The following is a 113,913-nucleotide window of genomic DNA, read 5'->3' on the forward strand; positions in this document are numbered from 1 at the left end:
GGAAGTTAAGCCCTCCATCGCCGATGATACTGCGTATTCGTGCGTGGGAAAGTAGGCCGATGTCAGCACTTTTTCTTTCCGGGAGGCGCGTCCAACCGCACACTCCCGCCGCTTCACGCAAAGGCCCCGGTAGAGCAATCGCCGGGGCCTTCGTGCGTTCAAGGGAGGGGAGTGTGCGGGAGCGGGGGCGTTGTCAGAGCGCTTTGTTGGTGATGCCCGCCGCGAGGTTTGCGACGCTGTGCGTGTACCGGCTGATTTCGATCCCGTGCTTCTTCAGCTTGTAGAGCAAGGTGGAGCGCGGCAGGCCGAGCAGCGTGGCAGCGCCTTTTTTTCCGCTGATGACGCCATTGGTCAGGGTCAGCACCTTCTCGATGACCAGCCGCTCGGTATCCGCCAGGGAATAGCCGGGCGCCACTACGGGAGGCGGGGGCAGGGGCGCGACGGACACGTCGCGAATGCCCGGATGATGCGCATCCTGTTGGAACAGGGGGGTAATCATGGCCGGCTCTACTTCACCTCCGTAATTGAGAATGAGCAGCCGCTTGACCATGTTGGAAAGTTCCCGCACGTTGCCCGGCCAATGATACTCTTCCAGCAGGCGCAGTGCGGAGCGGGAGAAGGTGATGGGCTTGCACTGCATGTCTTCGGTAAGAATGCCCACGAGGTGTTGCAGCATGGCGCGCAGTTCGCCGAGGCGTTCCCGCAGGGGGGGAATATTGATAATCGCCGCGCCCAGCCTGTAATACAGGTCGTTTCGGAACTGGCCGCGCTGGATCAGCGCGCCGAGGTCAGCGTTGGTGGCGGAAATGAAGCGCACGTTCACCCGGATGGAGCGGCTTTCCCCGACCCGCTCGAAGCTGGAATCCTGCAATACTTGCAGCAGCTTTGCCTGGAGCGTCTTGTCCAGGTCGCCGATTTCGTCCAGAAAGATGCTGCCCTTGTCCGCCATCTCGAAGCGCCCCACGCGATGGCTGTTGGCGCCGGTGAACGCCCCCTTGGCATGGCCGAACAACTCGCTTTCGAACAGCGTCGAGGACAGGGCCGGACAGTTGACCTTGACGAAGTTGTTGTTTTTTCTGGCGCTGTACCGGTGGATGATGTGGGCGATGAATTCCTTTCCCGTTCCCGTCTCGCCGCGTATCAGAACCGGCACGTTGCTACAGGCCAGAAGCTGCGCCTGTTCCATGACGATGCGCATGCTCTCGCACCGGTAGAAAAAGCGCGGTTCGGAGTAGCTCGTCTCTTCCGGATAGAGCAGGTCGCCCACGCGCTGTTGCAGTTCCGCATTCATCTTCTGGAGTTTGGCGTGGGCAAGCATGTTGTCCACGGCCAGGGCCACCTGCACGGAGATTTTTTCCAGAAACGCCACCAGGTCGGTGTCGTCGTCGCGCAACGGCCGCCTGAAGGAAACGACGAGCGCGCCGATGGGCTGGGAACGGCTCATGAGCGGCAGGGCGATGGCCGAACGCAATCCGGCATCGTGCATGCTGCGTATTGCGTCGAACGACGCGAGATTCTTGATGTCCTGGGCGATGTACGGCGCTTTCGCCCGGATGGCCTCATGGGCCAGGGGGCCCCGCTGCGGGATGGGCGTATCGTCCATGCAGGTGACGGTGACCCCTTCGGCCCGCGCGAACCATTCCAGCGAATCGTTGGCCGGATTGTAGATGCTGAGACTACATCGGTCACAGTTGACCAGGGGTTGCAGCGTTGCGGCAAGACTCTGGAAAAGACCCTCTTGGGTGACTTCGCGGACAAGAATGTTGTTGATCAGCAGCAGCGCTTGGTAAAACCTGTCAGGAAGGTCGCTCATCGTTCCCTCACGTATGCTACCTGAAGGGTACGTGGTATGCAGCGCCATGCGTTCGAGTGGGGCAGCCCGCGCTGGCCCCACTCGTAGCGTGAAGTGCTTATGCGCTTTCGTATAGTCTCGTTATGATGAATTCGCGATGCCCGAGCACCTCGGCGGAGGTCCTCCTGCCGTTGCATGTGCGAATCATCATGTCAATGAGCTTGTCCCCGGCCTGGTCGAGGTTGATCTCGCGGCGCAGGATGCCGGAGACGTCCACGTCGAAGTGCTCGCTCATGGTGCGCAGCGTGCGGGGATTGGAACACAGTTTGACCACCGGAAGGATGGGGTTGCCGATGACGTTGCCCTGTCCGGTGGGGAACAGGTGCACCACGAACCCGGCGGCGGCGCACAGGGTGACCATTTCGGCGGCGGCGGAGGAGGAATCCATGAACCACAGGCCGGGGCCGGTGGGGCTTTCCGCCTTGTCCAGGCAACCCACGACAGGGGCCTTGCGGCCGATCTTCTGGATGTTGCCGAGGGCCTTTTCCTCGATGGTGGTCAGGCCGCCCTCGATGTTGCCCTTGGTGGGTTGCGAGTCAGAAAGGTCGTCGGTCTTGTGGTCGTCCACGACCTTGGCGTAGCGGTCGAAGAAGAACTGGAACTTCTTGCGCACCTCGTCGGTGGCGCAGCGCGCGGCCACCAGGTGTTCCCCGCCGGTGAGCTCCGTGGTTTCGCCGAACAGCAGGGTGGCGCCGGCTTCCCACAGCTTGTCGTAGGCGTTGCCCACCGTGGGGTTGGTGGCCAGCCCGGACGTGGTGTCGGATTCGCCGCACTTGGTGGACACCCAGAGTTCCTTCACGTCGCATTCCGTGCGCTGCTGCTCGCTGGCCCAGTGCATGTACTCCTTGGCCCGGCGCGATGCGGCGCAGATGGTGGCCAGGTCGCCGTTCTTCTCGATGGCGAAGCCCGACACGGGCTTGCCGGTCTTGGCGATGCCGTCCACGATCTTCTGCGTCCACAGGGGCTCGATGCCGATGACCACCACGGCGGCCACGTTGGGGTTGCAGCCCATGCCGATCACGGTGCGGAAGTACAGGTCGAGATCCTCGCCGAACTGGAGGCGGCCGTAGGCATGGGGCAGGGCCAGGGTGCCCTTGACGTTGTTGGCCACGGCTTCGCACGCCGCGTTGGACAGGTCGTCGAGGGGCAGCAGGACCACGTGGTTGCGCACGCCCACGCGGCCGTTCTCACGCCGGTATCCGAAGAATTTCCTTTCCATGACCTACCACCTCTTGGTCTTGACGTTGTGGACGTGCAGATGTTCGCCCTTCTTGATGGGCGCGACCACCTTGCCGATGTCCGTGTTGTACTTGAACACGGTGTCGCCCGCGGCGAAGTCCTTGAGCGCCACCTTGTGGCCGATGGGAATGTCGTTGCGCAGGGTGATGTGGACGGTCTTGTCTTCCTGCATGACCCATCCCGTGCATTCGTGACCTGCCGTCAGCCCTTCCACCACCACGACGCCGACGCCGTCGGCCGCTTCGTGAACCAGGAAATCGATGGACATGTGTTCCTCCTTGAAGGGTTGTGGGGTTCCGTCCCCGTGGGCTTCCCGTCCGGGGCCGTGGCGCGGCGGCCCCTAGGCCACGCCGAGCCTGGCATAGATGTCCGGCAGCCTCCGTTGGGCTTCCGCGGCGATCTCGTCGTAGAGGTGCCGCCCATGGCTATCCATGGCCACGGTCAGGGGGCCGAAGTTCTTCACCCGGAAGCGGTACAGGGCTTCGGGGTGCAGATGTTCGAAGTAGACGGCCTCCACCTCTTCGATCTGTTCCGTCTCCAGGGACGCGGCACCGCCGACGATGGCCAGGTACACCGCCCCGTACGTGTGCATGGCGTCCAGGCTGCCCTGGTACAGGCCGCCCTTGCCGATGATGGCCCGCACCCCGTAGGTGCCGATCAGCCCCGGCGTGAAGCGGTCCATGCGCGTGCTGGTGGTGGTGCCCACGCAGATCTTTTCCCATTTGCCGTCCACCTGGCGCAGGCTGGGGGCGGTATGGATGCAGGGCATGCCTTCGAGGCTGACCGGGGGCTTGTGGCCCTGGTCGAAGATGTAGATCTGCGTCAGGTCGCGGATGCCGAACAGCGGGCCGTCGAAGTAGACGATGTCGCCGGCGTGCAGCGCGCGGATGTCCGCTTCGGAAAACGGGGACGTGAGATGGTGCGTGATGCTCATGGCTGTCTCCTAGTACCCGTAGGTCGTTGAGCCGTCGGGCAGGACCACCGCCCGCGCCCGCCGGGCGGGCCAGCACTGGGTGTTCACGGCCACGGGGTTCTGGGTGATGTGGGTGTAGGCGTGCTCGATGTGCACGGCCAGGCAGGACACGTCGCCGCCAAGCCCCATGGGGCCGCGCCCGGTGGCGTTGATGGCCTCTTCCAGTTCCTCCTCCATCTCGGCGAACTGTGGATCGGGGTGGCGCTGGCCCACCGGGCGGCAGATGGCGTCCTTGGCCAGGCGCATCACCAGGTCGGACGTGCCGCCGAGGCCCACCCCGATGACGCCGGGGGGGCAGGGGTTGGCGGCGCTTTCCACCACCGTGTCCAGAATGAACTTCTTGACCGCCCTGATCCCGTGCTGGGGGTAGAACATCTGCATCTTGCTCATGTTCTCGGAGCCGGAGCCCTTGGGCACCATCAGGATGTCCAGCGCGTCGCTGTCCTCGACGAAATCCCAGTAGATGACGGGCAGGCCCGGCCCCACCGAGGTCTGGGGATTGATCCGGGTGAGGGTGTGCGTGGAACTGCTGCGGAAGGGGAATTCCTGCGTGGCCCGCCGCGCGCCCTCGTAAAGGCAGGACTTGATGGCCGCACAGTTCCAGGGAAACCGCGACCCCACCCGGACCTTGTAGATGGGCAGGCCCGTGTCCTGGCAGAGCAGGGTCTTTTTGGCGTCCGCGATGTCGATGGCCTTGAACATGGCCTCGAAAATGGCGCGGGCGGTGGGGACGGTCTCGCGGTCGCGGGCCTTGCGCAGGGCGGCGCGCACGTCCGGCGGCAGGTCGCACAGGGCCTTGATGTAGCTCTGCTTGGCCGCCTCTTCCACGATGCGGTAGTCGAATGAAGACATGTGCCAACTCCTTGTGTTGGACGTTGCGGTCAGCGAATGGCTGGGGGGATGGCCGGGGGACTGGCCGGGGGTGCGGTTGAAGAGACGGCCGGAGGAACGGTCAGGGTGTCGGGAATGTTGGCGCGCACGTCTTCCGTGCGCATGGGCACCGCCGAGCCCCGGCTGAAGTCGAGGGCCAGCAGGAAGGCGGCGAGGGCCTTCAGCTCATCGGGACGAAGGTCGTAGGCGGGCATGGAGGTGGAGGCCATCTTGGACTTGGGGTCCTTGATGTAGGCGGAAAGGTAGTCGACCGTGCGCCCCTTGGCCTTCATGTTGGACATATCGGGACCGGTGCGGTGGCCGCCCTGGCCCTGGATGTTGTGGCAGTATGCGCATTCGCGTTCCACGTAGATGCGCAGGCCCTGGCGGACCTCTTCCGTCATAGCTCCGGGGGAGCCGGGGGGCGTGAGCACGATCTTGTTGTAGGGCGCGGCCTCGGAATAGGCCTGTCCGGTCAGGTACACGATGCAGATGATGAAGGTCAGGCCGATGCTCATGGATACCGGTCTGTTGACCACCCCCTTCATGCGGCTTTCGCTCATGAAGGGCACGCAGAGCATCAGCAGCGCGCCGCCCACGGGAATGACCAGGCTGCCCACGGCCTCCCATGTGCCGTTGAAGTAGGTCAGCAACTGGAATATCCACATGTAGTACCATTCCGGCCGGGGCAGGTAGTCGGCGATGAAGGTGCCGGCCTTCTGTTCCAGCGGCGCGGGAGCCCAGATGGCCAGCCCCAGCAGGAAGCAGAACAGGATGCCGAAGGCGATGGCCGTGCGGTGCATGTGCTCGGGATAGAAACGATACGGCGGGGTGCCTTCGGCCGGGGGCGGCAGAGGCTCGCCGGCGATCCTCTCGCGCGGGTCGGAGAGGTTGTGCAGGCGGATGAGGTAGATGTGTATGGCCAGAAAGAGCAGGAGCAGGCAGGGAAGCAGCAGGGTGTGGATGGAGTGGAAGCGCGTCAGCGTGAAGCCCGACATGCCGTCCCCGCCCAGGATGAAGCGCGTGATGGCGTTGCCCACCAGCGGGTACTGGCTGGGAATGTTGGCCCCGACCACGGTGGCCCAGTAGGCCTTCATGTCCCACGGCAGCAGGTAGCCGGTGAACCCGAGGCCCAGCGTCACCAGGAACAGGCAGGCCCCGGTGACCCACGTACCCTGGCGCGGATTCACGTATGCGCCGTGGAAATAGGTGACCATCTGGTGCACGAACACCAGCAGCACCATGGCGCCCGCGCCCCAGTGATGCAGGCCGCGCAGCAGCTGCCCGGCGGCCACATCGTTCGAGATGAAGCGGACGGAGCTCCACGCCTTGTCAGGGGAGGGCACGTAGTAGAAGGCCAGCACGATGCCCGTGACCACCATCAGCAGGAAGACCAGGGCGCACAGCGTGCCCAGAACGGCGCTCCAGCCCGTGCCGTCCGGCAGCCTCTTGTAGAGGAAGGGCTTGAGATGCGTTTCCCATCCGATATGTTTGCCGATGTTCATTACACCACCTCGACCTTGAGTATGCCGTCCTCGACCTTCCAGGGCAGGCGGGTCAGCCCCCTGGGCGGCGGACCGGCGATGACGTTGCCGTCCCTGTCGAACGCCCCGCCGTGGCAGGCGCACTTGAAGCGCGAGGACAGCGGATCCCAACTGACGGCGCAGCCCAGATGCGGGCAGGTATTGCTGAAGCAGAGCACCTGGCCGGGGGCGTCGTGCCGTACCAGCAGGGTGGACTGCACCTGTTCGCTGTGGAACGCCTGGGTGCGCGTGTAACCGAGCGGCAGGGTGCTGACCTCGCCCACGGGGATGTCCTTGAGCGCGGCCACGGGCACCCATTGCGCCGGTGTGCGGACCTGGGTCGGCGCCACCGCCGCGGTGCCCAGGATGCCGCCGAGCACGGCCACGGCCCCCGCGCCCACGGCGGCCGTCAGGAACGTGCGGCGCGAGGCGCACGCCAGTTCCGGTCCGGCGGGGGGGCATGCCGTTGCGGCAGCCGGAGAAGCCGCAGGAGCGTCATGGTGATGCACCCCGCAGGAGCAGCCCGTGGCGACGGGCTTCGGCGCGTCCTTCGCCCTTTCCTTCGCCGCTTCCTCCACCGGATGGGCGGAAAGGGGCCTGAGCGATTTCAGGTGCTTCAGCGCCAGACGCTGGATGTACTTGATGGCCCGCGTCCCGCTGATCTGCTTGGGGCAGACTTCCGTACAGTTGAATTCGGTACGGCAGGCGTAGCAGGAGTCCAGCGCCCGGGTCAGGCGGGCTTCGAACAGCCCGTCACGCTCGTCGGCCAGCAGGGTGAAGGCGCGGTTGAGGGCGGCCGGTCCAGCGTACCCCGCATGGTGATTGACCATGGTGCAGCTTGAAACGCAGCAGCCGCAGGCTATGCAGTCCGTGGCCATGCCGATGTCGATGCGCGCCTGGTCGTCGGGCTTGATGGCGTAGGGCTCGTCGTGTTCCACGGCGGGCTCGAAGAACGGCAGGGCGTCCTCGTATTTGGCGAAGAACGGGTCCATGTCCACCACAAGGTCCTTGATCACGGGGAAGTGGTTCAAGGGACGGATGGTGATGTCCTGCGCAGGGGGCAGGTGTGAGACGTTGGTCTTGCAGGCCAGGGCCTCGCGGCCGTTGATGACCATGCCGCAGGAGCCGCACATGTTGACGCGGCAGGCGAAGCGGAAGGAGAGGCTCGGGTCCTGCTCGCGCTGAAGGCGCAGCAGCACGTCGAGTATCGTGGTGGTTTCCGGCGCGGGGATGTCCAGCGTGTAGGCATCGAAATGCCCATCCCCGCCCTCGGCCGGGTCGTAGCGGAACACCCTGACGGTGCGGGATGTCGGTTGGGATGTCATGACGGCCTCCGGTTAGTAGATGATGCCCCAGACGAGCAGCACCACGGCAAGGCCCATGCCCGGCAACCAGTAGGCCAGGTTCCGCTGCCGCTTGATGTCCGCCAGATTGAAGTCCAGCAGGATGACCCGCAGCCCCAGCGCCGCGTGAAACGCCACCACGACCAGCAGCATGAACTGGAGAAACGGCTTGTAGGTGAAGAAGAGGTGCAACGTGAGGAGTACGACAATGAATACCGCGCTGATGCGCTGCATCAGCCAGGCCCACATACCCACGTGTGTGCGACCTCTCCGGTACGGGTCAAGGTCTCCCCATTGCAGTGGCGTGCGGTACTCGAACTTCTGCTGCTGTTCCATGTTGTTTTCTCCGGAATGTGCTGCGTTGATATGTCGGTGAAGAATCATTTTTTCCATTTCTGGCAGGCTTCGACAGGCTTGTGCGTAAACTCGACGGGCTTCTTTTCCGTAACGGGCATGCCGTCGTCGCCGCGCCAGAGAAACGTGTTGAACAGGCCGTAGTCGTCGCGCTGTTCGGGGAAGTCCAGGCGGGTATGCGCGCCGCGCGTTTCGTCGCGCAGCAGCGCCGAGGTCGCGGCCATGATCGAGACGTCGATCATGCTGCGCGTATCGAGCCATACGTTGTAGACCATGTTGTAGGCGTTGCTTTGAGCAACGGACGCGCGTTCCACGTCGTCGCTCAGGCTGCGGAAGATGGGCAGGGCCTCTTCCAGGTCCTTCTGGTTGCGGATGATGCCCACCTTGAGCCAGTTGGTTTCCTGGATGTCGTGCCGGATTTGCAGCGGGCTCCGCCCGTCGGTGCGCGACAGCGGTTCCCGCAGGCGGGCGACCATCGATTTCACAAGGCCGGGGGCGGTCTTCGCGATGCTGCGGTCCTTGGCCAGGAAACGGGCCAGCGATTTGCCCGCTAGGCGTCCGTAGACGCAGGACTCCGCGATGCCGTTGCCCCCGAGGCGGTTGGCGCCATGCACGCCCCCGGCGTCTTCGCCCGCGACAAAGAGCTTGTGCAGGCTGGCCTGGCAGTCGGTGTTGATCTCTGCGCCGCCCATGAAGAAGTGGGCCGTGGGAGAGACGGGAACCCGTCCCCTGGCCAGGTCGTAGCCGAACTGCGCGCAGCGCTCGGCCATGCCCGGGAAGGACTTGAGCACGAAGTCCGCGCCCATGTGGGCGGCGTCGATTTGCACGCCGCCCTCGGGACACGCGCGGCCGGCCATCATTTCCATGTAGGCCGAGCGGCTCACCACGTCGCGGGTGGCGCGTTCCGCCACGTCCGGGGCGTAGCGCTGCATGTAGCGCTCGCCCTCGCCGTTGTAGAGGTGCGCTCCCGCGCCGCGCAGCCCTTCTTCCAGCAGTGCGCCGGCCACCACGCTGCCCGGCACGATGAGCCCGGTGGGGTGGAACTGGATCATTTCCATGTCCCGCATGCGGACGCCGGCCCTGTACAGCATGGCGATGCCGTCCGCGGATTTTTCCGGGCCGGGGGCATGAAAGCGGTACTGGGTGGGGCCGCCGCCCGTGGCCACCAGGGTGGCCGCGGCTTCCACGACCAGGAATTCACCCCGCCGCATGTCGTACAGCAGGGCGCCGGTGACCGTCTTGCCGGTGGCGTCCAGCAGTAGTTCCACGGCGCGGGTTTCTTCCAGCACGGGAATGCGCCGCTTGAAGACCTGCTCCGTGGTCCGGCTGATGATTTCGATGCCCGTCAGGTCGCCCCTGTGCACGGTGCGGTCGAAGGATTGTCCCGCGAAGGGCTTCTGATGGACGCGCCCATCGGGAAAACGGTCGAAAAAACACCCGCAAATGGTCTCCAGCTCCTTGACCGTCGGGGTGGCTTCCTCGACGAGCTGCTTCGCGAGGTCCTGGTTGTTGATGTACTGACCGCCCTTGAGCGTATCCATGAGGTGCTTTTCATGGGAGTCTTCGGGGTTCAGGACGACATTGAACCCGCCTTGCACCATTCGGCTGCATCCGCCCTTCCCTTTCAGCGCCTTCGAGGCGATCAGGATATTCAGCGACGGTATTGCATCGTGCGCGTATATGGCGGCGAGCTCTGCCGCGGCTCCCATTCCAAGTATGAGAAGATCGACTTTGTGCGTTTGCATCATGTCCAACCGCGCTTGTTAGAAGGTTATACAGTTCCTTCGCAGTCTCCACGCAGATATCAGCAAGGATGGTGCCAACGGGATGCAAATGGTATCGTTTTGAAATTCGGGGTGTTGCTTCATGCTTGGCGGGGTGGCGCAGTTGGTGGTGTCCAGTATTGGTCTTTTTTGTCCAAGCGTGGCGTTGCTGACGGTCATTGGTCATCTGGAAGGCGTTGGGGGGCTGGGGAGCTTGAAGAGATGTCGCGAGGACCGCCTTTGGGAGACGCGCCGGAGAGGCGCTTTGGCCCACGGGGTCGCAGGTCTGCCGCAAATGCCGGAGCGGGGTCAGGGCTGAAGGGAGGGCGACGTGCCGGATCGGGCGGATCGGGAGGCGGACCGGTAGAGGGGGGGCGATCCGGGGGCGCGCGGGTGTTGTCCGGCGGTGGTTACGGGACGGGGTAAAGGCCGCATGACGGCCAGGCCGGGCTGTGGATGCACGGGCAGCACAGCCTGCCGTCATGCGGCGTAGGGGGGATTAGTGGCTGGGTCTTTCCTGTTTCTTGGGCGGGAAGCCAAGGCAGTAGTAGGCGGCGCCAAGCACCACCATGCCCAGCAGAACCTCGCCCGGAAAGGCGTAGTCGTACATCCATTTCAGGTACTTGATGCCCGTCAGCGACTGGGGGGACAGCAGCATCCATGATCCGGCTGTAAGCAGTGCATATCCGAGTGTCTTTTTCATCATGCGCTCTCCCTCTGCAGCGAGTGGCTTGAAATCCAGTGGCCGAAGTGATCCTGCAGGAACGCCCCCACCACGCCGTCATCGGTGGTGTTGCCCGCGGTGGAGAACATGGGGATCAGCCCGCTGAACACGGCGACGAACGTCGTGACGTAGGTCGCGGGGTCGGGAGCCCCCAGCAGCACGGCAATGATGGGCGACATGAAGTACCCCGCCCCGCCCGGAATGCCGGGCGATTCCAGCCCCAGGATCATGACCGGCGGAATGAGCATCAGTATTTCGGACAGGGAAATGGGAATACCCAGCAGTTGGGAAACGATGATGGTCACGATGAGCACGGACATGGTGCTGCAATTCTTGTTCAGCACCGTGCCGAAGACGATGGAGACCTCCGCTATGTCTTCGTGCAGGCCGAGGTCGCGTTCGGCGGAAATGATGTTCACGGCCAGGGTGTCGTAGGATCCCCCGGTGCCGAAGCCCGTGGGCCACACCGCGCCGTAATAGGAGAGTATCTGCTTCCAGGTGCGCTTGGTGCAGAATTTACAGAGCAGGATCATCAGGGCCACCCACGTACAGGTGACGATCATGACCCACAGCACCCCCTGGCCATACAGCGCCATCCCCTTGGCCCCGAACTTCATGGGAATGCCGATGGCGAGGCAGCCGATCATGATGGGGTAGTACCACAACAACTTCTTGAAAAACCACAGAATCGCGTCGCCGACGGCAATGAAGCCATGGGCGATGGGATGCAGTTGCTCGAACTTCGCGGCGAGCCACCCCAGCAGCATGGCTCCCACCAGCGCCTGCAACAGGGGTTGTTGGGTAAGGACGTTGGCGAAGGTGTGCCCGATCTGGGCAACCCACGCCATGGGGCCGGGCACATCCAGGCCGGGAAGGAACATGGGTATGTCGGAGAGCACGGATATCCAGCCCGTGACGTACAGCAGGGAGACGCCTCCCATGAACAGGTACGCCCCGAAAATCAGGCCGAACAGCTTGCCGGCCTGTTCCTTGTGGTACAGCATCAGCTTGGCCATGGCCGCGGCCAGCAGGTTGAAGATCAGCAATGCCGCGAAGGTGACGATGGTCTTGGGAAAGTATGTTCCGCTGATGTGCAGGGCGCCGATGATTTCGTTTTTCGGAAATGCGTATCCAAGACACAGGCCTACGATCAGATAGCCCACAACGAGGATGGGCAATGGTATCCTTGAATAGAAATTGCCTTTGGACATGAAATGCTCCTCATGTGAAATGTTGTTGGCTTCAATACTTGTTGTGGAATATCCTCACAGGTGTTGCATCAGTCTCCTTTCTGGTGGATGTTCATGAATGCAGGTCAACGCATCTCGCGGATCAGTATGCACTTCGTGCTGCGCACGTGAATTCCTTTGCGTGTATTTTGAAATCTTGATGTGCCATGACAATGGATACTTATTTCATGAGAAGAAGCGACACGATGAATATGACGGCAAGGACAGCGATTCTGAACATGCGATGGTGCGAGCGCTTGTTCAGGATGTTTCCAAAAAATGATCCAAGGTATATTGCTGGCAATGAAAGCGCGATTATCAGCAGTGTCTGTGTGTCGAGTATTCCGATGTGCAGGTAGGCGAATGTCTTGTACAGATTGGTTATGGCGAACGACAAAACGATGGTCCCCACGAATACGCGCCGATCCTTCTGCGTCGACAAGAGGTACAGGGACCACACCAACCCTCCGGCATGACACATGACCGTGGCGATTCCCCCCAACATGCCGTAAAAGACGGCGCTGCATCTTCTGGCGCCGGGCCGGGGGCGCGGCAGCAGGCGTGTGCATGCCGTCACGATGCGGGACCGGGGAAAAAGCATGCCCAGCGCATAGGCCATGCCGAACACGCCCACGCCCATCCGGAAGACATGCCCGGGGATGACGGGAATGAGCCACGTCCCCAGCAGCAGGCCGGGCACGGCGGGCACCAGCAGCCACAGCAACTCCCGCGTGCTGGCCCATTCCCTCCAGTAATTGCGCAAGCCTATGATGTCGGACCCCAGCATGATGGGCGCGCCAATGCCCAATGCGGTTTTTGCGGGAAACACCAGCGTGAGCACGGGAAGCAGAAAGATGCCCGAGCCGACGCCCACGCCGTTCTTGATGAGGGCGGAGAGAAATCCCGCCGCCGCTATTGTGGAAAGTTCCATCAGATTCATCGTGGGTATCCTGTTGCGTCTTTCCGGAAGACGTGGTGACAACCGCGCCATGCAATGGGGGGCTTGCCGTGGTGCATGCCCTGCATTTCCAAAAGCAATGGCTGTGCCATGTTTTTCCCTGGCATATGATTGTGAATTAATTCATAAAAATGTTGCTCGATCAGAAGATTGAAAAAATCCGGGCGCAAATAGGGCATTGTTGGTTGCTATCGGGCAAAAGAGTCCAATAGTGGACATGAATGCTTCCGATGTGTTCGGGCGTTGCATGCAACAGTGCGCCCTCCATCTGGAAGGGCTCCGGATACGTCGGCAGACGGCCGTCCTGCGGTGCGCCGGAGGCGCGGAGGCTGTGCTGGATGCGGGGCAACGGCAACCGCGCGTGTCCGTGGCATGTTCGCACCGGCGCGCACGGTGACGGCAGGCCGGCAAGGCCAGTGGCTGGAGGGGCGTGTGGGAAGGGAGGAAGGGGCGGGCGGAACTGGCGGGAGCGGCGGGAACGGGCACATGCGCGCCGGAGAGGCGCGGGCTGCGGAGCTTTTGCCTTGTGCGTTGCAGTGCTAGGGAAGGGGGAGCGCCGCCGGGACCGGCGTGTCCCGGTATGCTGCACACGCCATGGGCGGCATCCCTGGAGGGCTTGCCCCGTTCCCATCACTTCTGCTTCGGGAGGATTGCATGTCTGCCGCACCGTCCACTGGCATCCAGCGATTCGCGGGTATTGACCTCGACGCCGCACTCGCCGTTGCCCTGGATGCCGCCAAGGCCGGATGCGCCGTGTTGGCGCGCGGCCGTTCGCGTCTTGCCCGCCTGCACACCACCACCAAGAGCCCCGGCGACATCACCACGGAGTTGGACGCCCGGTCGGAGGCGGCCATTTTCGCGCGCATCCGGCAGGCGTATCCGGACCATGCCCGATTGGGTGAGGAGTCGGGAGAGGAATCGGGCGGTTCCGGCGCGTCGCCGTATCGCTGGATCGTCGATCCCCTGGACGGCACGGTGAACTACGTGCACGGAATCCCGTACTATGCCGTGTCGGTGGCGCTGGAGGTGGACGGAACAGCCGTACTCGGCGTGGTGGCCGACCCGGCCCGGCGCGAATTCTTTACGGCCGTGCGCGGCCGGGGGGCGTTTTGCAACGGGCGTCCGCTGTCCGTGGCCCGGCGCGCCCGGCTGGACGAGGCCGTCATCGGCACCGTGGTGCCGCCGCCCAAGTGGCCGGGCATGGAGGGGTATCTCGCGCAGTTCTGCGCCGTTGCGCGCAGCGCGACGGGCATGCGCCGCGGCGGCGCAGCAGCGCTGGACCTGGCTTACGTGGCTGCCGGGCGGCTGGACGGTTTCTTCGTGGTCAGCCTGAAGCGCTGGGACCTTTCCGCAGGCGCGCTGCTGGTGCGGGAGGCCGGAGGGGCCGTGGCCGACATCGACGGCCACCCGGACCCGCTGCACGCCAACCGCCTTGCCGCCGCCAACGGCGATCTGCTGCCCGCGCTGTTGGGGCGGTTGCGGCCAGAGTGACGCAGGCTTGCCGGGCGAAGGTACGGGAAAAGCATGGGGAGGGGGCAGCGTTGGCTTGCCTCCTCCCCTTTTTCATCACGCGGCGCTTTGCGCTTGTTCACGCAACGCCAGCGGCTAGTCGCGGTTCCCACCCCGCGCCATGTCCTCGATGCCGTCTCCGCGCCGCCGCAGCCACAGCCCGAACCACAACGCGTTGCCCAGGCACATGATGCCGGACAGCAACAGGGTCGTCGACGGGCCCAGGGCCTGGGCCATGGCGCCCCCCAGCAGCGAGCCGAACGGCCCCATGCCCAGGAACATCATGGAGAACAGGGCCATGACCCGCCCCCGGTAGGCGTCGGGCGACATGATCTGCAAGAGCGTGTTGGCCGAGGCCATCAGCACCACCATACCCATGCCCACGGGCACCAGGGCCAGCAGGGCCGTCCACACCGACCGGCACAGCGCAAACGCCGTCAGGCTGGCTCCCAGCCCCATGGCGGCGTACAGCGTCCATCGGAAGAGCCCCTTGCTGTCACGGCGAGAGGCAAGGCACAGCGCGCCCAGCAGCGCGCCCGCCCCGGCGGCTCCCAGCAGCAGGCCGAGGGTCCTGGCGTTGCCGCCCAGCACCTTGTCGGCCACCACGGGCATCAGCACGGAATAGTTCACCGCAATCAGGCTGGTGGCCCCCACCAGCAGCAGGGTGGTGCGGATGCCCTCGTGGCGCACCGCGAAGCCAAGTCCCTCGCGAATGCGTTGCAGCGTCGAAGGCCCCGGCGGCGGGGGCACGTGGGCGGGCAGGCGCATCATCAGCAATCCGGCGATGACCGGCACGAAGCTGACGCCGTTGAGCAGAAAGCACCACCCCTCGCCAGCGGCGGCCACCATCAGGCCCGCCAGCGTAGGGCCGATAACCCGCGCCGCGTTGAACATGGACGAGTTCAGGCCGATGGCCGTGGGCAGGTCCTTGCGCCCCACCATGTCCATGACGAAGGACTGCCGCGTGGGCACGTCGAAGGCGTTGACCATGCCGAGGGCCGTGGCCAGCACGAACACGTGCCAGACCTGCACCAGATCGGTCATGGTCAGCGCGGCCGCCGTCAGCGCCAGCAGCATGGAGGCCACCTGCGTGCCGACCAGGATGGCCCGCCGGTCGTGGCTGTCGGCCAGTGCGCCGCCGAACACGGACAGCGCGAACAGGGGCAGTTGCGCGGCAAAGCCCAGCGCCCCCAGCACGAAGCTGGATTCGCTCAGCCGGTACACCAGCCACGACTGGGCCATGGACTGCATCCACGTGCCGGGCAGCGAAATGGCCTGCCCGCCGAAGAACAGCCGGTAGTTGCGGTGACGGAATACGCGCAGCGGGCCGGAACTGCCGCCGGGGGTGTTCGGTGTGCCGGATGGCCCTGATGCGCCGGACGTGCTGGATGCGTGATGATCGGGGAAAGGAGGCATGCTGCGTCCGTTGCGTTGCCGTCGTGCCCGGCGCGTCAGTTGGCGGGACGGGCGGCCTTGCCTGCCGTGCCCGTGGCGTCACCCGGAGCGGCTTGCGGCGCCGGTTGCGGCATGGACTGGGGCATGGGCTGGGGGTCGGGCAGACCGGGTGCGGCGGGCTGGAACTGCGGGTGGGCCTGCATCCACTGCGCGGCGATGTTCTTGGAATGCACCAACTGGTCGGGCGTCATGCGCTGTTGCACCTCGGCCGCCACCGGGGCGGCGTCGCCGTCGCCGAACAGCACGGCGCGGGTCAGCCACGAATGGGCGGTGACCACGTCCGCCGTGGTCCCTTCGCCCTCGGCCAGCATGCTGCCCAGCAGGGTCATGCAGCGCGGGTGGCCGCCCTCGGCGCACTGGCCGAACAGTTGCAGGCTGCGGACGAAGTCCTTGGGCACCCCATTGCCCTCGTGGTGCAGGATGCCCAGGTTGAGCAGCGAATGCTGGTCGCCGGCCTTCTCGCCCATCTGGAAGTAGCGCACCGAGCTTGCCAGGTCCGGCTCCGCGCCCTGGCCCCGGTAGAACATTTCTGCCACCAGGCCCATGGCGTCGGGGTTGCCTGCGTCGGCAGCCTCTTGCAGCAGGTGCAGGGCCTTGGCGTCGTCGCGTTTGGTGCCCATGCCGTAGCGGTAATGCACGCCCAGCCAGAACCGGGCGCGCACCACGCCGAGGGCTGCGGCGCGTTCCGTCCAGCGGAAGGCTTCCTTCTGGTTCTCCGGTCCGGCCAGCCCCTTGCGGTGGTATTCGGCCAGCAGATCGCAGGCTTGCGGGTGGCCGCGCTCGGCCGCCAGCGAGAGCCACTTTTCGCCCTGCATGAAGTCGCGCCGGGTGCCGCGCCCGTAGGTGTACAGCACCCCCACCAGGGCCTGCGCGTTGACGATGTCCTGCCCGGCGGCGGACATGGCCAGCGAGAATGCCTTGGCCTCGTCCTTCCGCACGCCGGCGCCGTCCAGGTACATGCGGGCCAGCACGTCCTGCGCGGGGCCGAAGTCCTGCGCGGCGGACTTCTCCAGCCAAGTGGCGGCGCGAGCCGGGTCGGGCTGGCCGTCGGCGCCCTGCAGCAGGGCCATGGCAAAGGCGAACTGGTCCTGCGGGCGGGTGGGGGCCTCGATGCTGGTGCCGTCGGAAAGTTCCACCAGTTCGCCCACGGGGCCGGAGGCGCGGCCTTGCGGCGTCTGCTCCGGGGTGGGCTGGGCGGCGTTGCCGTCCTGTTCCTGCCGGGCGGCGGCCATGCTGTCCGGCGTGACCACCAGGTCGGGCGCGCCCGGCTCGTTCGCGCCCGGCTCGTTCGCACCGGACTGGTTCGGGGCGGGCGCGGTACCGGATTCGGCGGCGGATGTTGCGGAGGTCGCGCCGCCGTCGGCCGCACCGGCGTCCTGCTCCGTGGCCTCGCGCACGTAGGTGGGGCGCTCCGGCAGGGCGGCCGTTCCCTTTTTGGGTGGCTTGCAGCCTCCCAGCAGCAGGCCCGCCGCAAGCAGGGCCACAAGCGCGAGGAGCGCCGCGTTGCGTGTCATGGTGTACGGGGCGGCGGGCGAACGGAAGCGCGCGACGACGCGGCGGGATGTGTTCATGGTCTCTCCGGGGTGTGGCTGCGGAGCGGTCGGGCGTGCGCGTTCGTCCGCGCATGTTCGTCCGGGCACGGGCGTACGCGCGGGAGACCGCGCCGAAGGAGGGGCATAGCACGCGCCGGGGTGAGGGTAAACGGGCGTGGTGCCGCATGGGCCGGGAAGGCGCGTGTGGGCTCAGCGCGCCCCGCCGCCCTCGCCGCCGCTGCTGCCGTCCTCCATGCCGCCCCCCATGCCACCAGATGCTTCGGATCGGCTGCCGCGTCGCCCTTGCTGGCCGTTGGGGCCGTTGCCCGCCGGGCGGTGCAGGCCGCTTTCTCCCCCGGCGGGGATGTGCCCGCCGGGTTCGCCGCGCACCGGGGAATGGGCGCAGCCTTCGCCGGTGCGCGTGCCCAGTCCGCCCGGTTCCCCGTGCTCGCCGCCGTGCTGCCGCTGCCACGCCGCCAGTCCGCCTTCCAGGTAGCGCGCGGTCACCCCGCGCGCCGTCAGGCGCGACTGGATGCCCCGGCTGGCTTCGCCGCCGCCCGCGCAGTACACCACGGCGCTGGTGCCTTCCGGGATGGAGGGCAGCCACGTGCCGGCGGCGGCCGGGTCGCGCCACTGCGAGCCGGGGATGGCTTCCGGATGCAGGGCGTGTTCGCTCCGGCTGCGCACGTCGAGCAGCAGCAGGCGTTCTTCGCCGCAGATGGCGTCGTCGAGTTCGCGGGGGGTGATGGAGCGGACCATGGGAGCCTCCCTCGGCTGCGGTGCGGTGCGAATGGACGGGCGGCAGGGCCAGCCGGGCGGCGTCCCGTCAGGACGGCTGCGGGAACAGGGTGAACTGGTCGTCCATCATGGTCATGGGCACGTCGTCGCGCCCGTGCAGCACGCCCTTGCCGCGCGCGCCCCACGGGCACACCTTGACGCACACCCCGCATACCGAATGCCCGATGAGCGGGCGCTTGGCGAAGTCCTCCCGCAGCAGGGCGCGGCAGCGCTCGAAGTGCAGGGCTTCGTCGCGGCTTCCGTAGTGTGCGCCCGGCTCGTGCGGCAGCGCGGTTCCCTTGATGGCCCCGGCCGGGCAGGCGTCGGCGCAGCGGGTACAGTTGCCGCAGCGGTTCATCAGCGGGCGGCCCGGTTGCAGGGGCAGATCGGTGAGCACCGTGCACAGGCGGATGCGCGGGCCGTACAGTGGCGAAACGGTCAGCAGGCTCTTGCCCTGCCAACCCAGCCCGGCGGCCACGGCCACGGCCTTGTGCGAGATCATGCTGGTGCAGGCCACGGGGTCCAGTGTCTGCGAGGCGGGCAGGGGCAGGGCGCGGCCGCCCGCTTCCTGGATCAGCAGGGTCAGGCGCAGGGCCGTGTCGTCCAGCCGGGCGTTCACGGCTTGGTAGTGGTGGGCGTAGAGCGGCGTGGGGCCGTCCACGATGTCGTCCAGTACCGGGTCCGCCAGGCGCACGCCCAGGCTGATGGCCCGCGACCAGCCGTCCAGCAGGTTTGCCGGATGGGTGGGCAGGGCGCGCACGCGGTCCAGGTCGGCCACGCCGAACAGGCTTGCTCCCCACCGTAAGGCCGCTTGTCGCAAGGAAAAACTGTCCATGGCCATGCTCACCTCCGCAGCGTGCTGGCTTCATGGATGGCATGTTTTCCGTCCGGGTGCAACGGCCCCGCCCGCCTCGGCGATACGTTGCGCCGAGAGTGCATTACATGCCGGAATGCCAGCGATTGTCGTGGGAATACATTGCAGGTGGACACAGGGAATTTTTTGCTTTATGTTCATATAATGGCGTGGACAGGCGATTTCATCATGCGAATGAAATGCACGTCCGCGCGGAATTGAAATCTTATGCTTCGATGTCCGGGAGGATGTTGAGCATACGGGCAAGGGCCAAGGAATGCCTGCCCGTGTGCATATGAGTTCGGTATGATGTTTGCCACCGGAATCGTGTGATTTTTCGGTGTGCGATGTTCCGGGTGCAGTCGCAATGCGCGGCTTGCGCTTCCTCCGGCGTGCCCTTGCGGCCCGGCAGGATGCGGGCCGTGCCGTGGCTTGTGCCGCAGGCCCGGGCTTCCGCCATTTGCGGATGTGCCCGCGTGCGGCGGCTTTCGCGGGGGATCCCTCATGGACCGCCACATGGTCCGCCCCGCGAACCGGTCATGGCCGTGCGGCGTCAATGACGCCCGGCCAGGCTGCACCCGTTCCGTGTCTCCCTCCCGTGCATCCCCGCGACAACATGATGCGCGCCCACGCCGGGTGTGCGCCGATGGTGCGTGTCCACGCAGACGGCTCGTGTCCGGTCCCCATCCGGAACAGTGCACCCGTGGCGCGCGCGGCACAGGAGGCAGCATGGCGAAGATAGAGATCAGGAATCTTACCAAGATATTCGGGCCAGCCCCGGAAAAGGCGCTGGCCATGGTCCGCGAGGGCAGGCCCAAGGACGAGATATACAAGCGCACCAAGCATGCCGTGGGCGTCAACCGCGCCTCGTTCGACGTGGAGGAGGGCGAGATCGTGGTGGTCATGGGCCTTTCCGGCAGCGGCAAGTCCACGCTGGTGCGCTGTCTGAACCGGCTCATCGAACCCACCGACGGCACGGTGCGCATCGACGGCGCCGACGTGACCTCCCTTTCGGTGAAGGAACTGCGCGCCCTGCGCCAGCGCACCTTCGGCATGGTGTTCCAGAATTTCGCGCTGTTCCCGCACCGCACCGTGCTCGAAAACGCCGAATACGGGCTGGAGGTGATGGGTCCCCCCCGCATGGACAAGGCCGCCCGCCGCGACAAGGCGGCCGAGGCCCTGGGCCGCGTGGGCCTTGCCGGGTGGGAAGCGGCCCGGCCCGGCCAGCTTTCCGGCGGCATGCAGCAGCGCGTGGGCCTGGCCCGCGCCCTGGCGCTGGACCCGGACATCCTGCTGATGGACGAAGCCTTCAGCGCGCTGGACCCGCTGATCCGGCGCGACATGCAGGACGAACTGCTGCGCCTGCAGGACGACGTGCGCAAGACCATCGTGTTCATCAGTCACGACCTGGACGAGGCGTTGAAGATCGGCGACCGCATCGTGCTCATGCGCGACGGGGCCGTGGTGCAGGTGGGCACGCCGGAAGACATCCTGACCAGCCCGGCCGACGACTACGTGGCCCGCTTCGTGGCCGACGTGGACATTGCCCGCGTGCTCACGGCGGGCACGGTGATGAAGCGGTCCGAGGCGGTGGCGGTGCTGGGCGTGGACGGCCCGCGCACGGCCCTGCGCAAGATGCGCCACCACGCCATCGCCACCCTGTTCGTGCTCGACCGCAACCACAGGCTGGTGGGGCTGGTCACCGCCGACGACATCGCCGACCACCTGGCGGGCGGCGAGCGCGACCTTGCGGCCATCGTACGCACGGACATCACCACCGTCTCGCCGGACACCCCCGCCTCCGAACTCATTCCCATCATGGCCGGGCTGCCCCATCCGCTGGCCGTCACCGACGAGCGCGGACGCCTCGCGGGCGTCATCGTGCGCGGGCTGCTGCTGGGCGCGCTGGCCGAACGAGGAGGGAACGCCTGATGGATATGACGAGCATGACAAACCTGACAAATCTGACGGGCCTGACGGGCATCTTCCCCCGCATCCCCTTGGGACAATGGCTGGAAGCGGCCATCGACTTTCTGGTGACCCACCTGGCCCCGGCCACGCGGGCCTTTTCCGCCGTGACCGAAAGCGGCCTGAACCTGCTGGAGGCGGGGCTGGACGCGCTGCCCCCGGTGCTGGTGATCGCCTTCGTGGGGCTGGTGGCCTGGCGGGTCACCCGCAAGGCGGGGCTTGGCGTGTTCGCCGTGGCCGGGCTGGCCCTGGTCTGGAACATGGGCCTGTGGCAGGCCACCATGAGCACCCTTGCGCTGGTGCTGGTGGCGACCCTGCTGGCGGTGCTGGTGGGCATTCCGCTGGGCATCGCCGCCGCCATGAGCGACCGGGCCCGCGCCGTGGTCATGCCCGTGCTGGACGTGATGCAGACCATGCCCGCCTTCGTCTACCTGATTCCCGCCATTCCGTTCTTCGGCCTCGGCAAGGTGGCTGCCGTGTTCGCCACGGTGATCTTCGCCATGCCCCCCGCCATCCGTTTCACCTGCCTGGGCATCCGGCAGGTGCCCGCCGAACTGGTGGAGTGCGCGGAAGCCTTCGGCACCGGACGCTTCCAGCGGCTGGTGAAGCTGGAACTGCCGCTGGCCGCGCCCACCATGCTGGCGGGCGTGAACCAGACGGTGATGCTGGCTCTGTCCATGGTGGTCATCGCGGCCATGATCGGCGCGAGGGGCCTGGGCGGCGAGGTGTGGAAGGCCATCCAGCGGCTGGAAATGGGCAACGGCTTCGAGGCGGGCATAGGCATCGTCATCGTGGCCATCTGCCTTGACCGCATATTGCAGCATGTGGGGAAGCGGGTGGGGAGCTAGGATGATGGCACCAGGGGCCTTTTGCCCTCTGCCTGCGTCAGGACGGTTTTTTGTTCCGGTCAAATACCGAAGAGCGCTTTGCGGTCCCCATCCGTAAGGTTCGCACTGCGCGCTCACCGACGGCTGGGGCATATTCCCCTCCACAAAAAAACGTCCTTCCTTGGCAGAGAACAAAATTCCTCCTGGTGCGCAGACACAGCCTCTCCGCACGTCCCACACCACATCGCCGCAGTGCGCGGCATAACCTCCAACAGAGGAGCACGACATGAAGAAGATACTTCTGCTGACCCTGGCGGTCCTGCTGCTGGCGGCGCAGGCCCTTGCGGCAGACGGCAAGCCCGTCCGCCTTGCCTACGTGGAATGGGACTGCGCCACGGCCAGTTCCCATCTCGCCAAGGCGGTGATCGAGGACAAGCTGGGCCGCAAGGTGGAAGTGCTGCCCGTGAGCGCCGCCGCCATGTGGATGGCCGTGGCCTCGGGCGACGTGGACGGCATGGTCACCGCGTGGCTGCCCGTGACCCACGGCGACTACCTGAAGAAGGTGGAAGGCAAGGTGAAGGACCTCGGCCCGCTGGTGGGCGGGGCTCGCCTTGGCTGGGCCGTGCCCGACTACGTGCCCCTGAAATCCATCGAGGAATTGAACGCCAACGCGGACAAGTTCAAGGGCAAGGTCATCGGCATCGACCCCGGTTCCGGCCTGATGAAGCTGTCCGAAAAGGCCATGCAGGACTACGGCCTGAACAAGCTGACCCTGGTGGAGGGCAGCGGGGCCACCATGACCGCCGCGCTGGACGACGCCATCCGCCGCAAGGAATGGGTCGTGGTCACCGCCTGGTCGCCGCACTGGATGTTCGGGCGCTGGAAGCTGCACTATCTGGACGACCCCAAGAAGGTGCTGGGCGAAGAAGAGCGCATCCATACCGTGGTGCGCAACGGCCTGGACAAGGACATGCCCGAGGTCTACGCCTTTCTCGACCGCTTCCGCTACGCCGACGCCAACCAGTTGGAAACGCTGATGGCCTGGAACCAGGAAAAGAACGCCGATCTGATGGCCAACGCCCGGCGGTTCATGAAGGAACACCCCGAACTGGTCACGGAATGGCTGGGCCAGTAGGGAAGGAAAAGACGGAAATGGAAAGGCGCGGCGGCGGACTTGCCGTAGTGATGGCGCGCGGTGCCCCACCTCGAACACGCTGCCGCCCCATTCCACCACGTCTAGTACAGTTCCAAGATGTGCTTCTTGGCAAGGGGCGGTTGGGCATGTAGCACGCACCCCTTTATCCGGAACGGCGCGGCGGTTATCCGCCGCGCCGTTGTGATGCCGGGAGCAGGAGGGGGGATGGTGCGTTGCCGGCTGCAGGCGGGTTACTTCTGCCGCAGTCGTTCGAAGCCGATATAGTCTCCGTAGGCGTAGTCCTTGTCATCAAGGTAGTGGAAGGACGACGCATTTTGGGTGATGGTGCCGCCCAAGGTTTTCGCCACCCCCTCCAATATCGTCAATGGGTTTTGTTCCGCCGTCATGGCGGCGGCGCAGGCCCCGCAGGCAATGTCGATGCGCATGGCGTCGTCTGTGCCGAACTGCGATCCCGCCGGGGTCTGCCTTTGCGTGCCATCATCGCCGACAGGGTGGGAACAACCGGGAGATGGCGGCAGCCGGAGGATGCGCAGTGTGTCGTGCGCCAGGGCGGCAAGGGGGGCGTGCCACCCCATGATGCTGGCAAGGTGGAGCAGCGTACCGCGCAGCGGTGTTGCGTCCAGTGCGGGAAAGTCCTCCAACTTGTGCGTCACAAAGGTCAGCATGGAAAGGGTGGAAAGCAGTGGCATGATCAGCAACGGGGCGTGCGTGACGTCGTCGGGGCGGACCAGCGCAAGGTCGCGCATCAGGTTGTGAGCAAGGGTGCGCGCGCAGTGTCCGGCCCCCTGTTCCGCCGCAAGGCCAAGGCGTGAATATCCCATGTACACGATGTTCTGCCTGCATGCCTGTACCGGAGAAAGAGGGCGCGCCTGGTAGGTGCGGTAGGTATTGATCTCCACCAGCGTAAGTCCCAGTTTTCTAATATCGCGTGACATCTTCACGTCTTCGGCCACGTCGCACGAACTGGCGTCTATGCCGCCGATACGTCGGTACACGTCTTGCCGGATGACGAACACACCACCTTTCAGGAAGTCGGTGGGGCAATCGTCACGCCGTTCCCGCGCTTGTTGGCGCAGGTTGTGCCAGCGCCCCGCAAGCGTGGGCGGGCCGGAGTACCGGATGTCTGTAGCCCCGACAGCCCCCACGTTGCCCTGCGCAAGACAGGGCAGGGCATGGCGGACGAAGTTGCGGTGCACGCGGATGTCGCAGTCGAGCGAGACAAGCACATCGCCCGTGGCCATGCCGAGTCCCACGCGCTTAGTGAGGGCCGGGCCGAGGTTTTGCGGGTTGCGGTGCACCCGCACGGGAAGGCTGGCGCCGCTGGCGGAAATGCAACCATCAGCGTTGAGCGGCAGGGCGAATGGCGGATCGGAGCCGTCGTCGATGACCAGCACCTCGTCCACGGGTACGGTCCAGCGAAGCATGCTGCGCAGCAACTCATGCACATAGGCGGTGTCGTTGTAGCAGTATGTGATGATGGAAATTTTCATGATGTCGCCGTCCGTATACGGCCTGGGGGATAAGGGCGGGCTCGGGGCTGGCTAGTCGTTCCCCATCCGCCGCTCCATGCGCGAATGGATGATGGATGCCCGTACCTGCACCCCGCGCGAGGTGCCCGTGGGCGACCAGCGCAGGGGGTTGGGCAGCACCGCCGCAAGGCGGGCCGCCTCCCACGAGGTGAGCCCGGCGGCGGGCTTGCCGTAGTGATGGCGCGCGGCGGCTTCCGCCCCGAACACGCCGTCGCCCCATTCCACCACGTTCAGGTACAGTTCCAGGATGCGCCGCTTGGATAGTTCGCGCTCCAGCCGCCAGGCCATGATGGCCTCCTTGGCCTTGCGCGACAGGCTCTTTTCCGGGGTGAACCACAGGTTCTTGGCAAGCTGCTGGGTAATGGTGCTGCCCCCGGCGGCGATGCGCCCCTCCTCGATGTTGCGCAGGAATGCCTCTTCCATGCCGTCGAGGTCGAACCCCTCGTGCCGCCAGAACTTGTCGTCCTCGGCGATGGTCACGGCCAGCACGAGGTTGCGCGAAATGTTGCCCAGCCCCATCCAGGTCTGGCGGTAGCTGGGGCCGCGCCCCTGCCGTGCCCATTGCGCCTGCCGGTACTCCATGAACGAGGTTGTGGCGGGGTTCTGTTTCGCCAGCGTGGCCACCGGCGGCCACACCGTGTAGCGGGCGATGTCGCCGCCCAGCAGCAGCGCTGCCAGCAGCATCAGCCGCACGGCCAGCGGCCAGCCGGAGCGGGGGGCGCGCGGGCGCGTGGGGCCTTGCGGCGTCTTGGGCGACGTTCGGGGTGACGGCGGGCCGGATGCCGGGGGCGGCGTTCCGGGCGGCTGCATGCTCAGAAAGGGGGAGGAGCGCCGGTCGGCATCCTCCGGCGATGCGCCCGAGGTGCCCGACATGCCTCGCCCATCACGCGGGGCGTCGGGTGCGGGCATCTGGATGTCGGGCAATTCGGCCGGGGACATGGCAAGGGCATGGCCCCTGCGTGGGGTGTGGCGGCTGGACATGCAAGGATGCTATCCGTGCCGCACCGGGTGCGCAAGGGAGCGGTGAAGCCATTTTGTCTCCCGTCGCGCCGTGAGGTACCACGACAAAGGGCGGATGCCTCGCGGCATCCGCCCTTCGTGTTGTGCGATGTATCCGGTCTTTTGTGGCGCGGCGCGGTGCGGATGTACATCCCCCCCGCCGCATTCCGTCCTTCCCTACAGCCCGGCGGCCACCACCATGTCGGTGATGGGGCCACGGCTCTTGCGGCCGCGCAGCACTAGGTGCGCATAGCCGGGGTTGCCGCGCAGCAGGCGCACCAGCCAGTTCAGGCCGTTGTTTTCCGGGCTGTTGAAGGGGGCGTCCACCTGCTGGGTGTCGCCCATGCAGATCACCTTGACGTTGCGGCCCATGCGGGTGAGCAGGGTGCGCAGGTCTTCGCGCGAGAGGTTCTGGGTTTCGTCCAGGATCACCACGCAGTCTTCCAGGTTGCGGCCGCGCGTGTAGTTGATGGGCAGCACCTGGATCACCTTGGGGTTCAGGCGGCTGAGGCTGGTGCCGTTGGGCGTGGCCGCCAGCGCGTTGGGGGCGCGGCGGTGCTCGTTGTGCAGCTTCAGCATCAGGTCCACGATGTATTCCATGTACGGGTCGGTCTTTTCGGTCAGGTCGCCGGGCAGGTAGCCCAGCTTGGGGCCGATTTCCACCAGCGGCTTGGAGATGAAGATGCGCTTGTGGCGCTTTTCCTTCAGCACCATCTCCAGTGCGCAGCCAAGGGCCAGGAAGGTCTTGCCCTTGCCCGCCGTGGATTGCAGGCTGACCAGCGGGATGTCCGGGTCCAGCATCAGGCGCATGGCCAGCGCCTGGTACACGTCGCGCGGCACGATGTTCCACGGGGTGGGGGCGAACTTGACTTCCTGCGTGTCCAGCGCGTGGTCGTGGAACACGGGGTACGCCCCCTCCCAGGTGAAGCTGTTGGGCACCACGTCGGCGGGCGTGACGAAGCCGGTGTAGCGCTCCGATTCCGAGCGGAAGGGGATGGAGCAGCGGTATTCCTCGCTGCGCAGGCCGGAACTGGTGTCGGCCATGATGCGCAGCAGCCGGTCGTTGGAGACGAGCACCACCGGCTCCTCGCGCGGCACGGTGGCCAGCAGCGAGCGGGCGTCGGCGATGATGTACTGGTCGGGAGAGGATTTGACCTCGGGTGCGGACGAGGGCAGGGCCAGGGCCTGGTAGTCGCCGGTGACCACCCGCAGGTGCCCCCGGGTGACGGCGGCCTCCACGGAGGACACGGCGCGGGCCACCAGATGGGCCTTGGCAGGCTGGCGCTTCAGCTTGTCCAGTTCCTGAAGCACGGTCTGGGGAAGGTAGCAGGCGTTCTCGTTGTCGCTGCGCAGCTGCTCGATGCAGCCGGGGTCTTCCAGCAGGACGTTGGTGTCGATGACGTAATGCTTGCGGATTTCTCCGCTGGGGGTGCGCGTGGCGGCCTTGCGGCGCCCCGATACGGGGGACACGGCGGGCACGGCGGATGCGGCGGGCTTGCGGGCGGTCTTGCCGTCTGGCTTGCCCGTGGGGCGCGGCGCGGCGCGGGCGGCGTTCCTGACGTCGGCGTGGTGGACCTGTCTGTGTTCCTCGAAATCCTCCAGTGACGAGAGCCTGATCTTGCCGTTGCGCTCCGGCAGCGGCGGGGCCTCTTCCTGCATCGCAGAAGGCGCGGGGACGGATGCGGCGCCGGTGGCGGGGGCTGCCCGTTCCTTGCGGCGCTTGCCGTTGCCTGCGTCCACCTTCTTCTTCGCCCATGGGTGCTCCTCGGTTGTGGGGGCCTCGCGGCGGAATGGGCGGGGCGACGTGCGCTCCGTTTTGTGAGAACTCTAGAAATTCTTTAGCGCGCTTTTCGCGAATACGGAAGCACCCCCGGACGGGCGTTGGGTGAGGATATGGTGACGGCGGGATGACGGACGTGCGGACGGGGGCGCGATGCGTGAGACCGGGCCCCGGAAACGCGGCGGCCCGGCGCAGTGGCCGGGCCGTGTGCCGATGCCGGGCGGCTTTCCGGCGGAATCAGTCGAAATTGCGGTAGAACACCGCGCCGTCGCCGAAGGCGGGCTCCACCGTGGCGGCCGGAAAGCGCTGGCCGAAGCGTTCCGCAGCGGCGTGGGCCTCGGCGGGCTTGGCGTAGAAGCGCGGGGGCATCAGGTAGAAGCGCAGCCCCCGGTCGGGCTTCCACACCGGGGCCAGCACCACCTCGCGCTTGCCGCCGCCTCTGGCGCGCAACGCCCGGTAGGCTTCCTCCAGCGTGGGGTGGCTTTCCAGCAGCAGGGCGCACTGGCCGCGCCGCTCCATGCCCGGTTCCATGGCCAGGGCGGGCAGGGCCAGGATGGTGTCCGAGGGCAGGCGGTTGGGGTTGGCGATGGCGGGGTTGGCCTGCATCACCGCGTCCAGCACGGCGGCGGCCCTGCCGTACACGGTGTCCAGCAGGCCGAGCAGGGTTTCGCCGCGCGGCAGCACCACCATGCCCAGGCGGGCGGGCGGCGCGGCCACGGAAGCCGCTGCCATTCCGGTTGCCGGCGTGGCCGATGGCGCGGCTGACGGCCCAACCGATGACCCGACTGGTGGCCCGGCTGGCGGCACGGGCGTCGTCGCCTGCGGCCGGGCCGAGGTGCCCGCGCGGGTTTCCGGTCCGGAGGCTGCGTCCTGCGCCGTTCCCGCGCCGGTTTCCGGGGCGCCTTCCTGGCCGGACAGGCCCAGCGAGGCCAGCAGGGGGCGGAACAGGCCCGCCATGCCTCCGGCCGTGTTGCCCTCCGCAGCGCCATCCGTGCGGTTTTCGGCGGTCGCTGCCGCCTGTCCGCCGCCGGATGCCCATGGCAGGCGCAGGTCGCCGCCGGAGAGCACGTGCCCCCCGGCCAGCATCGCCACGCCCAGCAGCACGGCGGCCAGCGCGGCATAGCCCACGACCCGCAACGGGCCCGGCCCGGACCTGCCCGCAAGGCCGGCGAGCCCCGCCGGGCCGGTATCCAGCCTGCCGCCCAGGCCCGCGTCGCGGCTGGCGAAGGCCCGCACCTCGCGCCAGGTCACCCGGCGGCGGTTGTTGATCAGCAGGTTCATGACCAACTGGTGGCACAGGCGCATGATCTTGCGCGGGTAGCCGCCGGTGGCGTGGTGCACGGCCAGCAGGGCGGGCAGGGTGAACAGCCGTTCCCCGGCCGGGCCGCCCGCCAGGCGCAGCCGGTGGCGCACCAGGCGGATGGTTTCGCGCCGCGAAAGGGGCCGCAGCGGCAGGTATTCGTTGATGCGGTCGCGGAAGTTGGGCAGCGCGGCGATGGCGCCTTCCAGTTCACGCTGGCCGAACAGGATGATCTGGAGCAGTTTTTCGGTGTTGGTCTCGAAGTTCAGCAGTTCGCGCAGCACTTCCAGGCATTCGGGCAGCAGCTTCTGGCCTTCGTCGATGCACAGCACCACGATGCGGTCCTGCTCCTGCGTCAGGCGCAGCAGGGCGGCCTGGATGCGTTCCACCGCCTCGCGCCGCAGTTCGCTGCCGGGGGCCACGCGCGCGCCGCCCGGCGCTTCCGCCGGGGCGCTGGTGGCCGTGATGTGCGCCGCCGTGGGGCCGAACCCGTCGCCGTCCGGGACGGGCGCAGCCGCACCCCCGTTCGCCCCCGCGTCCATCATTCCCGCACCTGGGCGCGCTCCCGCGCCCGCCGCTCCACCCGGACCGGCCAGCAGTTCGCACAGGTGCAGGGCAAAGGCTTCGGCGCTGGCGAAGCCGGGGTCCAGGATCAGGTGGGCCGTCACTTCCGGCTGTTCGGCAAAGGCGCGCAGCAGGCAGCGGCACAGGGTGCTCTTGCCGGTGCCCACCTCGCCCAGCACCACGTTCAGCCCGCGCCGCAGCCGCACGGCGATTTCCAGCCGGTGCAGGCACAGTTCGTGGCCGGGCGCGCGGTAGTACGAGAGCGGGTCCGGCGAGGTGGAAAACGGCTCGCGCGAAAGGCCCAGCAATTCAAGGTAGTTCATGGCGTGTCCTTGGGAACATCGGGAACATCGGAAGCATCGGGAGCCTCGGGATACGTGGACCCCGGTGGGGCCGCCGGTCAGAAATCGTCATCCGTGATGTCTCCCGCGCTTCCCGCGCGGCCCATGGCGGTGGATCCGACCCCGGCCAGATACGGCTTGAAGCGCGGCTTGTCGGCCACGTGCACGGCGGCGTCGCGCGGGTTGATCAGCCCCGCGCCCAGCAGCCGCAGGATGTCGTCGTCCAGGGTCTGCATGCCCGCGTTCTTGCCGGTTTGCAGCACGCTGGGCAACTGGTAGGTCTTGCTTTCGCGGATCAGGTTGCGCACGGCGGGCACGCCCAGCATGATCTCCAGCGCGGCCACCCGGCCGGGCCTGTCGGCGCGCGGAAAAAGCACCTGCGAGATGACGGCCTGCAAGGTTTCCGAAAGGCTGGTGCGGATCTGGGCCTGCATCTCCGCCGGAAACACCTCGACGATGCGGTCGATGGTCTTGGGCGCCGAGATGGTGTGCACCGTGGACAGCACCAGGTGCCCGGTTTCCGCAGCCTCCAGCGCCAGGCTGATGGTTTCCAGGTCGCGCATTTCGCCCACCAGGATGATGTCCGGATCCTCGCGCAGGGCCCCGCGCAGGGCGGCGGCGAAACTTCTGGTGTGGCGGCCCACCTCGCGCTGGTTGATCAGGCACCCGCGCGGCTCGTGCACGAATTCCACCGGGTCTTCGATGGTGATGATGTGGTCGCGGCGGTGGGTGTTGGCGTGGTCGATCATGGCCGCCAGGGTGGTGGACTTGCCGCTGCCCGTGGGTCCCGTCAGCAGCACGAGGCCCTTGGGCAGCATGGCCAGGTCGCGCAGCAGCGGGGGCAGGCCCAGCTGTTCCACCGAGGGGATGGCGCGGGGAATCTCGCGGAAGGCCGCGCCCACGCCGCGCTCGTGGCGGTAGAAGTTGGCGCGGTAGCGGGCGATGCCGGGCACGGCGTAGCCGAAGTCCAGGTCGCCGCTGGCGGCGAATTCGTCGCGCCGGGCCGGGGGGATGATCTCGTCCAGCATGGCGGCAAGGTCGGCATCGTCCAGCGCGGGGTGGTCCAGCCGTTGCAGCGTGCCGTGCACGCGGACCATGGGCGTGCAGCCGCTGGAAAGGTGCAGGTCCGAGCCGCCGAGCCCGTGCAGGACGTGGAAGAACTGGTCGATGCGTGCCATGCGTGGTTCCTTGCGCCGCGCGGGCGGCGGTGGGGGATGGGATGCGCGGACGGGCGGTTGCCGCCCGGCGCCGTCTTCCGGGTTGCCGCCTTCCGGGCTGGTCCGATCCTATGCGGATGGGCGGAATAATCAAGTATCGTATACTAATGGCGTCGCAAGGCCCATTCTGCTAGAAGTCGCTTGCGCAACGGCGCAGGAGGAATGACACCATGCCGTTCACAGACCCCGCCGTCTTTCCGTGGCTCGCGCTGGTGCTGGGCTTGGTGCTCGGCAGTTTCTACAACGTGTGCATCCACCGCTCCATCGAGGGGCAGTCGCTGCTCTGGCCGCCGTCGCACTGCCCGCACTGCGCGGCGCGGCTGCGCCCGTGGCATCTGGTGCCCATCCTCAGCTACCTTGCGTTGTGCGGCCGCTGCCATGCCTGCGGCCAGCGCATCAGCCCGCGCTACCCCATGGTGGAGGCCGTCTCCGGCCTGCTGGCGCTGCTGCTGGCGCTGCGCTTCGGCCCCACGTGGCCCTTCGCCGTGTACATGGTGTTCGGCGGGGCGTTGCTGGTGGCCTCGTTCATCGATTTCGAAACGTTCATCCTGCCCGACGCCATCACCCTGTCCGGCGCGCTGGCCGCACCGGCGGCCGCCGTGCTGCTGCTGGACATGCCCCTGGCCGACAGCCTGATCGGCGCGGTGGCGGGCGGCGGCGCGTTCTGGCTGGTGCTGGCGGGCTTCAAGCGCGTGCGCGGCATCGACGGCATGGGCCTTGGCGACGTGAAGCTGATGGCGCTCATCGGCGGCCTGTGCGGCTGGCAGGCCCTGCCCGTGGTTACTCTGCTGGCGGGCCTTTCGGCCCTGCTGGCCGCCGCGTGGTTCCTGCGCCGCCGCGAAGAGGGGCAGTCCGCGCGAGAGGTGGCCATCCCCTTCGGCCCGTTCCTCAGCCTGGGCGCGGTGACCTACATGCTGTACGGCCCGGCCATCGTGCGCTGGTGGTTCGGGGTGGTGACGGGCCACCCGGCGTAGCCCTCATCCATCCTTTCCCGCCGCCCCTACCGCGAAAGCCGCGCGTACGTATCCATCACCTTGGTCACGTACTGCTGCGTTTCGGGTATGGGCGGGATGCCGCCGTGCCTGGCCACCCGTTCCGGCCCGGCGTTGTACGCGGCCAGCGCCAGCGGCAGGTCGCCGAAGCGGTCCATGAGCGATTTCAGGTAGCGCACGCCGCCCTCCACGTTGGCGTCGGCGTCGAAGGGCGCGGAAACCCCAAGGTCGCGCTGGGTGCCGGGCATGATCTGCATCAGCCCCTGCGCCCCGGCGGGCGAGACGGCGGTGGGGTCGTAGTTCGATTCCACGGCGATCACCGCCTCCACCAGGCGCGGGTCCACCCCGTGGCGCGCCCCGTGCTTGGCGGCCAGCCCCTTGATGCCCACCGGTCCAACGGCCTTCACCAGTTCCTGCACCCTGAACCGTCCGAACACCCGGTAGCGCGTGTCGCCCTTGGGCTTGTCGGTCAGGTGCACCACGCCGTCCTCGTCCACGTAGCGGTAGATGGTGACGATTTCGGCAGCGGCGGCGAAACGGACGGGGCCGCCGGAAACGCCGAAGGGTGCGGCAAGGGCCAGCGTCAGCGCCGCCGCCAGCAGGGCCACGCGGCCCCGCCCGCGCCATCTAATGGGCGTGGCTGATGCGGGCTCCATGGTGTATGGTGCCCCATGGGGGCCGGGTGCCGCGACGGGCATCGAGCGGGATCTGAACGTAACGGGATGCATGGGAGGTACCGATGTTCTCACTGCGAAAGCCGGGTGCGCCGCTTGCGGCGTTGCTGGTGGCCGGGTTGCTGGTTGCGCCGGGCGTTGCCCTGGGCGGCAAGGTCTACATCTGGACCGACGAGAAGGGCGTGAAGCACATTTCCGACCAGCCCCCGGCGCAGGCCCCCGCCGACATGAAAAGCCTGAAGGCCACGCCCGGAGCGGGACGGCCCGGTCTGCCCGATTCGTCCGGCACCACGGACACCCTCGCCCCTGGCGTGGACGGCACGCGCGTGGTGGACGGAGTGTTGGTAGGGCCGGCCGGCCAGCCCGTGCTGGGTTCCGACGGCCAACCCGTGCACATTGGCCCGGATGGCCAGCCGGTGCAACCCGGCCAGCCCGCCATCGGTCCCGACGGCCAGATGCTGCCCGCCGTGCAGTCCGCGCCGGACCGCGGGGAACTGGAGCGCAAGGCCCTGGAACACCGCCTTGAAGAGTTGCAGAAGGAAAAGGCGGCCTACGACCTTGCCAACCGGCGTGCCCGTTCCGCCGGAGACGGCTACGCCAAGCAGCGTTCGCGCTATTACCAGAACGACGTGACGAACCGCATCAACGAGGTGGAAAGCCGCCTGCGCCTGCTGGATTCCGGAGAGGGCGAACCGTCCGGTGACGCCCCCGGCGGCGCGTCCGGTGACGCACCGGGCGATGGCGGCGGTCAGTAGGCCATACCGCCTTCGGGGGCGTCCGCGTTCCGCCGCCGCGCGCCTTCCTTCCGCTTTCCCGTTCCTTCCCTTGCCCGTCACGGTGACGCGCCCCCCGAACCGCAGGGGGGCGCGCTTGTTTCGGCGCTGACCGCGCGCACTCCTTGGTGCGCGGCCATGCCGCTCCTCTTCGCTGTAATTTTCCTGGCTTTCCTTCCCGCCGCTTCCGCCGCGTTCCGTCTCCGCGCCGCAGCCCGTCGCGCCTACTGCTGGATGGGCGGCAGGAAGCCCTGCCCACCGCGAATGTCGATTTGCAGGCCGAAGTCGTCAAAGGCGATGGTGGTGCCCGTGGACCCCGCACTGACAAGGGCGATGCCCTCGATGACCGGGGGGCGTGCGTTCGGGTCGGTACTGGGGTCCGCGTCGGATGTCGTAAAGCCGTTCAGTTTCAGTATCGACTTGGTGTGGCCCTGCGTTGCGATGATTTCGTTCATGCCGTTTACGCCGCTGGCCACGCCCTCCCATTCCACAAGGGTGAAGTTGTCGTGCTCGCTGCCGTTGGCGCCGGTCCACGGGGCGTAGTCATCCGGCGTCCATTTGGGGCTTTGGCCCGCTGCAAGGCGGGCGTTGGCCCTGCTGCCTTCATTGGCGGGTATATTGTCGCCGCCGGTTCTCGTGGCCCCGCCGTAATAGACGCGCAGGTAGGTGGCCTTGCCGCCGGGGGTTGCCGTGCTTTGCGCGACCTGGGTGTTGTTGACCACCAGGTTGCCGCTGCCCATGGTGCCTTCCACGTTGCTCAGCACCAGTGTTCCGGCTGCGCCGCTGTTCCATACGCCCGTCGATTGGTTCCACCCCTGGCTGGTGACGATGGGCGGGCCGATGACGCGGCCCCGGCCCACGGTCATGCTTTCGGCGTTCTTGGTTTCCACGAAGTCGCCGTAATTGAAGTCGGCCGTGGCGGATCCTCCCGCGTGAGTAAAGCCCAGGTCGCGGCCTTCGGTTATGCGCACCAGCAGGGTGGACCAGTTGCGCAGCTTGTACTTGTTACTGCTGTTCACTATGTTCGCTGCGTGCAGCCGTTTGTAGGCCAGCCAGCGGAACTGGCCGTTTTCGCGTGCCCACAGCACGATGGCGGGGTGGGAATACTGCGTTTCCCGCTCGATTTCTCCGCCCAGCACCCGCGTGGATTTAGTGGTTTTGTACAGAGTATGACCGGATATCTCGCCGAACAGCGGGCCGAAGTCCGTGGGGCTGACGTATCCCGGTATCAGTTTGTTATCCACGGAGGTCGAAAGACTGTACCCGGACCATGCCGTCCAGTCTCCCCAGCAGATGATAGTGCAGGTCTGCCGTCGTTCCCTCTCGCGGTAGCTGCGCACGAAGGATAGGCCGATACCGTCGAGGTCGTCACCGTTTTGCGCGCCGCGCAATAGCATGCCGCCGAACAGTTCAAGCTCCCAGTCTTTCGGGGTCGAGTTGTTATTATCGGCTTGCTGTGCGTACACCTTTACCTGCGCGTCGTAGCTCAGGTTCTTGCCTGCATCCAGCCATGCCCGCGCCATGTTGATATTGGTTTTCGACCAGTCGAAGAATATGGTGCTCCACTGGTTGCTGCCCGTCAGCCAGGAGCCGATGGCCCGCACGATGGCGATGAGCCACGAAATGAAGCCGCCCGACGGACGTTCCGCAGCCATCTTCATTTCCGTCACCTTCAACGCCGTGCTGCCATCGACAGTGACCACGGAATGGTCGCCCAGTTGGCCTTTCTCCTCCCCGCCCTGGACCCACCTGTTGCTTGGATCGCCCGCGGTGTCGAAGCTGTCCACGAAGCGTTCCTTGTTGAACACCCCGCCGGAAATCCCGCCAATGGGTACGTTGTAGGTCACAAGGCGTTCCGTGCCGTCGGGCGTGACTCCCGTGGAGTACAGGCGCAGAAAGCGCTCCAGCGTGACGTCCGACCCGGAGCGGATCACCAGCGGCCATTCCTCGTCCGCCTGCCCGTCGGCAAGGCGCACGTCTTGCAGTGTTGCGCCATCGCGCTTGCGGTATACGTAGGCAAGGTTGCCGCTGTTGCCTTCTCCGCGCACGGTGAACATACCGTTGAATTCCGGAAAGTTGGCAAGTGCGTTGGAATTGCCTGTCAGCGTGAGGGTGCCGCCCTTGCCGACAGAGGTATCCACTGTGGCCCGTGCGGAAAGAAAGATGTCGGTATCGTTCGTGATGCCCGAAAGGTTGGTGATGCCCGAAAAGGTGATGCTCGACCCGCTCCCGCTGTTGGACACGCTGCTGAAGGCCACGGTGGTGCTGCTTTGGCCTATGCGCAGCCTGCCCGCGTGGCTGACTGCGGGCCTGCGGACGCCATATATCTTTGCAGTGATGCTGTTGTTGGTACTGGATATCGTTTCGAACCAGTAGGGTTCCGCCTCAAGCCTGAAAGACCCGGCGCTGCCCAGCGAAAAGGGTTTGTCCGAAAAACGTTCCAGCAGTTCCTTGCGGGCGAGATCCTGTTCGGTGTCGCCTTCGCCTTCGTGCAGGTACATGCTGGCGGCGGCGTTGAAGCCCGCCTCGGCAAGGTAGTAGGCTTGGTCCCCCTGCGTGACGAAATACCCGCTTTGGGTGGATGATGTCATGAGGGCCACCACGCCGGCGGCCAGCGCCGCAAAGGTCACGATGGTGACAATGGTGCTGAGCAGTACCGCGCCACGTTGCGTGTACATGGCATCACCCTCCGGTCTTGTACGTAATGCGCGGGCAACGGCGGCCACAAGGGCCACGCACAACAAGGCTGACAGCGCAAGATGCGCCGGGGCGTGCACCGCAAGGAAAGCCAGCGCGGCAACGGGGTGCAGCGCGGCCCGCAGCGCGGCCTGTGCGTGCGGGGCATCCTCCACCAGGCGGGCAAGATGCGGCCCCACGGCGTAGTAGGCCCGCACCATGGCCCTGCCGGGGGCGTACGGCAGAAGCCGCTGGTCCCGGAATTCCCGCAGGGCCGTCACGACCGGGTGGTCGATGTCGCCGTAGGCGGCGGTGGCGATGAAGCAGAAGTCGTACTTGGCCAGCGAGGGAATTTCCGTGCTGGGCAGGTTGCCGCCCATGTTCTGGTTGTTGCGCGGCACGATGCGGGTAACGAACTGCCGCTCTACGCCGATGGGAGAGGTCAGGGTGAAGCTCACCTCCACGGCGGCCAGTTCGCGCGGGTCAACCCCGCTGGAAGGCGGCCATGTGGACGAGACGTTGTCTTCTCCCCGGAAGTAGCGCAGACCGAACGCGGCCACATTGTCGGCCAGCGTGTCCCGGTAGGTGCCGGAGCCGGAAGCGGGCGAGATGATGACGATTTCGCGGCTGGCGCTGTCGTATTCCACGGTGCGGTCGCCGGAAATGTTGCCGATCACTATCTTCTGCGCCGTGCTGCCGCTTTTGGCCTCGGTCAGTTCGGTTATCTCGCGGGCCATCCTGTCCTGGACAAGCTGTGCATGCTGGGCAAGCTCTGCCGCCGCCCGGGTTTCGACAAAGCTGCGCATCCCGGTGACAATGCCCGTGCCCGCCACCGCCGCGAAAATCCCCGTCAGCATAAGGACGACGATGACTTCTATCAGCGTAAAGCCGCGCATGTTCATGTGCCGCTCCTTCCTACTGTCCGAAAAGGCAGGTGACGCGCGAGCCTTCCACTTCGATGGTGAGTTTCAGGATGTTCGTGCCGCTGGTCTCGTTGTGGTTGGAATCGAACCCTATCAGCCGTTTTTCGATAATCCTGTAGGTGCCGTAGGCTGTGGTGTTGCTGCCCACGTTGCCGACCTTCGCGGAAAAGGTGTCCAGCGGGTCGCCGGTGCCATCAGGGTTGCTGAAGATGAATCGGAAGTCGGCCGTCATGGTTTCCACCACATCGATAAGGCGGGCCTGCCGTTCTGCCCGCAGCAGGCTTTCGGCGCTGCCGCGCAACGAAGCGCCCGTCAGGGGCAGCATCATGACGCCCACGATGGCGGCAATGATGATGGTGACAATGATTTCGATAAGCGTGAAGCCCGTCATGCCGTTTGCCGCTCGGCGGGCGTGACGTGGCATGCCGCATGCGCGGCCGGTCGGTGCGGCGGGGCGCGTCATGGTATGAACCCCGTATTGCGGGTGATGGTAATGGTGTCCGACGCGTCGCGATAGCTGAGGGTCACGGACACGTTGGCGTTGAACCGTGCGGGAGGCGTTGCCGCGTTGCTGCACGGCGCGCCCCAGTGGTCGAAAAAGACCGTGCCCGTGGCCGAAAAGGCCGCGCCTTCCGGCAGGGTGATGACGCCGCCTGCCTCTCCGGGCAGGACCACGTGGTTGGCGATGTTGCCGTTGCGGAACACGGCGTAGGTGGAGGGCGAAATGACCTGCACCCCGAAGATTTCGTCACTGTTCATGGAGCGGGTGCGGGCGTAGCGGATGTTGCCGCGCACCGCCGATGAAATGGCCGCGAGTTCCGCAGGGGCTTGATTGAAAATGCGGTCCGCCGCCACGGCGGCCAGAATGCCGATGATCACCAGCACGGCCACCAGTTCGATCATGGTGAAGCCGCGCTGCCCGTTTCCATTGCGCGGGGCGCGCGGAACAGGGGAAGGAAGGGCGGCCGCACGGGGGGCGCACCGGCCATCGGCAACGTCCGGTCCCGTGAGGCCGCCCTGGGGGGGCATGGATGCGTGATGCGTGGTGTGCGTCGTCATGTGCGTGCCTGCCGGGCGCGCGGCCCGGCCGTTGCGGCGGGCGCGCGCCCGCCCGTAAGGCGTGGAAAATTTCCTGTCATCCGTGCCCGTGGCGGCGTGCCCCCGCAACCGCCCCGGACGTTCCGTATGTTCCGCGTGCCTAGGGGCTGTTTCTAACTTAGGATTTTCGTTCGTTGGCAAGGAAAACGAGCCTGCCATGAGGGAGTATACTCTTATCGTATTCGACCGATATGGCAGGCGAAGTTTGACGATGCCAAAGGGCGAAAAGACAAGTTAGAGACAGTCCCTAGCGTCCGGTGAACTCGCGCAGCACATCCTCCAGCCTGCCCTCGTCGGTCAGGGTGTAGACCGTCTCGCCGTGTTCGTCCGCCCTGACCGTGCCGGACGGTCCGAGGTCGTGCGGGGGAGCGTCCGGCCGGGGCGCATCCGGGTGGAGCGCGGCACGGGCCAGATGCCGGGCCGATTCCGGGGTGTAATGGGTGGTGCCGAGGCCGTGGTCCACCAGCGGCGATTCGTGATCCGGCAGGTGTTCCTCTTCCGGCGCGGGGCGGAACACGTTGGACGGGGCCGAGAAGCGCTGCGGCCGGTTCAGGTAGTCGTCGTAATAGGCGTCCATGGTGTACATGCCCTCGCCGCGCCCCATTTCCATGATGCTGTGCAACTGGGCGAACTTGCCCTCGCGCACCAGCATGCGCACCGGGTGGGTGCCGATGAGCATGGACAGCACCGGCACGCGGAAGCGGGCCACGGGATGCATGCGCAACTGCTGCACCACGATGGCGTGCAGGGTGGACGACAGTTGGTGTCGTACAAGTTCCTGCGCTTCCAGCGGAAAGGCGTTGCACAGCCGGTACAGGGCTTCCTCCGGCGTGGCGGAGTGCAGCGAGGCGATGACCAGATGGCCCGATTCGGCGGCGCTGAGGGCAAGGCGGATGGTTTCCGCCTCGCGCAGTTCGCCCACCAGGATCACGTCCGGGTCTTCGCGCAGCACGTCCAGCAGGCCGCGCTCGAAGCTGGGAAAATGCGCCCCCAGTTCCCGCTGCTCCACGAAGCCCTTCTTGGAGGCAAAGCGGTACTCGATGGGGTCTTCCAGGGTGATGATGTGTGCCGGGCGGTTGCGGTTTATCTCGTCCAGCATGGCGGCCATGGTGGTTGTCTTGCCGCTGCCCGTGGCCCCGCAGACAAGGATGAGCCCGGCCCGCAGGCGGGTGAACTCCTCCAGCGAGGGGTGCAGGTTGAGATGGGCCAGGGTGGGAATGCGCCCGGCCAGCAGCCGCACGGCCATGCTGAGGCCCCGCGTGGTGTTGAAGATGTTCACCCGCACCCGGATGCCCGCCACGGAATGGGCGAAGTCCACCGACCAGCGGCGGCGCAGGATGTCCGCCCGGTGCGGGTTCAGCAGATCGCGGGCAAGGTCGTCCACTTCCGGGGGCGAAAGCACGGTGTCGCGCAGCATGCCGATGTCGCCGTCCTTGCGGTACGCCACCGGATGGCCGCCGGTGATGTGCACGTCGGACCAGCCGTGGGCCACGGCCTGGGAGATGATGCGGCTGAAGGTCTCGTTCATGGCGGACACCTGTGCGTTGGGGGAAAGGGCGGCGGCGCGGGTGCGCCGCCGCCGGGCAGTTCCAAGGCGGAGTCAAAGACTACGGGGTAGTAGTGGGCGTGGCGCACTCGGGGGTCACGACTTCCCAATCCTTCGCAGAATCCGGGTGGTCGACTTCTTTGCCATCGAACTCAAGCGTAACCTTGGAGATGTTACCTGTCGGGGTTCCAACTGTAGCAGACCAGCCATTCCCAAGATCGCCGCCCGCATTGGCAACTGCAGTAGTAACAGCTGCGGAGCATTGTGCACCCGTCAAGAGTTCTTGGGCAAAACGCGCATTGAGGCGAGACTGTACTTCAGCCACGGCGGCCGCTGCGGCGTTCTTCCGCGCGGAATCCTGCAGGTCGAAATACTTGGGCACGGCCACGGCGGCGAGAATGCCGAGGATGACCAGCACGGCCACGATTTCGATGAGGGTGAAGCCCTGTTCCTTCTTCCTGTCCTTTCTGTTCCGGGTCATGGGATGTTCCTCCTGATGCGTGGTGTTACGATGTCCTGAATTCCTGTTCTGGCTAGGGTTCCGGACCTTCCGTCCCCCCTCCCTATGTGGCGCCGGTGCGGGCGTGCGCCGCCCCCCCATCGGGTGTGCGCGTCGCGTCCCGGCATGCATGGGCATGTCGTATCCTAGTGTTTTCCTACCATCTTGGTCAGGTCCCACATGGGCATGAAGATGGCGAGGGCGAAAAAGCCCACCACCGCCGCCAGCACCACGATGAGGATGGGGCCGATGGCCTCGGCCATTCCGGCCACGGCGTATTCCACTTCCTCGTCGTAGTGGCGGGCCACGTCCCTGAGCATGGCGTCGAGGCTGCCCGATTCCTCGCCGATGGCCACCATGTTGATGACCAGCGGGGTGAAGAACCTGGCGGATTTCAGCGGGTCGGCGATGCCCCGGCCTTCCTTCAGCTTGTCTTGTATCCTGCGGAATTCGCGGGCGATGGCCGCGTTGCCGATGGTGTTGGTCAAAACGTCCAGGGCATCCAGCACGGTGACGCCGCTGGACTGCATGATGGAGAAGATGGCCGCGAAGCGGGCCATGACCGACTTCTGGAGCACCGGGCCGATGATGGGCACGCGCAGCAGCAGGCTGTCGCGCCAGTAGCGGCCCGGTTCCGTGCGCAGCCACCACTTGTAGGCCACCGTCAGCGCCGCCAGCCCGGCCAGCAGCAGCGGCCAGTAGTTGTTGATGCCATGGTGCATGGCGATGGCGATCTTGGTGGGCAGGGGCAGATCCAGCTTGGCTGCGGAGAAGATCATGACGAACTTGGGAATGACCATGTTCAGCAGCACGAAGAACGCGATGACCAGAGCGCCGACGACCATCTTGGGGTAGCGCATGGCCGACGCGATGTCGGAGCGTATCTTGTGCTCGTGTTCCAGCAGGTAGACGAGGCGTTCCATGACGTCGCCCAGCGCGCCGCTGGCTTCCCCGGCGCGCATCATGGAGCAGTACAGTTCGCTGAACACGCGCGGGTGCGCCTTGAAGGCGTCGTACAGGGTGGAGCCGCCCACGATGGCCTGGGCCATGTCCGCAGCCACGCGCTTCAGTTTCTTGCTCTCGGTCTGGTTCTGCAACACCTGCAACAGTTGGGTGATGGGTATGCCCGCCTGGAACAGGGTGCGGAACTGCTTGGTGAACAGGATGAGTTCCTTGGGCTTCACCGGGTTCAGGATGTCGCCCAGTGCGCCGAGTTCCAGCCCCGCCCCCTGCGCCTTGACCTTCATGGGCACGTAGCCGCGCGACAGCAGCAGGGCGCGCGCCGTCTCGGGTGAGTCGGCGTCGATGGCGCCTTGCATGTTCACGCCGTGTTCGTTCAGCGCGGTGTAGACGTAGGTGGGCATGTCGTGCCTGTCGTGGGTTACCTGTTGTTGGGCTGTTTCTAAATTGTCCTTTCGCCCGTTGGCTTCGTCAAACTTCGCCTGCCATTTCGGTCAAATACGGCAAGAGTATACTCCCTCATGGCAGGCTTGTTTTCCTTGCCAACGAACGAAAATCCTAATTTAGAAACAGCCCGTAAAGCGTGTCAGATGTTGTCGTATCTCGCTTAAAGCATGACGGAAGTTGCGGCTTCTTCCACCGTGGTGGTGCCGCGCAAAATCTTCAGCGCCGCGTCCTGCTTCAGGGTGCGCATGAGGTCGGTGCTGATGGCCGCCTCGGCAATGACCTGCGTGGAGCTGCGCTTTATCACCAGTTCCTGGATCATCTGGGTCATGGGCAGGATTTCGAACACCCCGGTGCGGCCCCGGTACCCGGTGTGGGCGCAGTGGTGGCAGCCGCGCCCCTTGAGGTACGTGGCCCCCGGCGTGTCCGGCCCAAGGCCGAAGGCGGCCAGGGCGGCGGGCAGCGGGGCGTACGGTTCCGCGCAGTTGGTGCACACCCGGCGCACCAGCCGCTGCGCGAACGAAACCAGCAGCACCGAAGACACCAGAAACGGCTCTATGCCCATGTCGATGAGCCGCGTCACCGCGCCCGCCGCGTCGTTGGTGTGCAGGGTGGACAGCACCAGGTGCCCGGTAAGGGCGGCCTGCACGGCGATGGCGGCGGTTTCCGCGTCGCGTATTTCGCCCACCATCACCACGTCCGGGTCCTGCCGCAGGATGGAGCGCAGGCCGCTGGCGAAGGTCATGCCCGCCTTGCGGTTCAGCTGCACCTGCCGGATGCCCCGGATGCGGTATTCCACCGGGTCTTCCAGGGTGATGATGTTGATGTCCGGCCGGTTGATGCTTTTCAGGATGGCGTACAGGCTGGTGGACTTGCCGCTGCCGGTGGGGCCTGTGGACAGGATCATGCCGTAGGGCTTGTGGATGGCCCCTTCGATGGTCTGATGGTCGCCCGACTGCATGCCCAGCATGTCCAGCGTGTAGTCGCGCCCGCTCATGTCCAGCAGGCGCAGCACCATGTTTTCGCCGTAGATGGTGGGAATGCTGGACACGCGCACGTTGATCTCGCGGTTGTCCAGATGCATGGTGAAGCGGCCGTCCTGCGGCACGCGGGTGACGGCGATGTCCATGTTGCCCAGAATCTTGATGCGCGAGACCACGGCGGGGGCAACGCTGCGCGGCGGGGCCGGGGCCTCGCGCAGCTTGCCGTCTATGCGGAAGCGCACCTGCACGCTGTCCTTTTCCGGGCTGATGTGCACGTCGCTGGCGCCTTCGCGCACGGCCTGCGCCAGAATGGAGTTGACCAGCCGGATGACGGGGGCCAGGTCGGCCTGGTTGGTCAGTTCGTCCACGGCCACGTCGCGCTCGGCCGCGTCGCTCTGGCTGGCGGCGGCGGTGTGCAGTTCGCCCAGGCTTTCGATGACGCCGTCGAGGTTGGTGAACATGCCGTAGATGGCGCTGAACAGCTGGTTGTACTCCTGCTCCGTGCAGATGAGCGGTTCCACCTCGCTGTTGGTGGCGAATTCCAGCGTGTCCAGGGCGTCGATGTCCAGCGGGTCCACCATGGCCACCACCAGCACGTGGCCGTGCTGTTGCAGGGGCACCGCGTTGCACTTCTGGGCCACGTCCAGCGGCAGGCGCTCGGCCATGTTCAGGCTGAGCGGGTGCGACTGGGGGCTGTACCGTTCTATCTTCAACTGGCGGCTGATCAGTTCCACCACGTCGGATTCGCGGCACAGGTTGGTCTTGGTCAGGTACTGGCCGAGACGCAGCCCGCTTTTCTTGTGTTCGCGCAGGGCGGCCTTGAGCTGCTCGTCGGTGAGCAGCCCGGCCTGCACCAGCAGTTCGCCCAATCGTACACGCTGACGCACGGCGTTCCTACCTTGCTTCGGGGTGATGGTGTGGCGTCATGGTTCGCGGCCCGTGCGGTTACTGGCGGGGCAGCACTTGTTGATCGATGGCGGGCGCCTGCCCGGCCAGCCCCGGCTGCACCGTGATCTGCTGCGTGGCCCCCTGTTCCGCCATTTCGCGGTAGGGCAGCACCGTGGGCGTGATGAAGATCAGCACTTCCTCCAGCTTGCTGCCCTTGGAATCGCTGCCGAACAGCCAGCCCAGCCCTTCCACGTCGTGCAGGCCCGGTACCCCGCTACGGCCCGTGCTCTTGCGGTCCTTGGTCAGGCCGGAGATGACGATGGTCTCGCCGTCCTGCACGATAAGCGTGGTTTCCGTCTGCTTCTTGATGATGAAGGGGTTGCCTTCCACCGTGCGGGTAAGGTCCACCTCGTCCTTCTTCACCAGCACCTTCAGCTTCAGGTTCTTGTCGTCGATGACGTGGGGGGTGATTTCCAGGCGCAGCACCGCGTCCTCGAACTTCACCTCGCGGTCGCCCTGGGCGTTGGTGGAAACGTAGGGCACCTTCTCGCCGTTTTCGGTGTAGGCCATCTGGTTATCCAGGGTGGAGATGGACGGCGACGAAAGGATGTTGATCTTGCTGTTTTCCTGCAGGGCGGAAAGCTGCACTTCCAGCATGTTGCCGCCCAGCGTGCCGAACAGCAGCCCCAGCGAGCCCGCGCCCGACTTGCCCGTGGTGTCGATGGGGAAGTTGATGCCGCTGCCCTGCCCGCTGATGCCGGGCGAGCCGAAGAACGGCGTGTAGCCGCCCCCCTGCGGGTTGGCGCCCGCCGTGCCGCCGGTGCCGCCGGGGGTAACCCACAGGTTGTTGCTGCCCGCGATGTTGCCCACGCGGTTGATGCCGCCCCACTGGATGCCGAGGTCGCGCGCGGTTTCCTTGGTGGCTTCCACGATGTGGGCCTTGAGCTGGATTTGCGCGCGGGGCTTGTCGAGGTTGGCCACCAGGGTCATCAGCTTGCGCTGGTCGTCTTCCACGGCCTGGATGATCAGCGAGTTGGTGAAGGTGTCCACCACCACCGAACCCACGGGCTTGTTCTGGTCGTCCCTGGACAGGAAGCCTTCCAGGTTCTTCTTCAGTTCCGCCGCTTCCGCGTAGCGCACGTCGAGCACGGTGGTGACCAGCGGGCCCACCTTGCGGCCCTTCAGCTTCTGGGCCATGCGCTGGTTTTCCAGCGTGGCGCGTTCCAGTTCGGCCTTCTTGTCGGCCAGGGTCATGACCTTGATCAGTTCGCCCTGCCACGCGTAGTCCAGGCCGTTGCTGTCCAGCATGCCCTTGAACACGTCGGCCCACGGCACCCGGTTGACGTTGATGTTGACCGAGCCCTTCACGCCGGGGCTGAGGATGATGTTCTTTCCGGCGGCGGCGGCCAGGCTGCGCAGGCCCACGCCCACATCCACGTTGTGCAGCTTGAGCGTTACCGGCACGGTGGGCAGCGGGCGGGCCTGCTGGTCCTGCTCTTCCGCCACCTTGTCCTGCCGCAGCACGGCGCGGGGCTGGATTACCCGCGTCTCGCGCGAGGGCGAGAACCCCGTGGAATTGGTGGCCATGGTCTTCCACTTGTCGAAGAAGGGGTCGGCCTCTTCCTTGCGTTTGGCGCAACCCAGGGTGCCGAGGACGAAAGCCGCCGCAAGCAGGACGACGAGGGCCAGGGGAACGTGTCTTCTCATGGAGCGCATCAAAATTCTCCCGTACTGCTCGCAGGTTACAGGTCGTCGCCCGAGTAGGGGATTTCCCTGTCGGTCACATCGCCCGGCGATGCCAGGACGACCTTGCCCGGCGTTATCGTCTTCACCACGTATCCGGTATCCGCAACGGTCTCGCCGACGCGGTATTCAAGGCCGTCCAGGATGCCCAGCACGCTGTTGCCGATGGCAACGTAGCCCGTGTAGGCGATGTCGTGCGCGGCGCTCTTGCCGCCCTTGCCATCGGGACCCGCGCCGCCCGCGCCGTCGCCCTTGCCCTGCACGGGGTGGAAGGGGTTGGGCGCGGCCTGGCGCACCGCCGCGTCCAGCACGTAGAGCTGGCTGGGGGTGATCACCGCTTCGGCCAGGGTCTTGCGGGCCTGTTCGACTATGGGGCCGGGGGCCTCGGCGCCGGGGGGCAGCCCCCCCGCGAGGCCAGTCCCGCCAGCCGCGCCAGTCGCGCCAGCCAGGCTGGAGGAAACGGAGCCGGGGGCGCCCACGGCCGTGACCGGCCGCGAAGAGCCCGTCGGCAGCAGAAGGATGACCACCGCCGCGATGGCCGCGACGCCCGCCATGCCGATCATAATCTTTTCCCTGCGGGTCATGCCTTCACCCACCGATGCGCGTTGCGTTGCCGTTCACCTTCACCCAGATGGACACCTTGTAGCCCGGCCACTGGGTGCCCGCGGTCACTTCCATGGATTCCACGCGGTCCAGCCACGGCTGCGCCGTGACCTGCATCAGAAAGGCGCGGAACGATTCCAGCGGGCCGTCCATGACGCCGTCCAGCCGCACCATGTCGCTGTTGCCCAGCACCGATTCCGCCAGCGGCACGAAGCGCACGCCCTTGAGCGAGGCGCGGTTGCCCATGTCCTGCAAGGCGCCGATGGCTTCCGCCAGGGCGGGCGGGTTGGGCGCGGCCAGCGCGGTGCGCCGGGCCAGCGATGCGTCGAAGCGGGCGGCGTCGGCCTTCATTTCGGCGATGACCGGGGCGAAGGTCTGCTGCATCTGCAACATGGCGCGGATCTGCGCCGTTTCTTCGCGCACGCGGGCCGTCTCGCGCATGGCGGGCGCGATGAGCAGCAGCGCCATGCCCACGATGACCGCAAGGGACAGCCCGGGTACGAGAAAGGGCGATGTGCTTTTGGATGCTTGCATGGCTGTGCCCGTCACACCAGTTTGAGGGTGGCTATGAACTGGAGCGATTCGGTGGCGGAGCCCGTTTCCGGGGTCTTTTTCTCCACCGTCACCGAAAGCACCATGGGCGAGCGTTCCAGCCGGTACAGGAAGTCGGCCAGCATGGCCTCCCGCTGGAGCATGTCGCCGGAGACCACCCCGGTGACCACGGCCATGGCCGTGGCGTTGGCGGCGGCGTCGGACTTGGCCTGCTGCTGCGCCTGCCTGCCCTTGGCGTCCTTCGCGCCGGAAACCTGGGCATGGTCCAGCTGCGTCAGGCGCAGGCCGGAAAGGCGCACCCCCGACGGGGTGACGGCCGCCAGTTCGGACAGCAGGGCCACGGACACCTGGCGGCGGCTCATGGACTGCACGGCCAGGCGCAGGGCCTTGCCCTTGGCCGAGGCGGCCAGCAGCCCGGCCTTGTCGGTGGTTTCTCCGTAGGCGGTCAGTTGCTGGCGCAGCGCGTCGCGGTCGTTGCGGGCCGAAAGCAGGGCCGCGCCCTGGATGCTGGCGAACACCGCCGTGCACAGCACCACCAGCATGCTGCCCACGGCCACGGCCAGGCGGATGCGTTCGCGCTGGCGGGCCTGCCTGCGCTCGCGGAAGGTGTTGACGCAGTTCTGGGTGCGGTCGTCGCTGGACAGCGAAAGGCCGACGGCCCACTGGGCTTCGGCGCAGTCCGGCGGCAGCTTGGCGATGTCCAGTTCCGCCCCCGGCGTGGCCGGGCCGCGCTGGCTGTTCAGGGCCGCGCACGGAATGCCCACCTGACGTCCGAATTCGTCCACCAGCGGTTGCAGGCAGCCGCCGGGGGTGGAAAGGAACATGCGCGACACGGCGGGGTAGCCGAGGGTGTTGGCGAAGTGGTCCATGGTGCGTTCCAGCTGGCGCACCAGGCGTTCCACGGCCGGGGCGATGCTGGCGCCGATGTCGGCCACCGGCCGGGACACCGGTCCGGCCGGTGGGGCGGGCGGGGCGGATGGGGCGGCCGGGGCGGAGGGCACGGGCATGGGCTGGCCGGTGGCGCCCTGCGTCGGGGCGGACTGTCCGCAGGTGCTGTCGCGCAGCAGCAGGGCGCGGGCCTCGGCGTCGTCGAGGGGGCGGGCGGTACCGGCGGTGGATTCCACCAGGGCGCGGGCCAGGCTGGCGAAGCCGGTCTTGACCATGCGGCTCAGCACCACCTGGGACGAGGAGTAGATGTCGATGCGGGTCGATTCCTCGTCGATGTGCAGCACCGCGAACTGTTCCGTGGCCGGGTCCAGCCAGCCGGTGGTGAACAGGTTGTGCGAGGCGATGACCCGCGTGGCCGCGCCCGCCAGGGCGAAGCCCGCCCGCTGCACGATGTTGCGCACCTCGCCAAGGGCCGCGCGCACCGCCAGCGTGGCGGTGACGGGCAGCTTGGGCACGCCCTTTTCGATGATCTCGCTGCCGATGGTGCAGTCGAACACCGATTGCCGCTCGTCGAACTCGCGTTCCTTGCGGGCGGTCCAGAAGGCCACGTCGTCGCGTTCCTTGGCCGAAACCTTGGGAATGCGGAAGTGCCAGTGTTCGGCGTGTTCGTCGGGCAGGGCGGCCCACACCTCAAGGTCGGGGGCGGGGCCGCAGAAGTCCAGGATCTGCTGGCGCAGGAAGGAGGAGAAGGCGTCGTCGCCGGGGCGGATACCGACGGGAATGCGGACGGCCTGCACCCCCTGCAACACCGGCAGGCCCGCGCGTCCGTGGCGGCTTTCCGCCAGGTACAGGCACCGGCCGCGCCATTCCACGCCGAGCACGCGGCGTTCCTTCAGCGGGCGCAGCAGCGGGATGTTCCACTTGCCGGAGCCCGGCTCCGGCCGGGGAGCGGGGCGCGCGGAATCGCCCTTGCGGATGAGTTCGAGCAATCGCCCGGTGGAGGACGCATTGGCGTGCAGACCCATGAAACCACCATCCCGATTACGGTTTCCCGGGTGGCGCGGGCCACCCGTGGTTGTCGTGCCGTATCGCAAGGCCAGAAGCGGCGCACGCATGCTCTTGCCGCCGTGGCGGCGCAAGCCTGCCGTGTGGGCCAAGCCCGGCCGTTCGTCATGACCCGCCGGAGCCGAATGGCGCCGACAGGTTATGACGGTGAGGTGTCCGTCCGGTTCTGCTTGTGTGGATGATGCGGAATGCGCCGGTCCGAAAGGCCCCCCTGCGGCCCGGCGTATCCCCCCCTCTTTTATGACGGCTCTGACCTTGCAACAAAGAATTGCTGGCGTGCAACCGCATTATAACTTTTCTAGAGAAAAGACCACTCACCGTTACGCCGCGCAAGCGGAAGGGCCGGGCCGTACTGGCGCGGCGCGCGGTTCTCCGGGCGGTGCACGCGGGAGAAGCGTAACGGTGTCGCCACCATACCCTGTGGAAGGAAAAAAACAATCACCCGAAGCCGCGACGGCGGGTGATATTTCGGGTGATTTTTGGGGGAGGCAACGCGCAATGTCTTCGTGCAGTGGCGTCGGCCTTTTTCGGCACAAGAGGACCCGCCGCGCGCGTTCCGGTCCGCCGGATGCCGTGGCGGGAGGCGGGAGACGGCGGGCAGGCCCCCCCGTGCCCCTTGCGCCGGATCGGGGCGATTCCGGCGGGGTGGGGCACGGGGCGGGGGGCGTTGCGATCAGCGGCGGCAGGCCGCGCGGACAAGGTCGCTGTAGATATTGAGGGAGTCGGTGCCGCCTGAATTGCTGAGCACACCGTATATGTAGCCCGAGGAATGGGCCTCGCCGGTGGCGTAATAATAGCCGTGATCCCAACCCGCAGCCAGGGCCGCGCCCTTGCCCGTGGGGTCCGGGTTGGAGCCCCAGCCCGATGTCGCGGGCATGACGGCATGCAATTCCGCGGCAGTGGGCAGCTTGCCGCCGCCGACGTAGCCGCCAGCGGTCCATGTGCCGGGGTCTCCGGGATACGCAGCGCCGTTGCAATGCGAGTAGGCAAGAGTCCAGGCGCCGTACACGGCATGGCCGGGGGCGGGGGCTCGGAACACCGCCAGCGGCCCGTCGGGGTAACTGACCGCCTGGCTGACCGTGCGGTCTTCTCCGTCCAGATGCACTGTCGCGCGGATGGTGACGTTGCGTTCGCCGACGATGTCCGTCAACTGGATGGTGGCCTTGCCGCCGGACGTGTTCGATGTGGCGGTGGCCACAAGGTCTGCAATGACCATGTCCTCCAGGGCCGTGGGGGCGCTGGTTCCCCAGGTGAGGCCGGTGCTCCGGGTGCCCCAGCCGCTGGCCATGGCCTGGGAGTTGTTCTGCGCGCCCGTCACGCTCCAGGTAACGGTGGTGCCGTCGGCGACGTCCGATCCGTCCGCGTTCTTCACGGCAACGGTTACCGAGGCCGTGGAGATGCGCTGGGCGGTAAAGGGGCCGCCATTGGTAAAGGAGTCTATGGCGATATATTCGGCGGGAGAGCCGCCGGAGACCGCCACCGCAAAGGTCTGCGAGACATTGCCGCTGGCGATGGTGAGGAAGGTGGACGCCGGGGCCGAGGGGTCGAGCCGGACGCGGAATTGCCCCTGCGCGTCCGTGATGTAGGTCTTGGAAAGGAGCGCTACCGCATGGGCGGTCCTTACCGAAACCAGTTCGCCCAGAACATCCAGGGCGCGGGCCAGCAGGGTTCGGTCCGGCACGGGCTGGGCCTGCGCGAGATACGGTCCGGACGCCGTCACGAGCACGGTTTGCCCGGCCGCGTACTTGCCAAAGCCGTCGCGCACGCGGAACAGAAAGCCGTTGGAGCCGTCCGGCCCGAGGTACTCGATCCGGTGTGATTGTTTTGCCTTGTACTCCAGTATGATGCGATTTTCCCTGTCGACGAATTCATGCCGCGAGCCGGATACCGTGCGCAGTTCCGCCACCTTGTTGTGGGATATCTGGTCCTCCCACGGCATCTGGAAGTGGTAGGTGAAACGCAGGCCGAACTCGGTATCGCTGCGCCCCCGTTCGGTGGACCGCTGGGTGATGAAGCCGGAAACCAGCGGAACGGGCGTGTATTCGATGCCATAGCTCCATACGCGGGGGTCTTTTTCCAGATCGCTCGTGCTGAACATGCCCACATGGTCGCCATGCCATTGCGAATAACCGCCGGTAAGCGCCACGTTGCGGTAGAAGGGCAGGTAACCCCTGGCCCGCAGGTCCCAGCCTTCGGCGGGGCGCTCCTGTATGAAATCGCCGTCGAAGTCCTTGGAATCGCGCCATGATGAAAGCGGGTAGTAGTAGTTGGAGGCAAGGTGCAGCCAGTCGTACTGAACTTCCGCGCCGATGCCGCCACGCTGGTGGGCGCGGGTGAAGTCGTAGTCGAAAAAGGCGTTGTAGCCGAGCATCCAGTTGCCGGAATCCTGCATGTCCGTGGCCTGGGGAAACCACCGCTGCCCAAGGCCGAGATTGCCGATCCAGCGGTCGGCGCCCCGGCCTGCACTTGTTCCGGATGCGAGGCCGGACATGGACCGGGCCCCGGCTTGAGTGAAGACCGTGGTAAGCGGGCTGTCGTGGAGGGGAAAGAGAAGGTCGCCCTCGCCGTTGGGGCGTCCGTCGGCATCCACGGTGAAATTGAGGCGCGCGCGCCCGCCGTCCGTCAGTTGGGAAAGGCCCGCTTCGGCGAACGAGTTGGCGAAGCCGAGGCCATGGCCCAGGGCGCGTTGCAGGGCCATGCCATGCGGGTCGAGCCCGTCCATGTCCATGCTCCACCCTCGGTGGACGCCCCCATCGGACAACGGGTCCGAGGGGCGGATGAACCGGTTGGCGGACGGGTCGTAGCCGGGAACGGCCGCATTGCCGATGCCCAGTCCGTTTCCCGTGCCGTGCAGTGCGTAGGACACCGCGCGCCGGCCGTCGACGCCGGTCGCTGTTCCATCCCGCGCCGCCTTGCGCACCGTGCCGTCCTGATGAAAGCCCAACCCCTCGTCCTGCGGTTGGTTCATCCGGGCGGGGTCATCCATGGAAACCGGTAGCCCCATGAAGGCGGCGGCCTGTTCGGCCAGAATGCGTGCGAAGGATTTCGGAGGGGACGCTCCACCGTGTAGCGGAGGCGTGGCGGTGGGTTGATGCGGCGTCTGGTCCGGTTTCGCCATATCGGCAGGAGGCGGCCCGGAGCCGTCCGTTCGGAACAGAGTGGAGGGCTCCGCTGCCGCTGCCGCCCGCATGGCGGCGTCCTTGATACCAGCTTCTTCCACCGCCTTGGCGCGCTCCGGGCCGTTCAGCCGGGCCAGCACATGGGCTGCCCCGGCGTCGCTGTCCTGTGGAGCAGCCTGGCCGGGCAATGGCAGGGGAAGGCACAGGGAAAGGATCAGGGCGTAGGCCAGCACGCGCGACAATGGGCGGGCGATGCCGCCGGTTTTGCCGTGTGGTCGTCCCATGCCTGATGTCCACGTGTGGATCCGGCAGGAGAGAAGCGCCTGCAACGCACCGGAACGGAGGGGTTGGTGGTGTGCGTCGGGGGTGTGTTCAGTGTCGGAGCGTACATGTTTTTGACTCTTCATCTCCCCTCCTGTTGCGGCAACGCATGGTAGATTTAATTATACTGTATTGATTGTTGAGTCGAATGCGGTATATTATTGTAGGGTTTAATTTTGACTGTTACTATCCATGACTTATAATTGTGTGTTGCGTGGATGATCTTTGAAAATACTGCATGGATATTCTATTTATTTATGCGATGTATTTGGACGGGGAAAACGGTTTCCGATTGATTGCATTGGCAATGATGCTGTGCGTATCAGAGGCGTTATGGAGTGCTCATGATAGATTAGTGATGAAAAAAAACAATCACCCGCCGGAGTTGCGGCGGGTGATCTTTCGGGTGATCTTTAGGGTGGTGAATGCGCAAGGCCATGGGCTGGCCGTTATGCGCAAGGCATTGCGCGAAAGGGGATGGTCGCCGGATGGCCGACTTCACCCGCCGGAGTCGTGCGGATGGTTCAACTGTCGGGGCCGGCCGGGTCGAACCGCGTGACGGCGTTGCGCAATTCCTGCTGGTTGCCCACGCCGAGTTGCCGGTAGATGTTGCGCACGTGGGTCTTCAGGGTGTTGTACGAGATGTTCAGCCGGTCGCAGATCTCGGGGCCGCTGTGGTGGTCCGCCAGCAGCAGGGTGACGGCCACCTGCTGCCGGGTCAGCCCCATGCGGCGCAGGGAATCGGCCAGGCATTCCGCGGGTGGGGCCGACGGATAGGTGCGCGGGGCCGCTTCGCTGAGCATGGCGGGCCGGGATGACGGTCCGTGGGGGGGATTCGGGGGGAGCGGCGGCGTGGCGGGCGCGGGAGCAGGAACGGGGGCGTCGGCCGGGCGGCCCGCGCCGTGCAGGCCGAGCTGACGGGGCACCGGCAGTTCCGCGCCGTCCGCGCCCACCGGCACCGGCGCGTGGCGTCCCCCTGCGGCGGCGGGCGCGGACGGCGCGGAGGCGGGCGGCGTTGTGCCCGCCGCCCCGCCGGAAAGGTCGGAAAGGATGGTCCGCAGGGCGGCATCGTCGTCGCACTCGGCGTCGTTGTCGGAGCAGACGGCCCCGGCTTCCGCTCCGGCATGGTCCGGCACATGGCCGGGCAGCCGCCAGCCCATGTAGGTGGCCGGGTCGGGCCGCACCACCAGCATGATGGAGATGATGGCGCACACCGCCGCCAGCGAAAGCACCTGGATGTGGGCGATGTCCTGCGGCAGCAGCATGCCGAGCCCGAGGAACAGCAGGCTGCCCGCCCACTGCGAGCCGAACAGCAGCGCCCAGTACAGGGCCACGATGCGCGCGCGGTTGCGTCCGGCGTGCAGGCCCGCGCTGTGCAGCAGCGAGGCGTACATGAACACGTCCAGCAGCGCGCTGCCCGCAAGCTGGATGAACATGGGTACGCGCGGCATGCGCTGGCCGAGCAGCATCAGCGTGGCGAAGCCCAGCCCCAGCAGCGGCAGGGCCAGCCGGAACAGGTGGCGCGGCGCCACCGAGGGCTGGACGCGCAACAGGATGGCCGCGCACAAGGCCACCCCGCAGAACACCGCGCTGGAGGCCATGACCGTGGCGTCGCTTTCCGGGGGCAGTTGGTCCAACAACTGATAGAACAGGCCGCATGCCGCGCTGGCCAGGAACAGGGCCGCCAGCAGCGAGGCGGGCAGTGGCCGCAGGGGGGCGGGGGCTCTGCCGCCGGTGGCCTCGGGCAGGGTAAGGTTGCCCAGCAGCAGCCGGGAGAGCATGGGCAGGCCCACTCCCAGGGCCAGCCAGGCGGTCTCGCCGCCCAGGCCGGAAAGGGACAGGGCCAGCACCGATTCCGCCACGACGGCGGCCATGGCGAAGCAGAGCGCGGCGTCCAGGCCGGACAGGGCGGCCAGGCGCAGGCCCCAGCCGTGGAGGAGCAGGGCGGCGCCCGCCACGGCCAGCGTGCCGAACAGCAGGCCGATGCCCGTGCCGTGCAGGCCGAGGCCCGGCATCAGGCCCACAAGAGGCAACAACAGCGCGGCCAGGGCCGCGTCATGCACCCGCGACAGGCGCGTGGCGCGCGGCAGCAGGGCAATGCCGCGGGCGCAGGCCAGCATGGCGGCGATGGCCATGGGCATCATCCATTCGCCGGCGTTCTCCGGCAGGGCCAGTATCTGTGGCAGGTGGGCGCGCAGCAAGCCCGCCCGCATGAGGTACCACATGCAGGCGATGGAGACCCCCAGCCCCACGCCGCCGCGCAGCAGCATGGCGGCGGAGCGCAACGGCTGGCGATCCACGGAAAACGGCATGGCACTCCCCTCGGCACTGTTCCATTGAATGGAATCCCTCTTCTGCATGCATGATTTTGCGGTTTGCGGCAACGCGTTTAGAGATGTTCAAACGCTGTCGGCGCAAGGGGGAAAAGGTGCGGGAGACAGGGACGGATGCGCCCCGGATGGAATGGACCGGTGGAGCGGCCGGGCGGGTGCCTTGGCCTGAAAACGCAGAAAGGTCCCGGCGAATGCCGGGACCTTTACCGTCGATGGTGCCGAAGGGGAGAGTCGAACTCCCACGGGGGAACCCCCACTAGACCCTGAACCTAGCGTGTCTACCAATTCCACCACTTCGGCGCAGGAGGGTCTTCTAGCCAAACGCCGGGAGGTTGGCAAGCGTTTTTTTCAAAAACCTTGCGAATCCTGGCCGGCGCGGGCTTCGGGAAGCCGGACGCCGTTGGCGGGCGCGGAAAAATACTTGCCTGCGGGTGAGGGCTAAGGCAATGGCTCATGCCTGCCGATAGCACGGGTGCGGGCATGGGCGCAGCGTCGCCCTGCACGCCGGGGGAGAGGAGACACGATGCCCAAGGCCATGGAGGACGGTGACACGCCGTCCCCCTATCAAATGGATGCGATGGATGCCGGTGCGGATGCGCCGGAAGTGGAAAAGGAACACGAAGGCCCGCCGGATGGCCGGGGCGCGCGACAGCCCGCCACCGGCACGGGACACCCCCTCGTGCTGGTGCTGGACGAGCGCCCGGCCGTGCGTGACGCCCTGGCAGGCCAGGTGACCCGGCTGTTGCCGGGGGCGCGCCCGCATGCCGGGTGCCCGGCGGCGGATGCCGCCATGGGGCACGCCGGTGGAGATGCGGCCTCGGCCTCGCGGCTGGTGGTGCGGTTTGCCGGTACGGACATTCCCGTGCCGCATGGCTGGGGCGATGCCCCGGTGGCCGAGGTGCGCCCCCGCGATGTTGACGGGGACGGCGTTTCCGTCGGGCGGGGCGATGCACCTGGCCGCGTGGATCTGGCTGACGTGGCGCTGGCGCTGGCCCGCCGCGGCCAGTTGCATCGCGTGGCCGAAACCGGACTGCCGCGCGGCCACCGGCTTTCGGGGGCGGCCATGGCCGCAGGTATGCCCGAAATACTGCGCCCTCTCCTGCCCGGCGTGCGGCGTACCGCCGAGGCGCTTGCCGTTCAGGCCGACAATGCGCTGCACGCGGGCGACCTGGTGCTGCTGGCCCGCGTGGGGCACACCCTGCGCGGCATGGCGGCCAACTATGCCATGCCGGAATGCGCCGCCTGCGCGGCAGCCCTGGAAAGGGCCGCGCAGACCGGTGAGACCGGTGCCGCGGCCGATATCCTGGCCTGGCTGCGGGCCGCCGTGACCGCGCTGGCCACCGTGGCGGACCCGGCCGGGGCACATGGCCTCTCCACGGCATAGCGAAACGTATCGACAAAACGTGCAGGCGAAACGCGCCAGCGAAACGCATCGACGGGCCGGACCCCTCATGGGAGTCCGGCCCGTCGATGCGTTTCGCTGGTCTTTTGGCGGCCTTCGTCGATGCCCCGACCTGACGGTCTGACGGACGGTCAAGGCATAACGGTCAGGGCGTGACGGTCAGCCCGTGCTCGATGGCGAAGCTGACCAGTTCGGCCGTGCTGTCGGCACCCAGCTTGCGCTTCAGGTTGGCCTTGTGCTTTTCCACGGTCTTGTGGCTGATGCACAGCTTGTCGGCGATCATTTTGTTGCCGTGGCCCTCGGCCACCAGCTTCAGCACCTGCTTTTCGCGGTCGCTCAACAGGTCGAGCAGCGACCCGCTTTCGCGGCGGCCGTGGCGCAGGAAGTCCTCGATGAGCAGTTCGGAGATTTCGGGGCTGATGTACCGCCGTCCGGACAGCACCGTCTCCATGGCCTGCACCAGGATGTCGCTGGAGACGTTCTTCAGCACGTAGCCGTCGGCCCCCGCGCTGAGGGTGCGGTAGATCAGGCTGTCCTTCTTGTGCGCGGTCAGCGCGAGGACCTTGGTGCGCTCGCAGCGCCGCTTGATCTCGCGGATGGCCTCCGTGCCGTCCATGAGCGGCAGCGTCAGGTCCATGAGCACGATATCCGGCATGTGCTTTTCAACGATTTTCAGGGCCTGGATGCCGTCCGGGGCTTCTCCCACGATGGTGAACGCGGGATACGCCCCGAGCAGGGCCTTCAACCCCTCACGGACGATATCAAGGTCTTCGACGAGCACAACGGTTTTCGACATGTCGGCAGCCTTTGACTATGATGTGGCTGGTCTGAAAATAACACGGTACGTTATATGTGCCCCCGGTGGAATTGTAAACCTGCTTTCGTCGCAGTAGGGTTATTCCCCATTATAACGTAGGGTGGGTAGCGCATGGTAGGGCCTGCACGGCAGCGCCACCGCAATGCGGCCGACAGCGAAGCGGCACGCCTGTGCGCTGCTGTGCCATGGCATGCGGCACGGGGAGTGTGCATGGCGCGTTCCGGCCCTCTGTGGATGCACGGGGGGCGCACTGCGGGGGCGGCATCGTCCGGCATGGCGGGCAGGGGCATGTCCGGCCCCTGCGCGTCAGCCCGACCATGACCTGACCCGATCATGGCCGGGTCAGGGCGCCTTTGGCGTGTCCGGCGCGGACGGGGCATGCAGCCAGCAGCGCACGCCGTGCGCGGGTGCCGCACCGTCAGGGTGGGGGGCCGCCATGGCGGAGGGCTCGACCTCCGGCGGCACGGCAAGCAGGGGCGGCTCCTGTTCGGCGCACCGGGCGAAGGCGTGCGGGCAGCGGTCGCGGAAGGTGCAGCCGGAGGGCAGCGCCCACAGCGGCGGCACCGTGCCCGGAATGGCCGACAGCCGTTCGGCGCGCGGGCCGGAAACCGCCTGCGGCACCGAGCGCATCAGCCCCTGGGCATAGGGATGCAGCGGCCGCGCGAAGAATTCGCCGACCGGCGCGTACTCCATGATCCGCCCGGCATACATCACCGCCACGTGGTCGGCGGTTTCCGCCACGACGCCCAGGTCGTGGGTTATCAGCAGCACCGCTGCGCCCCGGCGGGCCGCCAGGTCGCGCATCAGGCGCAGTATCTGGCGCTGGATGGTCACGTCCAGCGCGGTGGTGGGCTCGTCGGCGATGAGCAGGCGCGGATCGCAGGCCAGGGCCATGGCGATCATCACCCGCTGGCGCATGCCCCCGCTCATCTGGTGCGGAAAGTCGCGGGCGCGCAGTTCCGGCGAGGGGATGCCCACCTGCCGCAGCAGGTCCACGGCGCGCGCCGCCGCCTGGGACCGGGAAAGCCCGAGATGCAGCCGCAACCCCTCGGCGATCTGCTCGCCCACCCGGAACACCGGGTTCAGCGAGGTCATGGGCTCCTGAAAGATCATTGAAATGCTGCGTCCGCGCACCCCGCGCATGTCCTGCTCCGGCAGGGGCAGCAGGTCGCGCCCCTCCAGCCGTACCGACCCGGCGGCGATGCGGCCCGGTTCCGGCACCAGGCGCAGCAGGGCCAGGGCGGTCATGCTCTTGCCGCAGCCCGATTCGCCCACCAGGCACAACGTCCGCCCCGGCTCTATGGAAAAGGATATTCCCGCCACGGCGCGCAGGGGAGCGCCCGGCTGTCCGTCGGCTTCGGCGCGGCCGGGAAATTCCACGGTCAGGTCGCGCACATCCAATAATAACTGTCCGGCGGGGTGGTCGGGCAGACGCCCGGCGGTGGGGATGCTGGTGGTGTCGGTCATGTCTGGCCTGTGGCTGTTTCCGCCTGTAACTGTTTCTTCTGATGATGTCGCCGTCGCGGCGCGGGGCTACGCCCCCGTCTCCGCCGCTTCCCGCGCCAGGGCCAGCAGGGCTTCGTACACCGGCGCCAGGCTGGGGATCAGCAGGTGTTCGCTGTCGGTGTGCTGGCTGGTTTCGCCTTCCGCGCCCCAGACCACCCCGGCCATGGAAAGGTCGGTCAGGAACCGGGCGTCGCTGGCCCCGTGGGCGCAGCCGGTGGCCGCGCCGGGTGCGTGGCGCAGCAGCCTGTCCAGCCACGGGGTGTCGCCGGTGACGAACAGCGGTTCCAGGCGGGTGACGGCCAGTTCGCCCCGCACGGTGGCCCGCATGTCGGTCACGATCCGGTGGGGATCGTCGTGTTCGGTGTAGCGCACGTCCAGATGGGCCACGGCCTCGGCGGGCACCTGATTCACCGCCGTGCCCGCGTGCAGCAGCCCCAGGTTCATGGTGCGGTGCCAGTGAGTATCCGGTTGCGGGGGCGGCGGCGTGCCCGGCGTCGCCAGTGCCGGATACAGGCCGGGAAAGAGGGGCTTCAGCGCTTCGTAGTCGCGCACCAGCGCGTCCACGGCGTTTTCGCCCAGCCACGGGCGGGCGCCGTGGGCGCTTTTGCCCTTGGCCGTAAGCACTAGGTCGATGACGCCTTTTTCCTTGACGATGACCGAGCCTGGCGAACCGCCGTCCAGGGCCACGCAGAAGTCGGCGCGGATGTGCGGCAGGGCGCGGAACGCGCCGTTGCGCCCGCCGGTTTCCTCGTCGCCGGTGATCACCAGCACCAGGGGCAGGGCCTCCGGCCCCCGGCCGCGCGCCGCGAGATCGCGCAGGCAGCGGCGGCACAGCACCAGCGCCAGGGCCACGGCGTACTTGTCGTCGATGGCCCCGCGCCCGTGCAGCACCCCGGCCGCCGTGTCGATGCGCGGCGTGAACAGTTCGTCCGCGCCGTCCACCACGTCGAAATGCACCAGCAGGGCCAGCGGCGCGGCGTGGGCGGGGTTGCCCGCCAGCAGCGAGGGCACCCCCTCGTGCTCCATGCGGATGCAGGGGATTGCGTTGTCGGCGAGCCAGGCGGCGATGACGTCCGCGCAACGGGCGACCTCCGCCGGGCGCGAGGCGGTGGAGCGGATGGCCATGAGCCGGGCGGTCAGCGCCACCATGTCGGCGATGTCTTCGGCCGTGGCCCCGTCCAGGCCGGACGGCAGGCAGGCGCGGGCCTGCTCCGCGAACCGGGCGGGGGTGGCAGCGGGGTCGGCTGCGGACTGGGGCATGGGACATGGGCTCCTGGAGAAAATGATGGGCGGCGCGCCCCGGCTTCGGAAGAGGCGGGATGGCGCCGGTTCAGGGCCGGATCGAAACCGGGCCGCAAGGCTACCGCACCGGACGGGGCGCGTCCAGTTCGCCGGGGCGTCCCCGAAGGGAGCGACGGTTCGCGGCCATCGGAGAGCGCGTACTGGCCGGAACCGAGGCGCCGGTTTTATCGAGAAGGAACTTGACAATCATTTTCAGGAGGTGCAGAAACGGGGTGTCGGGCGTGCACGCCCGGCGTCGGCCCTGCTTTTCGCGCCGTGTCCGTGCCAGCGCCAGTGTCCGTATCGGTACAGGCGAGGCAAGGGACGCGGCGGCAGCCGCCCCGGAGTCCCCAGGTCAAGGAGACGCATATGCCCTGTTGCAAGCTGAGTGATGTTCCCGCCGGATGCCGGGTCCGGGTGCGTCGCCTTTGCGACAAGCAGGGCGAGCGGGGCAGGCTGTGTGCGCTGGGCATAACGCCCGGCACGGAACTGGAAGTCTGCTCGCAGTCGGGCGCGTGCTGCGTCAGGGTGCGCGACGCCTCTCTGGTGCTGGGCGACGCCCTGGCCTGCGACGTCTACTGCGAGCCGGTGCAACTCGCCCAGCGGGTTCCCGACTGACGGGTTGCGCTGACCGGCTGTGCCTCACGGGTTGTGCTTGATGGAGTGTGACTGACGGGTCGTGCCTGACGGACGCCGAGCCCGGCGCCGATGGCGCGTTCCCGCCACGGTCATCGAAAAGGAGAATGCAATGAGTTGGGACACCCTCGTAGTCGTCGCCATCGTGCTGGCGGCGGCAGGGTATGTCGCGTGGCGGTACCTGTTCCGCAAGTCGGGCGGGTGCGGTTGCGGCTGCTCCGGCGGTTCGGGCGGCTCGGGTGGTTCGGGCTGCTGCGGCGGCGGGGGGCACAACGCCTCCAAGCCCGGCGACTCCTGCGGCTGCGGCAAGTAGCGGCGAAAAGAGCTGGAGATGGCCGGCCCTCGGGTCGCGCCTTTTTTTAACACCGATTGATGAGAAAGATTTTCAATTTCGCGGGGGCAGCCAGCCCTCGCACAGCGAGGAGGAGACACGAAGATGGGCAAAACCATTCCCCTGCGGCAACTGGCCGTGGGCCAGCGGGCGCGCATCGCCACGGTGAGCGCGCACGGCGAGATGGGGCGGCGCATCCGCGACATGGGGCTGATCCCCGGCGCGGAGATCGAGGTGATGGGGCGCGCGCCCCTGATGGACCCGGTGGCCCTGCGCCTGAAGGGGTTCACCCTCTCGTTGCGCAACAACGAGGCCGACTACATCGCCGTCGAGACCGACGCCAAGCCCCGTCCGCAGGAGTAGCCATGTCCGCCAACGTCATCGTCGCCCTTGCGGGCAACCCCAACTCCGGCAAGACCACCGCGTTCAACGAGTATACCGGCTCGCGCCAGCACGTGGGCAACTACCCCGGCATCACGGTGGAAAAGAAGGAAGGCATCGCCCGCGTGGACGGGCGCGAAGTGCGCGTGGTGGACCTGCCCGGCACCTATTCGCTCACCGCCTATTCCCAGGAAGAAGTGGTGGCCCGCCGCGTGCTGGTGGAAGACCGCCCCGACGTGGTCATCGACGTCATCAACGCGGGCGCGCTGGAGCGCAACCTGTACCTGGCCGTACAGCTGATGGAACTGGGCATTCCCGTGGCGCTCGGCCTGAACATGATCGACGAGGCCCGCAAGCAGGGCCTGCGCATCGATACCGCGCGCCTGTCGCAACTGCTGGACCTGCCCGTGGTGGAAACCGTGGCCCGCACCGGCGAAGGTTTGAAGGACCTGCTGTCCGCCGCCGTCGGCCACGGCGACGCCAGGCGCGGCACCCCCTGGAAGCCGCTGGAGATTTCCTACGGTCCGGACCTCGACCCCGTGCTGGCCCGCATGGTCGAGCGCATCGAGGCCGCCCGGTTCCTTACCGACAAGTACCCGGCCCGCTGGGTGGCCCTGAAGTACCTGGAAAGCGACGAGGACATCCGCGCCATGGGCCGCGCCGCAGGGCCGCTGGCCGCCGAACTGGAAGCCATGACCGCCGAGGTGGCCCGCCACCTGGAAGCCACCCTGAACAGCTACCCCGAAGCCGTCATCGCCGACTACCGCTACGGCTACATTTCCGGTGTGCTGCGCCAGGGCGTGCTGGCCCGCCACGACGAACTTTCGGAGCGTCTCGCCGCCTCCGACCGCATGGACCGCGTGCTCACCCACCGCCTGCTGGGTCCGGTGATCATGCTGGCCGTGCTGTACGGCATCTACGAAATCACCTTCGCCATCGGCGAATATCCCATGGGCTGGGTGGAAGCCTTCTTCGGCTGGCTGAACGAGACGGCATCGGCCGCGCTGCCCGACGGGCTGCTGAAGTCGCTGGTGGTCTCGGGCATCATCGACGGCGTGGGCGGGGTCATGGGCTTCGTGCCGCTGATCATGCTCATGTTCATGATGATCGCCTTCCTCGAGGACTCCGGCTACATGGCCCGCGTGGCCTACATGCTGGACCGGGTGTTCCGGCTGTTCGGCCTGCACGGCTGCTCGGTGATGCCCTACATCGTGTCCGGCGGCATCGCGGGCGGCTGCGCCGTGCCCGGCGTCATGGCCGCGCGCACCCTGCGCAGCCCGCGCGAGCGGCTGGCCACCATCCTCACCGCGCCGTTCATGACCTGCGGCGCCAAGCTGCCGGTGTTCATCCTGTTCGTGGGCGTGTTCTTCTCCGATCAGGAGGCCCAGGCCATGTTCGCCCTCACCCTGCTGGGCTGGGGCATGGCGCTCATCGTCTCGCGCCTGCTGCGCTCCACGGTGATCAAGGGCGAATCCACCCCCTTCGTCATGGAACTGCCCCCGTACCGCCTGCCCACCCTGCGCGGCATCCTCATCCACACCTGGGAGCGCACCTGGCAGTACATCAAGAAGGCCGGTACCGTCATTCTGGCCATCTCCATCCTGCTGTGGGCGGCCATGACCTTCCCGCAGCTGCCGGAGGACCGCACCGCCGCGTTCGAGGAGCAGCGCGCCGCCGTCACCGCCCAGAAGGAAGCGGCGGAAGCCGCCGGTGCGGAAGCCGCGGACGAGGCCGCCCCCGGCGAGGCCGTGGCCGAGGCTCCCGCCGCCGAGGCTGGCGCCGAAGCCGCCGACGAAGCCGGTGAAGCCGCCGCCGAAGGCGAGGAAGAGGATCCGTTCGAGGCGCAGCTTGCCGCCATCGACGCCGAGGAAGCCGCCGCGGGCCTGGAATACTCCATCGCGGGCCGCGTGGGCATCGCCCTGGAATCGGTGACCGGCGCGGCCGGGTTCGACTGGCGCACCAACATCGCCCTGGTGGGCGGCTTCGCGGCCAAGGAAGTCATCGTCTCCACCCTCGGCACGGCCTACTCGCTGGGCGAGGTGGACGCCGAGGACGCCGCGCCGCTGGCCGAACGCATCAAGGCCGACCCGCACTGGACCCCGGCCGTGGCCGCCGCGCTGATGGTCTTCGTGCTGCTGTACGCCCCCTGCTTCGTCACCGTGGTGGCCATCAAGCAGGAATCGGGCTCGTGGCGCTGGGCCATCTTCAGCACCGTGTTCAGCACCATCCTGGCCTTCGGCCTCGCGGTGGCCGTCTACCAGATCGGCACCTCCATGCTGGCCGGGGGGTAGCCCCGGCGGGCCCAGTCCGCGCGCGCATCATCCGCGCTCATCCGCAACCACACGAGGCGCCCCCCAAGGGCGCCTCGTTCGCGTTTGGCGGGGCGTCCGGCCACGCCGGGCATCCCCCCCGCGTCGGCGTCCGCTTGCGTACCTGTATCTCGCCGTTTACATTGGCGGGGCCTTCATCATGCGCGGCACGCCGGGGGGCGTGCCGCGCGCGGCGGCGGCCGGGCGCAAGCCCGGCATCGGACCGGCATGGGCCGGGGACGCGGGGGACAAGCCGAACGGCCCACGGGCCATCGGGGGGACTGACGCCATGCGGCGTGGCCGTACCATCAAGGCGCAACTCAGGTTCTATTCGCTGCTGCTCATCCTGCGCCCTCTCGCTGGCGGCGTTCTACGGCGTGCTGCGCACCGAAGGGCTGAACAGGGCCCAGCGCGAGATGCATGCGGAACTGCGCCATCACCGTTTCGACGTGGAGCGCTGGCTGGGCTACCGCCTGGCCGACGTGGTGCACGTGTCCCGCACCGATGCGGTGCGCCGTGTGGACCTGCCCGCCATGACGCGCGATTTTCACGCCTTTCTCGACGCGCACGGCGACTTCCGGTCGCTGGTCTACGTGGACGCGGACGGGCGCACGGTGGTCGACTTCGACACGCCCGAGGGCGGGGTGGACCTTTCCGACCGCGAATACTTCCTGCGGGCGCGCCAGGGGCAGCCGTTCATCTCGCGGGCGCTGGTGGGGCGCACCTCGGGCAAGGCCATCGTGATCTTCTCGTCCCCGGTGATGAACCCGCAGGGCGACTTCGCGGGGCTGGTCTTCGGCGCGGTGCGCATCGACGCGCTGCACGAGATGGTCAGCAGCCTGCGGCGCACCCCGGTGGACCCCCCTTTCCTGGTGGAGGCCGCCACCGGCCTGCCCCTGCTGGCCCCGGAAGGCACACCGGCCATTCCGCTGCCCGCGGACAGCACGGCCATCGACGGCCCGGTTCCCTATCTCAACCGCGACGGCCACCGGGTGCTGGGGATGGGGCTGCCGCTCAAGAACGGCGAATGGCTGCTGGTGCAGGAGCGCGCCGTGTCCGACGTGCTGGGCGACATGCACCGCCTGCTGCTGCTTCTGCTGGCGGTGTCCGGCCTGACCATGGCCGTGCTCACGCCCTTCCTGCTGCGCCTCGCGCGGCGCGTCACCGAGCCCATCGAACGCATATCCGCCATGTCCGAGCGGATCATGGCGGGCGAATACGGCAACGCCTGCCCGGGCCTGGACGCCGCGCAGATGACCCCGGAACTGGAACGGCTGTACCGCAACTTCTGCCGCATGGCCGAGCGCATCGGCATCCACGTGGGAGAGCTGGAGCGCCTTTCCGGCACGGACGACCTGACCGGGCTGGCCAACCGCCGCCTGCTGGCCGAGGAGGGCGCCCGCGTCGTGGGCATCTGCCGCCGGGCCGGGCAGCCGTGCGCGTGCCTGATGCTGGACCTGGACCACTTCAAGCACATCAACGACGTGCACGGGCACGCCACCGGCGACGAGGTGTTGCGCAGGCTGGCCGCCATCATCATGTCCACGGTGCGCTCGTCCGATTTCGTGGTGCGCATGGGCGGCGAGGAATTCGCCATCATCGCGCCCAACACCGACGCCGTCCGGGCCATGGCCCTGGCCGAGCGCATCCGCCGCAACGTGGAGCGCATCGACCTGCGCCAGGGGGGCATGCCGGTGCCGGTGGCCATCAGCGTGGGGGTGGCGGGGCTTGCCGCCGTGCCCCGCCATGGCTCCGGACCGCTGGAGGACCTGCTGGCCAGGGCCGACCACGCGCTGTACCGGGCCAAGCAGGCGGGCCGCAACCGGGTGGTGCTGTGGGAGGAAACGGTTCACCCCGCGCCGGAGGACCCGGTGGAAAGGACGGATGCGGAGCCCCCGGACAGGGACTGACACCACGCCTGCGCGGCTGTTCAGGCGACAACGAAATGCAAAAACGGCGCTCCCGTCAGGGGGGCGCCGTTCGCGTATCCGTTCACGTATTCGGGGCCGGGGCGGCGGTCCCTAGGGGCTGTTTCCAAATGAGGGTTTTCGTTCGTTGGCAAGGAAAACGAGCCTGCCATGAGGGAGTATGCCTCAGCCGTTAGGCGAGCTTGCGAGCCTTACGGCTGAGGACCGCAGCGCGCTCTTATCGTATTCGACCGACATGGCAGGCGAAGTTTGACGATGCCAACGGGCGAAAGGACGATTTGGAGACAGCCCCTAGCAGATTTCGATCAACTCGATGTCGAAGGTCAGGTCTTCGCCGGCCAGGGGGTGGTTGGCGTCGAGGGTGACGTGCTCTTCGGTGACGTCGGTGACGGTGACGTCAAGCTCGCCGTCGTCGGTCATGAGTTGCAGCATCAGGCCCACCTCGGGCTCGATATGCGGGGGCACCTGGTCGCGCGGCACGGTGATGACCATTTCTTCCACGTGTTCGCCGTAGGCTTCGTCGGCGGGAATGGTGATCTTCACCGACTGGCCCTTGCCAAGGCCCAGCACGGCCTTCTCGAAGCCGGGGATGAGCATGCCTTCGCCCAGGGTGAATTCCAGCGGTTCGCGGTCGCGCGAGGAATCGAACTCGGTGCCGTCGTCCAGCGTGCCGGTATAGTGGACGCGGACGGTATCGCCGTTCTTGAGTGCCATTGGGGGCTCCTTGGGGGAGAATCTGTGATGGACGCCCGCCAGCCGGAATCGGATGGGGCGGCAACGGCCGCCGCGGCCGGGCAGACCCGTGGACCATCGCCCGCCCCGTGCGGAAAGTCAAAGATTATTCGGTGGCTGGGGGATGCGTCACATGCGCGGCGTTTCGCGCGGGGGGCAGGCGGCGCGCCCGGCCGCCGGGCTACGCCCCGGCCTGCGGCACGTCCCACCCGGCGCACAACTGCACGGCGGCCCGGCAGAGCACCTCCGTGCCCACGGGCAGGCAGGATTCGTCCGGGGCGAAGGCCGGGTTGTGCACCGGGGCCACGCCCGGCCCCCCGCAGCCCACGAAGAAGAAGCACCCCGGCACGCGTTGCAGGAACATGGAAAAGTCCTCGCCGCCCATGGTGGGCACGGGCTCCATGACCCGGGCCGGGCCCACGGCGTCCAGCGCGGCCCGGCGCACCAGGGCGGCCGCGCGCGGGTCGTTGATCACCGCCGGGTGGCACCACCTGAAGTCCAGCCGGTGCGTCGCGCCCATGGCCGCGCACACCCCGCCCGCCACCTGATTAATGCGCTGCTCCCACAGGTTGCGCACTTCGGGCGCGAAGGCCCGCACCGTGCCCGCCATGCGCGCCTCGCCGGGGATGACGTTGTACGCGGTGCCCGCGTGCAGTTCGCCGATGGTCAGGATGACCGGTTCCAGCGGGCTGGTCATGCGGCTGACCACCCGTTGCAGCGCGCCCACCACCTGCGCGGCCGTTTCCAGCGCGTCCACGCACAGGTGCGGGTTGGCGGCGTGGCCGCCCCTGCCCAGCACGGTCAGTTCGAAGCGGTCCATGGCCGCCATGAGCGGGCCGGGCTTCACCCCGACGAAACCGGCGGGAATTTCCGGCCAGACATGCGCGCCAAGGCACACGTCCACCCTGGGGTCGTCCAGCACGCCCGCATCGATCATGGGCTGCGCCCCGCCGGGGCCTTCCTCGGCGGGCTGGAACAAGAACAGGATGCGTCCGCGCAGGGCGGCGGGGTTTTCGGCGGACAGGGCCGCGAGCACCCGCGCCGCGCCCAGCAGCATGGCCATGTGCATGTCGTGCCCGCAGGCGTGCATGCAGCCGGGGTGCTCCGAGGCGTAGTCCAGCCCCGTGGCCTCGGGGATGGGCAGCGCGTCCATGTCGGCGCGCAGCATCACCGTGGGGCCGGGCCGCCCGGAATCGAGCAGGGCGGTGACCCCGGTGCCCGCGATGCCGGTGCGCACGGGCAGGCCCAGCGCGGCCAGTTCACCGGCCACAAGGGCGGCGGTGCGCACCTCGTTGAAGCCGGTTTCGGGGATGCGGTGCAGGCGGCGGCGCACCTCCACGATATGCGGTGCGGCCGCGCGGATGCGGTCGGAAAGGGAATCCATGGGTGCTCCTGCCGCGCGGGTCGTGAAGGTGGCCGGATTTCGCGCTCCGGCTGTTGACAATTCGTGGACGCTACCTTAGTAGTACCAATCAGTACCACGCATGAGGTTTCCCCCGCCGCGCACGGGACCCGGTGCGCCTCGGCCAGCAACAGGCCAGGGCGCACGGAGCGGGGCGAAGGGATGGCCGCCGGATAGCAGGGTCGACAGCGCGGCCAGTGTAGCGCAAGGCGGCGTCGCCGTCAGCCCCGCCACCGTATGGTTGTGCGGTTATCCCGTATCCGGACATCCGACGGCCCTCATGCACCGGTACCCCGCCTGTCCCGGCGGGCTTGTGGAAGGAAGCACATGGAACTCATCCAGGCATTGCGCAAGTTCGGTTTCACCCAGCAGGAATCGCTGATGTACCTCACCCTGCTGCGGCACGGCAGCCAGGCGTCCCATCAGAACCCCCAAACTCCCCAGAATCCCATGACCGGGTACGAGGCGGCCAAGGCCGCCGGAATTTCGCGCTCCAACGCCTACGCGGCGCTGTCGAGCCTGGTGGAGAAGGGCGGGGCCGTGGTGGCCAGCGGCGACACCAGCCGCTACATGGCGCTGCCGCGCGAGGAACTGCTGCTGAACCTGCGGCGCGACGCCGAAGGCACGCTGGCCTTCCTGGAGGCCAACCTGCCGGACAGCGAGCCGGACGAGACGCCCTACCTGACCGTGGCCGGGCTGCGCAACACCGAGGACAAGATCCGCAACATGCTGCATCTGGCGCGGCTGCGAGTGTACGCATCCATGCACGCGGACAACGTGGCGCTGTTCCGGCGCGAGTTCGACGACTGCGTGGCGCGGGGGCTGAAGGTGGTGCTGCTGTCCAACACCGATCCGGGCATCGCCGGGGCCACCTTCCTGAAGAACCAGGCGGGCAGTGGGCACGTGAAGCTCATCGCCGACACCAGCGAGGTCATCGCGGGCCTGCTGGAGCCGGGCGTGAGCGGGCGCTGTCTGTATTCGCGCAACGAGCACCTCGTGTACCTGATGCGCGAGGCCATACTGCACGAGATGGAACTGATCCGCATCCGCGCCGCCATGCCAAACGCTATGCCAAACGCTATGCCGGACGCCGGGGCGGACCCCGTTCCGGACAACTGACGGACCACCGGACAGGGCGCGCGCAGCACGCGGCCCGCACGCCGGAAACACGACGGAGACCTTCATGCCCAACGTCCGTTCCACCTACACCGACGCGGTCGGCTTCTTCGGCCGGACCACGCCCGAAGAACTTGCGGCCGCCTACGGCAGCCCCCTGTACGTCTACAGCGAAGCCCTGCTGCGCGCGCGCTGCCGCGAGATGAAGGCCCTTTCGTCGCACCCCGGCTTTTTCGTGAACTATTCGGCCAAGGCCAACACCAACCTTTCGCTGCTGCGCATCATCCGCGACGAAGGGCTGGTGGTGGACGCCATGTCGCCCGGCGAACTCCACGTCAACATGGCGGCCGGGTTCACCCCGGACCAGATCCTGTACGTGTGCAACAACGTGTCCGAGGCGGAACTGGCCAACGCCGTGGCGCACGGCCTGCTGGTGAGCGTGGATTCGCTGTCGCAACTCGACCTGCTGGGCAAGGTGAACCGGGACGGCAAGGCCATGGTGCGCTTCAACCCCGGCATCGGCGCGGGGCACCACCAGAAGGTGGTCACGGCGGGCAAGGTCACCAAGTTCGGCGTGGACCCCTCCGAGGCCTCGCTGGCCGAACTGCGGGCCATCCTGGCCAAGCACGGCATGACCCTGGCGGGCGTCAACCAGCACATCGGCTCGCTGTTCCTGGAGCCGGACGGGTACGTGGCGGCGGCGGACTTCCTGCTGTCCGTGGCGGAGAAGTTCGACACCGTGGAGGTCATCGACTTCGGCGGCGGCTTCGGCATTCCCTACCGCAAGTACGAGGACCAGCCCCGGCTGGACCTTGCCGCCACGGCGGAGCGGTTCCACGCGCTCATTTCGGCCTGGTCGGAACGCACCGGGTACAAGGGCCGCTTCTACGTCGAGCCGGGCCGCTACGTGGTGGCCGAATGCGGCCTGCTGCTGGGCACCGTGCACGCCACCAAGCACAACGGCCCCACCCGCTACGTGGGCACCGACCTTGGCTTCAACGTACTGGCCCGTCCGGTGATGTACGACGCGCACCACGACATCGAGGTCTACCGCACGGGCGGCGCGCCCGACGCGGCCCTGCACCCCCAGACCGTGGTGGGCAACATCTGCGAAAGCGGCGACATCATGGCCAGGGAACGCGCGCTGCCCGCCGTGCAGGAAGGCGACATCCTGGGCGTGCTGGACGCCGGGGCCTACGGCTACGCCATGAGTTCCACGTACAACCAGCGGCTGCGCCCGGCCGAGGTGCTCATCGGACTGGACGGGCAGCCCCGGCTGATCCGCCGCAGGGAAGAGCTTTCGGACTTGATGGCCCTTTTTCCTGACGCCTAGTCCCGTCCGGGGCTAGCCGGGCGATACAACCCCGTCCAGCACGTCGAGCATGCGCCGCAAGGGCGCGAAGGCGGCGTCGGGCGGATGCAGCAGATTTTCGATGGGCGGCACCATGCCGCTCACCGGAAAACCGGACAGCATGGCTACCGCCTCCATGTTGTCCCGCACAAGGTCCGGGGATGCGGAACGTTCCTTGGTGTGAACGAAAACGATCCCTGCCGGTTCCATCCCTCTCCGGACCAGCGCCTCCACCGAGAGGAGCGTGTGGTTCACGGTGCCCAGCCCCGCCCGCGCCACCAGCACGGGACGGGCGTCGGCGGCCCGGATGCAGTCGATGCACAGGGCTTCCGGCGTGAACGGCACCATCAGGCCGCCCGCGCCTTCCAGGACCAGCGAGGCGTGTTCACCGCGCAGACATGCCAGACTGCGCACCAGGTCTTCCGTCTCCACGCCGCGCAGTTCGTCCCGCGCGGCGTGGAGCGGAGCCTTAGGCGCCGCGAAGCACCACCCCACCGCCTCCGCCGGGTCGCGCCCGGCCAGTTCCGGAACGTGCCGGTACACGAAGGCCGCGTCGCTGTCCGTGTCGTACGGGTCCTTGCACCCGGTCTGCATGGGCTTGGCGTAGAACGGCCGCTCTCCCCGCGCGAACAGCTCGCGCAGCAGCAGCATCGACACCACCGTCTTGCCCACGCCCGTATCCGTGCCCACCACGAACAGGGCGCGGGTGGGGGGTGCGTATGCGTTGTTCATGAGGTTTCTCCGGTCGTGTGGTGGGGGGCCCCGCCCTGCTCTTCCTCTTTTCTCCAGGCGCGGGCCAGCAGGTCCACGCAGCGGGCCACGTCGTCCACCCGGTGCAGGGCGGTAAGGCCCAGGCGCAGCACGGCCGCGCCGCGCGGTACCGTGGGGTGGCGCGCGGCCAGGGCCAGCACGCCGGGGCCGTCGTCAGCGGGTGTACGCAGCTTCGCGGCAAGGCGGGAGCAGCGGTCCTCGTCGCCTACGTCCACGCAGACCACGTGCGCGCCTTCGCGCACCGGCATCCCTTCGGCGCGCAACCCGGCGCGCAGGGCCGCGCCCAGCGCGGCGAGGTGGTGGCGGCGGTCGTCCAGCCGGGGCAGCAGGTCCAGCAGGGCCAGGCAGCAGGCGGCGTGCGCCTCCGGCAGGGCGGTGGAGTGGATCAGCGGCGAGGCCAGGTTTTCCAGCGCCGCGCGCGCCCCGCGCGGCAGCAGCAGGAACGCCCCGAACAGCCCCAGCGCCTTGCCCAGCGTGCCCACGGCGGCGTCGGCCACGCCGTGCGCCCGGCCGCGCCCGCCAGCGCCCAGCGCGCCGAAGGCGTGGGCCTCGTCCACGATGACGAAGGCCCCGTGCTCGCGCGCCACCGCGCCCAGCCGGGCCATGTCCGGCAGGGTGCCATCCATGCTGTACAGCGATTCGGCCAGGACCACGGGCTGCGGCGCACCCATCGTTCCCATGTCGGCGGCGGTATCGCACGCGGTGGGGCCGTCGTTGCCTGCGGCCCGCCATGCGGCCAGGCGGCGCGACAGGTCGTCCATGTCCGCGTGGCGGTGGGTGTGCAGCCGCGCCCCGGTGGGGGGCAGGGCGTGGGCCATGCTGGCGTGCACCCTGCGGTCCAGGAATACCGCGTCGCCGTGGCCAAGCAGCCCCCACAGCAGGGCCAGGTTGGCTTGGTAGCCGCTGGGCAGGAACAGGCATTCCGCATAGCCGAAGTAGTCGGCCCACGCGGCCTCGGCTTCCGCCGCCAGCGCGGTGTGCCCGGCGGCCAGGCGCGAGGCCGTGCCCGAGGGCGCATGGCGCGCGAAGCAGGCGGCCACCGTGCCCCGCCACGCCCCGTCGGCGGCAAGCCCCAGATAGTCGTTGCCCGCGAAATGGAGCAGCGGGCGGCCGTCCATATGCACCAGCGCCGGGGAGGTGGAATCGCCGGCACCGCCGGATGGAGTGGCGTCGGGAACGGAAGCGGGGACGGCGGCGGAGGCGGGCAGCCCGTCCAGCAGCGGGGCGCTACGGCCAAGACCGGCGGCGCGCAACTCCTCCACCCGCAGGGCCAGGCGCGCGGCCAGCAAGCCGGGCGCGGGTCCGGCGGTCAGGGGGTTGTGGTCAGCCATGCGAATATCTCTCGATAACGGGCGGCGAGTACGTCGCCGTTGAAGCGGGTGTCGTAGGCCGTGCGGCCGATGATCAGGGTGGCGGCCATGCATGGGGGCACGGGCGCGGCGTCTGCGTCGGATGCCTGCGGAATGGGTGTGATGGCCGTGGCGTAGGTGGCGGCGCGGTCGCTTTCGGCCAGCAGTTTGGCCCGGATGCGGAGGGTGCCGTGCAGGGCGTCGGCAAACGGCCAGTTGCATTCCTGTACGGTCAGCAGAAAGGCGTGGAGGACAAAGCCGGATGCCCGGCGGGCGTGCAGCGCGGCCAGTTGGGCCATGGCTTCCAGTCCCTGCCATGGGGGTGCGCTGGCGAAGGCGCGGCAAGCCGTGGCCTGCGTGGCGTCGCAGCGGTCCACCCGGTCCAGCAGCAGGAAGCGGGCAGGGGTCTTCCCCGGAAGGGCATGGCGGAAAAGGGTCACAGCCGCACCACCAGCGCGGCGTTTTGCCCGCCGAAGCCGAAGTTGAGCAGCAGCCCGACGGAACCATCCCCGGTGTCAGACAGAGGGGGCAGAGTGGGCAGAGTGGGCAGGGGGGAAGGGGGGGGCAGGGGGGACGGGGGGAGCAGGGGGCGCATTTCGCGCACGAAGTCCAGCCGCCCGCTTTCCGGCGCGGACAGGTTGCGCACCGGCGGCAGAAAGCCGTCCGCCGCGCAGGCCAGCAGCACGGCCAGTTCCACCGCGCCGCAGGCCGAGGCGCAGTGCCCGGTCCACGACTTCACGGCGGTGACGGCGGGCGCGTGGCCCGCATCGGTGAAGACCCGTTCCAGCAGGCGGATTTCCGCCGCGTCGTTGAGGGCTGTGCCGGTGCCGTGGGCCGCCACCCAGCGGATGTCGCCGGGCGTCAGCCCCGCCTCGGCCAGCGCGCCGCGCACGGCTGCCTCGGCCCGGCGGGCGTCGGGTTCCGGCGCGGTCAGGGCGTGTCCGTCCAGCGTGGCCCCCATGCCCAGGATTTCGGCCAGCGGCGTGGCCCCGCGCGCCAGCGCCGTCTCCAGCGGCTCCAGCACGAAGGCCGCGCCCCCTTCTCCGGGTACGAAGCCGCACCGCGCCGCGTCGAAGGGGCGGCAGGCCATGTGGGGGGCGGCTGCATCGGCGGGGTCCAGGTCGCGCTGGATGGCTCCGGCGCGGGCATAGCCCAGAAGGCCCCCTTCCGACAGGCGCGAGTCGCCGCCCACGGCCAGCGCCGCCGGGGCAAGGCCCCAGCGCACCCGCCGGGCGGCCTCGCCCACGGCCTGCAACGAGGCGGCGCAGGCCGTGCCCAGCACCAGTCCTTCGCCCCGGATTCCGCAGCGCATGGCCACGGCCGAGGCGGCGGTGTTGGGCAGCCAGCGCAACAGCCACAGCGCGTCCAGACCGGGGTGCTCAAGCCCCGGCAGGGTGTCGTGCGGCGGCCTGATTCGTCCGCAGGCCGCCGGAAAGTCGGCCCCCACGTCCAGGTTGGGACCGCTGGCGGCCACCAGCGCGGTATCGTCCGGGAAGGGGGGAGGAGGCGGGGCGTCAGCGTCCATCACGGCATCCGTCGCATCGCCGCAGGCGTATCCGGCCTGCCGGGCGGCGGCCTGGGCCGAGGCCAGCGCCAGCAGCCCGCCGCGCGAAAGGTAGCGGCGGTGCCGCCAGCGGCCGGTGGCCGCCGCCTCGTCGAAGTCCCGCACGGGCGCGCAGGCCGCGCCGGTCAGGGCCACGGCATGGCGGAACGGGCTGTACCCGTCGCGGATGGCGCGGGCAATGTCCTGCGGGGCGTGCCCCAAGGGCGTCAGCGCGCCCGCGCCGGTGATGACCACGCGGCGGGGGGAATGGGGAGGACGGAAAGAGGGCTGCATGTGTCTGGCGGCCACTGCTGCGGGGCCGGTCAGGACTGTCGGCCCGCATGCCGCGCCAGCGCCCACACCACGTAGGCAGCCACGTCGCCGATGGTCAGCACCGGCGGCGCGCCCGGCACGCGCACGTTGGCCAGGATTTCCGCCACGCGCGCGGCGGACAGGTGCGGGTACTCCCGCGCCAGCCGGGCTTCCGGGGATTCGCCATGGCGTTCCGCCTCCAGCACGTGGATGCGCAGGTCGGTAAGGAAGGCGGCGGCGTCGCGCACCGGGACGGCGAAGCGGCGGTTCAGCCCGGCGCCGATTTCCAGCAGGTCGATGGACTCGCAGGGCAGGTCGGCCATCAACCGGGTGGTCGGGGACAGGGTGGCGGCGTCCACGTCGAAGATGGGGGCCACCAGCGCGGCCACCGTGACCGCGATGTCGTGCGGCTCCTGGGGGGTATGTGAGGTCATGGCATCCTGCCTGTATGTATTGATGGAAATTCCTGCCCGATGCGGGATCAGCAGGCCGGTTTCAGCGCGCCGAAGCCGCCGTCGCAGGTCAGGGTGGTGGCGTTGATGGCCGCAGCCGGGGCGGAGAGCAGAAAGCGCAGGGTCTGCACGGCCTCGGCCACGGTCACGACGCGCCCGGTGGGCGGCAGGGGGGCACCGGCGGCGCGCGATTGCAGGAACGGCGCGCCCCGGCCCGCCTCCAGCCAGCCCAGCCGCAGCGAGCAGGCGGTGACCCCGCGCGGGGCCAGTTCCACGCCCACGGCGCGGTACAGTGCTTCTCCGGCCAGCTTGGCGGCGGCGTAATAGCCCTGCCCCGGCGCGGCGCGTTCCGCCGCCGAGGACGAGACGAACACGCACCGTCCGTCCCGCGCGGCCAGCATGGACCGGCTTACGGCGCGCAGCAGCCGGGCGCGGAAGGCGATGTCGCGCGCGGCCCACAGGTCGATGTCGGTAGGGTCCGCCCCGGCCAGCAAGGCTTCGAACCGGGAGTGCAGCAGGTCCACGAACAGCCGGGGCGCGGCCCCCAGCGCGGCGCGGGCGCGTTCGGGCAGGGCTTCCGGCGCGTCGTCTTCGGCATGGCGTTCGGCTGCCGTCGAGGGCGCGAAATCTTCGTGCGCGCCGCCCCGTTCCGGCCCGCGCGCGTGCAGGCGCAGCACCACGGCGTCGGGCAGCACGGCGCGGATGCGCGCCGCACCCGCCCCGTCGCGCGCGGTCAGGGCCACGGCCACCCCGTCGGCGGCCAGCGCCGCGCCGAGGGCCAGACCCAGGTCGCACGAGCCGCCCGCGATGAGCGCCGGGCCGCGCAGGGCGGAATCCGCCAGGGCGGCGCGGGCTACCATGCCAGCACCCCGGTCACCAGTGGGGCGGGGGGCGTGGCGACGCATCCCTCCTCTCCGGCCTCCGCGTCCAGCGCGTGCAGCGAACAGCGCAGGCCGTCACCGGTGCGCTCCATGCGGAAGGCGTAGTCCCCCGGCGGTACGAAACGCCGGAAGCGGAACCCGCGTATCTCACATATCGGGCGTATCGGGCGCGGCGGCCCGTCGAAAGGGAAATCCGGGCCGCCCGCCCAGCGCGACGCTTCGTCCGCGAATGCCTGTACGATGCACGAGCCCGGCACCACGGGAGCGCCGGGGAAATGCTCCGCGAACAGCGGGTGGGCCGGGTCGAACCGGAACACCCCTCGGCGCACGGTGCGGTGCGCGCAGGCGGAAGCCTGTGTTGCCGTATCCCTGTTGCCGGACATGCCTGCTATGCTCCCGCCAGCCCGTCCAATCCACCGGTGGCCCCGCGTTCGGTCACGGCGCGAATGGCCTCGCCCGTGGCGTCCACCAGCAGGTCGATTTCTTCGTCGGTGATGGACAGCGGCGGCATGAGCACCATCACGTCGCCCAGCGGACGGACGATCACCCCGCGCCGCCGCGTCTCCAGGGTCACCCGGTGGCCCATGCGCTGGGCCAGGTCGTAGGATTCCCTGGTCTCCCGGTTGCGCACCATCTCGATGCCGGTCATCACGCCACACCTGCGAATATCGCCCACGTGGGGCAGGTCGCGCAGCGTTTCCAGCCGCGCGGCCAGCCGGGCGATCTTCGGTTGCAGCCGCTCCATCACCTGTTCTTCCTCGAACACGTCCAGCGAGGCGATGGCCGCCGCGCAGGCCAGCGGATTGCCGGTGTAGGTGTGGCCGTGGAAGAAGGTGCGCAACTCCTCGTGGCGGGCCAGGAAGCCGTCGTGCACCCGCTCGGTGGTCAGGGTGGCGGCCAGCGGCAGATAGCCGCCGGAAATGCCTTTGGCCAGGCACAGGAAGTCGGGGGTCACCCCTTCCTGCTCGCAGGCGAACAGGGTGCCGGTCTTGCCGAAGCCCACGGCCACCTCGTCGGCCACCAGGAACACGCCGTGCGCGTCGCACAGTTCGCGCACCCGGCGCAGCCAGCCCGGCGGCTGCAACAGCATGCCCGCCGCGCCCTGCACCAGCGGTTCCACCACGGCGGCGCACATCTCGTGCCCGTGGCGCGCGAACAGATCTTCCACGTGGGCGATGCATTCCCGGCCGCAGTCCCCGGCCTGCCGCCCGAACGGGCAGCGGTAGCAGTGGGGGCTTTCCGCCTTCAGCGTGTCGAACAGCAGCGGCGCGTAGATGGCGTGGAACAGGTCCATGCCGCCGAGAGCCACGGCCCCTACGGTGTCACCGTGGTAGGCGTTGCGCAGGCTGAGAAAGCGGGTGCGCCGGGCGTCGCCGCCCAGATGCGCCGGGGCCTGGCGGTGGAACTGGAAGGCGATCTTCAGCGCCACTTCCACGGACGTTGACCCGCTGTCGGAATAGAACACCCGCGTCAGCCCCTGCGGAGCGATGGCGGCCAGCCGCGCCGCCAGTTCGATGGACGGCTCGCTGCCCAGGCCCAGCAGGGTGGTGTGGGCCACCTTGTCCAACTGCGCCCGCACGGCCGCGTCCAGCCTAGGGTGGCGATGCCCGTGCACGTTGGTCCACAGCGAGGACACGCCGTCCAGGTAGGACACGCCGTCGGTGTCGATGAGCCGGTTGCCCTCGGCGGCGGCGATGACCAGCGGGTCGGCGGCCAGCCAGTCGCGCATCTGGGTGAAGGGGTGCCACACGTGGGCCTTGTCCAGCGCGCGCAACCGCCGGGTGGCGTCCGTTGCCGCGGGGGCGGCGGACGCCCCTGACCTGCCGGACGCGCCGTTTTCCGCAACCTGTCCGCTCATGCCCGCGCCTCCCCGCCGCCTTGTCCATCGTCCACGGTCCCGCCCACGCCCAGCGTGGCCAGCATGTCCATGTCGTCGGCAAGGGCGCGGCCCGCCGTGGTCAGGTAGTTGCCCACCATCAGGCCGTTGGCCCCGGCCGCCAACACCCACGGCTGCCACGCGCCCAGCGTGGTTTCGCGCCCGCCGCACACCAGGATGTCACGCTCAGGGTGCAGCAGGCGGAATACGGCGATGGCCCGCAACGCCTCCATGGGCGGCAACGGACTGCGATGGCCCAGCCGTGTGCCCGGAATGGGATGCAGAAAGTTCAGCGGTATGGAGTCCACGTTCAGTTCACGCAGGGTCAGGGCCAGTTCCACGCGGTGTTCCCACGTTTCGCCAAGGCCCAGGATACCGCCGCAACAGGTACGCAACCCCGCCCGCGCGGCCTCGCGCACGGTGGCGACATCGTCGTCGTAGGAGTGCGTGGTACATACCTGCGGGAAAAAACTTCTGGCCGTTTCCAGATTGTGGTGGTAGCTGGAAATGCCTGCGTCCTTCAGGCGGCGCGCTCGTTCTCCCCGTCCGTCCGGTCCTTTCGATGCGGCGGACCCCGTGGCGAGCTGCCCCAGTGAGGCGCACAGGCCGATGTCCACCCGTTCGCGCAACAGGCGCGCCGCATGGCAGACCGCGTCGAATTCACGCTCCGAAAGGGCGTTGCCGCTGGTCACGATGCCGAAACGGCGCACGCCCGCGCGGGCCAGTTCCTCCGCATGGCGCAGCAGTGCGTCGGGGCCGAGCAGCCCATGCACCGGAGCGCCCGTGTCGTGGTGCGACGACTGGGCGCAGAAGGCGCAGTCCTCGCCGCAGCGGCCCGACTTGGCGTTGACGATGCCGCAGGTGGTCGCCAGCGGTCCCTTGCGGGCCGAACGCACGGCCTGCGCCACGGCCAGGATGTCCAGGATGTCGGACGCGGGCAGCCGCGCCACGGCCAGCGCTTCCTCTCCGGTGATGCCGGCCGGGGAGCCTTGGGCCGCGTGGGCGCGGCATGGCGATGCGCAAGAAGTCTCCGTTCCGGGGGGAATGGTGTCCGAAAGGCGCGCGCTCAGACGTTCCAGCAGGGGGTTCATGTACCGGTATCGCTCCTGTTGAATGGCAGTTCAGGGCGAGTAGCGGGCGTGTTCCTTTTTGTCAACCAAGCAATTGCCTGATGGTTTACAATCGCCGTGGACACTGACAGGACGACCACGAAGGGACGTGTGTTCGCCATGTTGCGCGAAGCGGGCGGCAACTGGCGATCCGGAGAGGAACTTTCGCGGCTGCTCGGCGTGAGCCGGGCCGCCGTGGCCAAGCACGTGCGGGCGCTGCGCGCGGAAGGGCACCAGATCGAGGCCATGACCCGCCGGGGCTACCGGCTGCTGGCCGAGGCCGACGTGCTCACCGTGGCCGCCGTCCGGCAGGGGCTGCGCACCGTCTGTTTCGGCCGGGGCGATTTCGTCCTGCACGGCTCCACCGATTCCACCAACCGCGAGGCCGCGCTGCTGGCCCTTGGCGGGGCGCCCGAAGGCACCGTGGTGGCGGCTTCCGAACAGACCGCCGGGCGCGGGCGCGCCGGGCGGGCCTGGGCATCGCCCGCCGGGGTGGGAGTGTACGTTTCGCTGGTGCTGCGGCCGCGCCTTGCCCCGCAGGCCGCGCCGCTGGTCACCCTGATGACCGCCGTGGCCGTGGCCGAGGCGGTGGCCGAGGTCACCGGCCTTGCCCCGCGCGCCAAATGGCCCAACGACGTGCTGGTGCACGGCCGCAAGGTGTCGGGCAACCTGACCGAGGTGGCCCTGGTGGCCGACACGGTGTCCCACGTGGTCACCGGCGCGGGCATCAACGTGAACACCCGGGCCGGGGACCTGCCCGAAGACCTGCGGGAAAAGGCCACCTCGCTGGCGGCCGAACTGGGCCGCCCGGTATCGCGGGTGGACGTGCTGCGCGCCTTTCTGGAACGGGCGGAACACTGGTACGCCGCCCTGCGAGAGGGCGACCCCGGCCCGGTCATCGCCCGCTGGAAGGAGCTTTCCGCCATCGTGGGCACCCCCCTGCGGGTGGGCACGCCCCACGGCGTGGTGGAAGGGCTGGTGGCCGACGTGGACCCCGACGGCCTGCTGCGCCTGGTGGACGCCCAGGGCCACGAACATCGCCTGCATGCGGGCGACGTCATTGACAGCAGGCCGTAAGCGCCTATCTCTTCGTGGCCGCGCCCGGCCGGTGTGACGCACCGGCGCCGGACGCGGCGGCGCGCCTTCCCGTCGGCTCCCGGTTTTCCGGTGCGGCCACGGGATTCGCGCGTCCGGCCACGGGCACGGCCGGCACGCCGCATCCCCTGGCCCGCGCCGGATCATGCCTGCGGGCGGGTGCGACGCCCACCACCGAACCGAACGGACGGCACGAGATGTCGCAGCACGCGCGCCCGCAGGGCGACGACGCATCCTATCGCGGCATCTGGCGGCTGACATGGCCCCAGATGCTGATGATGGTCTTCCATTTCCTCATCGGGTTCACCGACGTCTGGGTGGCAGGCCGCATCCAGCCAGAGGTGCAGGCCGCCATCGGCCTTGTCTCGCAGTGCCTGTTCTTTCTGCTGGTGGTCGCCGTGGCCGGTGCCAACGCGGGGGTCGCGGCCATCAGCCAGGCGCTGGGGGCGGGCCTGCTGCCGCGCGCCCGGCGCTACGCGGGCATGGTGCTGGCGGGCGGGTGCACGGTGGGCGTGGGCATCATGCTGCTGGGCCTCGCCACCATCGAGCCCTTCCTGCGCCTGTTGCAGGTGCCCGAGCCCATCATGCCGGTGGCCTCGTACTTCTGGAAGGTGTACCTGCTGGGCCTGCCCGCCAACTACCTGTTCACCATCACCGGGGCGGTGTTCCGCGCCCGCAAGCGCATGATCGCGCCGCTGGTGTCCATGGTGGTGGTCTGCATCGTCAACGCCGGGGCCACCCTGGGCTTCGGCCTCGGGCTGTGGGGCCTGCCCGCCTACGGGTACGCGGGGGTGGCCTGGGCCACCTTCGTCGCCATCATGATCGGGGCCGCGCTGAACGTGGGCATGCTGGTCCGCGACCGGGAACTGCTGCAACGCGCCTCCTTCCCTCCCCTGCGCTGGATGCGGCGCGGCGCGCCCTATCTCATCCGCGTGGCAGCGCCCGCCGCCGGGCTCCAGATCATGTGGAACCTCGGCTACCTGGTGCTGTTTTCCATCACCGCCTCGCTGCCTGCGGGCAGCGTGGCGGCCCTGGCCGGCATGACGGCTGGCATGCGCGTGGAATCGTTCATTTTCCTGCCTGCGCTGGCCTTCAACATGACCGCCTCGGTGCTGGTGGGCCATCTGTTGGGCGCGGGCCGCAAGCCGGAAGCCTTCCGGGTCAGCCTGCGCCTGCTGGGCGTCGGCTGCGCCTCCATGAGCGTGTTCGCCGTGCTGCTCTGGCCATGGACGTCCGACATCGCCGCCTGGCTGGCCCCGGAACCCGCCGTGGCCGTCCAGGTGGTCAGCTATCTGCGCTACAACCTCGTCTCCATCCCTTTCACCGTGGCCAGCATGACCCTTGGCGGGGTCATGACCGGCGCGGGCGCCACCCTGTATTCCTTCCTGGTGTACGGTTCGGCCACGTGGTTCGTGCGGCTGCCGCTGGCATGGGTCATGGGCCACGTGGTGTGGCGGGATGCGGCGGGGATATTTCTCGCCATGTTCGTTTCCCAGGTGTTCCAGTCTTCGGTCATGCTGTGGCTGTTCTGCACGCGTGACTGGAGCCGGTTCAGCATGATCCGGCGCAACGGCCGCAAGGCCGCGCCACAAGGAGCTGCCTCGCATGACCGACAGTGAGTTGACCCCCGGAGAGTTCCGGCCCGTCTCGCTCGACCGCATGGCCGAGTATCTCGACCTTTTCGCCCGCACGCCGCAGCACGCGTCGGACTACAGTTTCACCAACGTCTGGGGCTGGGCCGAATACTATGGCCTGGAATGGACCTTTGCGCACGGGTTGTGCTGGCTGCGCCAGACCAGGCCGGAACCCGTATGGTGGGCGCCCGTGGGGCCGTGGCTGGATGCGGACTGGAGCCGGTGCGCGCTGCTGGGCGCGGGCGCCCGGTTCATCCGCGTGCCCGAGTCGCTGGCCGTGCATTGGCAGCGGACCCTGGGCGGCCGGGTGGCGCTGGCCGAGGCGCGCGGCCAGTGGGACTATCTGTATGCCGCGCAGGACTTGGCGGAACTGAAGGGCAACAAGTTCCACAAGAAGAAGAACCACGTGAACGGCTTCCTGAAGGCCTATCCGCACGAGTACCATCCCATGACGCCGGACTGCATTGAGGCGGTTCTGGACATGCAGGAGGAATGGTGCAAGTGGCGCGAGTGCGACGAATCGCACGCGCTGGTGGCTGAGAACACCGCCGTGCGGAGGGTGCTGGAGCACTGGGACAGGATTCCCGGGCTTTCCGGCGGGGCGCTGTACGTGGAGGGAAAGATGATCGCCTACACCGTGGGCGAGCGGCTGGACGACGAGACCCTGGTGGTGCATTTCGAGAAGGCCAAGCCGGAGTATCGCGGCGTGTACCAGGCCATCAACAACCTGTACGCGCGCGAGCACGCCATGAGCTTCCGGTACATCAACCGCGAGCAGGATCTGGACGACCTTGGCCTGCGGCAGGCCAAGGAGAGCTACAATCCCGTGGGCTTCCTGAAGAAGTTCGCGGTGGACGTGGCCCCGGCGTAGGGGCGGCCTTGTGTGCGCCTCCGGCGTCCCCTGCACGCCCATTATGCAGCGGTGCCCGGATTCCGCATGGCTGCGCCAATCCCCCCGTGGTTTGACACCCCGCCGCCGAAGGCAGTAGAAGGGCGCGGCGTCCGCCGCCCCGTGCGGGGCGCGCCATGAACTTCAGGAGGTTTCCATGTCCGATGCCATCCGCGAAAAGGTGCAGGCCGCCCTCGACAAAGTCCGTCCCTATCTGCAGGGCGACGGAGGCGACGTCGAACTGGTGGATATCACCGCAGACGGCGTGGTCCGCGTGTGCCTGACCGGCGCGTGCAAGGGCTGTCCCATGTCGCAGCAGACCCTGAAGGGCGGCGTGGAACGCATGGTGCTGAAGGAAGTGCCCGAGGTGAAGCGCGTCGAGGCCGTGTAGCCTCCGCGCCGCGCCTCAGTTTCTTTCGTCTTCCCGGCCGCGCGTGCGGCATTCCACGCCATCAACGATACCCGAAGAACGGGGAGAACATCATGACCAAGGTCGTTACGCGCTTTGCGCCGAGCCCCACCGGGCACCTGCACATCGGCGGGGCGCGCACCGCCATCTTCAACTGGCTGCTGGCCCGCCACTTCGGCGGCACCTTCCTGCTGCGCATCGAGGACACCGACCAGGAGCGCTCGCTGCAGGAGTACACCGACTCCATCCTGGCCTCCATGCGCTGGCTGGGCCTGGACTGGGACGGCGAGCCCATCTACCAGAGCAGGCGCTTCGACATCTACAACGGCTACATCGACCGCATGCTGGAAACCGGCCACGCCTACTGGTGCGAATGTTCGCCCGAAGAGGTGGAGCGGATGCGCGAAACGGCCCGCGAGCGCGGGCTGAAGCCCAAGTACGACGGCCGCTGCCGCGAGCGCGGCCTTGGCCCCGGCCCCGGCCGGGTGGTGCGCCTGAAGGCCCCGCTGACCGGCCGCGTGGTGTTCGAGGACGTGGTCAAGGGCGCCCTGGCCTTCGATGCGGCGGAACTGGACGACATGGTGCTGCGCCGGGCCGACGGCACGCCCACCTACAACATGGCCGTGGTGGTGGACGACGCCGCCATGGGCGTCACCCACGTGCTGCGCGGCGACGACCACGTGTCCAACACGCCCAAGCAGGTGCTGATCTACCAAGCCCTTGGGCTGCCGCTGCCGGTGTTTGGCCACGTGCCCATGATCCTTGGTCCGGACAAGAAGAAGCTGTCCAAGCGCCACGGCGCGCGCGCGGTCATCGAGTATGAGCAGGACGGCCTGCTGCCCCAGGCGCTGGTGAACTATCTGGTGCGCCTGGGCTGGTCGTACGGCGATCAGGAAATCTTCGCGCTGTCGGAACTGGTGGAAAAGTTCACCACCGACAACCTGAACAGCGCCCCCGCCGCCTTCGACCCGGACAAGTTGCAGTGGCTGAACGCCCACTACCTGCGCGAGACTCCGGTGGACGAACTGGCCCGCCTGGCCGCGCCCTTCGTGAAGGCGGAAGGCTTCGACGCGGCCCCGGAACGGCTGGCCGCGCTGGTGCCCCTGTTCCGCGAGCGCGCCTCGAACCTGGCCGACCTCGCCAAGGTGATGCGCTTCATGCTGGTGGACGCCGCCGCGCTGGACCACGACCCCGCCGCCGTGGCCAAGGCCCTGACCACCGAGGGCAAGGCCCACGTGGCCGCCCTGCGCGGGCTGCTGGAAAAGGCCGAGCCCTTCGACAAGGCCGCGCTGGAGAAGGTGGTGCACGACTACGTGGAGCAGGGCGGCCTGAAGTTCAAGCAGGTGGGCCCGCCGCTGCGCGTGGCGCTGGCTGGCTCGCTGGGCGGCCCCGGCCTGCCCGAGATCATGGAAGTGCTGGGCCGGGCCGAAACCCTGGCCAGGCTCGACCGGGCGGCGACGCTGGGCTAGAAGCCCGCCGCACCGGCAATGGAACCGCGCCTGCAACGGGGCCGGAAGCGATAGCTTCCGGCCCCTCTTCATTGCCCGGCCGGGGGGCGATGAATCCGGTAAAACGTCATTTGCTTGTTGACACCGCCATTTGCTCGTCGATAAAGTATATGACCATCAATGTTGTCGGCCGCCGCCGGGGATCGTGGCGCGGCGGCCGCACGCGCAACGGGGGGCCGGCGTGGCCCGTGTTGCCGGGACAGTGCCGGGGGGACCATGTATTCGGGGATTACGGTCGACCTGTCGGACATGCTGTTGTCCATTTCGGAGGCGCTCGACCTTGCGAGCCCTTCGCTGTCGCAGCATCAGTTGCGGGTCGCCTTCGTGGCATGGGAACTGGCGGAGGCGCTGGACCTGCCGCAGAAGGACAAGGAAACGCTGTTCATCGCATCGCTGCTGCACGACGTGGGCGCGCTGTCGCCGGAAGACAAGCTGGACGTGCGCGCCTCGCGCGTCGAGAACATGGACGAGCACTGCGCCGTGGGCGCGGGGCTGCTGGCCCAGGGGCCGGGCCTGGCCGAGGCCGCCGAGGTGGTGCGCCTGCATCACGCCACCCTGCCGGACTTGGAGGCGCACGGCCCCGACCCGCGCGTGGGCCTGCTGGCCCAGATCGTCCTGCTGGCCGACACGCTGGAACGGTCCATGGACCGGGGCATCTACGTGCTGCACCAGCACGACGACCTCACCGCCGGAATCCGCCGCATGTCGGGCTGCGCCATGGACCGCCGGGTGGTGGAGGCCTTTCTGCTGGTTTCCGGCCGCGACGAATTCTGGCTGAACCTCGTTTCGCCCCGCCTGTTCGCCTTTCTCAGCGAACGCAATCCCTGCCGCCGCCTGCAACTGGACCTGGACGGCGTGCGCATGTGGTCGCTGCTGGTGCGGGAGATCATCGACTTCCGCTCCCCGTTCACCGCCACCCATTCCGCCGGGGTTTCCGCCTCAGCCGGGGCGCTGGCGCGGGCCTTCGGCCTGCCCGAGCCCGAGGCGCGCCTGCTGGAAATCGCGGGCAACCTGCACGACCTCGGCAAGATGGTGGTGCCCAACGCCATCCTGGAAAAGGCGGGCCCCCTGTCCGACGAGGAATTCGCCGTGATGCGCCAGCACACCTACCACACCTACCTGGTGCTCAACTCCATGAAGGGGCTTGGCGGCATCGCCGAATGGGCGGCCTTCCACCACGAGAAGCTCGACGGCTCGGGCTATCCCTTCCGCATCGGGGCGGGCGGGCTGAGCATCGGTTCGCGGATCATGGCCGTGGCCGACATGTGCACCGCCCTGGCCGAGGACCGGCCCTACCGGGCGGGCATGCGCCGCGACGAGATCGTCGACGTGCTGCGCGACGGCGTGCGCCGGGGGCTGCTGGACAAGGCCGTGGTGGCCACGCTGGAATCGCGGCGCGACGAGATCATCGACATTGCGGCGGCGGCGCAGGGCAAGGCGCGCAGCAAGTTCGCCCGCCACATCGGGCGCTGAGGCATCGGCATTGCCGCAACGCGGGGGCCGAAGAAGCACGCAAAAGGGGACGCCATGTGGCGCCCCCTTTCCATTGCCGTCCGTTTCGGTCGGTTCTTTCCGTTTCCGGCCATTCCTGCCTGCGTGCTACTGGACCGGGTAGCCGCCGTTGCGGCGTTCGTTCCCGTTGCCGTCATCCTCGTCATCCTCGTCGCCGAGGTCGTCGTTGCCGGAATCCTCGTCGTCCAGCAGGGCGGACAGGATGTCCTCGTCCAGATCGTCGTCGTCCTCCTCGTCGCCGTCCAGGTCGCGGGCGGCGGCGCGGGAAGCGTAGGCGCGGTCCATGTCCAGCAGGGGGCCGTCATCGCGGGTCAGGCTGCCGGCCGGGTCGGAGGCGAAGCCGTCGCCTTCGTCGTCGCGGGTGAACATGCGCCAGGTCACGCTGCCGTCGTCGTGCTGTTCCGAGGACACGCGCAGGATGGGGGTTTCCTTCCAGATGTAGATCATGGTGTCGTCGGGCCATATCTCGCAGCGCATGTGCGCCGCGATGTCGTGCGCGCCGATGGCGCCGGGGTTCTCGCCCAGTTCCTCTAGTTGCTCGCGCAGCAGTTCCTCGACGCGGGCCGCCACCTTGCTGCCGTATTTCATGGAATCGTCTCCTGTGGATGGGGCGCGGGCGCCCGTGGTCGTCCTTCGCTCGCCGTCGCTTACCGCACCCCGCGCACGGCCGCAACAGGGATGCGCGGGCTGGTTGCGGATGCGGCCCGTTCTTGCCCGGCGGGCCGACGTGGCCTATGCTGCGGCGCATCCGGCCGACATCGCCCGACAACAACCAGAGGTACGCCAGTGACCCAGCAGAACCGCCGCATCATCGAACGCCTGCCCCTGTTCGACGGGCTTTCCGACGCCCAGCTTGAAGGGCTTGCGGGCATCGTGGTGGACCGCCGCGTGGACAAGGGCCAGATGATCTTCTTCGAATCGTCTCCGGCAGAGGGCTTCTACGTGGTGGCCGAGGGCCGCGTGAAGATATTCAAGACCGCGCCCGACGGGCGCGAGGCCGTGATGCACGTGATGGGCCCCGGCGAGACCTTCGGCGAGGTGGCGGTGTTTCAGGGCGGCACCTTTCCCGCCCACGCCATGGCCGTGGAGAATGCGCGGGTGCTGTTCCTGCCGCGCAAGGGCCTGGTGGACCGCATCACCCGCGACCCCACCCTGGCCATGAACATGCTGGCCGCGCTGTCGCGCAAGCTGCGCGTGTTCACCACCAAGGTGGAATCCCTGACCCTGCACGAGACGCCGCAGCGCCTCGCCGCCTACCTGCTGCACGCCAGCGAATTGAAGGGCGACGCCGACACCTTCCGGCTGGACATGGCCAAGGGGGTGCTGGCGGGCATGCTGGGCACCGCGCGCGAGACGCTTTCGCGCTGCCTCGGAAAGCTGGCCGAACGGGGGGCCGTTTCCGTGGACGGGCGCGAGGTGACCATCGTGGACCGCGACTATTTGCAGGCGTTGGCCGACGGGGACGAGACGCTCTGACGATGGGGGCGAAGGCGGCGTGACGCTACGCGCCGCGCCGCACGGCGGGCAGCAGCACCGTGAAGCGGCACCACAGGCCCGGCTGCGATTCCACCATGATGTGCCCGCCGTGGTTGCGGCTGACGATGAAGTACGACACCGAAAGGCCCAGTCCCGTGCCTTCGCCGGGCGGCTTGGTGGTGAAGAACGGCTCGAACGCCCGTACCCGCGTCCTCTCGTCCATGCCCGGCCCGTTGTCCTCCACTTCCACCCGCACGTAGTCGGCGTCGGCCCCCGGAGTGGCGGGCTCCCCGCTTCCATCGCTCCTTCCGGCCCCTTCGGGCAGGCCGGGCACGCCGCGTTGCGTGCCCACGCGCAGGATGACGCGCGGCTTTTCCCTCTGCGGGTAGGTCTTGCGCGAGATGGCCTGCGAGGCGTTCTTCAGCAGGTTGAACAGCACCTGCTCTATCTCGGTGGGGGCGCATTCCACCCTGGGCGTGCCGGGCGTGTACTCCCGGATGATCCGGATGTTGCGGAAATCGTGGCGCTTCTTGAGGTCGTAGTCGTTTTCGGCCAGTTCCACGGCCCGGTCCAGCAGCACCGACAGGTCGCATTCGCTGCGCTCGGCGTCGCTGCGCCGGGCGAAATCCAGCATGTGCCGCACGATGTCCGCGGCGCGGGCGCAGGCCTCGCGGATGTTGGTCACCAGCTTGGCCAGCCCGCGCAACTCGAAGTAATGCTGCACGCGCTCCAGGTCCACGCCCGCCATCAGTGCGGCGGCCTCGTTGTCCGGCACGCCGGGGGCAAGGCGGCGTTGCAGGTTCTGGGCCGACTGGGTGATGGCCGACAGGGGGTTGTTGATCTCGTGCGCCATGCCCGCGGCCACGCCCCCCACGGACATCATCTTTTCCGTCTGCACCATGATCTCGCGCAGTTTTTTCTGCTCGGTCACGTCGCGGATGATGGCGATGAGCCACGGTTCCCCCCGCAGGGTGAACCGGCTGAGGGAAATCTCGCAGTCGAAGGGGGAGCCGTCCGCGCGCAGGTGCGTCCATTCGAAGAACTGCGGCTCGCCGCCCAGGGCCTTGGCCAGGCGCATCTCCTCCACCAGCCGGGTGTCTCCGGAGCGGGGCTGCTCCGGCGGCGAAAGGTCGCGCGGGGCCATGGAGGTCAACTGGTCCAAGGGCCTGCCGAACAGCTCGCAGGCCCGGCGGTTGGCGTCGCGCACCAGTCCGTCGCGGATCAGGAAAATGGCGTCGTTGGCCGCCTCGAACAGCGCCCGGTACTTGCGCTCGCTCTCGCGCAGTTCCTCTTCGGCGCGCAGCCGTTCCGACACGTCGCGCGCGATGCACGAGACGTAGGGCCGCCCGCCGATGTCGTGGCGCTTCAGGGCCAGTTCCAGCCACAGGCCGCCCCCTTGCGAGGGCTGGCGGATCAGGCGGCGTTCCTCGCCGGTGGCCGTGGGGACGGCGTCGGCCATGTGCCATGCGCCGGTGCGCGGGCCGTCCTGCGGCTCGGCGTCCTCCGCGCCGCCCGTCAGGCGCGGCTTCCACCCGGCCAGTTCGGGAAACGCCGCCGCCAGCGGGCGGCCGGTCAGGGCCTCCCACGGCAACCCGGCGAAGCGGCAGGCCGCGCCGTTGGCGTCCAGCACCACCAGGGTATCGGCGTCCAGCAGCAGCACCCCGTCGCCCGCGCTTTCCAGCAGGGCGCGGAACAGTTCCAGTTGCTGGAGGCGCTCCTTCAGTTCCGGGTAGTAGCTCTTGCGCGTGGAGGCCTGTCCGAGCCCGATGAGCTTTTCCCGCAGGTCGTCAGAGCGCTTCGGCATACAATTCTTCCAGTTCGCGCGCGTCGAGCGGGGCCGGATTGGTGGACAGGCAGGGATCGTCCAGCGCCAGGCGCGCCAGTTCCGCCAGTTGCCCCCGGGTGACCCCGTACTGGGCGAGCCCCTTGTCGAACCCGGCCCGGCGGCGCATGTCGCCAAGCCGGGCGAACAGGGCGTCGCGCACCTCGTCGTCCGGAGCTGCGAGGGTCCCGCCCGCGCCCAGCGCTCCGTCCACGCCCAGCGCCTCGGCCACGCGGCGGTAGCGCCGCGGCGCCGCCGTGAAGTTGCGGCGCACCACGAAGGGCAGCAGCAGGGCGTTGCATTCGCCGTGGGGCAGGTCCAGCAGGCCGCCCAGGCTGTGCGACAGGGCGTGCACCGCGCCCAGGATGGCGTTGGAAAAGGCCAGCCCCGCGTTCATGCTGCCAAGGGCCATGCGCGCCCGGGCGTCCCTGTCGCGCAGGTCGTCCAGCACGTCGAACAGGGCTGTTCCGATGCCCCGGATGGCCTCAAGGGCGAACATGTCGGTGACGGGCGAATGGGCGTTGGAGGCATAGGCCTCCACGGCGTGGGTCAGGGCGTCGAGCCCGGTGGCGGCGGTGAGGTTGCGCGCCTTGGTCAGGGTGGTCAGCGGGTCCACCAGGGCCACGTCGGGCACGTTGGCCTTGCTGACGATGGCGATCTTCACCCTGCGCGGCGTGTCGCGGATGATGGCGAACTGCGAGACGTCGGCGGAACTGCCCGCCGTGGTGGGCACGCAGACCAGCGGGGGCATGGGCTTGGGGATGGCGTCCACCCCCTCGTAGTCCAGGACGTGGCCGCCGTTGGCCACCACGATGCCGATGCCCTTGGCACAGTCCATGGGACTGCCGCCGCCCACGGCCACGATGGCGTCGCACCCTTCGGCGCGGAACACTTCGCTGCCCTGCATCACTTCGGTATCGCGGGGGTTTTCCGACACTCCCAGAAAGGTCGCGCAGGCAATGCCTTCGTCGCGCAGGGTGCGGACCACCGCCTCGGTATGTCCCGCCGCCGCCACGCCCTGGTCGGACACCACGAGGCACCGTGATGCGCCGAGGTTGCGGGCATGTCGGCCCGCCAGACCGGCCGCGCCGTAGCCGAACACGAATTCAGGCGCGACGAATTTGCGCAGTTCGTAGTCGCTCATGGAACGCCCCCGATGCCGCCGTGCGACGGCCCTTCCCCTGAAGGACGCCGCCAGTGTTTCCCCGTATCGCACTGTATGCAAGGCGGGGCCGTTTCGTCATCCTTTTTGTGACCGGGGTTTACCAACACGCGGAACGACGCACGGCCCGCGTTGCGGGCCGTGCGTCGTGGGCAGTCTGGTCTGGTGAGGCGCTGGTGCATCAGACTCGGGGTGCGGACGCCGGAGCGTCAGGCCAGAGGAGTGGGCGCTGGCGCGTCAGGCGAGCGGAGTAGGCGCTGGCGCGCCCTGGCACGTCATGACCATTTCGTTCAGCGGCACGTTGGTGCCGGAAAGCTCGCGGGCCTTGGCCAGGGCTGCGGTAAGGCCCCGGCAGCAGGGCACTTCCATGCGCAGCACGGTCATGGACCGGATGCCGCTGGTGGCCAGGATGTCGGCCAGGCGCTGGGCGTAGGCGTCGGTGTCGTCGAACTTGGGACAGCCGATGAGCACCACCTTGCCCTTGGCGAAATGGCTGTGGAACAGGGGCGAGGCCGCGGCTGCACAGTCCGCCGCCACCAGCACGTCGGCGTCCTTCAGGTAGGGGGCCGTGGGCGGCACCAGGCGGATCTTCAGCGGCCAGTGGCCGGGGCCGGATACCGGGCCTTCGGCCATGGCGGACACACCGAACAGGGGCGTGTCGGCCTTGGCGAAGCTGCGGATCATGGAACCGGGGCAACCGCCGTGGCCGCCGCTATGACCGTGTCCGTGCCCGGCCCGTCCGGCCTGTCCTGCCCTTTCTGCCCCTTCTGCCCCTTCCGGTTGACGGGCCAGGCCGTAGTGCCCGTGCACGCCGTGCCCGTCGGGCCTGCCGTGGGGGGCGTGATGATTGCCGGAGCGCGGCTGCGCGCTGTCGCGCGTGCGCACGTGCTCCATGGCCGCTTCCTCGTCGAAGGGCACGGCTTCGCGCTGGATGATGCGCAGCGCCCCCTGCGGGCAACTGCCGATGCACGCGCCGAGGCCGTCGCAGAAGCTGTCGGAGACGATCTTGGCCTTGCCGTCCACGATGGCGATGGCGCCTTCGGCACAGTCCAGCACGCACGCGCCGCAGCCGTCGCAACGTTCCTCGTCGATTTCCAGGATGTTCCGGGTGGTGTCCATGTCTGTGGTCCTTGTCCGCGGGTTGGAGCGCGGGTGGCGGCCCCCCGCCGGTTGCCGGTCGCGGGGCTGGTCGGTGATGCCGGGTGTTGCGGCGGTCGTTGCGGCGGTCGTTGCGGTCGCTGCGGCCCCGTTGCCCCCGTGGTCTTCATGTACGGGGACGCCGGAGCGGTGCGGTATGTCCGGAGCGGGGGGCGGGGGAGGGGGAGGCCCGTGCCGTCCCCTCCTGTTCTCGTCGTTTCCGCGTGAGCCCGGTTTACCCCAGGATGGCCTTCAGGTCTTCGTCCGGGGTGGTGATGGGCTTGATGTTGTAGTTCTGCACCAGGAAGTTCAGCACGTTGGGGGTGATGAACGCGGGCAGTGACGGTCCGAGGCGGATGTCCTTGATACCGAGGGCCAGCAGCGTGAGCAGGATGACCACGGCCTTCTGCTCGTACCACGAGAGCACCAGCGACAGAGGCAGGTCGTTCACGCCGCACTCGAAGGCCCCGGCCAGGGCCACGGCGATCTGGATGGCCGAGTAGGCGTCGTTGCACTGGCCCACGTCCAGCAGGCGCGGAATGCCGCCGATGTCGCCCAGTTCCTTGTCGAAGAAGCGGAACTTGCCGCAGGCCAGCGTGAGCACCACGGTGTCCTTGGGGGTCTTTTCCACGAACTCGGTGTAGTAGTTGCGGCCGGGCTTGGCGCCGTCGCAGCCGCCCACCAGGAAGAAGTGGCGGATGGCGCCGGACTTCACCGCGTCGATGACCTGGCCGGCCACGCTCATGACGGTGTTGTGGCCGAAGCCCACCAGCACGTTCTTGCCGGGCGCGTCTTCGGTGAAGCCGGGCAGTTCCTGCGCCTTCTTGATCACGGCCGAGAAGTCGTAGTTCTCGCAGTGCACGAGGCCGGGCCAGCCCACGAGGCCGGTGGTGAACACGCGGTCCTTGTACGACTCCTGCGGCTTCTGGATGCAGTTGGTGGTGAACAGGATGGCGCCGGGGAAGGCCGGGAATTCCTTGTGCTGGTTCTGCCACGCGGTGCCGAAGTGGCCGTAGAAATGGGGGTACTTCTTCAGTTCCGGATAGCCGTGGGTGGGCAGCATTTCACCGTGGGTGTAGATGTCGATGCCCTTGCCTTCGGTCTGCTTCAGCAGTTCGTGCAGGTCGCGCAGGTCGTGGCCGGAAACCAGGATGCACTTGTTCTTGCGGTGGCCCAGCGGAACCTGCGTGGGCACGGGGTGGCCGTAGGTGCCGGTGTTGCCCGCGTCCAGCAGTTCCATAGCGCGCAGGTTGGTCTTGCCGCATTCCAGGGCAAGCTCCACCCACTGGCCAAGATCGCGCTGCACGCCGTCGTACCCGGCGGCCAGGCCCTTGAACAGGAAGGAGAACACTTCGGGGTCGGTCTGGCCCAGCACGGCGGCGTGGTCGGCGTAGGCGGCCAGGCCCTTCATGCCGTAGAGCAGGGTCTGCTTCAGCGAAACGATGTCCGGGTCGCTCTTGTCGGCGGTGAGCGCGCCGATTTCGGCCTGGGCGCCCAGGCCGTCCAGGGTGGCGGCGGGCTGGAACGAGGCCGGGCCGGAGCTGCCGGTGCCGAGGGACACGCCCGCGCGGGCGGCCAGGGCGTTGCGGTGCTTCACGATCTCGTTGATGTACGCCTGGAAGCGGGCCGGGTCGAAGTTGACGTTGGTCAGGGTGGTGAACAGGGCCTTGGCCCCGTAGTGGTCGATGGTCGGGTCCACGATGCCTTTCTTGCGGGCTTCCAGCGCCACCAGGGCCAGGCCGCGCAGGGCGTAGACGGTCAGGTCCTGAAGGGCGGCGACTTCGGGCTGCTTGCCGCACACGCCGATGGTGGTGCAGCCGGTACCCTTGGCGGTCTGTTCACACTGGTTGCAGAACATGGACATGGGGCTCTCCTTTTTCTGGGGTTCGTTCTTGTGGCCGGACTGACCAGACAGGCCGAACAGGCCGAAAAGTTTCGAAAGGACCATGGGCTCGCTCCGTCGTGGTTGCGGTTCGGCGGGGCGGCGTCGCCGGATCGGCGCGTCTGGCGCGTTTGACGCGTCTGGCGCATCGGGCACATCCGGTACGCTCACATCGTTGCCGGGCCTTTTGCCCCGTCGTTGAGTGCACAATAGTCCGGGGGGCGGATGCGCGATGTGACGGGCATCAAAACCGCGGGGAATTTCGCGCGGAATGCGATTTTTTTTTCGTCCCGTCTTCGCCTTCCCGCACAAGGGCGATGGGGTATCTCATTCAGTATAGCAGGATGCGCCGCCGAAGGCAGTATTTTTTTGCCGCGACACGGCAGCCGGAACCGCCGGACCGTCAACCGGACCGCCCGCCATCGCCGCGCGCCTCACGTGCGCGGGCGGTGGACAGGCGTCTATGCATCGGGGCGCTTCGGATAGAAAGTATCGATTTTACCGGAACTTGGCAGGTGGGCTATCCAGTGGCGAGCCACCGCGCGTGGCCGCAGCTTTTCCGCAGGAGGCCCCATGCCCGTTGCCCGTCTGGTTGTCGGCGTCGATGTGGGCTCCACCGCCGCCAAGGCCGTGGTGCTCGACGGCGACTCGCGCGCCGTGCTTGGCGTGGCCGTCACCCCCACCGGCTGGAACCCCCGCGAAACCGGCGAGGCCGTGTTGCACGCCGCCCTGCGCGAGGCCGGAACCGGCATGGACGGCGTGGCCCGCGTGGTGGGCACCGGCTATGGCCGCATCTCGCTGCCCTTCCTGCACCGCACCGTCACCGAAATCACCTGCCATGCGCGCGGCGCGCACCACCTTGCGCCGGAAACCCGCACCGTGCTCGACGTGGGCGGCCAGGACAGCAAGGTGGTGGCCGTGGACGAGCGCGGCAGCGTGCGCGACTTCGTCATGAACGACAAGTGCGCCGCCGGTACCGGCCGCTTCCTGCAAGTCATGACCGGCGTGCTCGACATGACCCTGGACGAGTTGGGCGACGCCGCATTGCGCGGCACCCCCGTGCCCCTCAACAGCATGTGCGCCGTGTTCGCCGAAACCGAAGTCATCGGGCTCATCGCCCAAGGGGTCTCCAAGGACGACCTGGCCGCCTCCATCGTGGCCTCCGTGGCGCGGCGGCTCAAGGCCCTCACCGGGCGCGTGCCCCTGGTGCCCGGCTGCGCCTTCACCGGCGGCCTCGCCACCAATCCCGCCTTCGCCCGCATCTTTTCCGGCACCCTCGGCCTCGACGTCACCGTCTCCCGCATGCCCCAGGCCACCGGTGCCCTCGGCGCCGCGCTCATTGCCGCGCAGGACATCACGCATGGCGGGGCGGCGGGGTAGTGGTGGCGGGAATTCCTGCCGGGGGGAAGGGGGTTTCCCCTTCCCCCCGGACCCCCCATCCCCTTCCCCCCAAACTTTTCAATTGCGGGGTGTTGCGCGTGATGGTCGGTCCTGCTGATCGAAGCGAGAATGCTGGAATGTTTTGGGCAACGAGGTGGCCCGATTGAAAAGTTTTGGGGGGAGCTTCAGCCGTTATGCGAGTCTTCGAGCATTACGGATGAAGACAGCAACGCGGGGTCCGGGTCCCCTCCCCGGTCTCTCTTCATCCCGTAACTCATTAAGGAGCAGGCACATGACGTGGGAGAGCATCGAACGGCTGAAGACGGCGGCGGAGCGCAATGCCCTGGCCATCAGCGAGGTCAAGGCGGCGGGGCGCAAGGTGGTGGGGTTGTACTGTCTGTATTCCCCGGCGGAGATCGCCCTGGCGGCGGGCGCGGTGCCGGTGGTGCTGTGCGGCACGCGCAACGACCCCATCGCCACGGCCGAGCAGGTGCTGCCGCGCAACCTGTGTCCGCTCATCAAGAGCAGCTTCGGGTTCGCCATGGAGGGCTCGTGCCCGTACCTGTCGGCGGCGGACCTGGTGGTGGCGGACACCACATGCGACGGCAAGAAGAAGATGTTCGAACTGCTGGGCGAGATGAAGCCCGTGCACCTCCTGCACCTGCCGTCCACGCCGGGCGACGAGGCGCTGCCCTTCTGGCGCGGCCAGTTGGAGGGGTTGGTGAAGCGGGTGGAAAACGACTTCGGGGTGACCATCACCGACCAGAACCTGACCGACGCCATCAGGCTGGCCAACCGCGAGCGCCGCGCACTGAAGGCGCTGATGGACCTGCCGCAGATGGACCCGGCCCCGGTGACCGGCATGCAGATGCTGGAAATGCTCTTCAAGCTGGGGTTCTTTGCCGACCGCGAGACCGTCATCGAACTGGCCGAAGGCGTGGTGGACGAGGTGCAGGCGGCGGCAAAGGCCGGAACCCTGCCCGCGCGTGCGGGCGGCCCGCGCATACTGCTCACCGGCGTGCCCGTGGGCATGGGTTCGCACAAGGTGGTGCGGCTCATCGAGGAATGCGGCGGCCAGGTGGTGTGCATGGAAAACTGTACCGGCTACAAGAAGGCCGATCTGGTGGACGAGACGGGCGACCCGCTCACCGCGCTGGCCCGCCGGTATCTGGCCACGCCGTGCTCGGTCATGGCGCCCAACCAGGGCCGCTTCGACCTGCTGGAAACGCTGGTGGCCGACTTCAGGCCGCACGGCGTGGTGGACCTGACCTGGCAGGCCTGCCACACCTACAACGTGGAGGCGTACAAGGTGCGCAACTTCCTGCGCGACAGGTTCGACCTGCCCAGCCTGCACATCGAGACGGACTACTCCGAGGCCGACGCCGAACAGCTCAAGGTGCGCATCGAGGCGTTCCTGGAGATGGTAGGCGCGTAGGAAGCAGGAAGGAAAGCGGCATCGGCGCGGGCGGTGGCCCATGGCCGGTGCGCGGGTATGCATGCAAGGGGGGCCGTCCGCAGGGGCGGCCCCTTTCGCGTGGCCGTGCCGCCGTCGACGTGGCCCCCGCCGGACTCGCGCGGGTCTGGCGACCGTTGCGCGAGCCCGGCGGGGGCTGCGATGGGGCCGGGACGGACACCCGGCGGAGGCGAGGAGCGGCATGCCTCCGGCGGAGGGCGTCGTGCACGCGGCATGCCCGTCCCGGCGGGGGTGTGGCGTTGCGGACCGCCGCACCCCAAGATTCGTCGTGCTTCGCTGGGCCGCGCCGTACGGCGCGGTGCTACAATTCCACCTGCGCGCCGATTTCGATGACCCGCCCCGGCGGGATGCCGAAGAAGGTGGTGGCGTTCCACGCGTTGCGCGACATGAAGGCGAACAGCCCCTTGCGCCAGCCCGCCATGTTCGAGGTGCCGCTGGTGAGCAGGGTTTCGCGGCCCACGAAGAAGGTGGTGGTCTCCATGCGCATGGGCAGGCCGCGCGCGGCGGCCAGTTGCACCAGTTCGGGCACGCGCGGGGTCTGCATGAAGCCGTAGCGGGCCACCATGCGGTGGAACCCTTCGCCCAGCTTGTGCACCACCAGCCGGTCGGGCCGGGGCACGAAGGGCATGGGCTCGGCCACGATGGTCAGCAGCATCACGGTTTCATGCAGGGTGTGGTTGTGCTTGTAGTGGTGCAGCAGGGGCAGCGGGGTGCCCGTGGGGTTCACGGACATGAACACCGCCGTGCCCGGCACGCGCAGCGGCTTGGTGCGGCGCACTCCCTCCAGAAAGGTGCCGAAGGGGACCGAGGCGGCGGCAAAGCGGACGGAAAGGGCGGCCCGGCCGTCGCGCCAGGTGAGCATCAGGGTCATGACGCACAGGGCCAGCAGCAGGGTGAACCAGCCGCCGTCCATGATCTTGAGCAGGTTGGCGGACAGGAACGCGCCGTCGAAGGCCAGGAACAGCGCCACCAGCGGCACGGCCTGCCAGGCCCGCCAGTTCCAGCGCTGGCGCGCCACGGCGTAGTAGAGCAGCGAGGTCATGGTCATGGTGGCGGTGACGGCGATGCCGTAGGCCCCGGCCAGCCGGCTGGACTCCTGGAAGGCCAGCACCAGCCCCAGGCAGGCGATCATCAGCATCCAGTTCACGGTGGGCAGGTAGATCTGCCCGCGCGTTTCCTCCGAGGTGTGGATGATGCGCATGCGCGGCACGAACCCCAACTGGATGCCCTGCTGCGTCAGCGAGTACACGCCGGAGATCATGGCCTGCGAGGCGATGACCGCGGCCACCGTGGACAGCATCACCATGGGATACAGCAGGGGGCGCGGGACCAGGGCGTAGAAGGGGTTGAAGGCCAGGCCCGGATCGGCCAGCAGCATGGCCCCCTGCCCGAAATAGTTGAGCATCAGTGCGGGAAAGACCACGGACATCCACGAAAGCCGGATGGGTCGCGCGCCGAAGTGCCCCATGTCGGCGTACAGCGCTTCGCCCCCGGTGATGCACAGCACCACGGACCCCAGCACCACCATGCCGTGCAGGTGGTTTTCCATGAAGAACCGTACGGCATAGGCGGGGCTGACGGCCGCGAACACCAGCGGGTTTCGCAGCGCGGCCACGATGCCCAGCGCGGCGATGGAAACGAACCACACCAGCATCACCGGGCCGAACACCCTGCCGATGCGCTGCGTTCCGTTCCGCTGGGCCATGAACAGCCCCACCAGCACCCCGATGGTGATGGGCAACACGAAGGGAGCGGCGGCCTCGGTAGCCACTTCCAGGCCTTCCACGGCCGAGAGCACGGAAATGGCCGGGGTGATCACCGCATCGCCATACAGCAGCGCGGCCCCGAAAATGGCGAACAGCGGCAGCATGCGCCGGAAAAGCGAAGGCGCGGGGGAAGGAGGGGGCGTTTCGCCATCCTCCCGCCCGGCATGGTCCTGTCTGGACGAGCCATCGCGCAAGAGAGCCAGCAGGGCGAAGGTTCCGCCCTCGCCGTCGTTGTCGGCGCGCATGATGAACAGCACGTACTTGATGGTGACCACCACGGTCAGCGCCCAGAACACCAGCGAGAGCACCCCCAGGATGTTGGTGGGCGTCGGGGGCAGGGCGTGCAGGCCGTGGAAGCATTCCTTGATGGCGTACAGCGGGCTGGTGCCGATGTCGCCGTACACCACCCCCAGCGCGGCCAGGGCCATGGGCAGCAGGCGGTTGGCAGCGTGGGTGGGCGGCGTGGCGCCGGGCTCGACGAAGGGCGCGGGCGATGCGCCCCCGGTGGCGGAGGCTTGCGGGGCGGTCTGCCCTTGGGTGGCGGTGGAAGCGGGCGCGGCCGTGGCGCGCGCGGCGGGTCGCGCGTCGCCGTCCGGCGTGGTGCCGGACGCGGCTTTGCCCAACGGAACGGGACCGGTGGACATTGGGCCTCCGAAAAGGGTGGGGAAAGCTTCCCCCACCCCGAGGCCCGCCGTCCGGCGGCGGCCGCCCGCTGCGGCGCAACGGACGGGTGCACGGAAGGTGCTCGGAGGGGTGCTCTCCCTTCGACGCCTGCGAGGTTAGCTGACGGGCTCGGGCCGAAGAGATTGCCCTACGCCTTGCGGCGATGCGCCCCGTACCGGGTGACCGGCTGTTGGGTCCCCCGCTTCCGCCCCCAGGGCGGAACTCGGCGATTTCGTCGAGGGGCTACGCCTGTCCGGGCATGCTGTCAATGGGGGGCGAACGCCATGTGCCGCATGGCGTCGCGGGCGTATCGCCCAAAGACCGCCGCCGGGAACGGAGGGGCGGGCGGGGGAGGGGCGGATCACGCCATTGCCTGCTGCCCAGTCCGGATCTATCCGGATATATATGGAACGCGCACGCGCGTGGCGCGGCATGCTCCGGCGCCGCTTGCCCGGTACGGGGCGCCGCGCGCGGGCAGGCCCCGGCGGGCGTTTCTGCCGTTTTTTCGGGCCTCGCCGAAGAAACCGCTTGACGGTGGCGGCGTGCCCATGTAGATACCCCTCCTGCCTCGCAGGTGTAGGCGCGTAGCTCAGGGGGAGAGCACTTCCTTGACACGGAAGGGGTCAGCAGTTCAAATCTGCTCGTGCCTACCACACCGAAAGCCCAGAGAGGGAGGTTCCAGCCTCCCTTTCTTGTTATGGTGCGCGCGGCGGCAACAACAAACTCACCGAGGAGATTCGGCGTGAACGTGACCATCGAAGGACAGGTGTTCGACGTGCAGTCCGGCGTCTCCTGCCGTGACGCCCTCAAGGGCGCCCTGAGCGGGAAGAAATTCAAGAATGTCGTGGCCTGCCGCTGCAACGGCGCCCCGCTCGACCTCACCGCCACCGTGCCCGCCGACACCACCGCCATCGAGCCGGTCTACGCCGATTCGCCGGAAGGGCTCGAGCTCATCCGCCATTCCGCCGCGCACATCATGGCGGAGGCGGTGCAGAAGCTGTTCCCCGGCGTCAAGGTGACCATCGGTCCCGCCATCGACAGCGGGTTCTACTACGATTTCGATTACGAGCGCCCCTTCTCCGTGGACGACCTCGAAGCCATCGAGGCGGAAATGCAGAAGATCGTGGCCGCCGCGCTTCCCTTCACGCGCACCGAAATGTCGAAGGACGAGGCCATCGCCCTGTTCGAGGGCATGGGCGAGACCTACAAGGTCGAGATCGTGCGCGACATCCCGGCGGACACGGTGTCCGTGTACCGCAGCGGCCAGTTCGTGGACCTGTGCCGCGGCCCGCACATTCCGGACACCAGCTTCGTCAAGGCGTTCAAGCTGCTGTCCGTGGCCGGGGCCTACTGGCGCGGCGACGAGAAGAACCGCATGCTCTCGCGCGTGTACGGCACCGCCTTCGCCGACCCCAAGGCGCTGAAGGAGTACCTGCACCAGATCGAAGAGGCCAAGCGCCGCGACCACCGCAAGCTGGGCCAGCAGCTGGACTTGTTCGCCTTTCACGAGGATGTCGCCCCCGGCATGGTCTACTGGCATCCCAAGGGCATGCTGCTGCGCACCATCCTCGAGGACTTCCTGCGCAAGGAACACCTGAAGCGCGGGTACGAACTGGTGCAGGGGCCGCAGCTGCTGCGCCGCGAGGTGTGGGAAAAGTCGGGCCACTACGACAACTACCGCGAGAACATGTACTTCACCGTTATCGACGACAACGCCTATGGCGTGAAGCCCATGAACTGCGTCTCGCACATGCTCATCTACAAGAGCCACCTGCGCAGCTACCGCGACCTGCCGCGCCGGATGTTCGAACTGGGCGTGGTGCACCGCCACGAAAAGTCGGGCGTGCTGCACGGCCTGCTGCGGGTGCGCCAGTTCACCCAGGACGACGCGCACATCCTGTGCCGCCCCGACCAGCTGGAAGCCGAGATCATCGGGGTCATCGCGCTGGTGCGCGACCTGATGGGCCTGTTCGGGTTCGACTACCGCATCGTCATCTCCACCCGGCCGGAAAAGTCCATCGGCTCGGACGAGGACTGGGACCGCGCCACCAACGCGCTCATCGGCGCGGTGGCCACGGCGGGCCTGTCGTACACCGTCAACGAGGGCGACGGCGCCTTCTACGGCCCCAAGATCGACGTGAAGGTGACCGACGCCATCGGCCGCGAGTGGCAGCTGTCCACCATTCAGGTCGATTTCACCTTGCCTGACCGATTCGACTTGGTGTACATCGGGCAGGATGGCGAGCGTCATCGCCCGGTTATGGTCCACAGGGCCATCCTGGGTTCGCTCGAACGCTTCATCGGCGTGCTCACCGAGCACTTTGCCGGGGCCTTCCCCACGTGGATCGTCCCGGTTCAGGCGCGCCTGCTGACCGTCACCGACGCCCAGAACGATTTCGCCCAGGGCGCGCGTGAAACGCTTGCGGCGGCCGGTCTTCGCGTGGAGGCCGATACGCGCAACGAAAAGCTGGGCTACAAGGTCCGCGAAGCCCAGTTGGAAAAGATCCCCTACATCCTCGTGGTGGGGGACAAGGAAGTGGAGGCCGGGGGCGTCAACGTGCGCCTGCGCACCGGCGAGAACCTTGGCCTCAAGACACTTGCCGAAGTGGCGGATATGATCAGGGCGGACTGCCAGGAACCATTCAAACGTGGAGGAATGAGCTATAGCTTCTCCTAACAACAGGATGCGCCGCGATATCCCGCAGGACAGCGTGCGGCGCAATGAACAGGTCCGGGCCCGCGAGGTGCGGGTCATCGGGGCGGACGGCGAACAGCTCGGCATCCTGTCGCGCAACGACGCCATCGCGCTTGCCAAGGAGCAGGGTCTCGACCTCGTCGAGGTGGCCGCCACGGCCGACCCGCCCGTGTGCCGCGTGATGGACTACGGGCGCTTCAAGTACGAGCAGCAGAAGAAGAAGGCCGAGGCGAAGAAGAACCAGACCGTGATCCAGATAAAGGAAATCAAGGTCCGGCCCAAGACGGATGACCACGACTACGACACCAAGGTCAGGCACATCCGCCGCTTCATCGAGGAAGGCGACCGCTGCAAGGTCACCGTGTTCTTCCGCGGGCGCGAAATCGTCCACAAGGACCGCGGCCAGTCCATTCTCGACCGCATCGTCGAGGACACCAAGGACATCGCCAAGGTCGACCAGGAAGCCCGCGCCGAAGGCCGCACCCTGTTCATGATGCTCGCTCCGCTGCCGAAGAAATAGGCCGTTTCGGCCCTTGCTTCCGGCGCGTTTTTATCGCATTATGCCCCCTCTCGCCGGGGGTGCGGTCGCTTGCGCCGCTGCAACCGACCGGGAATTTTCGACGATCCAGTCCTTGAGAAGGCACACCGGGTCCTCCGCCCAGCGGGGGGCTTCGTCATGCGTCCGTCGCCGCCTTGGCGGCTACGGCGCGAGCAGAGAACGGCAAGGAGTATCCAATGCCCAAGATCAAGACCCGGCGTTCCGCCGCCAAGCGCTTCTCCGTGACCGGCAGCGGCAAGTTCAAGCGCCGCAAGCAGAACCTGCGCCACATCCTCACGAAGAAGAACGCCAAGCGCCGCATGCGCCTCGGCCAGTCCGCCACGGTGGACAGCACCAATGAGAAGGCTGTGCGCAGGATGATGCCCTACGCCTAACGAAGGCGTTCAAAAAAGTACTTTTGCCCTCCGGCTGCGTCGGACTCGCCTTTTGCTCCGGTCGAGTACCCAAGAGTACACTCCCTTCGCAAAAGATTCGTCCTCCTTGCCGGAGAACAAAATTCCTTTTTTTGAATCGCCTTCGTCGGGGCTCGCGCCCCGGCAGGGCAGGCTCCCGTCATGGGAGCGCATCTCCCGCACTTTACACTTATCCGCTCCGCTGGCCCGGTCTCTCGCCTCGCGGAGTCAAGATCACGATGGAGGTATTCCATGCGCGTGAAGAGAGGTCTCGCCTCCCACAGGCGTCACAAGAAGTATCTGGACGCGGCCAAGGGTTTCCGTGGCGGCCGCAGCAAGCTGTACCGCACCGCCCGCGAGGCCGTGGAACGTTCGTGGATGTACGCGTTCCGCGACCGCAAGGTGAAGAAGCGCGAATTCCGCAAGCTGTGGATCCTGCGCATCAACGCCGGCGCCCGCATGCACGGCCTGTCGTACAGCAAGTTCATGCACGGCCTCACCCTTGCCGGCATCTCCCTGAACCGCAAGGTGCTTGCCGACCTTGCCGTGCGCGAGAAGGAAGATTTCGCGAAGCTGGCGCAACTCGCCGCCTCGAAACTCAACTAACCCCCCACGGGGTCTCTACGCATGGACCTTCTCAAGGAACTGGAAAGCCTGGTCCCGGAACTCGAAAGAGGCCTGGACCAGGCTTCGTCATTGACCGAGCTTGAGGAACTGCGCGTCGCCTTCCTTGGCCGCAAGGGGCGTCTTGCGCAGATCATGGGCCGCCTGCCCGAACTTTCGCCCGAGGACCGGCCCCGCCTGGGGCAGGCCGCCAACGGCGTCAAGATGGCCCTCACCGAGCGCTTCGAAGGCCGCAAGGCCACCCTCGAAGCCGCCAGCGAGGCCGCCGCGCTTTCGCGCTTCGACCCGACCCTGCCCGGCCGCGCGCCGTGGCGCGGTTCGCTGCACCCGGACACCCTGGTCATGGAGGAAATCTGCTCCGTGTTCCGGGGCCTCGGCTACGACATCGTGACCGGGCCGGAAGTGGAGATGGACCACTACAACTTCGAAGCGTTGAACATGCCCGCCGAACACCCGGCGCGCGACATGCAGGACACCCTGTACGTCACCGAGTCTATCCTGATGCGCACCCACACCTCGCCGTTGCAGGTGCGCACCATGCTGGCGCGCAAGCCCCCGGTGGCCATCATCGCCCCCGGCAAGGTCTATCGCCGCGACTCGGACATCACGCACACCCCCATGTTCCACCAGATCGAAGGACTGATGGTGGACAAGGGCGTGAGCATGGCCGACCTGCGGGGCACGCTCACCTCGTTCCTGCGCACCGTGTTCGGCGGCGACACCAGGGTCCGCTTCCGCCCCAGCTTCTTCCCCTTCACCGAGCCCAGCGCCGAGGTGGACATCTCGTGCTGCATCTGCGGCGGCAAGGGGCACCTGGGCAACGAACCCTGCCGGGTGTGCAAGACCACCGGCTGGGTCGAAATCCTGGGCTGCGGCATGGTGGACCCCGCCGTGTTCACCGCCGTGGGCTATGATCCGGAAGAGTACACCGGCTTCGCCTTCGGCCTCGGCGTGGAGCGCGTGGCCATGCTCAAGTACGGCATCGGCGACCTGCGCATGTTTTTCGAGAATGATGTGCGGTTCCTGTCGCAGTTTACGTAGCTACTGGCCCCGGATGGGTCTTTCGCCCGCTGGCGGCGTCGGGCGCGTCTTGTGCCCCGGTTGCGCGAGAGTCACGTACGGGAAAAGTACGCTCGCCTCGGCCAAGGCTTGCCCTCCTTGCCAGCGAACGAAATCCCTCATCCGGGGTTGCTGCTGTCATGACCACCGTTTTTCGAATGCTTCTGCGGGGTAGTCCTGCCCCGCCCGGAAGGGGTGCAGGGGACAAGGTCCCCTGCCCGCCGGAGGCGTAAGAACGCCTGGCGACGCCTGCCCCTTCGCAAACTTTCTCATGGAGTAGCCCCATGCTGCTGTCCCTTGCCTGGCTGCGCGAATTCGTTCCCTTTGAAGGCACCGCCGAACAGCTCGGCGACCGTCTGACCATGCTCGGCCTTGAACTGGAGGAAATCCGCCGCCCGTTCGACGCCATCCGCACCATCGTGGTGGGCCACGTGGTGGAACGCGCCAAGCACCCCGAGGCCGACAAGCTGTCGGTGTGCAAGGTGGACGCGGGCCAGGGCGAACTGCTGGACATCGTGTGCGGCGCGCCCAACGTGGCGGCGGGCCAGAAGGTGCCGGTGGCCCTGGTGGGCACCGCCATGCCCGGCGGCATGGTCATCAAGAAGGCTAAGCTGCGCGGCCAGCCCTCGCACGGCATGATCTGCTCCGAGCGCGAACTGGGCCTCAGCGACGACCACGAAGGCATCATGGTCCTGCCCGAGCACTTCACGGTGGGCAGGCTGCTGGTGGACGAGCTACAACTGGACATGGAGGTGTGCGACATCTCCATCACGCCCAACCGCGCCGACTGCCTCTCGGTGCTGGGCCTTGCGCGCGAGGTGGCGCTGGGCTTCGGCCTGCCGCTGACCCTGCCCCGGCTGAATCTGGTGGAGGACGGTCCGGACTGCTCCGGCGAGGTGGCCATCGAAATCGCGGACCCCGCGCTGTGCCATGCCTACCACGGCCGCATCCTTGAAAACATCCGCGTGGGCAAGAGCCCGGCGCGCATTCGCCACCGTCTCACGGCCATCGGCGTGCGTCCCATCTCCAACATCGTGGACGCCACCAACTACGTGATGATGGAACTGGGCCAGCCCATGCACGCCTTCGACCTGGACCTGCTGGAAGGCGGGCGCATCGTGGTCTCCCCGGCGGTGGCGGGCGAGCGCATCGTGACCCTGGACGGCCAGGACCGCGCGCTGGTGGCGGGCGACCTGCTGATTCGCGACGGGGTGAAGCCCGTGGCCCTGGCGGGCGTCATGGGCGGCGCCAACTCCGAAGTTTCCGACGCCACTACCCGCGTGCTGCTGGAAAGCGCCGTGTTCCGCCCCGGCACCGTGCGCCGCACGGGCCGCAGGCTGGGCCTTTCCAGCGAGGCTTCGTACCGCTTCGAGCGCGGCGTGGACCAGGCCGGGGCGGTGTACGCCATGCACCGCGCCGCCCAGATGATGGCCGAACTTTCCGGCGCGCGGCTGCGCCCCGGCGTGTGCAGCGCGGAACCGCGCCCGTGGGCCAGCCCCGCGTTGCGCTTCCGCCCGGCGCGCGCCCGCATGCTGCTGGGCCTTGGCGAGGACGCCATCGGCGACGGGTTCTGCGCCGACACCCTGACCAGCCTCGGCTGCGTGGTGGACAAGTCCGGCGGCGGCGACTGGAAGGTTTCCGCCCCCAGCCACCGCCTGGACTTCGAGCGCGAGGCCGACCTGATCGAGGAAGTGGGCCGCGTGTACGGGCTGGACGCCATCCCGCCCGTGCTACCCAAGGTCATGCGCCCCCTGGACCAGGCGGGCGCGCCCGTGTCCGAGTACGATTTCTGGACGCGCATCAAGGGCTGGGGCCGGGGCCTCGGCCTCAACGAGGCCGTCAACTACAGCTTCGTGGGCCAGAAGGATCTGGACCACCTGGGGCTGCCCGCCGAAGGCCGCATCCCGATCATGAACCCGCTTTCGGAGGACCAGAACGTGCTGCGCACGGCGCTGGCCCCCGGCCTGCTGAACAACCTGCGCCACAACATCGCGCAGGGCAACGCGGGCCTGCGGCTGTTCGAACTGGCGCGCATCTTCACGGCGGACGACACCTCGGAAACCACCGCCCGCGAACGCGGCCGCCTGGGCATCCTGATGTACGGCGCGCGCCACGACAGCGCCTGGCCCAACCCGGAAGCCGACGCCGACTACCTGGACCTCAAGGGCGTGGTGGAACACTTCGCGGCCTTCCTGCACCTGGGGCAGCCGCGCTGCGAGATGGCCGACGCGCCGCACCCCTTCCTGGCCCCGTGCGTCGCAGTGACGGTGCAGGGCAGGGCGCTGGGCGTCATGGGCCGGGTGAAGCCCGACCTTGCCGACGCCTACCACGCCCGCAAGGACGTGTGGCTGGCCGACATCGACCTCGACGCCGCGCGCCAGTTGCACGACGCGGTGGCGGTGCGTTTCGCCGCGCTGCCGGTGTACCCCCCGGTGCGCCGCGACATCACGGTCATGGCGCCCGCCGCGTTGCAGGCGGGGGCGGTGCTGGACCACGTGCGCGGGATGAAGCTGCCGCTGCTGGAAGGCGTCGAACTCATTGATGTCTTTGCCCCCGAAGACCGCGAGGAGCGCAACCTGACCTTCCGCATGACCTTCCGCCACGCCGGGCGCACCCTGAAGGACGCCGAAGTGGACAAGGAACGCGAGAAAGTGGCAAGTTCGCTCCAGCAGGCGCTTTCAGTCCGGCTCTAGAAACCGGGCGGGGAGCGCCGCGTGCCCGCCCGTGAGCGGGGGCAAGCGCGAACAAACCGGGAGACGGCATGGCGGAGCGGACATACCGGATAGGCGAGGCGGCGTCGCTGCTGAACCTGAAGACCTATGTCCTCAGGTTCTGGGAAACGGAGTTTCCCCAGCTGGTTCCGCTGCGCACCGAGAAGGGCCAGCGCCTCTACACCGAGGCGGACCTGGCTCTGCTGCGGCGCATCCGTTTCCTGCTGCACGAGCGCGGCCTGACCATCGAGGGGGCGCGCCGCATGCTGGCCGAGCGCGGGGCCGCACCCGCACCCGACATGTCCGATCTGCCCGGCGACGACGATTCGCCCGCCGACGCCGATGCAGCCGCCGATCTCGACGGCGATTTCGATGCCGACGGCCCGGCCCATCCCGGCGCGCAGGGCGGCATCCTGTCCGCATCCGCCTCGCGGGTGCAGGCGTGGGACCAGTACCTGCACGGCCTGCTGCTGCCCGAGGAAGGCGAACCTGTCCCGACAGGCGACCGGAACGGACATGCCAATCCGCAATCGGCGGAGGCCGCATCGGGTTCCGGCGCGGCGTCCGGAACGGTGCGCGAGATCATCGCGGAACTGGAGGCCATGCGGCGCCTGCTGGTCGGTGCGGACTGACCGTTCCCCTCTTTTCCGGCTGGCGAGGCCCGGCAGCGCCGCCCGCCGTCCCGTTTCCGCCGTTCCCGGCCGCGCGCCGCGCAACCGGACGCAACGGTGGTTTCCCGCAACCGCGCATCCGCGCCACGAGCACCGCATGATCCTTTCCCCTTCGCTGCTGTCCTCCGACTTCGGCCGCTTGGCCGACGAACTGGCCGCCCTGGAGGCCGCCGGGCTGTCCTGGGTGCACTGGGACGTCATGGACGGCGCCTTCGTGCCCAACATCACCTACGGCCAGCCGGTCATCGGGCACTTGCGGAAACAGAGCCGCCTGTTCTTCGACGTGCACCTGATGGTGGAACGCCCGGAACGCTACCTGCACGAATTCGTGGACGCCGGGGCGGACATGCTGGTGGTCCACGCCGAGGCTACCCCCCACGTGCAGCGCGCCCTGGCCGAAATCCGCCGCCTGGGCGTCAAGTCGGGCGTGGCGCTGAACCCGCACACCCCGCTTTCGGTGCTGGACTACGTGCTGGACGACGCGGACATGGTGCTGATCATGACCGTGAACCCCGGCTTCGGCGGCCAGTCGTTCCTGCCCGCCAGCTACCGCAAGATCAGCGAGTTGCGCGCCATGATCAACGCGCGCGGCCTGTCCACGCTCATCCAGGTGGATGGCGGGGTGGACCCGTCCAACACGGCGCAACTGGTGCGCAGCGGGGCCGACGTGCTGGTCTCCGGCTCGGCCTTCTTCAAGTTTCCGCCGTATGCCGAGCGTCTGAAGGCGTTCGAGGCGGCGGCCAATTCCGTATTGTAAGCGCAACCGGGGCGGGCGGGGAGTTCCCGTGGCCGGGAACGTCCAATGCGCTCCGCTCCATTCATTTTCCCGTTGCCAGAAGGCGCGGAACGGACTAGTCGGGTGTGGGCGCCGCCGCAGGGCAGTGCCCATCTCTCGTGTCTGCGGCGCATCCCGCCGCGCCCGTCCCTTGTGTGTTTTCCGGCGCGCCGCGCCGTACCGCTGCATCGCCAACGGCGCCGGGCGCCCGCCCGCCGCCGCATCGAACCCCGCTGGAGGTTGCAATGCCGTCTCGCAAGGAACTCGCCAACGCCATCCGCGTGCTCAGCATGGACGCCGTGGAAAAGGCCAAGTCCGGGCACCCCGGTGCGCCCATGGGCATGGCGGACATCGCCGAAGTGCTCTGGAACGACTGCCTGAAGCACAACCCCGCCAACCCCAAATGGGCCGACCGCGACCGCTTCGTGCTTTCCAACGGGCACGGCTCCATGCTCATCTACTCGCTGCTGCATCTTTCCGGCTACGACGTGAGCATGGACGACATCCGCAACTTCCGGCAGCTGCATTCCAAGACCCCCGGCCACCCCGAATACTCCATCACCCCCGGCGTGGAGACCACCACCGGTCCGCTGGGGCAGGGCATCGCCACCGCCGTGGGCATGGCCATGGCCGAAAGGCTCATGGCCCAGCAGTTCAACCGTCCCGGCTTCGAGGTGGTGGATCATTCCACGTACGTCTTCCTGGGCGACGGCTGCATGATGGAAGGCATCTCGCACGAGGCGTGCTCGCTGGCGGGCACCCTGGGCCTCGGCAAGCTGACCGCCTTCTATGACGACAACGGCATCTCCATCGACGGCGACATCGCCGGGTGGTTCGCGGACGACACCCCGGCCCGCTTCGAGGCATACGGCTGGCACGTGGTGCGCGACGTGGACGGCCACGACGGCGAGGCCGTGGCCGCGGCGGTGAAGGCCGCCCGCGCCGTGCCCGGCAAGCCCAGCCTGATCTGCTGCAAGACCCGCATCGGCCAGGGCGCGCCCACCAAGGCGGGCAGCCACAATTGCCACGGCTCGCCCCTGGGCGCGGCGGAAATCGCCGCCGCGCGCGAGGCCATGCACTGGCCGCATCCGCCCTTCGAGGTGCCCGCCGACATCTACGCCGGTTGGGACGCCCGCCCGCGCGGCGCGGCCGCCGAGGCCGCCTGGAACGACCTGTTCGCCCGCTACCGCGCCGCCCATCCCGAACTGGCCGCTGAATTCGAACGCCGCATGGCGGGCGACCTGCCCGCCGACTGGCAGGCGGGCGTGGCCGCTGCCCTTGCCGCTGCCGACGGGGCCAGGGAAACGCTGGCCACCCGCATCGCCTCGCGCAACGCCCTCAACGCCGTGGCCCCGCTGCTGCCCGAACTGGTGGGCGGCTCGGCCGACCTCACCGGCTCGGTGGGCACCTGGCACAAGGGGTCCAAGCTGGTCACCCCGGGCGACTGGTCCGGCAACTACATCTCCTACGGCGTGCGCGAGTTCGCCATGGGCGCCATCATGAACGGCCTTGCCCTGCATGGCGGGTTCATCCCCTACGCGGGCACCTTCCTGATCTTCTCCGACTACGCCAAGAACGCCATCCGCCTGTCCGCGCTCATGGGCGCGCGGGTGGTCTGGGTGCTCACCCACGACTCCATCGGCGTGGGCGAGGACGGCCCCACCCACCAGCCGGTGGAACAGCTGGCCGGGCTGCGCCTGATCCCCAACGCGCAGGTGTGGCGTCCCTGCGACACCGTGGAAACCCTGGCCGCGTGGCAGGCCGCCGTGGAATGCGCCACCGGCCCCACCTGCATCTCGCTGACCCGGCAGGACGTGCCCTTCGTGGAGCGCACCCCCGAGCAGCGCGCCGCCATCGCGCGCGGCGGCTACGTGCTGCGTGACTGCGCGGGCACGCCGGAAGCCATCGTCATGGCCACCGGCTCGGAAGTGCAACTGGCCCTGGCCGCCGCCGATGCGCTGGCCGCCAAGGGCCGCAGGGTGCGCGTGGTGTCCATGCCGTCGTCCACCCAGTTCGACCGTCAGGACGCCGCCTACCGGGAATCGGTGCTGCCTTCCGCCGTGCGGGCGCGCGTGGCCGTGGAGGCCGCCGCCGTGGACGGCTGGTGGAAGTACCTGGGCCTGGACGGCAAGGCCGTGGGCATGACCGGCTTTGGCGAGTCGGCCCCCGGCAAGGTGTTGTTCGAGTACTTCGGAATTACGGCCGAGAAGGTCATCGAGGCGGTGGAATCCCTGATCTAGGAACCCACAAGGGTCTTTTTGCCTCTGCCTACGTCAGAATGCCTTTTTATTCCGGTCACGTACGAGAAGAGTGCGCTGCTGTCCCCATCCGTAACACTCGCGCAAGCGCTCGCGTAACGGCTGCGGCACGCTCCCTCCATAAAAAGGCGTTCTTCCTTGGCACAGACAAAAACCCCTCTTGTGGCAGTATCGCCAAGTGGGACGTTGCTGCCCGCATGGACGCGAAGAGCACGGGAGGCGGCCCCCGCCCCCCGGTCTGGACACCGGGCGCGAACGTGGTAGGATGCAAATGCCGCGTTCGCGCCTTTTCTTTTGCCAACCAAATCAAGCCAATCGAGCAGTAGAGGGATATCCATGGCCGTACTCAAGATGACCGACCTTGATCTGAAGGGGAAGCGCGTCCTGCTGCGCGAAGACCTCAACGTGCCCCTCAAGGATGGCAAGGTGACCAGCGACAAGCGCATCCGCGCCGCGCTGCCCTCCATCGAAATGGCCCTGAAGGCCGGTGCCCGCGTGCTGTTGGTGTCGCACCTGGGCCGCCCCACGGAAGGCGAGTTCGACCCCGCCTTCTCGCTGGCCCCGGTGGCCGAACATCTTTCCAGGGCGCTCGGGCGCGACGTGCCGCTGGTGCGCGACTACATCGACGGTATCGAGGTTGCGGAAGGGCAGTGCGTGCTGTGCGAGAACGTGCGCTTCCTGAAGGGCGAAAAGAAGGACGACGAGGCCCTGGGCCGCAAGCTGGCCGACCTGTGCGACATCTTCGTCATGGACGCCTTCGGCGCGGCGCACCGCGCCCAGGCCTCCACCCACGCCGCCGTGCGCTTCGCCAAGGTGGCTTGCGCCGGTCCCCTGCTGGCGGCCGAACTGGACGCCCTGTCCCGCGCCCTGGATGCCCCGGCCAAGCCCATGGTGGGCATCATCGGCGGCTCCAAGGTGTCCACCAAGCTCACCCTGCTGGACACGCTGTCCAAAAAGGTGGACCGGCTCATCGTGGGCGGGGGCATCGCCAACAATTTCATCAGGGCCGCCGGGTACGAGGTGGGCCGCTCACTGTACGAGCCCGACCTTGTTGAGGAAGCCGCCCGCCTGATGGCCGCCGCAAAGGCCGCCGGGGGCGAGATTCCCGTGCCGGTGGACGTGGTGGTGGGGCCGGAATTCGCGGACTCCGCCCCGGCCACGGTGCGCAAGGTGTCGGAGGTGAAGCCGGACGAGATGATCCTGGACATCGGCCCCGAAACGGCCGCGTTGTACCGCGACATCCTGATGCAGGCGGGCACCATCGTCTGGAACGGCCCGGTGGGCGCGTTCGAGGTGGAGCAGTTCGGCCAGGGCACCAAGGCCCTGTGCATGGCCGTGGCCGACAGCCCGGCCTTCTCGCTGGCGGGCGGCGGCGACACCGTGGCCGCCATCGAGAAGTACGGCGTGGTGGACCGCATCTCGTACATGTCCACCGGGGGCGGGGCCTTCCTGGAGTTTCTGGAGGGCAAGACCCTGCCCGCCGTGGCCGTGCTCGAGGAACGTTCCGGCAAGGGCTAGCATAGGGTAGGGCGAGCGCCGGCGCACTGCGGGCAATCCCGTGGGTGCGGCGGCCCGCGCCATGTGTTTCACGCGGCGCGTTTCCGTTGGTCCGGTGGCTGATGCCATCGGCAACGGGAGCGCGCCGTTGACGTTTCACGCCGGGGCACTGCATGGGGCGCGGCGTGGATGTTCCGCCAACGCTCCGCACCTCTCGGGCGCGGGCGTATACGTCGGATGGACGGGAAGGGCAGGGGGGAGAAAAGGCCCAGGCCGTTGCATTGCATCGCCGCCGCGGATGCCGCCGGTACGTTGCCGCATCGTGCTGCGCAACGTGCGTGCGCTGCGCGTGCCGCCGGGGGCAGGACCGGATGAAAGCGGCCATTGACGCAGGTTTTCGTCGTGGCGTGCAGCAAGGGTGCGTGGCGCTGCGTCCATTTTGCGTTTCCGTTTCCGTTTTTTTGCTACGCTGCTGTTGACTTGCTGTAGTGGCGGATGTAAGAGCGGCGATGTGCCGTAACCGGTGCCGATGTTTCGGCGTCGTCGCTTCGGCCCCGTCGTTCAATTCCCGCGGAGGTCCAGTATGGATGACTTTTTGAAGGAAGCATTGGAAATCGTGAAGGCGCAGGCCGGCGTGCGGACCATGACGGAGGACGAGATCACCTCCATGGTGCAGACGCTGGCCAATGGCATTCGTGCCATCAGCCTCGGCGAGGCCGAACCGGAAGAGGCATGCGAAACCTGCGGCGACCCCCGCAAGGCCGTGAAGGAAAAGTCCATCACCTGCCTTGAATGCGGCAAGTCGTTCAAGATCCTCACCCGCAAGCATCTTGCCTCGCATGGCCTCGACGCCGTCGCCTATCGCGAGAAGTGGGGCCTCAAGAAGAGCACCCCGCTGGTGTGCAAGGCGTTGCAGCGCGAACGCCGCAAGAAGATGAAGGACATGAAGCTCTGGGAGAAGCGGCGCAAGCACGTTGCTTCCTAGGCGGGGGGCGACGGCCGCGTGCCGGACAGCCTCGGGAGGGCCGCGTGTTGCAGCGGCGCCGCCGAGAATTCGCGACGGAAAAAGGCCGTCCTGCGTTGGCAGGGCGGCCTTTCGCCATTCCGGGAAGGAGCGTGGGCGCTCAGTTGTCCAGTGCGCCTTCGCCCACGATGAGCGAGCGGCCGCCGTCGTCGGAACCGTCGGATCGGGGTTCGCGCTCCGTGGCCACCATGCGGTAGCCGAAGCTGACATAGAGCGGGCCCTTGTCCTCGGGGTCAAGGTAGAAGCGCGTCTCGAAGGGGATGGCCCCCTCGTCGCCCACGGCGCGGGGCAGGTAGTCGTATTCCGCGGCGTCCAGCACCCGGCCCGAGGCGTCGCTGAGGTAGACCATCACCGTCAGTTGTTCGTACCACCTGGCCCAGGCGGGCAGGGCGCCCGGCACGGGACTGGCCTGGCCGCGCACGCCCACCGATTCGCGCAGGGGCACCACGCGGTAGGTGAAGCGCAGGTACTGCATGGAAACGGTTTGCGGGGTGTCGCTCTGCAATTGCGCACGGGCAAGGTGTCCCACGGTCTGCCTGGCGCAGCCCGCCAGCAGCGCCAGGCACAAGCCCGCGACCAGCACGGCCGTCAGTGCGGCGGCCTGCCGGGGCGGGCGGCCGGAACAGCCGGAGGAACGGGGCGGAATACTGCGCGGCGAAAGGAAAGACACGGGCATGACATCTCCGGCGGTTGCGGGACGCGCGCTGTGCGCTGCAAGATGGTGCGCCGTGGCGGGGCGGTGGGTCCTGCCGCGCGGGTGAAGCGTTTCCGGCGCGAAATGGTGCGTTCAACGGGTCTTACGGCTTGGGCGGACCATAGACCAGCATTTCCGCCAGCGTCAAGGATACGCGGGGGGCGGGGCGCTGGCCCGCGCCCTTGCCTGCGCAGTGCTCCATCTCCAGTTCCGCCAGCCGCCGGTAGAAGGGGGTGCGGTCCAGCGTGGGCACCGCCTCGTCGGGCTGGCCGTCGGTCAGGCCGCAGAAGCGGTGGCAGCCGCGAAATACCTGGCGCTGCCCGTCGGGCCGCAGCAGGACGTTGCGGGTGCCGTGCATGCGGCAGATCATCAGCCGGTGGGCGTACAGGCCGCACAACCCGTCGTCGTTGACCGGGCACATCACGCGCGGCACCACCCCGGCGGACTGTGCGGTTGCGCACTGGGCCACCACCTCGCGGGCGCGGCGCACGTATTCGGCGCGGCGCGCCTCGGGCAGGGCCAGCATGCCCTTCCACAGGTAGGCCCATTCCACGTGGGTGTGGTGCTTGAAGTGGGTGCGGCAGCAGTTGTCCTCGCAGCCCGCGCAGGTCAGCCCGGCGGCGCGGGCCGTTTCCGCGTAGGTCCGCTCCATGTCGGCGTACAGTTCCGACAGGCGGGCGAAGACGCCGGGGCCTTTCCGGCCACCCTTCGATGCCGGTTGGCCCGGTTGGGAGGGGACAGCCCCGTCCGGTGCGGCTGCGGTGCGGTCAGCCCCGTCCGGCGCGGCGGCGGTGCGGCCAGCCGCGTTCTGGGCGGCGGAAATGCGACCAGCCGCCTTCAGCGCGGCGGAAATGCGAGTGGACGCGAGGGGGGCGGGCTTGCGGGCGGACATCACGCCTCCCCGCCCGCAAGCCAGGCCGCGATGCGCTCGGCGCACGCGCCGGGCGCCAGGTCGTCGGCGGCCAGGGTAAAGCTGGCGTAGCGCCGGTACAGGGCGATGCGCTCGTTGTACAGGTCCTCGATGGTCTGCCCCGGCGCGATGGCCAGTCCCCGTTCCGGGTTCATGGCGATGCGTTTCAGGATCAGCGGCAGGGACACCTCAAGGTAGATCAACGGCCCCAGCGCGGCAAGGTGGACCATGGCCTCGTGGCGGTAGACCACGCTGCCCCCGGTGGACAGCACGGTGCGCCGCGCGCCGATGCGGCGGATGACGCCCGCCTCCACGTCCAGGAAGCGTTCCTTGCTCATGGAATCGGCCACGGCCTGCAACCGGGTGCCGTAGGTGGCCTCGATGAGGTTGTCGGTGTCCACGTGGGCCCAGCCCAGTTGAAGGGCCAGTTCGCGGCCCACGGTGGTCTTGCCGGCGCCTGCCATGCCGATGATGCTGACGCACCCGTCGGGCGCGACGCGTGCGGGGTCAAGCGGGAGGGGGGCGGGAGGAGTGGTCATGGAAAGTCCTGTGGGGAAGTCCTGTGCGCTGGATGGACGGGGGGCGTACGTGCGCGCCGTGGGCGGCGGGGATACGGGGCCGATCCCTTGCGGCGCAGGCCCGGCGCGTGTGCCTGTGTAGTCGGCGGCGGCGTGCCGTGTCAACCTGATGCGGCGGCCGCTGGTACGCGGAGAGACGTGGGAACCCGCCCCAAACGCAAACAGGCAGGCCCACCGAAGCGGACCTGCCTGAAAGGCATCGTATGGAAGCGATTAACGCTTGGAGTACTGGTACCGGGCGCGGGCAGCGCGCTGGCCGTACTTCTTGCGTTCCTTCTTGCGGGCGTCGCGGGTCAGGAACCCGGCGCGCTTCAGGGCGCCGCGCAGTTCCGGCTCGACTTCGAGCAGGGCGCGGGAAATGCCGTGGCGCACCGCTTCGGCCTGGCCGCTCACGCCACCGCCGCACACGTTGACCTTGACGTCGAACTTTTCGAGGGTCTTGGTCAGCACCAGGGGC

92 protein-coding genes, 2 tRNA genes, 1 pseudogene and 1 riboswitch (1 of these 96 only partly in view) are annotated in these 113,913 nt (G+C 68.0%); of the genes and pseudogenes, 35 read left to right on the forward strand and 60 right to left on the reverse strand.

Annotated features, from left to right (window positions below):
• Window positions 1-193 precede the first annotated feature (193 nt).
• The 12 genes from ACR4XJ_RS14815 to ACR4XJ_RS14870 form a co-directional block, all read right to left on the reverse strand.
• Window positions 194-1,813, reverse strand: coding sequence for a sigma 54-interacting transcriptional regulator (locus ACR4XJ_RS14815; RefSeq protein WP_434755936.1), 1,620 nt, complete (start codon window positions 1,811-1,813; stop codon window positions 194-196).
• A gap of 97 nt (window positions 1,814-1,910) precedes the next feature.
• Window positions 1,911-3,071 carry a UxaA family hydrolase gene (locus tag ACR4XJ_RS14820; protein ID WP_434755937.1) on the reverse strand — a complete coding sequence of 387 codons (1,161 nt, stop codon included), beginning with the start codon at window positions 3,069-3,071 and terminating at the stop codon, window positions 1,911-1,913.
• A 3-nt stretch (window positions 3,072-3,074) separates the two neighbouring features.
• A complete protein-coding gene (locus ACR4XJ_RS14825; protein ID WP_333506178.1) occupies window positions 3,075-3,359 on the reverse strand; it encodes a UxaA family hydrolase in 285 nt (94 codons plus the stop codon).
• A gap of 72 nt (window positions 3,360-3,431) precedes the next feature.
• Window positions 3,432-4,025 carry a FumA C-terminus/TtdB family hydratase beta subunit gene (locus tag ACR4XJ_RS14830; protein ID WP_434755938.1) on the reverse strand — a complete coding sequence of 198 codons (594 nt, stop codon included), beginning with the start codon at window positions 4,023-4,025 and terminating at the stop codon, window positions 3,432-3,434.
• 9 nt (window positions 4,026-4,034) lie between these two features.
• Entirely contained in the window at window positions 4,035-4,916 is an 882-nt protein-coding gene (locus ACR4XJ_RS14835; protein ID WP_434755939.1) for a fumarate hydratase, read from the reverse strand.
• 29 nt (window positions 4,917-4,945) lie between these two features.
• Window positions 4,946-6,439, reverse strand: a complete 1,494-nt coding sequence (locus ACR4XJ_RS14840; RefSeq protein ID WP_434755940.1) for a cytochrome b N-terminal domain-containing protein — start codon at window positions 6,437-6,439, stop codon at window positions 4,946-4,948.
• On the reverse strand, window positions 6,439-7,782 hold the full coding sequence (locus ACR4XJ_RS14845) for a 2Fe-2S iron-sulfur cluster-binding protein (RefSeq protein ID WP_434755941.1): 1,344 nt from the start codon (window positions 7,780-7,782) through the stop codon (window positions 6,439-6,441). The genes ACR4XJ_RS14840 and ACR4XJ_RS14845 overlap by 1 nt, the downstream gene beginning before the upstream one ends.
• Window positions 7,783-7,794: 12 nt before the next feature.
• Complete coding sequence (locus ACR4XJ_RS14850; protein ID WP_434755942.1) at window positions 7,795-8,136, reverse strand: succinate dehydrogenase; 342 nt, start codon at window positions 8,134-8,136, stop codon at window positions 7,795-7,797.
• A gap of 44 nt (window positions 8,137-8,180) precedes the next feature.
• Window positions 8,181-9,902: an L-aspartate oxidase gene (locus ACR4XJ_RS14855; protein ID WP_434756059.1), complete on the reverse strand. Its 1,722-nt coding sequence runs from the start codon at window positions 9,900-9,902 to the stop codon at window positions 8,181-8,183.
• Between the two features lie 514 nt (window positions 9,903-10,416).
• Complete coding sequence (locus ACR4XJ_RS14860) at window positions 10,417-10,575, reverse strand: hypothetical protein (RefSeq protein ID WP_434755943.1); 159 nt, start codon at window positions 10,573-10,575, stop codon at window positions 10,417-10,419.
• 44 nt (window positions 10,576-10,619) lie between these two features.
• The gene (locus ACR4XJ_RS14865; RefSeq protein ID WP_434755944.1) at window positions 10,620-11,852 is read right to left on the reverse strand and encodes a cation:dicarboxylate symporter family transporter; all 1,233 of its coding nucleotides are present in this window, start codon (window positions 11,850-11,852) and stop codon (window positions 10,620-10,622) included.
• Between the two features lie 199 nt (window positions 11,853-12,051).
• Complete coding sequence (locus ACR4XJ_RS14870) at window positions 12,052-12,810, reverse strand: sulfite exporter TauE/SafE family protein (protein WP_434755945.1); 759 nt, start codon at window positions 12,808-12,810, stop codon at window positions 12,052-12,054.
• 672 nt (window positions 12,811-13,482) lie between these two features.
• On the opposite strand from ACR4XJ_RS14870, the gene ACR4XJ_RS14875 reads away from it, so the two are divergent.
• Window positions 13,483-14,319, forward strand: coding sequence for an inositol monophosphatase family protein (locus ACR4XJ_RS14875; RefSeq protein WP_434755946.1), 837 nt, complete (start codon window positions 13,483-13,485; stop codon window positions 14,317-14,319).
• Between the two features lie 114 nt (window positions 14,320-14,433).
• Here the strand turns inward: ACR4XJ_RS14875 and ACR4XJ_RS14880 are convergent, their stop codons facing one another.
• The 4 genes from ACR4XJ_RS14880 to ACR4XJ_RS14895 all read right to left on the reverse strand — a co-directional run bounded on the left by ACR4XJ_RS14880 (window position 14,434) and on the right by ACR4XJ_RS14895 (window position 18,942).
• Window positions 14,434-15,753, reverse strand: coding sequence for an MFS transporter (locus ACR4XJ_RS14880; RefSeq protein WP_434755947.1), 1,320 nt, complete (start codon window positions 15,751-15,753; stop codon window positions 14,434-14,436).
• Window positions 15,754-15,788: 35 nt separating this feature from the next.
• A complete protein-coding gene (locus ACR4XJ_RS14885) occupies window positions 15,789-17,363 on the reverse strand; it encodes a hypothetical protein (protein WP_434755948.1) in 1,575 nt (524 codons plus the stop codon).
• Window positions 17,364-17,534: 171 nt separating this feature from the next.
• Window positions 17,535-18,083, reverse strand: coding sequence for a rhodanese-like domain-containing protein (locus tag ACR4XJ_RS14890; protein ID WP_434755949.1), 549 nt, complete (start codon window positions 18,081-18,083; stop codon window positions 17,535-17,537).
• Window positions 18,084-18,150: 67 nt separating this feature from the next.
• Entirely contained in the window at window positions 18,151-18,942 is a 792-nt protein-coding gene (locus ACR4XJ_RS14895) for a 4Fe-4S double cluster binding domain-containing protein (protein WP_434755950.1), read from the reverse strand.
• Between the two features lie 741 nt (window positions 18,943-19,683).
• Between ACR4XJ_RS14895 and ACR4XJ_RS14900 the strand changes: the two genes are divergently transcribed.
• The 3 genes from ACR4XJ_RS14900 (at window position 19,684) to ACR4XJ_RS14910 (ending at window position 22,884) form a co-directional block, all read left to right on the forward strand.
• A complete protein-coding gene (locus ACR4XJ_RS14900) occupies window positions 19,684-20,886 on the forward strand; it encodes a quaternary amine ABC transporter ATP-binding protein (protein ID WP_434755951.1) in 1,203 nt (400 codons plus the stop codon).
• Window positions 20,887-20,900: 14 nt separating this feature from the next.
• Window positions 20,901-21,770 (forward strand): ABC transporter permease, encoded by an 870-nt coding sequence (locus ACR4XJ_RS14905; RefSeq protein ID WP_434755952.1) that lies wholly within the window; start codon window positions 20,901-20,903, stop codon window positions 21,768-21,770.
• 265 nt (window positions 21,771-22,035) lie between these two features.
• Complete coding sequence (locus ACR4XJ_RS14910) at window positions 22,036-22,884, forward strand: glycine betaine ABC transporter substrate-binding protein (protein ID WP_434755953.1); 849 nt, start codon at window positions 22,036-22,038, stop codon at window positions 22,882-22,884.
• 251 nt (window positions 22,885-23,135) lie between these two features.
• Here ACR4XJ_RS14910 and ACR4XJ_RS14915 read toward each other — a convergent pair whose 3' ends face one another.
• The 5 genes from ACR4XJ_RS14915 to ACR4XJ_RS14935 all read right to left on the reverse strand — a co-directional run bounded on the left by ACR4XJ_RS14915 (window position 23,136) and on the right by ACR4XJ_RS14935 (window position 30,596).
• Window positions 23,136-24,395, reverse strand: a complete 1,260-nt coding sequence (locus tag ACR4XJ_RS14915) for a glycosyltransferase (RefSeq protein WP_434755954.1) — start codon at window positions 24,393-24,395, stop codon at window positions 23,136-23,138.
• A gap of 51 nt (window positions 24,396-24,446) precedes the next feature.
• Complete coding sequence (mtgA, locus tag ACR4XJ_RS14920; RefSeq protein WP_434755955.1) at window positions 24,447-25,415, reverse strand: monofunctional biosynthetic peptidoglycan transglycosylase; 969 nt, start codon at window positions 25,413-25,415, stop codon at window positions 24,447-24,449.
• A 195-nt stretch (window positions 25,416-25,610) separates the two neighbouring features.
• The gene (locus ACR4XJ_RS14925) at window positions 25,611-27,173 is read right to left on the reverse strand and encodes a PhoH family protein (RefSeq protein WP_434755956.1); all 1,563 of its coding nucleotides are present in this window, start codon (window positions 27,171-27,173) and stop codon (window positions 25,611-25,613) included.
• 277 nt (window positions 27,174-27,450) lie between these two features.
• A complete protein-coding gene (locus ACR4XJ_RS14930; RefSeq protein ID WP_434755957.1) occupies window positions 27,451-29,400 on the reverse strand; it encodes an AAA family ATPase in 1,950 nt (649 codons plus the stop codon).
• Window positions 29,401-29,477: 77 nt separating this feature from the next.
• Window positions 29,478-30,596, reverse strand: coding sequence for a type IV pilus twitching motility protein PilT (locus tag ACR4XJ_RS14935; RefSeq protein ID WP_434755958.1), 1,119 nt, complete (start codon window positions 30,594-30,596; stop codon window positions 29,478-29,480).
• Window positions 30,597-30,805: 209 nt separating this feature from the next.
• Here ACR4XJ_RS14935 and ACR4XJ_RS14940 point away from each other — a divergent pair, with 209 nt between their 5' ends.
• On the forward strand, window positions 30,806-31,609 hold the full coding sequence (locus ACR4XJ_RS14940) for a prepilin peptidase (RefSeq protein ID WP_434755959.1): 804 nt from the start codon (window positions 30,806-30,808) through the stop codon (window positions 31,607-31,609).
• 26 nt (window positions 31,610-31,635) lie between these two features.
• Here the strand turns inward: ACR4XJ_RS14940 and ACR4XJ_RS14945 are convergent, their stop codons facing one another.
• On the reverse strand, window positions 31,636-32,283 hold the full coding sequence (locus tag ACR4XJ_RS14945; protein ID WP_434755960.1) for a transglycosylase SLT domain-containing protein: 648 nt from the start codon (window positions 32,281-32,283) through the stop codon (window positions 31,636-31,638).
• 83 nt (window positions 32,284-32,366) lie between these two features.
• On the opposite strand from ACR4XJ_RS14945, the gene ACR4XJ_RS14950 reads away from it, so the two are divergent.
• Window positions 32,367-33,056 carry a DUF4124 domain-containing protein gene (locus ACR4XJ_RS14950; RefSeq protein ID WP_434755961.1) on the forward strand — a complete coding sequence of 230 codons (690 nt, stop codon included), beginning with the start codon at window positions 32,367-32,369 and terminating at the stop codon, window positions 33,054-33,056.
• Window positions 33,057-33,298: 242 nt separating this feature from the next.
• On the opposite strand, the gene ACR4XJ_RS14955 is transcribed toward ACR4XJ_RS14950, so the two are convergent.
• The 14 genes from ACR4XJ_RS14955 to ACR4XJ_RS15020 all read right to left on the reverse strand — a co-directional run bounded on the left by ACR4XJ_RS14955 (window position 33,299) and on the right by ACR4XJ_RS15020 (window position 54,015).
• Window positions 33,299-36,652: a PulJ/GspJ family protein gene (locus ACR4XJ_RS14955; RefSeq protein WP_434755962.1), complete on the reverse strand. Its 3,354-nt coding sequence runs from the start codon at window positions 36,650-36,652 to the stop codon at window positions 33,299-33,301.
• A 13-nt stretch (window positions 36,653-36,665) separates the two neighbouring features.
• Window positions 36,666-37,064, reverse strand: coding sequence for a prepilin-type N-terminal cleavage/methylation domain-containing protein (locus tag ACR4XJ_RS14960; RefSeq protein ID WP_434755963.1), 399 nt, complete (start codon window positions 37,062-37,064; stop codon window positions 36,666-36,668).
• 68 nt (window positions 37,065-37,132) lie between these two features.
• A complete protein-coding gene (locus tag ACR4XJ_RS14965) occupies window positions 37,133-37,702 on the reverse strand; it encodes a pilus assembly FimT family protein (protein ID WP_434756060.1) in 570 nt (189 codons plus the stop codon).
• Window positions 37,703-38,018: 316 nt separating this feature from the next.
• Window positions 38,019-39,299: a type IV pilus twitching motility protein PilT gene (locus ACR4XJ_RS14970; RefSeq protein WP_434755964.1), complete on the reverse strand. Its 1,281-nt coding sequence runs from the start codon at window positions 39,297-39,299 to the stop codon at window positions 38,019-38,021.
• Window positions 39,300-39,378: 79 nt separating this feature from the next.
• A complete protein-coding gene (locus ACR4XJ_RS14975; protein WP_434755965.1) occupies window positions 39,379-39,798 on the reverse strand; it encodes a type II secretion system protein in 420 nt (139 codons plus the stop codon).
• Window positions 39,799-39,962: 164 nt separating this feature from the next.
• Window positions 39,963-41,180, reverse strand: coding sequence for a type II secretion system F family protein (locus ACR4XJ_RS14980; RefSeq protein WP_434755966.1), 1,218 nt, complete (start codon window positions 41,178-41,180; stop codon window positions 39,963-39,965).
• Between the two features lie 203 nt (window positions 41,181-41,383).
• Window positions 41,384-43,090 carry a GspE/PulE family protein gene (locus ACR4XJ_RS14985; protein WP_434755967.1) on the reverse strand — a complete coding sequence of 569 codons (1,707 nt, stop codon included), beginning with the start codon at window positions 43,088-43,090 and terminating at the stop codon, window positions 41,384-41,386.
• A gap of 58 nt (window positions 43,091-43,148) precedes the next feature.
• On the reverse strand, window positions 43,149-44,807 hold the full coding sequence (pilQ, locus tag ACR4XJ_RS14990; protein ID WP_434755968.1) for a type IV pilus secretin PilQ: 1,659 nt from the start codon (window positions 44,805-44,807) through the stop codon (window positions 43,149-43,151).
• Window positions 44,808-44,833: 26 nt separating this feature from the next.
• Complete coding sequence (locus ACR4XJ_RS14995; protein WP_434755969.1) at window positions 44,834-45,418, reverse strand: hypothetical protein; 585 nt, start codon at window positions 45,416-45,418, stop codon at window positions 44,834-44,836.
• A gap of 4 nt (window positions 45,419-45,422) precedes the next feature.
• Window positions 45,423-45,971: a hypothetical protein gene (locus ACR4XJ_RS15000; RefSeq protein ID WP_434755970.1), complete on the reverse strand. Its 549-nt coding sequence runs from the start codon at window positions 45,969-45,971 to the stop codon at window positions 45,423-45,425.
• A gap of 11 nt (window positions 45,972-45,982) precedes the next feature.
• Complete coding sequence (locus ACR4XJ_RS15005; protein ID WP_434755971.1) at window positions 45,983-47,902, reverse strand: hypothetical protein; 1,920 nt, start codon at window positions 47,900-47,902, stop codon at window positions 45,983-45,985.
• Window positions 47,903-48,615: 713 nt separating this feature from the next.
• Window positions 48,616-51,468, reverse strand: a complete 2,853-nt coding sequence (locus ACR4XJ_RS15010; protein WP_434755972.1) for an inverse autotransporter beta domain-containing protein — start codon at window positions 51,466-51,468, stop codon at window positions 48,616-48,618.
• Window positions 51,469-51,906: 438 nt separating this feature from the next.
• Window positions 51,907-53,694, reverse strand: coding sequence for a helix-turn-helix transcriptional regulator (locus ACR4XJ_RS15015; RefSeq protein WP_434755973.1), 1,788 nt, complete (start codon window positions 53,692-53,694; stop codon window positions 51,907-51,909).
• A gap of 234 nt (window positions 53,695-53,928) precedes the next feature.
• Window positions 53,929-54,015: transfer RNA gene (locus ACR4XJ_RS15020), tRNA-Leu, on the reverse strand.
• A gap of 223 nt (window positions 54,016-54,238) precedes the next feature.
• On the opposite strand from ACR4XJ_RS15020, the gene ACR4XJ_RS15025 reads away from it, so the two are divergent.
• Window positions 54,239-55,099, forward strand: coding sequence for an Hpt domain-containing protein (locus tag ACR4XJ_RS15025; protein WP_434755974.1), 861 nt, complete (start codon window positions 54,239-54,241; stop codon window positions 55,097-55,099).
• A 163-nt stretch (window positions 55,100-55,262) separates the two neighbouring features.
• Here the strand turns inward: ACR4XJ_RS15025 and ACR4XJ_RS15030 are convergent, their stop codons facing one another.
• The 3 genes from ACR4XJ_RS15030 to ACR4XJ_RS15040 all read right to left on the reverse strand — a co-directional run bounded on the left by ACR4XJ_RS15030 (window position 55,263) and on the right by ACR4XJ_RS15040 (window position 58,700).
• Complete coding sequence (locus ACR4XJ_RS15030; RefSeq protein WP_035065830.1) at window positions 55,263-55,913, reverse strand: response regulator; 651 nt, start codon at window positions 55,911-55,913, stop codon at window positions 55,263-55,265.
• Window positions 55,914-56,276: 363 nt separating this feature from the next.
• Window positions 56,277-57,401, reverse strand: a complete 1,125-nt coding sequence (locus ACR4XJ_RS15035) for an ABC transporter ATP-binding protein (protein WP_434755975.1) — start codon at window positions 57,399-57,401, stop codon at window positions 56,277-56,279.
• 66 nt (window positions 57,402-57,467) lie between these two features.
• The gene (locus ACR4XJ_RS15040; protein ID WP_434755976.1) at window positions 57,468-58,700 is read right to left on the reverse strand and encodes a M20 family metallopeptidase; all 1,233 of its coding nucleotides are present in this window, start codon (window positions 58,698-58,700) and stop codon (window positions 57,468-57,470) included.
• A gap of 390 nt (window positions 58,701-59,090) precedes the next feature.
• Here ACR4XJ_RS15040 and ACR4XJ_RS15045 point away from each other — a divergent pair, with 390 nt between their 5' ends.
• The 5 genes from ACR4XJ_RS15045 to ACR4XJ_RS15065 all read left to right on the forward strand — a co-directional run bounded on the left by ACR4XJ_RS15045 (window position 59,091) and on the right by ACR4XJ_RS15065 (window position 64,288).
• Window positions 59,091-59,339: a FeoA family protein gene (locus tag ACR4XJ_RS15045; protein WP_434755977.1), complete on the forward strand. Its 249-nt coding sequence runs from the start codon at window positions 59,091-59,093 to the stop codon at window positions 59,337-59,339.
• Between the two features lie 130 nt (window positions 59,340-59,469).
• A complete protein-coding gene (locus ACR4XJ_RS15050) occupies window positions 59,470-59,670 on the forward strand; it encodes a hypothetical protein (RefSeq protein WP_434755978.1) in 201 nt (66 codons plus the stop codon).
• Window positions 59,671-59,793: 123 nt separating this feature from the next.
• Window positions 59,794-60,051, forward strand: coding sequence for a FeoA family protein (locus tag ACR4XJ_RS15055; protein ID WP_333506134.1), 258 nt, complete (start codon window positions 59,794-59,796; stop codon window positions 60,049-60,051).
• Window positions 60,052-60,053: 2 nt separating this feature from the next.
• Window positions 60,054-62,360: a ferrous iron transport protein B gene (gene feoB, locus ACR4XJ_RS15060; RefSeq protein ID WP_434755979.1), complete on the forward strand. Its 2,307-nt coding sequence runs from the start codon at window positions 60,054-60,056 to the stop codon at window positions 62,358-62,360.
• Between the two features lie 314 nt (window positions 62,361-62,674).
• Window positions 62,675-64,288, forward strand: a complete 1,614-nt coding sequence (locus tag ACR4XJ_RS15065; protein ID WP_434755980.1) for a sensor domain-containing diguanylate cyclase — start codon at window positions 62,675-62,677, stop codon at window positions 64,286-64,288.
• A 309-nt stretch (window positions 64,289-64,597) separates the two neighbouring features.
• Here ACR4XJ_RS15065 and ACR4XJ_RS15070 read toward each other — a convergent pair whose 3' ends face one another.
• Together ACR4XJ_RS15070 and ACR4XJ_RS15075 are read right to left on the reverse strand one after the other, a co-directional pair.
• Window positions 64,598-65,020 carry an FKBP-type peptidyl-prolyl cis-trans isomerase gene (locus ACR4XJ_RS15070; protein ID WP_434755981.1) on the reverse strand — a complete coding sequence of 141 codons (423 nt, stop codon included), beginning with the start codon at window positions 65,018-65,020 and terminating at the stop codon, window positions 64,598-64,600.
• 199 nt (window positions 65,021-65,219) lie between these two features.
• Window positions 65,220-66,422, reverse strand: a complete 1,203-nt coding sequence (locus tag ACR4XJ_RS15075; RefSeq protein ID WP_434755982.1) for a M20 metallopeptidase family protein — start codon at window positions 66,420-66,422, stop codon at window positions 65,220-65,222.
• A gap of 345 nt (window positions 66,423-66,767) precedes the next feature.
• Between ACR4XJ_RS15075 and ACR4XJ_RS15080 the strand changes: the two genes are divergently transcribed.
• Window positions 66,768-67,559: a TrmB family transcriptional regulator gene (locus ACR4XJ_RS15080; RefSeq protein ID WP_434755983.1), complete on the forward strand. Its 792-nt coding sequence runs from the start codon at window positions 66,768-66,770 to the stop codon at window positions 67,557-67,559.
• A gap of 64 nt (window positions 67,560-67,623) precedes the next feature.
• A complete protein-coding gene (lysA, locus tag ACR4XJ_RS15085; protein ID WP_434755984.1) occupies window positions 67,624-68,889 on the forward strand; it encodes a diaminopimelate decarboxylase in 1,266 nt (421 codons plus the stop codon).
• 12 nt (window positions 68,890-68,901) lie between these two features.
• Here the strand turns inward: lysA and bioD are convergent, their stop codons facing one another.
• The 9 genes from bioD to bioB are packed head-to-tail and all read right to left on the reverse strand — an operon-like array spanning window position 68,902 to window position 77,182.
• Window positions 68,902-69,639: a dethiobiotin synthase gene (gene bioD, locus ACR4XJ_RS15090; protein WP_434755985.1), complete on the reverse strand. Its 738-nt coding sequence runs from the start codon at window positions 69,637-69,639 to the stop codon at window positions 68,902-68,904.
• Window positions 69,636-71,009 carry an aminotransferase class I/II-fold pyridoxal phosphate-dependent enzyme gene (locus ACR4XJ_RS15095; RefSeq protein WP_434755986.1) on the reverse strand — a complete coding sequence of 458 codons (1,374 nt, stop codon included), beginning with the start codon at window positions 71,007-71,009 and terminating at the stop codon, window positions 69,636-69,638. The genes bioD and ACR4XJ_RS15095 overlap by 4 nt, the downstream gene beginning before the upstream one ends.
• Window positions 70,988-71,467 carry a hypothetical protein gene (locus tag ACR4XJ_RS15100; protein ID WP_434755987.1) on the reverse strand — a complete coding sequence of 160 codons (480 nt, stop codon included), beginning with the start codon at window positions 71,465-71,467 and terminating at the stop codon, window positions 70,988-70,990. The genes ACR4XJ_RS15095 and ACR4XJ_RS15100 overlap by 22 nt, the downstream gene beginning before the upstream one ends.
• A complete protein-coding gene (locus ACR4XJ_RS15105) occupies window positions 71,464-72,864 on the reverse strand; it encodes a beta-ketoacyl-[acyl-carrier-protein] synthase family protein (protein WP_434755988.1) in 1,401 nt (466 codons plus the stop codon). Before ACR4XJ_RS15105 ends, ACR4XJ_RS15100 begins: the two co-directional genes overlap by 4 nt.
• A gap of 29 nt (window positions 72,865-72,893) precedes the next feature.
• Complete coding sequence (locus ACR4XJ_RS15110; protein ID WP_434755989.1) at window positions 72,894-73,316, reverse strand: acyl carrier protein; 423 nt, start codon at window positions 73,314-73,316, stop codon at window positions 72,894-72,896.
• 47 nt (window positions 73,317-73,363) lie between these two features.
• Complete coding sequence (locus ACR4XJ_RS15115) at window positions 73,364-74,194, reverse strand: SDR family oxidoreductase (RefSeq protein WP_434755990.1); 831 nt, start codon at window positions 74,192-74,194, stop codon at window positions 73,364-73,366.
• A complete protein-coding gene (locus ACR4XJ_RS15120) occupies window positions 74,188-74,598 on the reverse strand; it encodes a hypothetical protein (protein WP_434755991.1) in 411 nt (136 codons plus the stop codon). The genes ACR4XJ_RS15115 and ACR4XJ_RS15120 overlap by 7 nt, the downstream gene beginning before the upstream one ends.
• 5 nt (window positions 74,599-74,603) lie before the next feature.
• On the reverse strand, window positions 74,604-76,073 hold the full coding sequence (gene bioA / locus ACR4XJ_RS15125; protein WP_434755992.1) for an adenosylmethionine--8-amino-7-oxononanoate transaminase: 1,470 nt from the start codon (window positions 76,071-76,073) through the stop codon (window positions 74,604-74,606).
• Window positions 76,070-77,182, reverse strand: coding sequence for a biotin synthase BioB (gene bioB / locus ACR4XJ_RS15130; protein ID WP_434755993.1), 1,113 nt, complete (start codon window positions 77,180-77,182; stop codon window positions 76,070-76,072). The genes bioA and bioB overlap by 4 nt, the downstream gene beginning before the upstream one ends.
• 138 nt (window positions 77,183-77,320) lie before the next feature.
• Between bioB and ACR4XJ_RS15135 the strand changes: the two genes are divergently transcribed.
• The 6 genes from ACR4XJ_RS15135 to ACR4XJ_RS15160 all read left to right on the forward strand — a co-directional run bounded on the left by ACR4XJ_RS15135 (window position 77,321) and on the right by ACR4XJ_RS15160 (window position 84,208).
• The gene (locus ACR4XJ_RS15135; RefSeq protein ID WP_434756061.1) at window positions 77,321-78,277 is read left to right on the forward strand and encodes a biotin--[acetyl-CoA-carboxylase] ligase; all 957 of its coding nucleotides are present in this window, start codon (window positions 77,321-77,323) and stop codon (window positions 78,275-78,277) included.
• Window positions 78,278-78,492: 215 nt separating this feature from the next.
• Entirely contained in the window at window positions 78,493-79,914 is a 1,422-nt protein-coding gene (locus tag ACR4XJ_RS15140; protein WP_434755994.1) for an MATE family efflux transporter, read from the forward strand.
• Entirely contained in the window at window positions 79,901-80,800 is a 900-nt protein-coding gene (locus tag ACR4XJ_RS15145) for a DUF2156 domain-containing protein (RefSeq protein ID WP_434755995.1), read from the forward strand. The genes ACR4XJ_RS15140 and ACR4XJ_RS15145 overlap by 14 nt, the downstream gene beginning before the upstream one ends.
• Before the next feature lie 175 nt (window positions 80,801-80,975).
• On the forward strand, window positions 80,976-81,209 hold the full coding sequence (locus tag ACR4XJ_RS15150) for a NifU family protein (protein WP_434755996.1): 234 nt from the start codon (window positions 80,976-80,978) through the stop codon (window positions 81,207-81,209).
• A 92-nt stretch (window positions 81,210-81,301) separates the two neighbouring features.
• Window positions 81,302-82,696 carry a glutamate--tRNA ligase gene (gene gltX, locus ACR4XJ_RS15155; protein ID WP_434755997.1) on the forward strand — a complete coding sequence of 465 codons (1,395 nt, stop codon included), beginning with the start codon at window positions 81,302-81,304 and terminating at the stop codon, window positions 82,694-82,696.
• 255 nt (window positions 82,697-82,951) lie between these two features.
• Window positions 82,952-84,208, forward strand: a complete 1,257-nt coding sequence (locus ACR4XJ_RS15160) for an HD-GYP domain-containing protein (protein WP_434755998.1) — start codon at window positions 82,952-82,954, stop codon at window positions 84,206-84,208.
• A gap of 126 nt (window positions 84,209-84,334) precedes the next feature.
• On the opposite strand, the gene ACR4XJ_RS15165 is transcribed toward ACR4XJ_RS15160, so the two are convergent.
• Window positions 84,335-84,835 (reverse strand): hypothetical protein, encoded by a 501-nt coding sequence (locus ACR4XJ_RS15165; RefSeq protein WP_434755999.1) that lies wholly within the window; start codon window positions 84,833-84,835, stop codon window positions 84,335-84,337.
• Window positions 84,836-85,033: 198 nt separating this feature from the next.
• Between ACR4XJ_RS15165 and ACR4XJ_RS15170 the strand changes: the two genes are divergently transcribed.
• Entirely contained in the window at window positions 85,034-85,723 is a 690-nt protein-coding gene (locus tag ACR4XJ_RS15170) for a Crp/Fnr family transcriptional regulator (RefSeq protein WP_167124476.1), read from the forward strand.
• Window positions 85,724-85,748: 25 nt separating this feature from the next.
• Here the strand turns inward: ACR4XJ_RS15170 and ACR4XJ_RS15175 are convergent, their stop codons facing one another.
• The 4 genes from ACR4XJ_RS15175 to hcp form a co-directional block, all read right to left on the reverse strand.
• Window positions 85,749-87,527 (reverse strand): PAS domain-containing sensor histidine kinase, encoded by a 1,779-nt coding sequence (locus tag ACR4XJ_RS15175; RefSeq protein WP_434756000.1) that lies wholly within the window; start codon window positions 87,525-87,527, stop codon window positions 85,749-85,751.
• Window positions 87,511-88,689, reverse strand: a complete 1,179-nt coding sequence (gene ercA, locus ACR4XJ_RS15180; RefSeq protein WP_434756001.1) for an alcohol dehydrogenase-like regulatory protein ErcA — start codon at window positions 88,687-88,689, stop codon at window positions 87,511-87,513. The genes ACR4XJ_RS15175 and ercA overlap by 17 nt, the downstream gene beginning before the upstream one ends.
• Window positions 88,690-88,944: 255 nt before the next feature.
• Window positions 88,945-89,826, reverse strand: a complete 882-nt coding sequence (locus ACR4XJ_RS15185) for an ATP-binding protein (RefSeq protein WP_434756002.1) — start codon at window positions 89,824-89,826, stop codon at window positions 88,945-88,947.
• Window positions 89,827-90,079: 253 nt separating this feature from the next.
• Window positions 90,080-91,702 (reverse strand): hydroxylamine reductase, encoded by a 1,623-nt coding sequence (gene hcp, locus ACR4XJ_RS15190; protein ID WP_434756062.1) that lies wholly within the window; start codon window positions 91,700-91,702, stop codon window positions 90,080-90,082.
• A 597-nt stretch (window positions 91,703-92,299) separates the two neighbouring features.
• Here hcp and ACR4XJ_RS15195 point away from each other — a divergent pair.
• A complete protein-coding gene (locus tag ACR4XJ_RS15195; RefSeq protein ID WP_434756003.1) occupies window positions 92,300-93,106 on the forward strand; it encodes an acyl-CoA dehydratase activase in 807 nt (268 codons plus the stop codon).
• Between the two features lie 292 nt (window positions 93,107-93,398).
• The gene (locus tag ACR4XJ_RS15200) at window positions 93,399-94,541 is read left to right on the forward strand and encodes a double-cubane-cluster-containing anaerobic reductase (RefSeq protein WP_434756004.1); all 1,143 of its coding nucleotides are present in this window, start codon (window positions 93,399-93,401) and stop codon (window positions 94,539-94,541) included.
• 340 nt (window positions 94,542-94,881) lie between these two features.
• Here ACR4XJ_RS15200 and kup read toward each other — a convergent pair whose 3' ends face one another.
• A complete protein-coding gene (gene kup, locus ACR4XJ_RS15205; RefSeq protein ID WP_434756005.1) occupies window positions 94,882-96,990 on the reverse strand; it encodes a potassium uptake protein in 2,109 nt (702 codons plus the stop codon).
• 109 nt (window positions 96,991-97,099) lie between these two features.
• Window positions 97,100-97,248: riboswitch (cyclic di-AMP (ydaO/yuaA leader) on the reverse strand.
• Between the two features lie 339 nt (window positions 97,249-97,587).
• On the opposite strand from kup, the gene ACR4XJ_RS15210 reads away from it, so the two are divergent.
• The 12 genes and pseudogenes from ACR4XJ_RS15210 (at window position 97,588) to ACR4XJ_RS15265 (ending at window position 111,235) form a co-directional block, all read left to right on the forward strand.
• A tRNA-Val gene (locus tag ACR4XJ_RS15210) sits at window positions 97,588-97,662 on the forward strand.
• An 89-nt stretch (window positions 97,663-97,751) separates the two neighbouring features.
• The gene (thrS, locus tag ACR4XJ_RS15215) at window positions 97,752-99,686 is read left to right on the forward strand and encodes a threonine--tRNA ligase (protein WP_434756006.1); all 1,935 of its coding nucleotides are present in this window, start codon (window positions 97,752-97,754) and stop codon (window positions 99,684-99,686) included.
• Between the two features lie 7 nt (window positions 99,687-99,693).
• Entirely contained in the window at window positions 99,694-100,224 is a 531-nt protein-coding gene (gene infC, locus ACR4XJ_RS15220) for a translation initiation factor IF-3 (protein ID WP_333506394.1), read from the forward strand.
• Between the two features lie 215 nt (window positions 100,225-100,439).
• Window positions 100,440-100,637 carry a 50S ribosomal protein L35 gene (gene rpmI, locus ACR4XJ_RS15225; RefSeq protein WP_012612126.1) on the forward strand — a complete coding sequence of 66 codons (198 nt, stop codon included), beginning with the start codon at window positions 100,440-100,442 and terminating at the stop codon, window positions 100,635-100,637.
• Between the two features lie 270 nt (window positions 100,638-100,907).
• A complete protein-coding gene (gene rplT, locus ACR4XJ_RS15230; RefSeq protein ID WP_007522954.1) occupies window positions 100,908-101,261 on the forward strand; it encodes a 50S ribosomal protein L20 in 354 nt (117 codons plus the stop codon).
• A gap of 21 nt (window positions 101,262-101,282) precedes the next feature.
• On the forward strand, window positions 101,283-102,320 hold the full coding sequence (pheS, locus tag ACR4XJ_RS15235; RefSeq protein WP_434756007.1) for a phenylalanine--tRNA ligase subunit alpha: 1,038 nt from the start codon (window positions 101,283-101,285) through the stop codon (window positions 102,318-102,320).
• A gap of 302 nt (window positions 102,321-102,622) precedes the next feature.
• Window positions 102,623-105,031, forward strand: coding sequence for a phenylalanine--tRNA ligase subunit beta (gene pheT, locus ACR4XJ_RS15240; protein ID WP_434756008.1), 2,409 nt, complete (start codon window positions 102,623-102,625; stop codon window positions 105,029-105,031).
• A gap of 68 nt (window positions 105,032-105,099) precedes the next feature.
• Window positions 105,100-105,334 (forward strand): annotated as a pseudogene (locus ACR4XJ_RS15245) (MerR family transcriptional regulator); the annotation flags it as partial.
• A 483-nt stretch (window positions 105,335-105,817) separates the two neighbouring features.
• Window positions 105,818-106,477: a ribulose-phosphate 3-epimerase gene (gene rpe, locus ACR4XJ_RS15250; protein ID WP_434756009.1), complete on the forward strand. Its 660-nt coding sequence runs from the start codon at window positions 105,818-105,820 to the stop codon at window positions 106,475-106,477.
• A gap of 263 nt (window positions 106,478-106,740) precedes the next feature.
• Window positions 106,741-108,735, forward strand: a complete 1,995-nt coding sequence (tkt, locus tag ACR4XJ_RS15255) for a transketolase (protein WP_434756010.1) — start codon at window positions 106,741-106,743, stop codon at window positions 108,733-108,735.
• A 354-nt stretch (window positions 108,736-109,089) separates the two neighbouring features.
• Window positions 109,090-110,271 (forward strand): phosphoglycerate kinase, encoded by a 1,182-nt coding sequence (locus tag ACR4XJ_RS15260; RefSeq protein ID WP_434756011.1) that lies wholly within the window; start codon window positions 109,090-109,092, stop codon window positions 110,269-110,271.
• A gap of 562 nt (window positions 110,272-110,833) precedes the next feature.
• On the forward strand, window positions 110,834-111,235 hold the full coding sequence (locus ACR4XJ_RS15265; RefSeq protein WP_434756012.1) for a MucR family transcriptional regulator: 402 nt from the start codon (window positions 110,834-110,836) through the stop codon (window positions 111,233-111,235).
• A 139-nt stretch (window positions 111,236-111,374) separates the two neighbouring features.
• Here ACR4XJ_RS15265 and ACR4XJ_RS15270 read toward each other — a convergent pair whose 3' ends face one another.
• From ACR4XJ_RS15270 to rpsI, 4 genes are all read right to left on the reverse strand, one after another.
• Window positions 111,375-111,950, reverse strand: a complete 576-nt coding sequence (locus ACR4XJ_RS15270; protein WP_434756013.1) for a hypothetical protein — start codon at window positions 111,948-111,950, stop codon at window positions 111,375-111,377.
• 121 nt (window positions 111,951-112,071) lie between these two features.
• A complete protein-coding gene (locus ACR4XJ_RS15275; RefSeq protein ID WP_434756014.1) occupies window positions 112,072-112,860 on the reverse strand; it encodes a hypothetical protein in 789 nt (262 codons plus the stop codon).
• The gene (gene thrB, locus ACR4XJ_RS15280) at window positions 112,860-113,417 is read right to left on the reverse strand and encodes a homoserine kinase (protein WP_434756015.1); all 558 of its coding nucleotides are present in this window, start codon (window positions 113,415-113,417) and stop codon (window positions 112,860-112,862) included. Before thrB ends, ACR4XJ_RS15275 begins: the two co-directional genes overlap by 1 nt.
• Window positions 113,418-113,669: 252 nt before the next feature.
• Window positions 113,670-113,913, reverse strand: partial view of a 30S ribosomal protein S9 gene (gene rpsI, locus ACR4XJ_RS15285; RefSeq protein ID WP_434756016.1) — the 3' portion only. 149 nt of this gene lie beyond the right edge of the window; the window shows 244 of its 393 coding nt (coding positions 150-393); its start codon lies beyond the right edge, outside the window; it ends in the stop codon at window positions 113,670-113,672.

It is taken from the genome of Nitratidesulfovibrio sp. D1 (genome assembly GCF_051133415.1).
GTDB lineage: Bacteria > Desulfobacterota > Desulfovibrionia > Desulfovibrionales > Desulfovibrionaceae > Cupidesulfovibrio.

Excerpts from the sequence above, each read along its gene's own strand:
- ACR4XJ_RS14815 (WP_434755936.1), bottom strand. The coding sequence starts at position 1,813 with ATGAGCGACCTTCCTGACAGGTTTTACCAAGCGCTGCTGCTGATCAAC.
- ACR4XJ_RS14820 (WP_434755937.1), bottom strand. The coding sequence starts at position 3,071 with ATGGAAAGGAAATTCTTCGGATACCGGCGTGAGAACGGCCGCGTGGGC.
- ACR4XJ_RS14825 (WP_333506178.1), bottom strand. The coding sequence starts at position 3,359 with ATGTCCATCGATTTCCTGGTTCACGAAGCGGCCGACGGCGTCGGCGTC.
- ACR4XJ_RS14830 (WP_434755938.1), bottom strand. The coding sequence starts at position 4,025 with ATGAGCATCACGCACCATCTCACGTCCCCGTTTTCCGAAGCGGACATC.
- ACR4XJ_RS14835 (WP_434755939.1), bottom strand. The coding sequence starts at position 4,916 with ATGTCTTCATTCGACTACCGCATCGTGGAAGAGGCGGCCAAGCAGAGC.
- ACR4XJ_RS14840 (WP_434755940.1), bottom strand. The coding sequence starts at position 6,439 with ATGAACATCGGCAAACATATCGGATGGGAAACGCATCTCAAGCCCTTC.
- ACR4XJ_RS14845 (WP_434755941.1), bottom strand. The coding sequence starts at position 7,782 with ATGACATCCCAACCGACATCCCGCACCGTCAGGGTGTTCCGCTACGAC.
- ACR4XJ_RS14850 (WP_434755942.1), bottom strand. The coding sequence starts at position 8,136 with ATGGAACAGCAGCAGAAGTTCGAGTACCGCACGCCACTGCAATGGGGA.
- ACR4XJ_RS14855 (WP_434756059.1), bottom strand. The coding sequence starts at position 9,902 with ATGATGCAAACGCACAAAGTCGATCTTCTCATACTTGGAATGGGAGCC.
- ACR4XJ_RS14860 (WP_434755943.1), bottom strand. The coding sequence starts at position 10,575 with ATGCTGCTGTCCCCCCAGTCGCTGACGGGCATCAAGTACCTGAAATGG.
- ACR4XJ_RS14865 (WP_434755944.1), bottom strand. The coding sequence starts at position 11,852 with ATGTCCAAAGGCAATTTCTATTCAAGGATACCATTGCCCATCCTCGTT.
- ACR4XJ_RS14870 (WP_434755945.1), bottom strand. The coding sequence starts at position 12,810 with ATGAATCTGATGGAACTTTCCACAATAGCGGCGGCGGGATTTCTCTCC.
- ACR4XJ_RS14875 (WP_434755946.1), top strand. The coding sequence starts at position 13,483 with ATGTCTGCCGCACCGTCCACTGGCATCCAGCGATTCGCGGGTATTGAC.
- ACR4XJ_RS14880 (WP_434755947.1), bottom strand. The coding sequence starts at position 15,753 with ATGCCTCCTTTCCCCGATCATCACGCATCCAGCACGTCCGGCGCATCA.
- ACR4XJ_RS14885 (WP_434755948.1), bottom strand. The coding sequence starts at position 17,363 with ATGAACACATCCCGCCGCGTCGTCGCGCGCTTCCGTTCGCCCGCCGCC.
- ACR4XJ_RS14890 (WP_434755949.1), bottom strand. The coding sequence starts at position 18,083 with ATGGTCCGCTCCATCACCCCCCGCGAACTCGACGACGCCATCTGCGGC.
- ACR4XJ_RS14895 (WP_434755950.1), bottom strand. The coding sequence starts at position 18,942 with ATGGCCATGGACAGTTTTTCCTTGCGACAAGCGGCCTTACGGTGGGGA.
- ACR4XJ_RS14900 (WP_434755951.1), top strand. The coding sequence starts at position 19,684 with ATGGCGAAGATAGAGATCAGGAATCTTACCAAGATATTCGGGCCAGCC.
- ACR4XJ_RS14905 (WP_434755952.1), top strand. The coding sequence starts at position 20,901 with ATGACAAACCTGACAAATCTGACGGGCCTGACGGGCATCTTCCCCCGC.
- ACR4XJ_RS14910 (WP_434755953.1), top strand. The coding sequence starts at position 22,036 with ATGAAGAAGATACTTCTGCTGACCCTGGCGGTCCTGCTGCTGGCGGCG.
- ACR4XJ_RS14915 (WP_434755954.1), bottom strand. The coding sequence starts at position 24,395 with ATGAAAATTTCCATCATCACATACTGCTACAACGACACCGCCTATGTG.
- mtgA (WP_434755955.1), bottom strand. The coding sequence starts at position 25,415 with ATGTCCAGCCGCCACACCCCACGCAGGGGCCATGCCCTTGCCATGTCC.
- ACR4XJ_RS14930 (WP_434755957.1), bottom strand. The coding sequence starts at position 29,400 with ATGAACTACCTTGAATTGCTGGGCCTTTCGCGCGAGCCGTTTTCCACC.
- ACR4XJ_RS14935 (WP_434755958.1), bottom strand. The coding sequence starts at position 30,596 with ATGGCACGCATCGACCAGTTCTTCCACGTCCTGCACGGGCTCGGCGGC.
- ACR4XJ_RS14940 (WP_434755959.1), top strand. The coding sequence starts at position 30,806 with ATGCCGTTCACAGACCCCGCCGTCTTTCCGTGGCTCGCGCTGGTGCTG.
- ACR4XJ_RS14945 (WP_434755960.1), bottom strand. The coding sequence starts at position 32,283 with ATGGAGCCCGCATCAGCCACGCCCATTAGATGGCGCGGGCGGGGCCGC.
- ACR4XJ_RS14950 (WP_434755961.1), top strand. The coding sequence starts at position 32,367 with ATGTTCTCACTGCGAAAGCCGGGTGCGCCGCTTGCGGCGTTGCTGGTG.
- ACR4XJ_RS14955 (WP_434755962.1), bottom strand. The coding sequence starts at position 36,652 with ATGAACATGCGCGGCTTTACGCTGATAGAAGTCATCGTCGTCCTTATG.
- ACR4XJ_RS14960 (WP_434755963.1), bottom strand. The coding sequence starts at position 37,064 with ATGACGGGCTTCACGCTTATCGAAATCATTGTCACCATCATCATTGCC.
- ACR4XJ_RS14965 (WP_434756060.1), bottom strand. The coding sequence starts at position 37,702 with ATGCCCCCCCAGGGCGGCCTCACGGGACCGGACGTTGCCGATGGCCGG.
- ACR4XJ_RS14970 (WP_434755964.1), bottom strand. The coding sequence starts at position 39,299 with ATGAACGAGACCTTCAGCCGCATCATCTCCCAGGCCGTGGCCCACGGC.
- ACR4XJ_RS14975 (WP_434755965.1), bottom strand. The coding sequence starts at position 39,798 with ATGACCCGGAACAGAAAGGACAGGAAGAAGGAACAGGGCTTCACCCTC.
- ACR4XJ_RS14980 (WP_434755966.1), bottom strand. The coding sequence starts at position 41,180 with ATGCCCACCTACGTCTACACCGCGCTGAACGAACACGGCGTGAACATG.
- pilQ (WP_434755968.1), bottom strand. The coding sequence starts at position 44,807 with ATGCGCTCCATGAGAAGACACGTTCCCCTGGCCCTCGTCGTCCTGCTT.
- ACR4XJ_RS14995 (WP_434755969.1), bottom strand. The coding sequence starts at position 45,418 with ATGACCCGCAGGGAAAAGATTATGATCGGCATGGCGGGCGTCGCGGCC.
- ACR4XJ_RS15000 (WP_434755970.1), bottom strand. The coding sequence starts at position 45,971 with ATGCAAGCATCCAAAAGCACATCGCCCTTTCTCGTACCCGGGCTGTCC.
- ACR4XJ_RS15005 (WP_434755971.1), bottom strand. The coding sequence starts at position 47,902 with ATGGGTCTGCACGCCAATGCGTCCTCCACCGGGCGATTGCTCGAACTC.
- ACR4XJ_RS15010 (WP_434755972.1), bottom strand. The coding sequence starts at position 51,468 with ATGAAGAGTCAAAAACATGTACGCTCCGACACTGAACACACCCCCGAC.
- ACR4XJ_RS15015 (WP_434755973.1), bottom strand. The coding sequence starts at position 53,694 with ATGCCGTTTTCCGTGGATCGCCAGCCGTTGCGCTCCGCCGCCATGCTG.
- ACR4XJ_RS15025 (WP_434755974.1), top strand. The coding sequence starts at position 54,239 with ATGCCCAAGGCCATGGAGGACGGTGACACGCCGTCCCCCTATCAAATG.
- ACR4XJ_RS15030 (WP_035065830.1), bottom strand. The coding sequence starts at position 55,913 with ATGTCGAAAACCGTTGTGCTCGTCGAAGACCTTGATATCGTCCGTGAG.
- ACR4XJ_RS15035 (WP_434755975.1), bottom strand. The coding sequence starts at position 57,401 with ATGACCGACACCACCAGCATCCCCACCGCCGGGCGTCTGCCCGACCAC.
- ACR4XJ_RS15040 (WP_434755976.1), bottom strand. The coding sequence starts at position 58,700 with ATGCCCCAGTCCGCAGCCGACCCCGCTGCCACCCCCGCCCGGTTCGCG.
- ACR4XJ_RS15045 (WP_434755977.1), top strand. The coding sequence starts at position 59,091 with ATGCCCTGTTGCAAGCTGAGTGATGTTCCCGCCGGATGCCGGGTCCGG.
- ACR4XJ_RS15050 (WP_434755978.1), top strand. The coding sequence starts at position 59,470 with ATGAGTTGGGACACCCTCGTAGTCGTCGCCATCGTGCTGGCGGCGGCA.
- ACR4XJ_RS15055 (WP_333506134.1), top strand. The coding sequence starts at position 59,794 with ATGGGCAAAACCATTCCCCTGCGGCAACTGGCCGTGGGCCAGCGGGCG.
- feoB (WP_434755979.1), top strand. The coding sequence starts at position 60,054 with ATGTCCGCCAACGTCATCGTCGCCCTTGCGGGCAACCCCAACTCCGGC.
- ACR4XJ_RS15070 (WP_434755981.1), bottom strand. The coding sequence starts at position 65,020 with ATGGCACTCAAGAACGGCGATACCGTCCGCGTCCACTATACCGGCACG.
- ACR4XJ_RS15075 (WP_434755982.1), bottom strand. The coding sequence starts at position 66,422 with ATGGATTCCCTTTCCGACCGCATCCGCGCGGCCGCACCGCATATCGTG.
- ACR4XJ_RS15080 (WP_434755983.1), top strand. The coding sequence starts at position 66,768 with ATGGAACTCATCCAGGCATTGCGCAAGTTCGGTTTCACCCAGCAGGAA.
- lysA (WP_434755984.1), top strand. The coding sequence starts at position 67,624 with ATGCCCAACGTCCGTTCCACCTACACCGACGCGGTCGGCTTCTTCGGC.
- bioD (WP_434755985.1), bottom strand. The coding sequence starts at position 69,639 with ATGAACAACGCATACGCACCCCCCACCCGCGCCCTGTTCGTGGTGGGC.
- ACR4XJ_RS15095 (WP_434755986.1), bottom strand. The coding sequence starts at position 71,009 with ATGGCTGACCACAACCCCCTGACCGCCGGACCCGCGCCCGGCTTGCTG.
- ACR4XJ_RS15105 (WP_434755988.1), bottom strand. The coding sequence starts at position 72,864 with ATGCAGCCCTCTTTCCGTCCTCCCCATTCCCCCCGCCGCGTGGTCATC.
- ACR4XJ_RS15110 (WP_434755989.1), bottom strand. The coding sequence starts at position 73,316 with ATGACCTCACATACCCCCCAGGAGCCGCACGACATCGCGGTCACGGTG.
- ACR4XJ_RS15115 (WP_434755990.1), bottom strand. The coding sequence starts at position 74,194 with ATGGTAGCCCGCGCCGCCCTGGCGGATTCCGCCCTGCGCGGCCCGGCG.
- ACR4XJ_RS15120 (WP_434755991.1), bottom strand. The coding sequence starts at position 74,598 with ATGTCCGGCAACAGGGATACGGCAACACAGGCTTCCGCCTGCGCGCAC.
- bioA (WP_434755992.1), bottom strand. The coding sequence starts at position 76,073 with ATGAGCGGACAGGTTGCGGAAAACGGCGCGTCCGGCAGGTCAGGGGCG.
- bioB (WP_434755993.1), bottom strand. The coding sequence starts at position 77,182 with ATGAACCCCCTGCTGGAACGTCTGAGCGCGCGCCTTTCGGACACCATT.
- ACR4XJ_RS15135 (WP_434756061.1), top strand. The coding sequence starts at position 77,321 with ATGTTGCGCGAAGCGGGCGGCAACTGGCGATCCGGAGAGGAACTTTCG.
- ACR4XJ_RS15140 (WP_434755994.1), top strand. The coding sequence starts at position 78,493 with ATGTCGCAGCACGCGCGCCCGCAGGGCGACGACGCATCCTATCGCGGC.
- ACR4XJ_RS15145 (WP_434755995.1), top strand. The coding sequence starts at position 79,901 with ATGACCGACAGTGAGTTGACCCCCGGAGAGTTCCGGCCCGTCTCGCTC.
- ACR4XJ_RS15150 (WP_434755996.1), top strand. The coding sequence starts at position 80,976 with ATGTCCGATGCCATCCGCGAAAAGGTGCAGGCCGCCCTCGACAAAGTC.
- gltX (WP_434755997.1), top strand. The coding sequence starts at position 81,302 with ATGACCAAGGTCGTTACGCGCTTTGCGCCGAGCCCCACCGGGCACCTG.
- ACR4XJ_RS15160 (WP_434755998.1), top strand. The coding sequence starts at position 82,952 with ATGTATTCGGGGATTACGGTCGACCTGTCGGACATGCTGTTGTCCATT.
- ACR4XJ_RS15165 (WP_434755999.1), bottom strand. The coding sequence starts at position 84,835 with ATGAAATACGGCAGCAAGGTGGCGGCCCGCGTCGAGGAACTGCTGCGC.
- ACR4XJ_RS15175 (WP_434756000.1), bottom strand. The coding sequence starts at position 87,527 with ATGCCGAAGCGCTCTGACGACCTGCGGGAAAAGCTCATCGGGCTCGGA.
- ercA (WP_434756001.1), bottom strand. The coding sequence starts at position 88,689 with ATGAGCGACTACGAACTGCGCAAATTCGTCGCGCCTGAATTCGTGTTC.
- ACR4XJ_RS15185 (WP_434756002.1), bottom strand. The coding sequence starts at position 89,826 with ATGGACACCACCCGGAACATCCTGGAAATCGACGAGGAACGTTGCGAC.
- hcp (WP_434756062.1), bottom strand. The coding sequence starts at position 91,702 with ATGTTCTGCAACCAGTGTGAACAGACCGCCAAGGGTACCGGCTGCACC.
- ACR4XJ_RS15195 (WP_434756003.1), top strand. The coding sequence starts at position 92,300 with ATGCCCGTTGCCCGTCTGGTTGTCGGCGTCGATGTGGGCTCCACCGCC.
- ACR4XJ_RS15200 (WP_434756004.1), top strand. The coding sequence starts at position 93,399 with ATGACGTGGGAGAGCATCGAACGGCTGAAGACGGCGGCGGAGCGCAAT.
- kup (WP_434756005.1), bottom strand. The coding sequence starts at position 96,990 with ATGTCCACCGGTCCCGTTCCGTTGGGCAAAGCCGCGTCCGGCACCACG.
- infC (WP_333506394.1), top strand. The coding sequence starts at position 99,694 with ATGCGCCGCGATATCCCGCAGGACAGCGTGCGGCGCAATGAACAGGTC.
- rpmI (WP_012612126.1), top strand. The coding sequence starts at position 100,440 with ATGCCCAAGATCAAGACCCGGCGTTCCGCCGCCAAGCGCTTCTCCGTG.
- rplT (WP_007522954.1), top strand. The coding sequence starts at position 100,908 with ATGCGCGTGAAGAGAGGTCTCGCCTCCCACAGGCGTCACAAGAAGTAT.
- pheS (WP_434756007.1), top strand. The coding sequence starts at position 101,283 with ATGGACCTTCTCAAGGAACTGGAAAGCCTGGTCCCGGAACTCGAAAGA.
- pheT (WP_434756008.1), top strand. The coding sequence starts at position 102,623 with ATGCTGCTGTCCCTTGCCTGGCTGCGCGAATTCGTTCCCTTTGAAGGC.
- rpe (WP_434756009.1), top strand. The coding sequence starts at position 105,818 with ATGATCCTTTCCCCTTCGCTGCTGTCCTCCGACTTCGGCCGCTTGGCC.
- tkt (WP_434756010.1), top strand. The coding sequence starts at position 106,741 with ATGCCGTCTCGCAAGGAACTCGCCAACGCCATCCGCGTGCTCAGCATG.
- ACR4XJ_RS15260 (WP_434756011.1), top strand. The coding sequence starts at position 109,090 with ATGGCCGTACTCAAGATGACCGACCTTGATCTGAAGGGGAAGCGCGTC.
- ACR4XJ_RS15265 (WP_434756012.1), top strand. The coding sequence starts at position 110,834 with ATGGATGACTTTTTGAAGGAAGCATTGGAAATCGTGAAGGCGCAGGCC.
- ACR4XJ_RS15270 (WP_434756013.1), bottom strand. The coding sequence starts at position 111,950 with ATGCCCGTGTCTTTCCTTTCGCCGCGCAGTATTCCGCCCCGTTCCTCC.
- ACR4XJ_RS15275 (WP_434756014.1), bottom strand. The coding sequence starts at position 112,860 with ATGTCCGCCCGCAAGCCCGCCCCCCTCGCGTCCACTCGCATTTCCGCC.
- thrB (WP_434756015.1), bottom strand. The coding sequence starts at position 113,417 with ATGACCACTCCTCCCGCCCCCCTCCCGCTTGACCCCGCACGCGTCGCG.